Genomic DNA, 115343 nt, shown 5'->3' with positions numbered 1-115343 from the left:
AGGGCTTGTCCCAAAACGCCTTCGCGGGGATATACCCGGCTTTTTATGAACTTCTGACGCCCATAGGCATAGCAGGCTTTCAACTCGGCGTAAATGTTTTTTTCACCGGTTCGTCGGTTTTCATCCTCTTCCATGACATAGAGTGCCCCTTGGGCGGCTCCCACATACTCTGCCAAGCGGGAAATAAGAGCATAACTAAGCGTTTGAATATCTTGGTTTCCATATTCACGCAATATATCTACGAACACAGACAAGCCCTGCGAAGCCCATGCGCGGTGTTCTTCTTCTTCCTGCACTTCTGTAAAGCGCAACTGAACACTCTCTACTGCTTCTGCCAACACGGGCATGTCTATTTTCTGCTTGTAAGGCACCTGTGTAGCCGTATGACTACGCCCCAAAGCCTTGATAAGCGAAGAGGTGTTCAAGATATTGCGCTCCATGCGCTCAATAGCCCGGGCTATTTCGCTTAGTTCGTTGTCGTCGTCCATTGGTGTTGCTTGCCCGGATATATCGCCCCTTTCGATTGACTTGGCTTTGCGCAACAGGCTCTGCAAAGGATGCACCAAGCGACTGCGCACAAACAATGCAGCCAGCAAGAGCACCAAAAGATTGATGGCAACGAAGCCCACAATGCTCCAGTAAAAAGCCCCTTGCGCTTCGTTGAGCGACGCTTGCAATTGTTGATTCAACTTGGCGTTTAATGCCAGCAACACAAAAGTTTCTGCCCGCAAATAATTGATAGACCGCGTGATGGCAGGATTCAGGCGCTTGGTTTCACCGCCTTGAATTTCTATTGCCTGCTCAAGGTCTATGTCAAGGCTCAGCTCTTCGGGCGCCTCTTGTTTTTCAATCAAATACAGCGGCTGTGAAGCCAAGGTGTCGGCATATGCGCGATAAGCTTGCCACCTGTCTTTTATTTTGAGCAATAAAGGACGCGCCTCTTGCGGCACGGCGGTCTTCAGGTTTATGGTTTGGTTGCCTACCTCCAGTTCGCCGCCCCTGTCCAGTGCGTTCAGCAGGACTGCATAAGAGGTAAGTTCTTCTTGCAAACTGCGACGCCGGTTTTCGTTGCCTCCGGCTACTTGTTCTGCTTCTATGAAGAGTTGTTGCAAAGTGATGTTTGCCTGCTGCCCTACTTCCAAAAGCTGTTGAGCCTGCCGGTAGTTGTCGAAGCGCACATACAACCAGGCAGCCGTGAACACCACCGAAAGTAAAATGGTAAGCAACACCAAAGTAAAAACGGTATATAGTTGCTGTTTTTTACGTGTTTTTTCCATATTATGACCATGATTTGAGGCGCCTAAGCCACTTGGCTCATTGAAATGTAGTACATTTGCTCGATAGTCTCTTTTACGAATATACAGCAATTTGTTGAAATCGCATAAAAGAATGAAAGGCAAAGTATTATTAATAGGTGCAGGGCGCTCGGCTGCCGCGCTCATCCGTTTTTTAGCCGAAAAGGTACGCACCGCACACTGGCAGGTGACTGTCAGCGATGTTTCCAAAGATTTTTTGGATAAGCAGCTGGCACCCTATCCGGAACTGCAGGCGGAAGCCCTGGATTGGAACCCGCATAAAATGCCCGAGCGTTTTTTAATGTCTTTCGATGTCATCATCTCGTTATTGCCGCCTCACATGCACTTCTATGTGGCAGAGCTGTGCGTAAAGCACCGTAAGCACTTGATTACCGCCTCTTATATCTCGCCTGAGATGGCCGCCTTGCATCAGGCTGCTCTTGATGCCGGCGTGTTGTTGCTCAACGAAATGGGGCTTGACCCCGGCATTGACCACATGTCTGCCATGCAGATGATGGATGCTATCCGGAAAGAGGGCGGCCGCATCACGGCTTTCCGTTCTTACACCGGTGGGCTTATCGCGCCTGCCTATGACAACAACCCCTGGCATTATAAATTTACATGGAATCCGCGCAATGTAGTACTCGCCGGGCAAGGCACGCCGGCCATGTATCGCGAGCAGGGCGATTACAAATATGTGCCTTATCATCAGTTGTTCAAAAGAGTGCAACCCATTCATATAGACGGATACGGGGAGTTTGAGGCGTATCCGAACCGCGATTCGTTGCACTACATGCCTCTGTATGGTTTGCAGGATGTGGCTACCATGCTGCGCGGTACCATCCGGCGCCGTGGTTTCTGCAGTGCTTGGAACTGCCTGGTGCAATTGGGACTAACCAACGATGCCCTGCTGATAGAAACCAAAAATCTGACTTGGCGTGCCTTGGTCAATGCTTTCCTGCCCTATGACCCGCAGTTGAGTGTAGAAGAGAAAGTGCTGCGTTATTTGCAAATCCCTGCCGGCAGCCACGAAATGCATTGCCTGCAGTGGTTGGGACTCTTCGAAGAAGAGCCGGTGCCGGCGCCTTCGGCACAAATGACACCGGCGGCCTTGCTACAGTTGCTTCTCGAACAAAAATGGGCATTGCAAGCCGGCGACCGCGATATGATTGTGATGCAACACGACATAGAGTTTGAACTCAATGGCAAGCGGCAACGCGAGGTCAGCGAGCTGGTAGTGGAAGGTGAAGCCAATGGCATCACAGCCATGGCCAAAACCGTGGGCTTGCCCTTGGGCATAGCTGCCGAGCTGCTTATAGAGGGCAATCTTTCTCTACGTGGCGTGCAGGCACCGGTGCATGCCGAAATTTACGAGCCGGCTTTAAAGCGCCTGCAATCATATGGTATTCATTTTAAACAGAAAAAAGAAACGACAGCTCTATGAAAAGAACAGAGATAGCAGAACTGGGCGAATTTGGATTGATTGAGCGTCTGAAAAAATACGAAACGCGCCAACATGCTTCCACACTAAAAGGCATTGGCGATGACGCGGCAGTTTGGAAAATCGACGAGGAACGCTACGGGCTGCTTTCTACCGACCTGCTGGCAGAGGGCATTCATTTTGATTTGGGCTATACCCCACTCAAGCACTTGGGCTATAAAGCCATTGCCGTGAATGTATCGGATATCGTTGCCATGAACGGCTACCCCAAGCGGGCCGTGGTGAGCATAGCCCTGAGCAATCGTTTTTCGGTAGAAGCCATTGAAGAGTTGTACGAAGGCATGAAGATAGCCTGTGAGCGCTATCGTGTGGATTTGGTAGGCGGCGATACTACCTCTTCCCGCAGTGGATTAATCATCAATGTAGCCATTGAGGGCGAAGTAAGTGCCCAACGCATTGCCTACCGGCATACGGCACGTGTTCATGACGTGCTTTGTGTAACCGGCGACTTGGGCGCTGCCTACATAGGCTTGCAAATCATGGAGCGCGAGAAGCAGGTGTTTTTAGCCAATCCGGAGCAGCAACCCGACCTCACCCCCTACGACTACGTAGTAGAGCGCTTGCTGCGCCCCGAGGCACGCCTTGATATGGTCGAAGAGTTTCGAAAACGGGAGGTAATCCCCACTGCCATGATCGATATTTCAGACGGCTTGGCGTCGGAAATCCTGCACCTGTGCACACAGTCCAATGCCGGTGCACTGGTGTATGAAGAGCGCATCCCCATTGACCGCATGACCTATGAGGTAGCCGTGAATGAGTTCAAAATAGCCCCTACCATCTGTGCCATGAATGGTGGTGAAGACTATGAGCTGTTGTTCGCCCTTTCGCCGTCTGATTTTGAAAAAGTGAAAGACCACCCCGATATCGTACCTATTGGATACCTAACCCATCCGAGCGAAGGTACGTACTTACAAACAAGAGGTGGTAACCTGGTTAAAATAGAAGCGCAAGGATGGAATCATTTCAAAAAATCATAGGCAGCCGTTTATTGGTTGTTCTCTTCTTTTCCCTCAGCACACCACAGGTTTTGGCACAGGAGCAGCAGCCTGCCAAGGTGGTCAAAGAGAAGTCCATGGTTACGGGAAAAGAAGTGGAGTGGAAAATGACCGGCGATGACCGCGTAGTGGTGGGCGACTCAAGCACGCACTATATTCAAGTTTACATTCAAAACCCCGGCAGTGTGCTTTATGGCAACCGCTGTGCCGAAGAGCAAGCCGCCGCCATGGGGCTGGAGTACATACTGATTGGCAAAGACATAGGCTATGGCATGAGCCGCTGGGAGCAATTCTGGCAAAATGCAGGCGCCCACTTGCGTGCTTTTTTTAAAAATGGATTTTTTTGGCAGAAACGTCTGCGACGACGCATCCATGAGTGCCAACTTAAAACCGGAGACCGGATAGGCTGACATGTGCGGAATCATAGGATTGGCCGGCAAGCACATGCCGGCAAAAGCAGTATTTACCCAAGCCCTCGATGCCCTGGCACACCGGGGACCCGATGCCGAAGGCTTTTTTCAGGAGCATGACATCTGTTTGGGGCACCGCCGCCTGAGCATTTTAGACCTGCGCCCCGAAGCCAACCAGCCTATGTTTAGCCGGTGCGGGCGCTATGTGTGCGTCTTCAATGGCGAAATATACAACTATCAAGACCTGGGGCGGCAGTTTGGGCTTCACCTGCGCACACACTGCGATACGGAAGTGCTTATTGAGCTGTATGCCCGCTTAGGCGATGACTTCGTGCAGCATCTCAACGGCATGTTTGCCATTGCCATTTATGACCGGCACCAACAACGTTTGACGCTCTGGCGTGACCGCCTGGGCATCAAGCCTCTTTTCTATTATTTCGACGGCCATACTTTGGCTTTTGCTTCCGAGCTGAAGGGCATCGAACAAATGCAATTGCCCTTGGCGCTGCGTCAAGAAGCAATAGCGGCTTTTTTGCATCTCGGCTACATACCTGCCCCCCTGAGCATCTACCGGCAAGTGTACAAGCTGCCCCCCGGCTGTAAGCTGCAATGGCACGGTCAGCAGCTGCAAATCGAGCATTATTGGCAAGCGCGGCAGTTTGCGCAAATACAAACACATTGGACAGAAACAGAGGCTAAACACACACTCAAGCAACTGCTTAGCAGTTCGGTACGCTACCGTCTTATCAGCGATGTTCCGGTGGGCGTGCTGCTTAGTGGTGGTGTCGACTCCGGCTTGGTGGCTGCGGTGGCCGCCCAAGAAAGCAAGCACCGCCTGCAAACTTTTTCCATTGGCTTCGAAGAAGCACAATTCAACGAAGCGCCTTTTGCAGAGCAAGTGGCACAAGCGCTGGGCAGCGAACACCACACCGATTACGTATCGGCACGGCGCGCCATCGACTATATTCCCCGCATCATTGATATTTATGACGAGCCCTATGCCGATGAGTCGGCATTGCCCACCTTATTGGTGAGCCTTTTGGCCAAGCGTTCCGTAACCGTAGCTTTAGGTGGCGATGGTGGCGATGAGCTGTTTTGGGGCTACGGTGTGTATCAGTGGGCTGAACGGACCGCAAAGAAGTGGTTTCGCCGGGCACGCCCCTTGCTTCCGCTGCTTGGTTTCATACCGGAACGCCGCTTACGCAAGCTGGCTGCCATGAGCCGGTGGAAAAGCGAAGATTTAAAACCATGGCACTTGTTCTCGCAAGAACAAGGTTTTTTCAGCCTGCAAGAAATCGACAGCCTGCTGTGCGCCTCGCCCGGAAACTACGGCCTACCATCAATGGCCATGCCACCCGGTCTGTCTGCCACCTGCCGGCAGGCGCTTTTCGACCTGCATTATTACCTCCCTGACGACCTGCTCACCAAAGTGGACAGGGCAAGCATGCAGGTAGCCCTGGAGGTGCGTGTGCCTTTGCTTGACTATCGCATTGCAGAATTCGCCCTTTCGCTGCCCGACCACTTGAAGTACAGGCAAGGACAAAGAAAGTATTTACTGCGCCGCCTTTTAAATGACTACCTGCCTTCCGCTTTGTTCGAACGCCCTAAAAAGGGCTTTGCCATCCCCTTGGCTGCCTGGATGCAAGGCGAATTGAAAGATTTATTTTGGGATGGCCTGTCCGAAAATATTGTGCGCAAGCATGGCGTAGTGCAAGCTGCTTATGTAACGAAGCTGAAACGAGGCTTCGAAAAAGGGAACCACTCACTTTACAGACGCTTGTGGGCACTGTGGGTACTGCATCTGTTCTTAGAGCAAAAAAGCGGCACAGGAATATAACTTCAAAAAGCGCTTAGTCTTGAAACTTCAACTTATTTAATACAAGCTTATTGCCGTCAAGATCAAGCCATGCGGCATATTCGAATCCGTCGTTGTCTTTATACACTACCACCTTGGGCAATATGCCGGCCGGATACTCTATGCCGTCAATCACCATCTTGTATTCTTGTGTATTCAAATCTTGATAGATAAAAGCCCAGTGCTTTTTACTGGGGGTAAAATACACGGTAGGATAACCGGTCAACACATCGATAATCAGCGAGTATTCACCCATATATTCCACCCGGCCATCCACATAAGCGTTTAGCTGGTAAGTATCGAAAGCCGTTTCACTGAAGCTCCAGAAATAGAAATCTTCGGTATTGGGAATAAATTTGATGTCAAGAATAGAGTAAAATTCGCCCACATAGTATTTCTCGTTGATAACCAAAGAGTCTTTGCCGGTATCAGGGTTGGGCTTTACAATTGCCACGCTGTTGCGGCTGTCGCTCACTTTGAAGTACTGCACATTGCTCGAAAAGCCTTTACGCCCACGGAAATAAAGCGTCTGGTCTGCCCCCACCACGTAGTTGAAGCGGTCGGGTTTAATACCAAGGTCATACTGTTTTACAAAGTCTTCATAGGGACCAAACAACTGCCCATTGACCAAATAGTAAATTTTTTGGTCTTTGATAACATTCACGGCATAGTTGTGGGTGGTATAAGCCACGCGGTTGTACTGCTCATAGTCGTAATCACCAACCAGCTTACGTTCGAAAAGTCCCAAATCACCTTTGTTGGTAATAATCGAGTAGCGCTCCACCAACTCTTCGGTTTCTTGCATGGAAGCCTCGTCAATACCGCTGGCTACAATAGGTTCGGTGTTGAACTTTTTAGCCATCAATATCCATTGGTTGATATCGAGAAAAACGAATTGATAAATCTGTTCGAAAGGTCCAAGCAAATTGCCATTGCTAAATTGCACGTAATACTCATAGCGGTTGCCGTCGTTCTCGAAAAAAACCACTGCCCAGCTGTCGCCATAATTACTGAGATAATAGTCAATCAAGTTGGGAAATGGTCCTTGTGAACGCCCGTTGACTTGTATGTTGTATTCAGACAAGCGCTCGTTATACATGATATAACTCTGCAGGTAGTCGGTAATTCGTGCATCAAAGGTGCGCTGGCTCGACGGATGTTTATACACCTTGTAGCCATCGAAAATCACCACATTGCTGTCTTTTTGTGTATCGGTAAAACACCAATGCTTATCGGTGAGTGTAGGCGGCGCGATGGAACGCCGCTCGAAAGGACCATAAATGCCCCGGTTGATGATGTATTTTCTGTTCTTCTGCAATTGGTTGTCTATTACGGCCACATATCCCATCTTTGAGAGGTATAAATGCAAGTTGCTCTCATTGGTTGCCAACACCTCCCCTTCGCTGAGCGTATAGACCGTTTCTTTTTCTATTTCTTGTGCTTGGGCGGCCAATCCTGCAAGCAAAAGCAAACATAAACACAGCTGCTTCATGGCAGTCATTTCTTTTTTAGAGTATCATAAATGGAAGCAAAAAGCCTTGCAGGCAAGTGTAATTGCTACAAGGCTTGTACGATAAGGCACACCGGAAAGTTATGAAGTAAATCTTTTTTTGAACTCTTCGAACTTCTTGCCGGCAGCCTCTTTTACCTTTTCAAAGGTGTCGGCAGCTTCTTCGGCAAAGTCCTCGATTTTATCGTTGAATGTTGGCTCCGGCTCACCGGTAACGGCATTGTCAATTTTGACGTGGACGGCATTGCCCACTCTCGCTTTCACAAAAGCCAGGCTCAACTGAAAAGCCTGATGCGCTTTTTCTTCATCTATTTGCAGCTCTGCTGCCATTTTCTTTACGAAGCTTTCTACTGTTTCCATAGGTACGCGTGTTTAGGGTAAAGTAAATTTTTGAGTTTGTGTATGCATGAAAATACCAAAAAGTAAAAGAATTACCTAATCCTTCTTAGCTGAAGCAGCAGGTTTTTCCAATAACCTTCCGTCATGCTGCTTTCAATAACGCCCCGGCTGGTAGAGGCATGAATAAACCATATCTTATCGGGCGACTCCACACGACTTACAATGCCTACATGCGTTACTTTCCGGCTGGATTTAGAAGGCTTGAAAAAAGCCAAATCACCGGGGCGGGCTTCGCGTACACTCACTTGCCTGCCCACCTTCATCTGTTCGGAAGCCGTTCGGGGCAAATCCACACCTACCTTTTTATACACGGTACACACCAAACCGGAGCAGTCGAATCCCCGGTTGCCTGTGCCGCCATACTGATAAGGGCGCCCCAAATATTTTTGGGCTTCGCGTACCACCTCTTCATTTCCTTGTGTAGATTTGCCGGAGCTCTTTTTCTGTGCGGCACAGCTTGCCAAGAGGCAAGCAAGCAAGACCGGCAGCAAGTACCTAATGCGTGATTGAGTCATAATTCCAACTTCATTGACGAATAGCATTCCTTTTACTTGTACAAACTAATAAAAAATTCTTATTTTAATACATCTACAACAGGAGGTCACCTTATGAGTCGTCGCATTGAATACCAATACCAAGACAGTCACTTCTCTGCCTCAGAGCCCAATAAAATCGATGAAAAGTGTCTGCACACGGAAGAAATGTTACTGAATATAGGACCGCAGCACCCTTCCACGCATGGTGTACTGCGCTTGGAGGTCCTCACCGATGGCGAAATAGTCAAAGAAGTCGTTCCGCATATTGGCTACCTGCATCGTTGCTTTGAAAAGCATGCCGAATCGCTGCCCTACAACCAAATCATTCCCTTTGTTGACCGCATGGACTACGTGGCTGCCATGAATTCGGAACATGCATTTGTGATGGGTGTCGAGCGCATGCTTGGTATTCATGAGCAGATACCTAAGCGGGTGGAATACATCCGGGTGTTGGTTGCCGAGCTGAACCGGCTGGCTTCGCATTTTATTGCCATAGGTACCTACGGGCTGGATATCGGCGCCTTTACGCCTTTTCTATGGCTGATGCGCGACCGGGAACACATCCTGCGCTTGCTGGAGTGGGTAAGCGGCGCGCGCATGCTTTACAACTACCTGTGGGTAGGCGGCCTGTTTTATGACCTTCCCGTAGGCTTTGAAGCCCAATGCAGGGAGTTCGTTCATTATTTAAAACCAAGGCTTGACGAGGTAAAACAGTTGCTGATTGAAAATAAGATTTTCATTGAACGCACGGCCCACGTGGGGGTGTTGCCACTGCCGGTAGCCATCAACTATGGCGTGAGTGGTCCTATGCTGCGTGCCTCGGGGCTTGCCTATGATTTGCGGCGCGTAGAGGGCTATTCCGTTTATCCTGAATTGGAATTCGATATTCCCATAGGGCAAGGGCTCATGGGCACCACGGGCGACTGCTGGGACCGCACCTATGTGCGCTTGCTCGAATGCTATGAGTCCATCAAAATCATAGAGCAGTGTGTGGAGCGCCTTGAGAAAGAGCACAAACGAAGCCCCGCCTTTGATCCGCAAGCGATGGTGCCTAAAAAAATACGCCCCAAAGCCATGGATTTCTATGTGCGAGCCGAGAACCCCAAGGGCGAACTGGGCTTTTTCTTTCGTAGCGACGGGCGCAGCGATATTCCTTTCCGCTGCAAGGCACGCTCGGCCTGTTTTGTGAACTTATCGGTGTTGCCTGAGTTGTGCCGGGGGGTTATGCTGGCAGACCTGATGGCCATTGTCGGCTCCCTGGATTTGGTCATGGGTGAAGTAGATCGCTGATGCAAAAGCGCATGCTATACATATTGCTGCTCTGTGCATGCTTGATACGCCCAAGCTTGCCGGTTTTCGGTCAGCAAAAAACAGCTACGTTTCATGTAAAAGACAGCCTGGAAATACAAACGCTTCGTGGTCCTTGGGCTTTCTTTTGGCAGCGCCATCTTGGCTTTCCGGATCTTGCAAAACAAAAACCGGATACGCTTTTTTACTTACCTGCCGATTGGGGGGATTATGGGTACAGCGTCTTTGGGTACGGCACCTACTATCTTCAAGTGGTTTTGCCTGCCTGCCAAGACGAATGGATGCTGGAAATGCCCAACATCAGCAGTGCTTATCTGCTCCTTGTCAATGGCGACACCTTGGCAAAAGGCGGCATGCCGGCCACAAGCCGGGAAAAGGAAGTGCCTGACTATCGCCGGCGGTGGGTCAGTCTGCCCAAATCGCTGGGCGACACCTTGCATATAGTCATCCAGGCAAGCAATTTTCATTACAACCGCTCGGGGGTGTATTTGCCCATCATGATAGGCACCCGGGCAGCCATGAAGCAAAAGTTCAATCGCGGGCGCCAATGGGAAATATTCGTCATGGGGGCGCTTTTCTTTATGTTTTTTTATCACCTGGTGCTCTATTTCTTTATGCCCACCTACCACAAAAGGGCTGTGGTTTACCTTGCCTTGGCTTGCTTGCTTTTTTTGATTCGAATCCCCATTGTCAACTCCGGCACTCAAGTGGTTTTTGATTTGCTTCCTGCTGCTTCATTTCATGTGCTGCTCCGGCTGGAAGTTCTAAGTGTGTTGTTAGGCACACCTCTTACCGTCTTGTTTGTGCATAGCCTTTTCCCCATGCAGGGAAGGCGTAAGGTAGAGCGCCTGGTATTATTGCTTTCCGGGCTCATGATGCTGATCACTTTGTTGATGCCTGCTTACATTTACGGCTACCTGCTGCCGGTCTTGTATCTGATGCTTGTTTTTGTCTATCCCTATGTGATTGTACTTACCTACAAAGCCTGGCGTAAAAAACGCAGTGGCGCTTCTTGGCTCATGCTGGGCTACATTTTGGTGGCGCTTTTGGTGGGGCTGGAAGTGCTCTTTTTCCTTAGTGTAGTGCCGCTGCCCTATGGCAATACAGCCTCAATGGGCATGTTTCTTTTCTTGCTGACGCAGTCTATAGCCCTTGCACAAATTTTTTCTGACGCGTTTCATAGAGCCGAGCGCCTTTCCACCACTTTGGAAGCGCGTGTGCAAGAGCGTACCATTGAGCTGCAAATGCAAAAAGAATACATGACACAGCTCAACCAAAGCATGATGGACAGCCTGAACTATGCCAAGCGAATACAAACGGCGGTGCTTCCACCGGAAAAAGAGCTGAAACGGGTATGCCGGGATGGCTTCGTGCTTTATCTGCCCAAGGCAATAGTCAGCGGGGATTTTTATTGGGTATATGAAGAAAACAGTACCGTATGGGTTGCAGTGGGTGATTGCACCGGTCACGGTGTGCCGGGTGCCTTCATGGCTTTGCTGGCTAAAAATGCCCTGGATAGCGTGGTCATACAACAAAAAACACAAAGCCCCAAGGAAGTACTGGAACGCTTGGATGCCTATTTGCGCGCCCAACTCGGGCAAGACGATACAGAGCGGAAACAAGGACAAAGCTATGACGGCATGGTGCTGGCGTTATGCAAGATTGACAAAAGCCAAGATGTGCTCACTTTTGCGGGTGCCGAGCGCCCCCTGTGGCTCATTCGTAACCGGCAGTTGCAGCAGTGGGAAACCAGCCGCGACCTCATTGCCGGTTATGCCCAGCAGAACAAATCGTTTGATGAGGTAACCATTGCCCTGCATCCCGGTGACAAGTTATATATGTTCAGCGATGGCTTCATGGATCAGTTTAATGGAATGAGCCGGAAAAAATTCTCCAAAAGACGCTTCGAGAGCTTGCTTGTGGATATATCGTCTTATCAGATGCAAGAGCAAAAAGATATTTTGTTTGCCACCTTTGAGCGCTGGCGTGGCAAAAGTCCACAAATCGACGATGTCATTGTGGTGGGCATAGAGTATTGAAGCTTGTGTTTAGCTGATGCGCGCCCAATTCAGCTTTTCAGCTGCTTGTTTTTCCACGTGCTTGCGCAACAGCGCATATTCCGGTGCCTGCAAAGCCGGGTCGGTTGAAAGCAATTCTTCCACTGCCTTTTTGGCTTTCTCAATGACGGGGTAGTCTTTAGCCAAATTGGTGAACATCAAACTCACACCGCTTTGGCGAGTGCCCGTAATGTCGCCGGGACCACGTATTTCCAAATCCACATTGGCAATTTCAAAACCATCGTTGCTTTCAACCATGGTTTTTATACGGCGGCGGGCTTCACTGCTTAGCTTGTTACTTGTCATCAGTATGCAATAAGACTGCTCGGCGCCCCGCCCTACTCTGCCCCGCAGCTGGTGCAACTGAGCCAAGCCAAAGCGCTCGGCATTTTCAATCACCATGACACTGGCATTGGGCACATTCACGCCCACCTCTATCACCGTGGTGGCCACCATGATTTGTGTTTCGCCCCGCGCAAAACGCTGCATTTCATAGTCTTTATCTTGCGGACGCATGCGTCCATGCACGATGCTCACATGATACTCGGGGAATGCCCGCCGGATGCTTTCATAGCCATCCATCAGGTCTTTCAGGTCCAAGGTTTCCGATTCTTCAATTAAAGGATAGACAAAATAAGCCTGTCTGCCTTTTTTCAGCTCTTCGCGCACAAAACCGAATACATTCAGGCGGTGCTTGTCGTAGCGGTGAATGGTGCGTACCGGCTTGCGCCCCGGTGGCAGTTCATCAATTATTGATACATCCAAATCGCTGTAAAAAGTCATGGCCAGCGTGCGGGGAATGGGCGTTGCCGTCATCACCAGCACGTGCGGATATACACCTTCGTTCTTTTGCCACAACTTGGAGCGCTGCTCCACACCGAAACGGTGCTGCTCGTCGATGATGCTAAGTCCCAAGTTTTTGAATTGTACGCTGTCTTCGATAAGTGCGTGTGTGCCCACCAGTAAATCAATTTCGCCGGCTTGTAGCGCGGCAAGCAAGGCACGCCGTTCGCTTTGAGGAGTAGAGCCTGTGAGCTTAGCTACTTTGACCGGCAGTTTTTCGGCAAACTCACAAAAGCTTTTATAATGCTGGTCTGCCAATATTTCGGTTGGTGCCATCAAGCAGGCTTGTGCCCCACTGTCTATGGCAATGAGCGCCGCAATAAAAGCCACCACAGTTTTACCACTGCCTACATCGCCTTGCACCAGGCGGTTCATTTGCCTGCCCGACTTCATGTCGGCATAAATTTCGCGCAGCACACGGCGTTGTGCGTTTGTCAGGCGGAAAGGCAGGACTTCCTCGATAAAGCGCCGCGAGAGCTCTACTTTATTCAATACTTGCCCTGCAAAATGCTGTTTCCGGTAAATCTTGGCTTGCACCAAATACAGCTGAAAGAAAAATATTTCTTCAAACTTCATGCGGGTTTGTGCTTGCTCCAGAAGCTGTTTGTTTTTTGGGAAATGCAGCTGTGCCAATGCCTCTGCTTTGGGCAACAGGCCATAGCGTTGCCGGATGGACAGCGGCAAGGGGTCTTGCACGTGGGGCAATGCCATAGGCAGCAAATGGGCAATCAGGCGGCTGATGCCACGGCTGTCCAATCCTTTGCGTTTCAGCTTGTCGGTGCTGTGATACACAGGGCGCAAGCCCAGCCGCTCTTCGCCCAAAAAAGGTTCTATTTCGGGGTGTGGCATAGAGTACGCCTTCTGAAACTCCTGCACGCGCCCATACACCACATACTCTACGCCCGGCTTCAACTGCTTTCTTATCCAATCTATTTTTTTGAACCAAACCAACTCCACGGTGCCGGTGCCGTCATGAAAATAGGCAATCAAACGTCGTTTGCTGCCGCTGCCTGCTTCTTCTATAGCACGCAGGAATCCGCGCAACTGCACATAACGGTCTTCTTCAACATTCAACGCCTTCACCGTGCTGAAAGAAGTGCGGTCTTCATAGCGAAAGGGCAGGAACTCCAGCAAGTCACGGAAAGTAAAAATTCCCAATTCGGTGTTGAGCATCTGCGCCCGTTGTGGTCCCACACCTTTCAAATAAGCAATGGGCGTATCCCAAAAAGAAGCTGCGTTTTTTTCCATGCGTTTTTTGGCTTGCAAGCAAACAAATATACTCAAAAACAGGGACAGGCTTGCCCGCTGCCTGCCCTGCGTTGCTACTGCGGGGCATTCTGTGTACCTTTGTTGGTTCAATCAGTGCGCCATTGACAGATGTTACTTCCGCGATATACTCAAACATGCATAGAGGTAGGGGTTGATGAAGTGGGGCGCGGCTGCCTGGCCGGTCCGGTGGTAGCCGCCGCCGTGGTGCTGCCCGATACTTTCGACCTGCCCTTGCTCAACGATTCCAAACAGCTGAAAGAAAAAGAGCGCATCGAACTGGCCAAAGCCATTCGCCGGCAGGCACTGGCTTATGCCGTTGCCGAAGCATCGGTAGAAGAAATAGACCGCTATAACATACTGCAAGCTACCTTTCTGGCCATGCATCGTGCCTTGGACGAAGTGTTTGCGCACCTTTCGCCCCCGCCCAACTTGATACTGGTCGATGGCAACCGTTTCAAGCCTTATCCTTTTGTAGCACACCGGTGCGTGGTAAAAGGCGACGGACGGTATGCTTCCATTGCCGCCGCTTCGATATTGGCAAAAGTATATCGTGATAATTTGATGAAAAGTCTTGCAGCTGAATTCCCGCAATATGGCTGGGCGCAGAATGTGGGTTATCCTACACCTGCCCACAAGCAAGCCATTGCCCGGTACGGCCTGACCATATGGCACCGCAGGAGCTTTAAAATACGTCCTGCCTCTGCCACCGGGCGCTAAGATATTCCAAGAAAAGAGACAAGCCGTGTCTTTTTGTTTGATTATTTCTATTTTTGAAAAACTATCTTTCTTAAAACAACGCATCTATGCAAGCACAAGAAGTAAAACACATACCGCTGGAGCATGTGCACCAAGCCATGGGCGCCAAAATGGTAGAGTTTGGCGGTTTTTTAATGCCCGTACGCTACGGCTCCGAAAAGCAAGAGCATTTGAATGTGCGTGAAAACGTGGGCGTTTTCGACGTATCGCATATGGGCGAATTTTTGGTAAGTGGCGAACAGGCACTGGATTTCATTCAGTGGGTAAGCGCCAACGACGCCTCCAAGCTAAGCATAGGCAAGGCGCAATATTCTTACCTGCCCAACGAACAAGGGGGCATCGTAGATGACCTGCTTGTGTACCGGCTCGATGACCAAGAGTACATGTTGGTGGTCAATGCGTCGAACATAGAAAAAGACTGGAACTGGCTGGAGCAGCAACGTAGCCGCTTCCCGAAAACCAACATGCGCAATGTGTCGGAAGAAGTGGCGCTGTTTGCCGTGCAGGGACCGCGTGCTGCCGACGCCCTGCAAAGCCTTACCGACGTGAGTCTGAACAATATCCCTTACTATCATTTTGAAATCGGCGCTTTTGCCGGTGTGGGTGAAGTCATCATTTCGGCAACCGGTTATACAGGTGCGGGCGGCTTCGAGTTGTATGTACCTGCCCAACACGCCGAAGAAGTGTGGAATGCTATCTTCGAAGCAGGCAAAGCCTTCAATATTCAGCCGGCCGGCTTGGGGGCACGCGACACGCTGCGCCTGGAAATGGGCTATTGCCTCTATGGTAATGACATAGACGACCACACCTCGCCCCTCGAAGCCGGTTTGGGCTGGGTAACCAAGTTCAGCAAACGTTTCATTGCCGATGAGCTTTTGCAAAAGCAAAAAGAAGAAGGCATTAAGCGGCGTCTTACCGGCTTCAAAATGTTAGACAAGGGGGTGCCCCGGCAAGGCTTCGAAATTCAAAACGAAGCAGGTGAAACCGTAGGCACGGTAACCTCCGGCACACTCTCACCTTCGCTCAATATAGGCATTGGTTTGGCGTATCTTCCTACCGAACTGACAACAGAAGGCACACGCTTGTTCTTGAATATGCGCGGGCGCCAACTGGCAATAGAAGTGGTGAAACCGCCTTTTATAAAAAAATAAAAAGAGCAACACTGCAGCATGAAAATAGAAGTATGCATGTCGCCGGACTTGCTGCCCCGCTATGATGTGGGGGGCAAGAGTGTGGTAGTTATCGATGTACTGCGTGCCACTTCGTGCATGGTCACTGCTTTTGCCCACGGCGTAAAAGCCATCATACCGGTAAAGGAAGTAGAGCGCTGTCGTCAATGGCAGCAAAAAGGTTATTTGGCAGCTGCCGAACGAAACGGGCAAAAAGTAGAAGGCTTCGATTTGGACAACTCGCCTTTCAGTTATATGCAAGAGCGGCTCAAAGGGCAAACGCTGGTGGTTACCACCACCAATGGCACCACGGCTATCGAAGCGGTCAAAGGCAAAGCCGCACACATACTGACAGGGGCTTTTTTGAACAAACAGGCGGTCATCGATACTCTCCGGAAAATCAACCGGGACGTGCTGCTTTTGTGCGCCGGCTGGAAAGGGCGTGTCAACATGGAAGATACGCTCTTTGCCGGTGCTGTGGTGGCAGGCATGCCTCATGCCACCATAGAAGACGATGCCGCCCTCATGGCTGCCGACCTGTATCGCTTGCACCGCCACAATAAAATGGAAATCATGCGCCACTGCTCGCATGTGCAGCGGCTCAAGCGGTTGGGCATAGAAAAAGATATTGAGTTCTGTCTGCAAGAAGACCTTTATCCGGTAGTACCTGTCTTGCAAGAAGACCGTTTGGTTGCATTCACTGCCCACCCGGCTTTTATTTCATCATCATAGCCATCACAAACCTTAGTTCAATATGAATCTGAAACGTATAGGCATTCATGCAGGAGTAGCCCTTCTCTTTTTACTCATAGCCATCGCCTACATGCCGGAAGTGCTGCAAGGTAAAATATTGCTTCAGCACGATATACTGCAAGGTGAAGCGGCTTCGCACCAAAACGAGGTGTTTCACCGGCAAACAGGCGAGCAGCCCCTTTGGGCAGACAATATGTTTAGCGGCATGCCCGGCTATTTTGTGTATATGCAAACGCCGGCAAGCATTCCCACCACCTTGGGGCGGGTGCTCTTCTTCGACATGGGACTCAACCCCGCCAACTTTTTATTTTGGGCTATGCTGTGCATGTATTTGGCGGCTTGCCTGCTGGGCGCTTCACCGGCAGTGGCGGTGGTGTGTGCGCTCGCCTATGCGTTTGGCAGTTACAATATCATCAGTATAGAAGCGGGGCACATCTCCAAAGTCATTGCCATAGCCACTTTACCCGCCGTGGTAGGCAGCGTTATTTATGCTTACCGGCAACAAAGCCGTGCTTACCGCCTCTTGGCATTGTCGCTGTTACTGTTTTTTACTGCCATCCACCTTTACAGCAACCACATACAAATCAGCTACTACGGGGCTTTGATACTACTGCTGTATTTCTTTTTTGAATTGTATTTGCAGTTGCGTGCCAAAGCATGGAAGCCCTTCGTTTTCACTTCGCTGTTGCTTGTAGCAACGGCCGGCTTGGCACTGAGCACTTACAGTACCCGCCTGCTTACTACTTATGAATATAGCCGCTATTCCATTCGCGGAAAACCGGAGCTGTCAACCACCCCTTTGGCAGTGCTCGAGCCTGAAAAGAAAGACTCGCTGCAGGCAGCTGCCTCGCAAAGCGACGGCTTGGATATGGACTACGCCTTCCAATGGAGCTATGGCAAAGCCGAAAGCCTCACCTTGCTTATCCCCCACTTCATGGGCGGGGGCAGCATGTCCGGTTTAGACCAACAGTCCGGCACCTACAAGGCACTGGTACAGCTGGGGGTTCCCCCTGCCACGGCGGCCGGCTTTGTTCGTCAATTGCCTTTGTACTGGGGCGAGCAGCCCTTCACCGCCGGACCGGCTTACTTGGGGGCGGCTTTTGCTTTGATATTCCTGTTTGCGTTTTTGAGCAGCCGTCATCCCTTGCGCTGGTGGGCTATGGCATCGGTGCTGTTGTTGCTCATGATTGCTTGGGGGAAAAACTGGCTATGGTTCAACGAGTTGATGTTCCGCTATTTTCCGCTTTTCAACAAGTTCCGGGCAGTCACCATGACACTCACCCTGCTGCCTCTGCCCATGGGACTCATGATAGCCCTCTGGTGGAAAGAGTGGCGCGAACAACAGAATCAAGCCGGATGGCAAGACCACAACCGGCGCATGCTCATCTATGCCGCCGGTTCGCTTGGCGGACTGACACTGCTTTTGGCAATAGCCGGTGGGCTGCTTTTTAACTTCTCTGCCCCCCAAGACACCCAACTGATGGGCTATCTTACCCAAGCCTTCGGCAACGAACGGCAGGCATGGGCTATTATGGAAGCGCTGCGCCAAGACCGCCAAGCCATGATGCAAGCCGATGCATGGCGTAGTTTCTTCTTTATAGCTGTAGCAGCCGGCCTCTTGTGGTGGCTTATACGTCAGCCGCGCCAACAAGCCGTTTGGTGGGGCTTGGCTCTGCTTTGCCTCATTGACCTGTGGGCAGTGGATAAGAAGTATTTGAACAAAGAAGACTTCCGTTCGAAATATGAAAAAGAACGTTTCTGGCAGCCTACCGAAGCCGATAAGCAAATACTGCAAGACTCAAGCTATTTCCGGGTATTGAACCTGACGGTGAGCCCATTCAACGATGCCACTACTTCTTATTGGCACAACTCGGTGGGCGGCTATCATGGGGCCAAATTGCGCATCTATCAGGATTTGATAGAAGGCTACCTGAGCCGGCAACAATGGCACATCTACGATATGCTCAACACCAAGTATGTTATCGTAAAAACCCCCGAAGGGCAAACCCAAGTGCAACGCAACGACGGGGCCCTGGGCGCTGCCTGGTGGGTAGAGCGCTGGCGGTGGGCAAGCAATGCCGACGAAGAGTTCCGTGCACTTAAAGAGCTGCAACCTGCCGTTGAAGCAGTGCTGCGCAAAGAATATCAAACAGCCTTGGAAGGGCTGCAGCCTGCCCCCGTGGACTCAAGCGAATACATACGCATCGTGCACCAAGAGCCGCATCGCTATGTGTATGAAACGCAATCGAAGCGCGAGCGACTGGCTGTATTTTCGGAAATCTACTATCCCGAAGGCTGGAAAGCAACCATCGATGGCAAAGAAGCCCCAATACTGCGGGCAAACTATGTGTTGCGTGCCTTGCGTATCCCCGCCGGCAAGCACGAAGTGCGTTTCGAGTTCCGGCCCGCTTCTTATGAAAAAGGGCAAAAGATAGACTTGGTGGCTTCGATAGTATGGTTGCTTGCTATTGCCGGCAGCATTTTCTTCGCTGTGCGCCTGCTGCGCACCACCTCCCACAAAGAATAAATGGAAAGACTATGTCGAAAAATAAAAAGCTTGAATTTCAGAAGAGTGTACATATCAAAAACAAACGCGCTTATTTCGAATACCACATTTTAGAAACCTATGAAGCCGGCATTGTATTGACCGGCTCGGAAATCAAATCCATTCGTTTGGGCAAGGTGCAGCTGCAGCAAGCTTATTGTTACTTCGACAAGGGCGAGCTGTGGATAAAAGATATGCACATTGCTCCTTATGAACAAGGGGGGCATTACAACCACGAGCCGATGCGCCCCCGCAAGCTCTTGTTGCATAAGCGCGAACTGCGCAAGCTGCAAGAGAAACTCGAAGAGAAAGGACTTACCATCATTCCTACCCGTCTGTATATCAACAACCGGGGATGGGCAAAGGTGGAAATTGCCTTGGCAAAAGGTAAAAAACTCTACGACAAAAGGGAAACCATCAAAAAACGTGACCAAGAGCGCGAAATGGCTCGAAAAGACTGGTAAAGAAAACAAAAAGCCGGAGCATATGTTCCGGCTTCGCTTAAGCGTGCAAACTATTTGTTATAAAGTTCTCTAAGAAATGACTAAAATTTTTTTAACAAACACAGAAATTCAAGGGATGATTTCTGACGAGCGTATGCATTTTCCTAAATATGTGCCCTCTATTCTTAACTTATTAAACCAATGGACACAAGCTACCAGGCCCAAAAACGTAGGGCAACTGAGCGAGCTTATTAAGCAGTTTCCCGGAAAAACACCGGAAGAGTGGAAAGAATGGTACTCCCAACGCTACCCCAAATGCTATTCAAGAAGCGACACAAAAAATAATGGACTTACTACCTTCCTTAAAAGCAGCCATTTCCAGAATTGATGAGCCCATGGTACGGCGTTGGGTAGAAGACCTCGTGATAAACAAAACTTTTGCCGGGCTGAGCACCCAGCAAGTTATCTTAATAAGATTAAGCGAGCACTATTGCCCCTCATACAAATTGGCTTCCCCGGAAGAAGAAGCAAAAGGCATCGACGGTTTCATAGGGACGATACCGGTGAGCATCAAACCTCAAAGCTACCAATCCAAAGCCTTGAACGAAGCTATTGACGTAACTATAGTTTTCTACAAAAAGAAAAAGAACGGCATTGAGCTTCAATTCGACGAAAGTGCATTTTTAAAGCTGTAGCGAGACACTAAAAGAGAGACATCTGTTCGGAAACAGAAAGCTGTATGTTATCTGACACTGTCTGCTGTTTCTTGCCTGCTTGATACTCCTTGTAAATAAGCTGAAAGGCATTCTCTTTTTCTTCAATACTTTGAGCAAGGTAAAAACGTATTTCTTGTTCTTGCATGGTCATTACTGGTACTCCCAAATGAGTATTCACGTATTTTAGCGCCTTTCTTTCTGCCCGACGATTATCTACAAAAATCTGATGACGACGAATACGTTCTTCTACTAATGCATTTATTTGCTTCAAAGATAATGTTCTTATCTGCTGACAAAACCAATGAGCAAAAGCGGGGTCTATGTCGTATCCAATACTGTTTCTTCCGCTAGCCATAGCCGCCAATAAAGTTGTGCCGGTACCTGCAAATGGGTCAAGCACCGTGTCACCATACAAGGAATACATATTGATAAGACGGTAAGGAAGCTCTAAGGGAAATGCAGCGCTGCGCTCTCTTGTTCCTATCGAAAGTGTTTGCTTGACTCCTTTAAAATCCCATAGGTCCGAAAACCATATATTTCTCTCTTCCCAAAAAAAAGCACTCTCCTTCCGCTTTGCTTTTGCCTCTGCTGTATTGAAGCGGCGTTTTCCACCCTTTCTAAAAATAAGAATCCATTCGTGCTCGAGTGTTACATAGGCACCTGCTGGAAGCATACCTGCCCCCATAAACTTATTTGGTGCGTTGGTTTGCTTACGCCAAAGAACAGCTGGCAGACAATGCATACCTAAACGCCGAAAAGCTGTAATAATACGTGCATGATTAGGGTAAAGCGCAAAATGTCCTCCAATGGTGCGTGTAGCATCACCTATATTGATACAGGCGAACCCACCGGGTATCAGTACTCTGCTGACCTCACGCCATACTTCGTCCAGCGCTTGATGCATCAGCTCAAAGGCCTCGTTCGCCTTTCCCTGCTTTAAACAATCACTTACTGCCGGATTTTGCGCAGACAATATATCATCCCACATCTCAATCATTGGATAAGGCGGTGAAGTTACTACCAATGCCACAGACTCATCGGCTATTGATTGCATGTTCTGCGCTGCTCCGGTAATGAACTGATGATTGGTAATTAAGGACATTGTTACGCCGGATTTTTCTCAAGATACAAAATTGCTTTGAAAGCAGCATGCAAGCTACCTTCAAAGCAATTGATATTTGCTCTAAGTATTACAATTTTTTATTTTTTCGTAAACAGCTGAGTGAATCCTTGCTTTTAAGCAAGCGCCTTGCCCCATATCACCACAAGAAACGCAGCTCGAAAGGCAGGCGTGCCTGCACCCCTTGCCAGCGTTTTACTTTTTCTATGGGCTTCAGCAAAAGGCGATATTCTTTCATGGCTTCCAACATGGCATTTTTAACGTCACTGCCACTCCCCAGTAGTTTTTCTATCCAAGGCTTTTGTCTCGGATAAAAGCGCACCCGGTAGTCGTCGCCTATGCCTGCCATCTGAGCGGCAATGCGTACGGCATCATCATAACTTCCCAGTACATCGACCAAACCGCGCGCTTTGGCTTGCACACCACTCCATATTCTGCCCGACGCCACTTTGAGCAGCTCTTCGCGGGGCATGCCGCGTCCTTCTGCCGCTTTGGTCGTAAATATCTCATAACCTCGCTCTATCTGCGCCTGAATAATTGCCTTTTCATCTTCGCGCATCGGACGTGTGGGATTCCCCAAGTCAGCATAAGGACCGGTGGTTACCTGCTCGGTAGTGATGCCCAGCTTGTCGTTGAGCAGTTGGTTGGCTTCGAAAAGCACCCCAAAAATGCCAATAGAGCCGGTCAAGGTAGTGGGGCGTGCCACGATGGTATCGCAATTCATCGCCATGTAATACCCACCGGAAGCAGCCAAGTCAGACATCGAAGCCACAATCGGCTTCACGCCCTTGGTCAGTGTCACTTCGCGCCACATCTTATCGGAAGCAAAGAAGCTCCCTCCCGGCGAGTTGATACGCAAAACGATGGCTTTCACGCGCTCATCTTCGCGGGCTTTTTTAATTTCTTTGGCAATCTCCTCGCCGCTAATGACGCCGTCGCCGCCTTTGCCGTCAACAATTTCGCCTTCGGCTACTATGACCGCAATACGATTTTTGCTTGCTTTGTCTGCACTTCGCTTGGCTTTCATATATTTCTGTAAAGGAATGTAGTTGATTTTATCCTCTGCTCCAATCGTCTTCTTTAAGCTCGCCTCCATCTCATCGGCATAAGCCACATGTGTAACCAACCCAAAACGGCGGGCGTCTTCGGCAGTGCGCACCAGCATGGAATCGGCAATGGCACGCAACTCTTCCACACTTTTATTGCGGTTTTGAGCTATATGACGCAAGTACACTTCGTAAATACTGTTCAAATACTCGGTCAGCTGCAGGCGGTTCTCTTCACTCATATTGTCGCGCAAGAAAGGCTCCACGGCGCTTTTAAATTGCCCCACCCGGAATACCAAAGGCTTCACCCCTATTTTCTCCATCATTTTTTTCAGAAAAACCACCTCTGCGCGCAAGCCGTTGAATTCGACCAACCCAACAGGATTCAAAAAGATGCTGTCGGCAGCCGAAGCCACCAGATAAGCGCCTTCGGAATACATATCGCCATAGGCATAAACCTTCTTGCCCGACTTTTTGAAGTCAAGAATAGCGTCTTGCAGCTCTTCGAGCGTAGCCATGCCCGCCATAGCCAGCCCCCCTTTCAGGCAGATGGCTTGAATATTGTCATCGTCTTTGGCTTGACGAATAGCCCGCAGGGCATCCAGCAAACCTATGCTACCCACCTCTGCGAAGGGCACGGGCATGTTCAGTTCTTCAAAAGGATTTTCCTCCGTACGCTCTTGAAAGCGTGCGCCCAAGGGCACGACCAATACCGATTTTTCCTTTACGGTTACCTCTTCGGCTTCAAATGCTGCTCCGGCCAAGCCGCCCAGCAAAACGATACCTAAAAACGCAAAGAGCACCAAAGCAAACAACGACGCCAAGGTGTATTTTAAAAAAGATTTCATAATGCTTATAATTTTGGGATACACAATAATAACGATTTACCGGCATAAGTTATTTTGAAAATGAAAACCATACATCATGCTTTCTTGGGATTGGGCAGCAACGAAGGCGACTCCCGGCTTTTCTTGCAACAAGCACGGGCATTGATTGCTTCGGAGATAGGGCGCATTTGCCGGGCTTCTGCCATCTATCGCACGGCCGCTTGGGGCGTGGAAAACCAACACGACTACCTCAATCAAGTCATAGAAGTGCAAACTAGCTCTTTCACCCTTGGCACTTTTGCAAAAAACCATGGACATAGAAAGGCGTCTGGGAAGGAAGCGCCTCGTGCGATGGGGCAGCCGCACCATCGACATAGACCTGCTTTACTACGACCGCTTGTGCCTCCACACGGCAGAACTGCACCTGCCCCACCCGCGCATTCCCGAACGGCGTTTTGTGCTGGTGCCAATGACGGAAATAGCCCCCGATTGGCTGCATCCCCAACTGCACAAAACGCAAACCGAGCTGTTGGCGGCCTGCCCCGACACCGGCAAAGTAGAAAAAACGGCGCTGTCTTTTCTGCCTTAAATCACTATCTTTGCGCCAAAAAAATGTTCATTGAGCCTCATCTGAACCAAGCCCCTGCCCCCGTCGGCTGGATAGAAGTGATTTGTGGCGCCATGTTTTCGGGCAAGACCGAAGAGCTGATTCGCCGCATCCGGCGCGCCAAGATAGCCAAGCAAAAGGTGGGCATTTTCAAGCCTGCCATCGATACCCGCTACCATCACGAAGAAGTAGTTTCGCATAATGCCAACTCCATTCCTTCGGTGCCGGTGCCACGGGCAGAAGACATCCTTCCGCTGGCTTCGGAATACGAAGTAGTAGGCATAGATGAAGCGCAGTTTTTCGATGAAAAGCTGCCTCGAGTAGCAACAGAGCTGGCCAATCAGGGCAAACGTGTCATCATTGCCGGCTTGGATATGGACTATCAAGGCAAGCCTTTCGGCTGCATGCCTGAACTCATGGCCATTGCCGAGTTCGTTACCAAAGTACATGCCATTTGCGTGCGCTGTGGCGCCCTGGCCTCTTATTCCTTTCGCAAGGTGGCAGCCCACGATACCATCCTGCTGGGCGAAACCGACAGCTATGAACCGCGCTGCCGGCGCTGTTTCCTTTCGGAAGCCTCCCGGGAAGCATAGATCAAGCGCTTTTTTTCTAAAAATCACTATATTTGCCCCCGTCGCATTAGGCGCTTCATGTCGTACAAAACCGCAATAAACAATGGCTTACAACACTATTCTCGAAATCTTAGGCAAAGAGGCAGAAGAGCTGCTCTCTCATGAATGTAAGACCATCTCGAAAGAGATGCTTCACCGCCCGGGACCGGACTACATCGACCGCGTGTTTGTGCAGTCGAACCGCAACCCGCAAGTGCTTCGCAGCCTGGCTACCCTCTTTGGACATGGCCGCCTGGCCAACACCGGTTACCTGTCTATTTTGCCTGTAGACCAAGGAATTGAACACAGCGCCGGTGCATCTTTTGCGCCTAACCCTATTTACTTCGACCCCGAAAATATCATCAAACTGGCTATAGAAGGTGGTTGCAATGCCGTAGCCACTACTTTCGGCAATCTGGCATTGATGTCACGCAAATATGCCCACAAAATCCCCTTCATCGTAAAAATCAACCATAACGAGCTGCTTACCTATCCCAACAAATACGACCAAGTGCTTTTTGGTTCTGTGGAAGAAGCCTGGAATTTGGGCGCTGTGGCCGTAGGTGCCACCATCTACTTCGGCTCGGAAGAATCGACCCGTCAGATTCAAGAGATAGCCGAAGCTTTTGAGCGCGCTCATGAGCTGGGCATGGCTACCATCTTGTGGTGCTACCTGCGCAACAGCAACTTCAAAAAAGACGGCGTGGACTACCACACCGCTGCCGACCTGACCGGACAAGCCAACCATTTGGGCGTAACCATTCAAGCCGATATCGTAAAGCAAAAATTACCCACCACCAACGGCGGCTTCACTGCCTTGAAATTTGGCAAAACACACGATAAAGTATATTCTGAACTCACTTCCAACCACCCCATTGACCTGTGCCGCTACCAGGTAGCCAACTGCTACATGGGCCGCATCGGGCTTATCAACTCAGGTGGCGAGTCAAAGGGCATGTCCGACAAAGCCGAAGCCATCCGCACGGCCATCATCAACAAACGCGCCGGCGGCATGGGGCTGATCATGGGACGCAAAGCCTTCCAACGCCCCATGAACGAAGGTGTAGAGCTCTTGCACGCCGTGCAGGATGTATACCTTGCAAAAGAAATAGATTTAGCCTAATTTTAAGGAAGGGCTCAATGCCCTTCCCCTCTTTCACCAAATACCTGCGCTTATGTCTTGGTTTATCAGAAAAGAAAAAAATATTCAAACCCCCACAGAACAAAAGAAAGAAGTGCCCGACGGCTTGTGGCATAAATGTGGGGAATGCAAGCAGGTAATGTTAGCTGCCGACCTCAGAGAAAATGCTTATACCTGCCTTCATTGTGGCTTCCATGAGCGTATAGGCTCCAAAGAATACTTCGAGCTGCTTTTTGATGGGGGCGTGTTCACCGAACTGAACCCCAATCTTGAATCGGCCGACCCGCTGCAGTTTGTCGATAGCAAGCCTTACCCGCAGCGCATCAAAGAAGCGCAAGCCAAAACCGGCTTGAAAGATGCGGTGCGCACTGCTTATGGCAAGATGAACGACATCGACATTGTCATTGCCTGCATGGATTTTTCATTTATTGGCGGCTCCATGGGCTCGGTCGTAGGCGAAAAAATAGCGCGCGCCATCGATTTTGCCCGTGAAAAACGTTATCCACTGCTTATCATTTCTCGCTCGGGCGGTGCCCGCATGATGGAAGCAGGCTTCTCTCTGATGCAAATGGCAAAGACTTCTGCCAAGTTGGCTTTACTCGACGAAGCCGGCGTGCCTTATATCTCTTTGCTCACCGACCCCACCACCGGCGGTGTGACTGCCTCCTTTGCCATGTTGGGCGATTTCAACATAGCCGAACCCCAAGCCTTGATTGGTTTTGCCGGTCCGCGCGTGATTCGCGAAACCATTGGAAAAGATCTGCCCAAAGGCTTCCAAAGCTCCGAGTTTGTCTTGGAACATGGTTTTCTGGATTTTATCGTGGACAGAAAAGAGCTCAAAGACCAACTCACCGCTTTGTTGAAAATGATCTGGCTAAGCTAAGTCACCAATTCTTTTTTAAGAATACATAAAAGCCGTATGCCACAATGGAAGGCATACGGCTTCGTTTTTATTTGCTTTGCATGCCTATTTTCTTCTCCCGAAAAGACGCAGTAAAAGTAAAAACAGGTTAATAAAATCAAGGTACAGAATCAAAAAGTATGACGACTGCTTTACTGTCCACGGGCTCATATGAAACTACTAACCAAGCAAACAAAACGCGCACAAAGCCTCGAAAAGTCTTTCACCAAATCTCACGCGCAAGCACAAGCAATTATGCACTTCCGCTTACTCAAAAAAGAAACTAAACTAATAATAATTCCGGTAACGGTAATAATAGGCCTCCGGGCTATCGTCGCACTCACGACAATAGCGGTGGAAACGATTATTGGTAAACAGGCGATAAAGCAATGCCCCTGCCACAAAGCCGCCGATATGAGCCCAGAAAGCAATGCCGCCTCCCATAGAGTTGGCAAAGACGGAAAGCGTGCCGCTGGCCAACTGACCTAAAAACCAGAACAACAGATATACAAAAGCCGGTATCTCGAAGAAATAAGGAATAAAAAAGAAGGGCACCAAAAAAACAATGCGGCTATGCGGGAACAGAAACATGTAAGCGCCCATAACCCCCGAAATGGCTCCCGAAGCCCCCAGTGCCGGCACCGGCGAGTGCATATTCACCAAATAGTGCGTATAGCTTGCAGCCACACCACAAAGCAAATAAAACAGCAAATAACGTCCATGCCCCATGCGGTCTTCCACATTGTCACCAAAAATCCACAAAGTCCACATATTGCCAACAAAGTGCGCCCATCCACCATGTAAAAACATATTGGTAAGGAAAGGATAATAATCCTCCCAACCTAACAAATCCTTGTAGTAGGTGAATTTCTCCGGCACCAAACCAAAAACCCGGAAAAAAAGCTCTATTTCTTGTGGCGATAATTTGAGCTCATAAAGAAAAACCAAGGTATTCAGAATGATGATTGAAATATTCACAAACGGAATACGCCGGGAAGGGATAGTATCCTGCAATGGAAACATAAGCAGCTGTTTTTTGAGAGCAAGCTAACAAAAGCACCTTACATATTCAAGGAAACAAAGCACGATTAATCCTCCAGATAACCAAATTTTCCGGCATTGAAGTCTTCAATCGCTTGTTTTATTTCCTCAAAAGAATTCATCAAAAAAGGACCATAGTGGGCAATAGGCTCGTGAATAGGCGCGCCGCTCATCAACACCGCTTTGGCAACGGGGGTTTTAGCCCGCACCTCGAAATGTTCTCCTTCATTATCCATCAAAGCAAGTGTATGCGCAGGCACTTTGTGTTCATTTACCAGCACTTCGCCTTCTACAACCAACAAAAGAGTGTTATAATCGGCAGGTAATGATATGTCCAAAGCAGCATCTTCAGTCAACAGCTCTATGTTCCACAACTCTATGGGCGTGAAGGTGTGCGCTGCCCCTTTGGCACCTTTGTAGTTACCGGCAATTACATACACGGCACTGCCTTGCGCATCCAATACATACTTGCCCTGCTTTTCGCGTGTGATGCTCTGATAACGTGGCGGACTCATCTTGTATTTCGCCGGCAAATTGACCCACAGCTGTGCCACATGGAAAATTCCTCCTTGCTCTGCAAACGAACGCTCGTGATACTCTTTGTGCAATACCCCACTGCCGGCAGTCATCCACTGCACCTCACCCGGACCAATCACACCGGCATGTCCGGCGCTGTCGTGGTGTGCCACAGCTCCCTGAAATACAAGCGTTACGGTTTCGAAGCCCCGGTGTGGGTGCACCCCCACGCCACGCGGACGGGATGCAGGCGGGAAATAGTGCGGCGGGTTGTAATCCAACAAAAAGAAAGGACTCACACGCTGCTTGAGATTATATCCTCCCGGGAAAAAGTTACATACACGAAAACCATCGCCTACCATATGGGGTGCGGGAGGTACCAAAATTCTCTCTATTTGCTTTGTTTTATTTTTTACGTCCATAAGCTTTTTTTAATGAAAAAAACAGTCAGTGTTTTAACATTAAAAATAAAACTATAGTTTTCATTTATTAGAACCATAACTCAAAAAGGCGGGCGCGTGGTGTAACTTTCACGAAGCGTATATTTGCAGAAAAAGATGTCCGAAAATTCAATCCCCCCCTGTCCTGCTTGTCATTCAATTTATGCTTACTTCCTTAACGACAGCCTGTGTGCCTGTCCTGAATGTGGGCATGAGTGGAACCCCTCCGCAGAACAAGCAGCAGAAAAAGAGGCAACCCGGGTATTGGATGCCAATGGTAATGAATTGCACGACGGCGATACTGTCATTGTCGTAAAAGACTTGCCGGTCAAAGGCGCTCCCAAAGCCATCAAAGCGGGTACCAAAGTCAAAAATATACGTCTCACAGAGGGCGAGCACAACATTCATTGTAAGATAGACGGCTTTGGTGCCATGGGACTTAAGTCGGAATTCGTGAGGAAGGCATAGCTCTTTCACTTGGCAAAATCAAAAAATCAAGTAACTTTGCCATGCCAGATAGCAGGTAGCGCCCATGAGCGCTTGAAAAGGGAATCCGGTGCAAGTCCGGAGCTGTCCCCGCAACTGTAAGCCTCTTTAAAAGGCATGTACCCTCTCTGCCACTGCCCTTGTATGTATAGGGTGGGAAGGCGGTACATGTGAGGCAAGCCAGGAGACCTGCCTGCTGTCTTCGCATTTTCAGAGCTTTCGGGGTAAAAGCACTGAAATGACAGAGGCTTATCCGGCGCTTTGTTCATTTCGTGAATCCCCCGGGCTTTGAATGTCAAACATTCAAAGTAGCGGGAATATGTTGCGTTTGTTGTGTTGCCTTTTCATAAGTGAGTTATGTTGCTTGCCCCTGCAGCTTGTGGCGCAAGCCGACAGCTTGCAAGCTTACCGTCTGCAGGAGGTAGTGATTGCTGCGCTGCCCTATAACCGTTATGGGGTTGGGCTGCAAAGCACCACAACAGACAGCCTGCTTGCCGGCTTTTTACCTGCACAAAGTCTGGGCGATATTCTACTGCAAAACACCGATGCTTATATAAAAGCTTACGGCAGTGGGATGCTTCAAAGCATCAGTTTGCGTGGCACAGCTGCCGGGCATACGGCTGTGTTATGGAATGGAGTCAATATCAACTCCCCCACCTTGGGCGAGGCAGACTTTTCCACCCTGCCCCTTGCCGGCGGCTACCAAGTACAGCTCATACAGGGCGGAAGCAGCCCCTTGGCAGGCAGTGATGCCATCGGGGGTGCTATTCTTTTAGAATCCGGCAAGCAAAACAGCACTTTGCCCTTGAGCATACAGACAGCCTACCGCAGCACACAACAATGGAGTGCACGGCTGCAAACCGGCTGGAAGGCCGGCACAAAACTTAGCGGGTTTAGTCAATTGTATGGCAGCTATGCCAAAAATATTTTTGAAAACCGCCTGATTAAACCCTACCAAACAATAGATTATGCCCCCTTCCACTTCTTCGGCACCCGCCAAGAGTTTTTTTACGAAATAAAGAAAGGGCAAGAAATAAACTTTTACAGCTGGTATCACGAGCATGACCGTATCTTGCTCAGCAACAGGGCACGACAAATAGACAAAAACCTTCGTACCTTGTTGCAATACCGGGACCACAAACAACTGGCTCAACTTTCTTTTGTGCGCAATTTTTTGGAATACAACGAAAGCAGCCAAACCAACACGCATCAATGGCAGGCGCAGTATCAATATGAAATAGCTTGGAACCAAAGCCTAAGCAGCCGTGCAGGTGCGACCGCCACGCTCATACAAACCGATGTGGACAGCTACGAAGGGCAGCCCGAACGGCGGCAGTTAGAGACCTTTGTTTTTACCCAATGGGAGGCCTCTACCCGCCTGCATATAGCCCTTAACCTGAGAAAAGTGTGGGTCAATGCCTATGCCCCCCCTTTGTCACCCTCGCTGGGCTTCGATTACTTGCTGTTTTCTACAGCTGCGCTCGATATAAAAACAGGCGGAAGTGCATCATTCAATTATAAACTGCCGTCGCTCAATGCCCTCTATTGGCAGCCGGGCGGTAATCCTGATATAAGACCGGAATCGGGCTTTTACAACAATATTTACTTTCAGCTCCGGCACCGGCACCACCAACAGCTCTGGCAATTGAACATAGAAGGCTTCCGCAATCATATTAATGACTGGATTTTATGGCAGCCCACACCGGAAGGGTACTGGGCGCCGGACAACCTGAAGGAAGTCTTGTCTTGGGGACTACAAACATCACTATCTCATCAACTAAGTACGCCCCGTGCCACTTTCTCACAACAGCTACATTACACCTTTACACGTGCCACCAATCAGAAAGCGGTAGATGCAGCCGACCGGACAAGCATAGGCAAGCAGCTGCCCTATGTGCCGGCACACAGGCTTGGCGGCTTGCTTAAATGGCAGCACTACCGCCAATGGCTGGTCATCGTCAACGGGCAATGGACCGGCACGCGCTACACCACTACCGACAACAAACGCAGCCTGCCCCCCTTCTGGACTATGGATGTGCACGCCGGCAAACAGTGGCAAATCCGCGACGGGCAGCTCAATTTACAAATCGGCATACTGAACATGCTTGACAAGGCCTATGAACAAATAGACAACCAACCACAACCCGGGCGGCAATATCAAGTTTCTTTGCAGTGGTCTTTTCTTTCAAACAAATAAATAAATCGTCAAACTCAAACAATCGAAGCTATGAAACAAATCAATCGTTGGTTATTGTGGCTATTGGTGGGCATAACCGCCCTGCAACTCACCGGCTGTAACAAAAAAGATGAAGCTGCCGGCGCTTATGTGAACGGTACCCTCGTGTTCAACGAAGGCAACTTCAGCGAAGGCAACGGAAGCGTAAGCTTCCTGAAAAAAGGCGAAAACACTGCCCAAGACAATGTATTCGAGACAGAAAACAACACACCCGTTGGCGGCATCATTCAATCGGCACGCAAATACGGCGAGCGCATTTACATTGTAACCAACAACCAAAACTTTGTGCGTGTAGTAAATGCAGCCACCCTCAAGCTGGAACTCACCCTTCAAGAAGGCTTGGACAACCCCATTGACGTGGCTGTCATCAATGGTAAAATTTATGTTACCAACTGGGGTCCCATAGACAAAGCCTTTGGCAGCAATCCCGAATCGTTTGTGGCTGTTTACGATGCCACCACCGGCGCACTCATCAAAAAAGTAGCCTTGAGCGTACGCCCGCAAGGCATTTGGGCATACAGCAAAAGCAAAGTGTTCATTGCCGGAGCAGGCAGCAACACCATAGAAATACTGAACACAAACACAGATGCACTCGATGGGCAAATAGTGGTAGAGAGCGGCCCCGAACGCTTCGAAGCAGACGCAAAGGGTAAGCTGTGGGTTGCTTGCAACAGCGGTTACTTAATACGCTTCAACCCCGCCACCAACACCGTGGAAAAAACCATTGCCGTGGATATGAGCTACTACCCGGTGCGCATTGCAAGCGATGGCGAATCGATTTTCTACTTCAGTGGCAACAAGATATATAAAGTGGACGCCACCAACCCGGTGGTGCCCACGGCTCCCTTTGCAGAAGTGAGCGAGTTCAGCGCATTCAATGGCATTGGTGCCGATAAAACAACCGGCCATGTCTATGTAGGCGAAGCCGTTTATACCCGCAATGGCGGCGTCAAAGTGTTTGATGCCAACGGACAAGAAGTTACAAGCTTCACGGCCGGTATTGCACCCAACACTTTCATCGTTCAATAGAGATTCAGCTACCACACATCCGGAGTACTACACTACTCTCTTAAAAGGGGCGTGCACTTTGTGCTCGTCCCTTTTGTTCTGTTTGTAAACCAACTGCCTGCCTGTGTTGTTTTCTTTTTAGCAGCTAATTTGGCTTTTTCAACGCCTTTCTGTTTATTTATTTGCTGTCTATACTTTTGTTTTGCTCTTTTGTTGAATGACCTGTTGAAAATCATGATGAAACGCGCGGCTGCCATTCCGGTAATTATAGCCCTGTCTATCTCGCTGGGCATCTTAATTGGGGCCACCTTTTTCCAAGCTCAAGGGGAAAATACCCTGCGTAAGCGATACCCCAAAATAGAAGAAGTGCTCTCCTACATCGAGCTGTATTATGTAGATGACGTAAACCTTGAAGAGCTGACCGACTACTCCATAGAGAAGCTACTCGAGAAGCTCGACCCCCACTCGGCCTATATCCCTGCCGAAGAAACCGCCCTTGTCAATGCCGACTTGGAAGGTTCATTTGAAGGCATAGGCATTGAGTACATGTTGTTAAATGACACTATAGAAGTGGTAACGCCTTTGGCCGGTGGACCCGCAGAACAAGTGGGGCTGCTTCCCGGTGATAAAATCATACGCATCGACGGCGAAAATGTAGCCGGCATTGGCATAGACCACCTGGGCGTTTTTAAAAGACTGAGAGGAAAAAAAGGAAGCCGGGTAACCGTAGAGGTCAAGCGGCAAGGCATTCACCGCCCACTTACTTTTACCATCACACGCGACCGCATCAATACCCAAAGCGTGTATGCCTTTATGTTTGATAAACACACAGGCTATATCAAGATATCGAACTTTGCCGCCAACACGCATCATGAATTTCAAGAAGCCCTGAAAAAACTTAAGCGGGAGGGCATGCGGGAGCTGATACTGGACCTGCGCGACAACCCGGGCGGCTATCTTGACCGTGCCACCGACATTGCCGACGAGTTCTTGCCCGATGACTATCTGATTGTGTACACCGACGGACGCGGCACCCGCTTCGATTCTAAAATAAAAGCCACCAACCGGGGGCAGTTCGAAAAGGGCAAAGTGGTCGTTCTTATTAACGAAGGCTCTGCTTCTGCGTCTGAAATCGTAGCCGGTGCGCTGCAAGACAACGACCGCGCATGGCTCGTAGGGCGTCGTTCCTTCGGCAAAGGGCTGGTGCAAATGCCCATTGACTTGCAAGACGGCAGCGAGCTGCGCCTCACCATCTCCCGCTACTACACACCCAGCGGGCGATGCATTCAAAAGCCTTATGATGGCAACAAAGACCATTATGAAGAAGAACTGTGGAAACGCTATGAGAGTGGCGAGTTGTTCCGTCCGGACAGCATTCAATTCGCCGATTCGCTCAAATTCAAGACCCGTAAAGGACGCACCGTATATGGCGGTGGCGGCATCATGCCGGACTTCTTTGTGCCTGCCGACACCGGCGCATTGGTAAAACTCGAAAGCGAGATATATGCCAGCGGTGCGCTGCAGGAAATGGCCATCCACTATGCCCGCCAAATCAACAAAAACGATTACACGCCGGCTTCATTCAACGAAAAATGGCAAATGCCCGCCCCTCTGTGGCAGTCATTCCTTGACAAACTTGCACAGAAAGAGGTAGATACAGCCCTTCTGCAAACCGACAGCACAGCCAAAGCCTCGGTTATCCACGACCTTAAGGCGCTTATCGCACGGCAACTATGGGGATATGAAGCTTTTTATTACATCTTGTATCAACAAGACCCCTTTATCCGGAAAGCCATGGAAGTGCTTCAGTTGCCCGAATAAAAGATTAACACAATCATAATCTTTAGTTAAAACTTACACACCTAAGACTTTCTTGGGTGTGTTCTTGTTTTTTCTATAGATTTGGACTTTATTGCGATAAAGTTTTGATATTTCGTTTTTTATCAAAAGAAAGAATAAAATTATGCCTTCCATACAGCACAACCTTTTAAAGCTATCCTTAAAAACTGCCGGTTTGGCTTTTAGCTTCAGCAAACCGAGCGTACAGGGAATGCGCAGCCTGCTGGAGCTCATGAGCCTGTACACATACATGCCTTGGGGGGTACATTTTCGCCCCTTGGACATCGACGGCATGTATGCCGAATGGATTACCCCTTCCGACGCCCGCCCCGAAAAGGTAGTGTTATATCTTCACGGCGGCGCCTATGCTTTGGGCTCACCCAATACGCACCGGGCTTTTGTAGGGCACTTAGCCAAAGAAATTGGCGCCAATGCCTTGGTGATTGATTATCGAAAAGCACCGGAAAACCCCTTCCCCGCCGCACTCGAAGACGCCATCAAGGCTTATGATTGGTTGCTGAAAGAGGACTATTTGCCCAAAAACATCATTTTCGCCGGCGACTCTGCCGGGGGGGGCTTGGCGCTGGCTGCCTTGGTGAATTTGCGTGACAAGCAAATGCCATTGCCTGCTGCGGCACTTCTGTTCTCTCCCTGGGTGGACCTCACCTTAAGCGGCGAGTCCATTCTGCAGAACAAAGAGAATGACAAAATACTGGAAGCTTGGGAATTGCACGAAATAGGCGATGATTATGCAGGCGCCTATCCTTTGGACCACCCCTTGGTATCGCCGCTGTTTGCCAATTTAGAAGGCTTACCTCCTCTGCTCATACAAGCAAGCGATGGCGAAGTGCTCTATAGCGACGCTACCCGTCTGCGCGACAAAGCCGAAGCCGCAGGTGTGCGGGTCGAGCTTCAAATATGGCATGATTTGATTCACTGGTGGCATCTGTTCGGTAAGTTTTTGCCCGAAGCTACCGAAGCCATAGAAGAAGCAGCGCGTTTTGCCCGTAAGACCTGGCGAATTGGCGAGTTTGAGCATCAATTGAAGCTGACCGAAAAGCAGGCAGAAGATGACAAAGCAGTAGCATAAGTGAACTTTCGCTTGCCGTTTTGCTTTTATATTTGAAGGCTTTTTGCATATCCATCCCCATAAAAAAAGCGTGTGGTAATTTCTTCCACACGCCTCTTTTATTTTACAGCAAATGACAATTAGCGAATGGCTAATTCATAAAACTCATTCACTTTTTCCCAGTTGATAACATTATAGAACGCCTCGATATACTCGGGACGGCGGTTCTGATACTTCAAATAGTAAGCATGTTCCCATACGTCAATACCTAAAACAGGCACACCTTGCACCGGCGCCACATCCATCAATGGGTTGTCTTGGTTGGGGGTTTGAGTAATCAAAAGCTCGCCGTCTTTTACGATGAGCCATGCCCAGCCCGAGCCGAATACGCCGGCAGCTGCCTGGCTAAATTCTGCTTTGAAGGCATCGAAGTTGCCCCATTTTTTCTTGATGGCTTCCACCACATTGCCTTTCAATTCACCACCTTTCGGGCTCATGATTTGCCAATAGAGGTTGTGGTTGTAGAAGCCGCCACCGTTGTTGCGAACAGCCACAGGGTGCTTGCTTACATTTTTGAAAATATCTTCAATGCTCATGCCCTCTAAGGCAGTACCTTTTACCGCATCGTTCAGCTTGGCGGTGTAACCGGCATGGTGCTTGGTGTAGTGCAGATTCATGGTTTGCGCATCGATGTAGGGCTCCAGAGCATCTTCTGCATAAGGAAGTTTTACTTGTTCAAATGCCATAGTTTATGCTGTTTTTTGTGAAACATGAAAGTTTTAAATAGTGAGTTGTTATAAATATAACAAGCTTTTTTTGATTTAGTTTCTAAGCTTCTTGAAAAAGTCCTTTATAAGAGCTGCTGCTTCTTCGGCCAATAATCCTGCTTCTACTTGTGTTTTAGGATGCAAGATATTGGGGGCATGGCGCCGGTATCCCCGCTTCTCATCGGAAGCAGCAAACACCAATCTGCCCAGCTGCGCCCAGGCCAGTGCGCCTGCACACATGGCACAGGGCTCCAAGGTCACGTACAAAGTGCAATCGGGCAGATACTTGCCGCCCAAAGCCTGCGCCGCTGCCGTAATGCACAGAATTTCGGCATGGGCGGTTACATCCAACAGGCGCTCAGTTTGATTATGCGCCTTGGCAATCAACTTTTTTTCGTGCACCAACACAGCGCCCACAGGGATTTCGCCTTGCTCATAGGCTTTTTGAGCTTCTTGCAAGGCTATACGCATGAAATAGGCATCATCAAGCATCATCGGCTTACCGGGGGAGTGGGTGGTACATCGGGCTCCGGCGCTTTTTCTACCGGCAACTGAATGTTTTTCAGCTTCACCGAGTGCATAATTTTGTCGGCAATAGGCTGCCAACGCACCTTTTCATGAATGGGGGCATTGAAATTAAACACCACAATGCGGTTATCCACCACCGTGTACATCATGTAGTAGTAGCGCTTTACGGGGGGCTTGCTTACTCCTATGGCTGATTTTTCGTCTTCTTCATCGGCCAGTATGGCGTCAAATTCCAAAATCACATAGGTGCGGCGCTTGATTTGCTCTACCGCTTCTTTATGAAAATGAATTTGAGTGTAAAGCGCTGCCAAGGTGGCCTTGTAAATATCTTTCAGTAAAGCGATATCTTCCTGAGGCCAATACTTTTCCGTAATGTTTACCCCCAAGTCGATGTTTCCGTAGGGGTCGGAAAGCATCACCGTGGGCTTGCGGAAGTAAGCATACTTCTGCGCCAAAAAGTCATCGGACATCGGCTGAAAATCCACAGGCACTAACATACTAATGCCCGGCGTCAGTTGGCGTCTTTTCAGTTTTATGCTGTTTTGTGCCTGACCCCAGAAGGTTATTAAGCTCAAAACCAATATGCCAACGACAGTACGTACTGTGTGTAGGGTCATAATCCGTCGATTTTATGCTTCACAAAGATACAAAACCTGCTTTTATCCTACGGATAGGCACAAAATTTGATGCATACTGCAAGAAACCATATCTTTGTGTTCCATTGATTTTCAGAAAGACTATACACTCATTCAATTTCTAAACCCCATATTCACATGAAAATAGCAGTTATCGGTACCGGTTATGTCGGCTTGGTAACAGGCACCTGTTTTGCCGAAACAGGCAACACGGTTACCTGCGTCGATATAGACGAAGAAAAAGTAAAAAAGCTGCAAAGCGGCATTGTTACTATCTACGAACCGGGCTTGGATGTGCTCTTCGAGCGCAATATTCAACAAGGACGCTTAAAGTTCACCACTCATTTGGCCGAGGGTATCAAAGGCGCAAAAGTTATCTTTTTGGCGCTGCCTACCCCGCCCGGCGAAGATGGTTCGGCAGATTTGAAGTATATCCTTCAAGTAGCAGAAGAACTGGGTCCCCTATTGGAAGACTATACCGTTGTTGTTGATAAGAGTACCGTGCCGGTGGGTACTGCCGAGCTGGTACGCGAACGCATTGCCCGCCATGCCAAGGTGGAGTTCGATGTGGTTTCGAACCCGGAATTTTTGCGCGAAGGTGTGGCTGTAGAAGACTTTATGAAGCCGGAACGTGTGGTAGTAGGTACCCGCTCGGAACGCGCACGCAAAATCATGGAGCAACTGTATGCCCCCATGGTGCGCCAAGGCAACCCTATTTTGTTTATGGATGAGCGCTCGGCAGAAATGACCAAATATGCTGCCAATGCTTTCTTGGCTACCAAAATTACCTTCATGAACGAAATAGCCAACTTGTGTGAGCGCGTAGGTGCCAATGTAGATGACGTGCGCCGTGGCATAGGTACCGACTCCCGCATAGGCAAGCGTTTCCTTTTTGCGGGCATTGGCTATGGCGGCAGCTGCTTCCCCAAAGACGTGCAGGCATTGGCAAAAACAGCAGAAGAAAACGATTATGACTTCCGCATTCTAAAAGCGGTCATGCAGGTGAACCAAGAGCAAAAAACCAAGCTTATCCCTGCCTTGAAAGAGTTTTTTGGCGGCAGCTTGCAAGGTAAGCGCATTGCCGTGTGGGGGCTGTCTTTTAAACCTTACACCGACGATATACGCGAAGCACCTGCTCTGGAAAACATCAAAATTTTGTTGCAGGAAGGCGCTACCGTCAAGGCATATGACCCGGAAGCCATGGAAAATGTAAAAAAGGTGCTGGGCAACCAAATCGAGTATGCCGAAAGCCCTTATGGCGCTTTGGTCAATGCCGATGCTCTTATGATCATGACCGAGTGGCCCGTGTTCCGCACGCCCGATTTTGAAGTGGTGAGTCAATTATTAAAAAACAAAGCCATTTTCGATGGGCGCAACCTTTACGAGCCTGCTCAAATGGCAGAGCTGGGCTTCCACTATGTGAGCATAGGCAGAGAGAAAGTCACACAAGCAGAAATGCAAGCATAAGCGTATGGTCGTCGCCGGCAATTCTTGCCCGGCGACGGTTCTTTTTTATCACCGGAAACTCTCAAAATACCATGAAAAAACGTGTATTAATTACCGGCGCTGCCGGCTTTTTGGGATCTCACCTCTGCGACCGCTTCCTGATGGAGGGCTTTCATGTCATAGGTATGGACAACCTGCTGACCGGTAATTTGGAAAACATAGAGCACCTTTTCCCCAACCCTCATTTTGAGTTTTACCACCACGACGTATCGAAGTTTGTGCACGTACCGGGTGAATTGCACTATATTCTTCACTTTGCCTCACCGGCAAGCCCAATAGATTATTTAAAGCTGCCCATCCAAACCCTCAAAGTGGGTGCCATGGGCACGCACAATCTGCTGGGATTGGCAAAAGCCAAAAAAGCCCGCATTTTGGTGGCTTCCACTTCTGAAGTATATGGCGACCCGGAAGTGCATCCGCAATCGGAAGAATACTGGGGGCACGTGAACCCCATAGGACCACGGGGCGTATATGACGAAGCCAAGCGCTACCAAGAAGCCATTACCATGGCTTATCACCGGGTGCATGGCTTGGAAACACGCATCGTGCGTATCTTCAATACCTATGGTCCGCGCATGCGCTTAGATGATGGACGTGTGTTGCCTGCTTTCATGAGTCAGGCATTGCGTGGTGAAGACCTCACCGTCTTTGGCGACGGTTCACAAACCCGCTCGTTCTGTTATGTAGATGATTTGATTGAGGGTATATTCCGTTTGTTGATGTCGGACTACCCCTATCCTGTGAACATAGGCAACCCCGAAGAAATCACCATCAAGGAGTTTGCCGAAGAAATTATTCGATTGACAGGCAGCCGGTCAAAAATCAGCTATCAGCCATTGCCACAAGATGACCCCAAGCAACGTCGCCCCGATATCACCAAAGCCCGTGAAATATTGGGATGGGAACCTAAAATAGGGCGCTCCGAAGGGCTGCGTCGCACGCTGGAATACTTCAAAGCCAAAGTGCTGCCCATTCATTCATAACATAAAAAGCAAACTTGTTGGAAAGCCCTCTTTCATCAAAAGGGGGCTTTTTTATTTACTCATCTTCATTTGTTTGCAAAATGAACACATCTTCTTGAGGGCGATGCATATAATATTTTTCCCGGGCAAACTTTTCGAGTAAAGTGGGGTCGCTCTCCAATGCCCGGCGCTCTTCTTTGATAATCTCTATTGCTTCTAAGTAATATTGACGCTGGCGTTCCAATTGCTCTATTTCACGCTTCCGCTTCCACTGCGTAATCAAGTCGTTGCTATCGAAAAAGAGCATCCACAGAACGAAGCTTCCCCCTACAAGCACATAGAAATTCCGGACTAAAGAAAGCAAACGCTGCCGCATAGTTTGGAGTTTTTAAACAGAAAGAAAGATAAGTATAGTGATGGAATAAAAAAAGTGCCACCCTTCCGGACGGCACTTTCAGGATGTCTATTATTTAGCCATTAAGCTTCTTCCAAGATGCGCTCCACCAAAACACGCACTTTATTTTGGGCAACCTCTACCACTCCGCCTTCCACCAGAAAGGCCACTTCTTTTGAGGCTACTCGATAGCGCACCTCACCTTTGCCCAAAGTAGAAATGATGGGCGCGTGGTTTTTCAGCACTTGAAAAGCCCCTTTGGTGCCGGGCACAAATACCGTGTCCACTTCACCTGAGAAAACGGCTTTATCAGGAGTAATGATTTCTAAGTGCAACATAGGGCTATATTTTTGAAAAACCGGGCGGCTCTGCCTTCAAGTGAGGCAAGCCGCCGGCTTCTGATGACTGATGATTTTTATTTTTTCTTGGCTTCTGCCAACATTCTTTCGCCGGCTTCGATGGCCTGCTCAATGGTACCTTTCAAGTTGAAGGCAGCCTCAGGCAGGTGGTCCAGCTCACCGTTCAGAATCATCTTGAAGCCTTTGATGGTATCCTTGATATCTACGAACTCACCCGGGATACCGGTAAACTGCTCGGCTACGTGGAAAGGCTGCGACAAGAAGCGCTGCACACGGCGTGCACGGTGTACCACCAATTTGTCTTCTTCCGACAGCTCGTCCATACCCAAGATGGCGATGATGTCCTGCAGTTCCTTGTAGCGCTGCAGAATTTCTTTCACGCGCTGTGCCGTTTCGTAGTGCTCTTCACCTACGATGTCCGGCGTCAAGATGCGCGAAGTAGAATCCAGCGGGTCCACAGCCGGATAGATACCCAACTCGGCAATTTTACGCGACAATACGGTAGTAGCATCCAAGTGGGTAAAGGTAGTAGCCGGTGCGGGGTCCGTCAAGTCGTCAGCCGGTACGTACACAGCCTGTACCGAAGTGATAGAGCCACGCTTGGTAGAGGTGATTCGTTCCTGCATGGCACCCATCTCAGTAGCCAAAGTGGGCTGGTAACCCACGGCTGAGGGCATACGTCCCAAGAGAGCCGACACTTCCGAGCCGGCCTGCGTGAAACGGAAAATATTGTCAATAAAGAAGAGGATGTCGTTTCCTTTGCCTTCGCCTTCACCATCACGGAAGTATTCGGCAATAGCCAGACCGGAAAGGGCAACACGTGCACGGGCTCCGGGAGGTTCGTTCATCTGACCGAATACCAAGGTAGCTTGTGACTTAGCCAACTCGGCTTTGTCCACCTTGCTGAGGTCCCAGCCGCCTTCTTCCATATCCTTCAAGAAAGCCTCGCCATAGCGGATAACGCCTGACTCGAGCATTTCGCGCAACAGGTCGTTACCTTCACGGGTACGCTCACCCACACCGGCAAATACAGACATACCGGAGTATGCCTTGGCGATGTTGTTGATGAGCTCCATAATCAATACGGTCTTGCCTACACCGGCACCACCGAAGAGACCTGTTTTACCCCCTTTTACGTAGGGCTCGAGCAGGTCAATCACCTTGATACCTGTATAGAGTACTTCGGTAGAAGTAGCCAAGTCTTCGTATTTGGGCGCCGAAGCGTGGATAGAGCGTCCTTTTTGGGTTTGAGGCTGGTCGATGCCGTCGATGGCTTCACCTACCACGTTGAACAAACGGCCGCGCACCTCTTGTCCCACAGGCATTTGAATGGGGCCACCCAAGTCTATGACTTCCATGCCACGTTGCAGACCGTCGGTACTGTCCATAGCGATAGTACGCACGCGGTCTTCACCCAAATGCTGCTGACACTCTAAAATTACTTTCTGCCCATTCGGCTTGGTTACTTCCAAAGCGTTTAAGATATCAGGCAGTTTAGAGCCCTCAGCCGAGAAGCTCACGTCCACAACAGGACCAATGATTTGAACTATTGTACCTTTATTTGCCATTGCTTGCTAAGATTATAGCTATCATTAAAATTTGAATTCCTTAGGCATTCGGATGGCAAATTTAGGTGAATAATTAGTTATTACAAAAAATATTGAGCAATAAGTAGTTAAAGAGTAAGCCAAGGTATTCACAGCAAGCATAAAAAATGGGACTTCTGTGCACAGAAGTCCCATCTGTTTGCCGCAGCCGGGTGCGCACAAAACTTATAAAAGCTTTATGCCTAAAGTAAATACTATACTGGATTGCTTGTAAGGTTTGTCAGGAGAGAAGGTGGCCTGTGAGTCAGTGGGGGTAAATTGTTGTTCAGTCAAGCCCAGTTGGTAGCGCAAATCCAGGCTTAAACGGCTAATGTCGGCACCTAAACCAAACTGCAAAGACCAAAGCGACTGCTTTTCTATGTCTATACTAAAAGTAGGGAAGTTGGGGTCTTCTATCTCCAACTCTCTGCTGAGTGGGGTGGTCAACACGGGACCTACCTGCAAGCGTGCCCCCAGAGGACCTAACCCTACCCGGTAGCCCACCAACAAACCAAAATCGATGGCTTGTATCTTTTGTGTAGCTCTGCCGTCCGATGTCTTGTCTTTAAAGGCTGCTGCATACTGTGCATACACCAACTCCGGCTGAATATGCAAACCGGTAGCCGGCACATTGATGCGTGCCCACAGCCCGCCGGTGATGCCTATTTTCATGCTTTCCTTCGAAAAGTCGTAGCCGTCTTCGGGCAGCTGCGAAAAAGAGGTGCCGTTGGCGCCTAATTTAAGTCCCAAATCAAAAAAGGGCACATCTTGTGCAAAGGCAGCAGTGCCGCACAAGAGCAGCGTCAAACTTAGGATGAGTAAGTGTTTTTTCATAGGAAACAGATGTTTGGTTATCAATGCTTTGAATTTAGAAAAATATTTCAATTTTTTCCACAAAAAAGCCACAAGACAGGCCTTGATTCCGGCCCGCAGCCTACAGGCAACGCAGAGAAGCCAAAAAGAAAAGCAACGTCACGCATTCGCTTATTTGCTGAATAGCCCCCAGGCAATCGCCCGTATAACCACCAACTTTGCTTTTAAAATAACGGTACATCCACAGTTGAGTAAGGTAAACCAAAGCGGCGGCGGGCAATGCCATATACCCCATGCCTGCAACTGCCAGCATGAAGGTAATGGCACAGGCGACATAAAAACCGGTTGTACTAAGTCCTTTGGCTACCGGTTTCACTTTACCGGTGGCATCCATCCGGGCATATACACCTGTTTTGATGGTGCACACGGCTGCCCAACGGCTCAGCACAAAGGCAGCCATCGCCCCGCCGGCAAACAGCAACATGCCTTGTTCCAGCAACTGCCACAGCAGCACCCAGCGCAACGAAAGTCCTCCCCATAAACCCACGGCACCGTAGGTACCCAGACGGCTGTCTTTCATAATTTCAAGGATTTGCTGCGCCTGCCATCCCCCGCCGAAGCCGTCACAGGCATCTGCCAGCCCATCTTCATGAAAAGCGCCCGTCAGCCACACGGAAAACAACAAGGCAAGCAGTGCCGCCACGCCGGCATGCGAAGTAAGTAAATAAAGCATCCAGCCGGTGCCAATGCTCAAAAGCGCCACCAGCGCCCCTACCAATGGGAAATAGCGCGTTGCTTCACTTAAAAGCAGTGGATCATGGCTTGCCATGCCCGCAGGCACGGGCAAACGGCTGTAAAACATCTGCGCGGTAAAATACAGCGCCAGCTCGCGCCGGAAGACTGAACGCTTTTTAGTAGAGCACACGGAAGCGAATGGTTTGCGGAATGGCTTTCAGCTCGTTGATAAGTGCCTGGTTATAGTCTTTGTCTATGTCGGTGATTACATAGCCAATTTGCTCGTTGGTTTTTAAATATTGTCCCAAAATGTTGGCTTCGTGCTTGGCTAAAATACCGTTGATTTGTGCCAAAATACCGGGCACATTGTGGTGAATATGTAACAAGCGATGGGCTTGTTGTTGGGCAGGCAGCTGTAGATTGGGCAGGTTCACACTGCCATAGGTGCTCCCTGTATTCACATAGTCGATGATTTTTCCCGGCACGAAGTTGCCTATATTTTCCTGTGCCTCTTGTGTGCTTCCGCCTATGTGGGGCGTCAAAATCACATTGGGCAGCCCTTGCAGCACCGACACAAACGGCTCTTCGTTCGACTTAGGCTCTTCGGGGAACACATCCACGGCTGCCCCCCGCAGCTTGCCGGTGCGTATGGCATCAGCCAGCGCATCGACATCGACCACAAAACCACGGCTCAGGTTCAACAAAATAGCGCCGTCTTTCATCTTGGCAATGGCTGCTGCGTCTATCATGTTCCGGTTTTCGGGGCGCCCGTCCACATGCAGGCTTACAATGTCGGCAACAGCCAGCAGCTCGTCCAAGCTGCTGCAAGCTTTGGCATTGCCCAAAGCCAACTTATCCACAATATCATAGAAATACACTTCCATCCCCAAGGCTTCGGCAAGCACCGACAACTGCGCCCCAATATTGCCATAGCCCACAATGCCCAGCTTTTTGCCCCGTATTTCGTGGCTGTTTTTAGCCGACTTCATCCAGCGACCGGCATGTGCGGCTTTGTTTTTATCAGGAATACCGCGCATCAGCATAATCATTTCGCCAATAGCCAGCTCTACCACACTGCGTGTATTGCTGTAGGGCGCATTGAAAACAGCGATGCCCCGCTTAGTGCAATAGTCCAAATCGATTTGGTTGGTGCCTATACAAAAAGCCCCCACGGCCATCAAGCGCTTGGCATGCGCCAGCACGCCGGCTGTCAGTTGCGTTTTGGAACGAATTCCCAAAATAGAGACCTCCCCTATCCGCTCTTTTAGCTCTTGTTCATCAAGTGCAGTGGCAAGGCGCTCCACCTGATAGCCTTCTTTCTGAAAGATATCCACTGCTATGGGATGCACCCCTTCGAGCAACAATACTTTAATGCGATTCTTCGGATATGAAAATTTCATAGGCAATTTATGTCTGTATAAAAATTCATCTAAGGCGGGCAAAACAGCATCGGCATGAGCCAACACTTTTTCGCGTTGCACATTCTCGGCAAAGGCATAAAAGGCATTGGCTAAACCGGCTGCTTTAATTTCGTAGTCTGTATAACCGTCGCCTATCACATATACTTCTTCGTCGGGCAGCTGCCACGACTGCAACAGCTTCACCTTCCCCCGGTCATGTGCCAAAGGTATGCTTTCGTCATAACCCGTAACATAGCCTTCCGAATCAAAAAGAAAACGGTTGGCAAAGACCTGCTCGGGACGGATGCCCAAGGTAGCCACCACCGGCTCTATGAATTCCCGGAAGCCACTGGATATAATGCGTATGTTCTGCCCATATTCTTGAAAAAAACGCTCATTTCGACGGAAAGAAGGACTTACTTCTTCTTTCAAGCGCTCTACCAAGCACTCAATATGGCGACGATGGGGGCGAATCAAAGCCAAACGTTCTTTCAAAGATACCGCAAAGGAAAGCTCGCCATTCATGCCCTGCTCGGTAATTTGCCGGATGGTGCGCAAGCGCTCTTCTTTTTCAGGATGGTCCAGCAAGGCTATTTCGGCAAGCAAATCCAAACCTTCCACCCGCGTAAAAGTACTATCGAAATCAATGATGACAAGCATAAAGCAAAGCATTTAGCGAATATTCGCTAATCAACAAAAACTATCCTTGAGATGCAAAAAATAATGTGTATCTTTTTCGCATTCTACAGGCAGCACTATGAACTACTTGGCGCATTGTGTGCTCTCGGGCAAAGACCCCGAAGTTTTATTTGGTAACTTCATTGCCGACAGCGTACGAGGCAGGGCGACTTCCGGCTATCCTCTCCGTATGCTGCGGGGCATTCAGCTACACCGTGCCATTGACACCTACACCGATGCGCATCCGCTGGTGCACCATAGCAAATCGTTGCTATGGGCTACACAAAAGCATTATGCAGCTGTTGTCGTGGACTTGGTCTATGACCATTTTTTGGCGGCGCACTTCGAACAACTCTTCAAGCGCTCTTTGTGGCATTATACCCAAGAAGTGTATGCAATCATAGATTCATTTGCCGCTTATATGCCGCCCCGTGTGCAGCACTTTTTTCCCTATATGAAAAAGCAAAACTGGCTGTATGAGTACCGCCGGCGCGAAGGGCTGCACCGTGCACTCGAAGGCACCGGGCGGCGCAGCCGGTATGCCAACCGCCTGTCTGTAGCCATCCGCGACATAGAACCACACTACGAAGCATTGAAAAATGACTTTTTCGCTTTCTTTCCCGAAGTACAGCAATTCAGCAAACAATGGCTCGCACATCAATCTACATAGGCTTGTGTTGGTTGTGTTGGTGTTTCGGGCCGGTTTCTTGCTCGCCGAACAAAAAGTCAAACACCGAAAAGCAATCGCCGGCCACTTCGCCGGAAATACCGCAATGGCAACCACCGGCTGCCGTATGGACCCATGAGCCAAGCTCACTACGGGGCATCAATCGCGTGCTGCAAAAGATGATAATAGGCGACAGTGTGCGTATTGTGTGCTGGGGGAACAGCATTACCTACGGTTTTGCGCCTACCTATCCGGAGCAGCAGTATTTGCCTTATCCGCAAGAGTTGCAGCGTGCTTGGCAAAAACGCTACCACAATCCTTTTATTGAAGTCATCAACCTGGGGCACCCCGGCTGGCGCAGCGAACAGGCACTGGCACATATAGAAGAAGTGCTTCAGCTGCACCCGGACCTTTGCTTCATTCACTTTGGAATCAACGACGCTGTGAGCAACTACCCTTTTTCTTGGTATGCCCACAACCTTGAACAAATGGCGGGGCGGCTGCAGCAAGCCGGCATCGAGCCGGTTTTTCTTACCCCCACGCCTATCTTGCAGTATGCCCCCGAAAGAGTGGCAGCCTATGCGCAACAATTGCCCGCCTGGTGTGCCGGGCGCGGCCTGCTCTGCATCGATGTGCATCATGCTTTTCAAGAGCATTTGAAGCGCGAAAAGCTGACTTTGCATCAAGTGCTGCTCGACGGCATTCACCCCGATGCGCCCTACTACCGGTGGATTGCCGACGCCGTTTTTGACTGGTGGCTCAATTTGCCTTTGTTGACAGACAAATAAAATTCGTACCTTGAGCTATCTTATGGCTTGACATCAGTTCACTAAATAAATGCCTGGTATGTTCTTATTTGAGCTTCACCTGCCCCTTCACGAGGCAGTGCCTGTATTTGCTCTTATGATGCTCATCATGCTGCTTGCCCCCATGATATTCCGGCGCTTAGGGCTGCCCGGCATGGTGGGGCTCATTCTTACGGGCGCCCTGGTAGGTCCCAATGGGCTGCACCTGCTCGAGCGCGAAGGAAGCATTGCCTTGTTTGGTGAAGTAGGGCTTATGTATATCATGTTTTTAGCTGGTCTGGAAATCGATATATTCGAGTTTAAACGCAACCGGAACAAGAGCCTCTTCTTTGGAAGCATTACTTTTTTGATACCTCAACTGGCCGGTTTTTATGCAGGAAAATACCTGCTGGGCTATTCTACGGCTTCTTCTTTACTGCTGGGCAGCATTTTGGGGGGGCACACGCTTTTGGCTTACCCCATTGTCAGCCGCTTTGGTATCAACAAGTCGCGCATTGTTACCATCATCATTGGTGGCACAGTCATCGCCGAACTGCTGTCGTTGCTTATGCTGGCAGCCGTAGAAGGGCAAGGCAGCGACACTTCTTATTGGTTCTGGCTTCGTTTGGGCGGCTTGTTTGCAGCCTGCACCGCCCTTATCCTGTGGGGCATGCCGCGTTTGAGCCGTTATTTTTTTAATCACGGCAGCCAAGACGGTGTGGCACAGTATATTTTCATACTCACCATGGCTTTTTCGGGCGGCGTGTTGGCAGAGCTTGCCGGCATGGAACCCATCATAGGTGTTTTTCTTGCCGGCTTGGCACTGAATCCGCAAATCCCTCACCGTTCGGTGTTGATGACCCGCATTGAGTTTGTGGGCAATGCTTTGTTTATTCCTTTTTTCTTGGTGTCGGTAGGCATGCTGGTAAAGTTTAGCGGGCTGTTTGGCAACTGGCACAATGTTTTGGTTTTGCTGCTTATACTGACCATCGCCATAGCTTCGAAATGGCTGGCCGCCTGGCTCACTCAAAAATTGTTGCGGTTTTCGCCCAATGAACGCCAACTGATGTTTGGGCTAAGCACGGCACGTGCGGCGGCAGCCCTGGCGGTGGCTTTGGTAGGTTTTGAAAATCAACTACTGAATGAGTCGGTACTCAATGCCACCATCATCATGATTATGGTTACGGGCTTTGTGAGTTCTCTGTTCACTGAAAAGACCGCCAAAAAGCTGGTTGAAGAGCTGGGCGCTTTACCGGCAGATATGAAAAGGCACAATAATCACAGCCATGTGCGGCTGTTGGTGCCGGTGGCCAACCCTCAAACTGCCGATAAGCTGATACAACTGGCGCTTTATTTACAACCCGGGCAATCGAGCGCCCCTGTTTACTGCCTTTCTATTTTACAAAGCCAGCGGCAAGAAGTGTCAACCGCTGCCATTGCCGACCGGCAGGAAGACATTTTGGGGAAGCTGTCTGAATATCTTTCTCTTCAAGAAGGAAGCATAGAGGTAGTAACCCGCATCCATGAAGACATTGCAGGCGGTATTATCCGCGCCTCGCAAGAGTTGATGGTGAGCGATGTCATTATTGGCTGGCACGGAAAGCGCACTGCCCGTGAACGTATTTTTGGCACCATAGAAGACGAATTAATAGCGCATTTGGAGCAGACCCTTTGGGTATGCAAATTGCAACGTGCACTCAATACCTTTGAACAACTCATCTTGATAATTCCCCCCAATGCCGAATGGGAAGAAGGCTTTTTGCATTGGCTTTCTTTGTTGCACAACTTAGCCAAGCAGCTGGATTTGAGCATTCGCATGCACTGCACACACTCCACCCGTTTTGCGGTAGATAAGTTTCGACAAGGCAACAAACAGGCTGCCACCGTGCCCTTGCATGTAGAAGTAGAACCTCATGAAAACTTGCAGGATATTGCTTATTTTACTTCGGCGGCAGGTGAAAATAACCTTTTTGTGTTTGTATGTGCCCGCCGCAACAGCATTTCCGACTACCCACAGCTCAAAGACATCGACCGTTTGGTCTTGGAACATTACAAACAGCAAGACTGCTTACTGGTATATCCTAAACAAACTCCTACCCCGGGCAGCTTGGTGGAAATGCGCACAACCGTGGAAGAAGAAGTCACCAACTTACGCAGTGTTGACGAAGCACAGGTGCGCTCAAATTGACTTTTCTTTTCTATATTTTTGTTCTTTCAACAGAACACAAAACCTGTGATTATGAACAAGGCTAAACAAAAAACAGAAGAACAAGACAAAAAGCGGAAAATCATAGAAGAGGTAAAAAAGATTTTTCGTGCTTATCTCGAGAACAAGCAACTACGAAAAACCCCCGAACGCTTTGCCATACTCGAAGAAATTTATTCCCGCGAAGGGCATTTCGACGTAGAGTCCTTGTATATCAGCATGAAGAACAAACAATACCGGGTAAGCCGTGCCACGGTGTACAACACCCTCGATTTGCTTGAAGAGTGCGACTTGGTCATAAAGCATCAGTTCGGGCAACAAACCGCGCAATATGAGCGTGCCTACGGCTATAAACAGCACGACCATCTCATTTGCACCGACTGCCACCGTGTACTGGAGTTTTGTGACCCACGCATCCAACAAATTCAAGACATGGTAGGAAAAATCATGCAGTTTGACATCCTGCACCACTCCCTGATATTGTATGGACGTTGCAATAAAGAAAATTGCGAGTACAAACAAAGCCTGCCTTCGCAGGATGAAGCTTCGGAAGACACCAACAACTAAGCACCCAAAAAGCGCTCTTCCATGGGCAAGCAAGAAAACCAACCGGTGAGGCTTTTGCGCGTGCGCCGGGCAGGCAGCACTTCGTGCCACACTTCTGCACTTTGCATAAGCACTGCCCGTCCTGCCAAAGGTAGCACCTCCGTGTGGCTTCCGTCAGCTTCGTACACCCTCAAAGCCCCTCCGTCCTGTTCTTGCCAATTTTTGTTCAGGTAAAGAATGAGCGTTATTTGACGATAGGAGGTTTTTTCGAACTGGTCTAAATGCTTTTTGTAAAAAGCACCCGGCGGATACACCGCTACATGTCCCTCATAGTAGTTGATAGGCAAGAAAAAAGCACGGCGAAATGCCTCCATCATGGCATCTACTTGTTGCCAAAAGTATTGAATGACGGCTTCCGTGTCACCACGGTCAAGCCAATGAATGAAGTCGCTGCGTATTTCACGTATGACTTGTTGTTCTGCCTGCCGCCCTATGGCTGCCCGGTGAAACAAGTCCGATGCCGCACCCTGCCAAGGCACTGCCTGCTCCATGGCCTCAATGAAGCGCTCATCGAAAGCGTCATCAATTACCACCCACCGTCGCTGTGCTAAGGTGTCCAAAACTTCATCATCTTCCCAAAAAGGCTTTATCATGACTACAAGCAGTTTTGAAAGCGTGCAAATGTAATGCTTTTTTCTTTTCTTATAGTTCATTCCATTTTAAACCTGAAAACGTATGAAAAAAATAGGTGTTTTTACTTCCGGTGGCGACGCCCCCGGCATGAATGCAGCCATACGGGCAGTGGTCCGCACTGCCATTTATAAAGAAATAGAAGTAGTGGGCATCCTGCGTGGATACAATGGTATGATTGGCGGCCACTTCGTACCTATGCAATCGCACAGCGTAAGCAATATCATACAAAGAGGGGGCACTATATTGAAGTCGGCACGCAGCAAAGAGTTTATGACCTACGAGGGGCGCAAGAAAGCCTTTGAGCAGCTGCAAAAAGCCGGCATCGAAGGGCTTATTGCCATCGGTGGCGACGGCACTTTTACCGGTGCCAAAGTCTTTTATGAAGAGTTTGGCATTCCTACCGTGGGCATTCCCGGCACCATAGACAACGACCTTTATGGTACCGACTACACCATCGGGTACGATACGGCCATCAACACGGCGCTGGATGCCATCGACAAAATACGGGATACTGCCGACTCACACGACCGTTTGTTTTTTATAGAGGTCATGGGGCGCGACTCCGGCTATATTGCCATTGCCTGCGGCATAGCCGGCGGCGCCGAGCTGGTCATGGTACCCGAAACGCTTACCACCATCGATGAAGTGGTGCAAACCATCAATCAAGGCTGGCGGCGCTCCAAAACCTCTTCAATTGTGATAGTAGCCGAAGGCGACGAGGAAGGCAATGCCCACGAAATTGCGGCAAAAGTAGCCGGTCAGCTGGAAGGCAAGTACGACATACGTGTGTCCACCTTGGGGCATATCCAAAGGGGGGGCTCACCTACTGCCCGCGACCGCATTTTGGCAAGCCGCTTGGGCGTGGCTGCCGTAGAAGCTTTGCTCAGCGGAAAGCAAAATATCATGGTGGGCATCGTCAACGATGAAATCACCCATGTTCCGTTTGAAGACGCCATTCATAAAGAAAAACCCATCAGACAAGAGTTGATTGATTTGGTGCGCATCCTGAGCATATAGGCAGTCTCGTGGTTTTTTCTTATTTTTGAACGGTAAAGTACTACTTTTATCAAATATCAAAACGGCATTTTCTTCTTCGTCTATCTTTCTTAAAAAAATACAAATCATCATGGCAACGCAAACCAAACGCAGCACGCAAGAATACCTTGAACTGGAAGAGCGCTACGGGGCTCACAACTACCACCCTCTGCCGGTAGTGTTAAGCAAAGGCGAAGGTGTTTATGTGTGGGATGTAGAGGGCAAGCGTTATTTCGACTTTCTGGCAGCCTACAGTGCCGTCAATCAGGGGCACTGCCATCCTAAAATCATACAAACGCTTGTAGAGCAAGCGCAAAAGCTTACGCTCACCTCTCGTGCTTTTTACAATGATGCCCTTGGCGAATATGAGCAGTTCGTAACACAATACTTCGGCTTCGATAAAGTACTGCCCATGAACACAGGTGCCGAGGCAGTGGAAACCGCCATCAAGCTCTGCCGAAAATGGGCTTATGAGAAAAAGGGCATTGCCGATGGCAAAGCCAAAATTATTGTTTGTGAACACAACTTTCACGGGCGCACTACCACCATCATCTCTTTTTCTTCTGACCCCGATGCCAAGAACCATTTCGGGCCTTACACCCCCGGCTTCGTAAGCATTCCTTATAATGACCTGGATGCACTCGAAAAGGCACTTCAAGACCCCGACGTAGCCGGCTTCCTGGTGGAACCCATACAAGGCGAGGCAGGTGTGTTTGTCCCTGACGATGACTATATAGCCAAAGCAGCGGCGCTTTGCCGTCAACACAATGTGTTGTTCATTGCCGATGAAATACAAACCGGCATTGCCCGTACCGGCAGCTTATTGGCTGTATGCGGCAATTGTAGCTGTCAAGGGCATTGCGAACGCCAAGCCGGCAGCTACACGCGTCCCGACATCCTTATTTTAGGCAAGGCTTTATCCGGCGGTGCTTATCCGGTTTCCGCCGTATTGGCAGATAACCATATTATGGAAGTGATTCGTCCGGGCCAACATGGCTCTACCTTTGGCGGCAACCCTTTGGCTTGCCGTGTGGCCATCAGTGCCTTAGAGGTGGTGCGCGATGAACAGCTGGCACAAAACGCGCGTAAGCAAGGCGAACGCTTCCGTGAACGTATGCGCGATTTGCAAAAGCGTTTCCCCGATAAAATCAAAGAAGTGCGTGGGCGTGGGTTGATGAATGCCATCGAAGTGCACGAGAAAGAAGGGCGCACTGCCTGGGACCTCTGCTTGATATTGAAAGACTTGGGCTTGCTTGCCAAGCCTACCCACGGCGATAAAATTCGCTTCACCCCGCCGCTGGTAATCAGTGATGAAGAGCTCGAAGAAGCTTGCAACATCATAACACAAGCCTTCGAGCGCTTCTAATGCCTCTCTTTGTTTTGAGTTTTCACTTCTTTTTTTGTACCTTAAGTAGGCAGACGATTTCTCTGCCTACTTTATTATTTTGCTCTTTTTGCAACTAAAATTAAGACTATGCACATTGAAGGCATTCACTTTGTAGTGAACAATCAGGGGAAACGGGTGGCGGTGCAAATAGACCTGAATAAACACCGTGACCTGTGGGATGAGTTTTATTTTCAATGGATTTTGATGAAGTGGTGGCAAGAGCTCGACCGCCATTGGAAAGCCACCTTGCGCGAAGCCATCCGGCTGGATGAAGACGAGCCTTCAGTGCAAGACCTGATGACCATCGCCGGCTTGCGCTCTTTGCGCCTTACCTACCCCGACATGGACGACTTGCGTCCCGTAGCTGTACTTGAAGAACTTGAAGACTTGATTATTGCCCACACAGCAATAACCGACCTTTCACCACTAAGCAACCTGCCTCATCTTTACCACCTGGATTTGATGCACACCCGCGTGGAATCCATTGAGCCTTTGCGTAACCTGCGGGGCTTGCATGAGCTTTACCTCCACCATACACGAGTCAAAGATCTTAGCCCTTTGACACAAATGCCACAACTGCAAATATTGGCTATCGGTGAAACGGAAATAGAAGACATCGGTGCACTGGCACACACACGCCGCCTGCAGAAGCTGTTTGCCGCCCGCTGTCAGGTGAAGGACCTGACACCCCTGCAATATTGCGAAAAGCTGGAAGTACTCAATTTAAAATACACTCCGGTCAGTGATATTTTACCTTTGAAGAAGCTGCGCAATATCGAAGAGCTCTACATTCAAGGCACACAAGTGGCCGACCTGGAACCCCTGCGGGGCAAACCCTATCTGCAAGAGCTTGGCATCAGCCATACCCCTGTAAAGACCCTGGAACCCATCTGGAACCTGCGCAGCCTGCGGACTCTCTATTGCTATCATACCCAAGTGCCCCAAGAAGAAATAGAGCGCTTCAAAGAAGAGCACCCCCGCTGCAAAGTGGTGGAAATAGCCATGGAAACAGCCGAGCTGCAAATTGAAAATGAAGACTACAGCGATAAAAAATCATAACTTTGCATACATAATCCGATGCATCTATGAAAAAACATTTCTATGCTTTGTTGAGCTGTGTGCTGCTGTACATGTCGCATGCGGCTGTGGCACAAAAAAAAGCAGATAGCCCTATTGCCGGACAATGGCAGTTGGTGGCGCTCGAAATCCCTACTTATGAAGAGTTGATTCGCAACGCCCCGCCTGAACAAAAACAGCAGTACCGCAATGAAATAGCTACACTTATTCGCTACTCTTCTTTTGAGTTTCGCCCGGACGGTACCTATGCTATCTACTTTGCAGGCAGCCGTGAAGAAGGCACTTGGCGCCTCGACCCTTCGCTCTCCAAACTGTGGATTCGACGCAAAGAAGCCGACGGCTCTTTTGCCGAAGAAACTTTTATTGCCATTGAACGTCTGGAAAAGAACGAAATGGTTTTGCTCAACGATTACGAATCGGGCGAGATTATACGCATGAAGCTCAAACATCTGAAAAAATGAGTACACAGAAAATCTTAATAACCGGCTCCAACGGGCTGTTGGGGCAAAAGCTGTTGGCTCTTTTAGGACAAGATGAGCAGTTGCAAATCATTGCTACTTCGCGTGGCACCCCCCGTGCTACTTTGCCTGCCAATGCGGTGTACATCAGCATGGATGTAAGCCGGAAAGAAGAAGTGGAAAAAGTAGTGCGCCTGCACCGCCCCGATGCCATCATTCATACCGCAGCAAAGACACAGGTAGATGAGTGCGAACAAGACCCGGCAGACTGCTTTCTGCAAAATGTGGAAGCCGTGCGTCATATAGCAGAAGCCGCTGCTCAATACAATGCTTTTTTGCTTCATCTCTCCACCGACTTCATTTTTGACGGCCAGGCCGGACCTTACAAAGAAGAAGACACACCCCACCCCATCAGCATTTACGGGGAAAGTAAACTCCGTGCCGAGCAATTGATTCAATCAATGGACAATCTCCGGTGGGCAATAGCCCGCACGGTGCTGGTATATGGCTATTCGCCAACGCTCAGCCGGAGCAATATAGTATTGTGGGCAATCGACGCGCTCGAGCAACAAAAGCCCATCAAGGTGGTTGATGATCAGTGGCGCACCCCCACCCTGGCAGAGGACTTGGCAGACGGCTGCGTGCGCATAGTCAAACAACAGGCAACGGGCATATGGCATCTATCGGGCGAAGAGCTGATGACACCTTACGAGATGGTGATGCGCATCGCACGTTACTATGGCTATTCTACCGAAAGAGTAGAGCGCGCCGATGCCTCTTCGTTCACACAACCAGCCAAACGTCCGCCCAAAACCGGCTTCATTATAGACAAAGCCAAGAAGCACCTGGGCTATCAGCCGCATAGCTTCGAAGAAGGTTTGGCACTCATTCGAAAGCAGATGCAGACAGAAACAGTGAGTAAAAACACTTAAAAAACCGGGCTGTCATGCGCGCTATGCTCCGCTTCTTTCGCCGCCATTTTCTGATGAGCCGTCGTGAGCTGTATGGCATGCTTGTGTTAACGGTTCTTTTGGGATTGTGGCTGGGCAGCGCCCGCTTGGCTGCCCATTATTTTAGCTCAAGGGCACTGCCTCTTCCGCCCCCTCAGCTCGACAGCCTGGCAAACAAACTACCCGATGACAGTGCGCCTATAAGCAAGGCGCACAAAAAACAAAGGTACACGGCCAAAGAGTTGTTCTTTTTCGACCCCAACACGGCTACCCTTACCGACTGGCAGCGCTTAGGTGCCCCCCAATGGCTGGCCAAGCGCATCCGGGCATATTGTGCCAAAGGGGGACGCTTTCGCAAGCCTGAAGACCTGCAAAAGATATACGGCTTTCCGCAAGAGCTTTACCAAGCCTTGGCGCCCTATGTACGGATAGATACCACAACTCATGTCTCCCAATATGCTTTTCCCAAACAAACGCAAACATCCGGAACCATTCAATCTAAACGGAAAGCGTATTCAAAACCGCTGCTTATTGAGCTCAACACAGCCGACACGGCCTCTTTGAAACAACTGCGGGGCATAGGCAGTGCCTACGCCCGGCGCATTGTGCGCTATCGCGACTTGCTGGGCGGCTTTTACACCGTAGAGCAACTAAAAGAAGTGTATGGTTTGCCGGAGGAGACTTACCAAAACATTTTGCCTCACCTTACCATCGACACCACTCACCTGCGCCTGATTCCCATTAACCAAGCCGATGCAGAAACACTTGCCCGCCACCCCTACCTCAACCGAAGACAGGCACAAGCGATTGTAGCCTACCGCACCCAACACGGTGCTTTTCAACACGCCGGTGACTTGAAGAAAATCAAAGCATTCAGCCCGGAAGAAATAGAACGTTTGATACCTTATCTTGCCTTTTAAGCAAACAATTTGCCCGCACAGGTGCTTTTTAAAGTAACAAGACAATAAGCAGTCATGGGAAAGTACAGTATTAAAGAAGTGGAACACCTTTCGGGCATCAAAGCGCACACGCTGCGTATGTGGGAACAGCGTTACGGCATAGTGCAGCCCAAGCGCACCGGCACCAACATACGTTATTATGATGATGCAGACCTGCGCCGCCTGATGAACATAGCCCTGCTTACCAAACACGGCATGCGCATATCGAAAGTGGCCAAAATGAGCGATGAGGAATTACAAAAAGCCGTTCTACAATTGGAAGCACAGAACAGTGGGCAAGAAGAGACCATTGATGCACTGGCACTGGCCATGTTGGAACTCGACGAATATCGCTTCGAGAAGGTGCTCTCCACCGCTATTGTAAAGTATGGCTTCGACAAAACCTTTCTTGAAATTGTGCATCCTTTCATGAAGCGCGTAGGGCTTTTATGGCAGACGTCGGCTATCTGCCCTGCCCACGAACATTTTATTTCCTGCCTTATCCGGCAAAAACTGATAGTGGCCATAGATGCACAAGCGATCAATCCCCGCTCTGACAAAGCCCGCTTTTTGTTGTTCCTTCCCGAAGGCGAATGGCATGAACTTACTTTGCTTTTTTCTCATTACCTCATCAAAAAACAGGGCTTTCCGGTGCTTTATTTGGGGCAGTCGGTGCCTATGAACGACGCCGTGGAAGCTTACCGCCAATGGCAGCCCGAATACCTTCTGACAGTCATCACGACACATCCCCCCATCAAAGAAATGCAGGCTTTTCTTTATGAACTTTCCGAAACTTTTTCGAAATCAAAAATGCTTATCACGGGACATAATGTCGTAGGACAAGGTTGGGACATGCCCGACAACCTTCATTTGCTCAATAAAATAGAAGACTTGGTTTATTTTCTGGAATCCATTGCATGATACGCCAACTATTGCTTTGCTTCTTTTGTATGAGCTTGCTTGCCGGTTGTGCAGACAGTAGCCGGAAAGTAGAACAAGAGAGCATGCGCTTTAAGACCACCGACGCCAGCCGTTTGTATTTTCACAATGTGCGTTCTATTCGCTACCACATAGAAGAAATTGGGAAAGACCGCATGCAACTATGCCGGCATAAGGATTTTTTAGATGCACCTTTGCCGCTTTATCCCGTAATTGCCAACAACTACATGTATGATGAAGCCTACATTGTGCATGAAATGGCCGACTCGCTGCGTCAAAGTGGCGCCTTTTTGCTTGTGGGCAATCCTGCAGGCGATACGCTTTCGTTGGATTTGCGCACTCATGAAGCCCACTACCGTTTTGCACAGGCGCTTTACAACGCCATTGTAGAAGACTTGCCGCTGCAAATATGTGTGCAGAGCCGCTGCCATAGCTTTCTGAACGATAAAGACATGCGCAAAACGGTACGTCTGGTCTATAGAGATTACTTTCGCCTGGTGCAGCTTTTCAAATAAAAAAGCAAAGAGAAGCAGAACTTCCTGCCTCTCTCTCTTACATTCACCGGCTGTGTATTGTTTTTTTATTCATCATCAGTGACGACGGTGTTGTCGTCGCCATCATCTATCACAAGGTTTTCATCCTCGCCGGCTTTGATATCGATGGGCAGCTCCCGGCCTTGCAGCAGTTCTGCACGAATTTGTTGTTCCAGCTCGTCGGCGAGTTCGGGGTTGTCGCGCAGCAATTCAATCACTTTTTCGCGCCCTTGTGCCAGCTTGGTGTCGCCATAAGAATACCAAGAGCCGGACTTTTTCACGATGCCAAGCTGCTCTGCCAAGTCGATAATTTCGCCCAGCTTCGACACTCCTTCGCCATACATAATATCGAACTCAACGGTTTTAAAGGGGGGCGCCACTTTGTTTTTCACTACTTTTACACGCGTGCGGTTGCCTACTATCTCTTTGTCCTTTTTGATAGAGCCTATACGGCGAATGTCAATCCGCACACTGGCATAGAATTTCAAGGCATTGCCACCGGTTGTGGTTTCAGGGTTGCCAAACATCACGCCTATTTTCTCGCGCAGCTGGTTGATGAAGATACAGCAGCAGCTGGTTTTGCTGATGACACCGGTAAGTTTACGCAAGGCTTGGGACATCAAGCGGGCTTGCAAACCCATTTTGCTGTCGCCCATTTCGCCCTCCAACTCGGCTTTGGGCACCAAAGCCGCCACCGAGTCCACCACAATAATATCAACGGCACCTGAACGAATCAGATGCTCCGTGATTTCGAGTGCCTGCTCGCCGCTGTCGGGCTGTGAGATAAGCAAGCGCTCGGTATCGATACCCAGCTTTTGGGCATAGATGGGGTCAAAGGCATGCTCGGCATCTATGAATGCTGCAATGCCGCCTTGTTTTTGGGCTTCGGCAATGGCTTGCAGGGCTAAGGTGGTTTTACCCGAAGACTCCGGTCCGTAGATTTCAATAACGCGACCACGGGGGAAACCGCCCACGCCTAAGGCAATATCGACCATAAGCGAGCCGGTAGAGATAACCGGTATATCCATTTTTTGGTTATCGCTCAGGCGCATCACTACCCCTTTGCCATAGGCTTTTTCCAGTTGCGCTATAGCGTTTTGCAAGCTGGCTAATTTGGGGTCGTTGGTTTGTTCGTCTTTTTTCTTTGCCATGGTTGTATGTATTTATCCTTGGTTTTCAGTTAATAAAACAAATATAAGGGCTTACTCCTTCTTTTTTATGCGGACTACGCAAAACGGCGCTGCCACTCTTCGGCAATTTGTCCTTCATTGAGCCATACGCCCCGGTCTGCCATCTTTGCGAGCTCTTTGTGGTGTGTTACGATAATAAAGGCGGTGCGAAAGTCATCGCGCAACTTCAAAAAGAGTTCATGCAGATGAACGGCATTGGCTTCGTCGAGGTTGCCGCTGGGCTCATCTGCCAACACAAGACGGGGCCGGTTGACCAACGCCCGTGCTACTGCCACGCGTTGCGCTTCGCCCCCCGAAAGCCGCCCGGGTTCGTGGTGTGCTCTATGTGCCACGCCTAAGTATTCAAGCAGATGGGCTGCCCGTTCATAGGCTTCCGTTTTGTCCATACCTTGAATCAGGGCAGGCATGGCTGCATTTTCCAGCGCCGTAAATTCGGGCAGCAGGTTATGAAACTGAAACACAAAGCCCAGGTCCTGATTTCTGATTTTATTGAGCTGCTTGGCAGAAGCCCGGTGCAGGGGCTTACCGTCGAGCAGCAACTGCCCGCGGTCCGGGGCGTCGAGGGTACCCAAAATATGCAACAAGGTGCTTTTGCCTGCGCCGGAAGCGCCCATTACCGAAAGTACTTCGGCTTCTTGCAACTCCAGATGCACGCCTTTGAGCACCTGCACATTGCCGTAAGATTTGTGTATGTCGATGGCTTGTAGCAACATAAACTGATATTTGTTTCAAGTTACACCAAAATGAGCAAAAGAAAAAGGACTGCCTTGCGGCAGCCCCGAGATATGGAAAGCAAAACACTTCAAAGAACTTACTTTGCATAGTTGATAGCCCGGGTTTCGCGAATCACGGTTACTTTTATTTGCCCGGGGTACTGCATTTCTTGCTCTATCTTTTGTGCTATTTCGAAAGACAGCATGCTTGCCTGCTCGTCCGATATGTTTTCGGCATCGACCATGACGCGCAGCTCGCGGCCGGCCTGCAAGGCGTAGCACTTGTACACACCATCGAAAGAAAGCGCCAAGGCTTCCAGGTCTTTGAGGCGCTGCAAGTAAGACTCCATCACTTCGCGACGCGCCCCGGGGCGTGAGCCGGAAATGGCATCGCAGGCCTGCACGATGGGGGCTATCATGGTAGTCATTTCTATTTCGTCGTGGTGTGCCCCAATGGCATTGCACACGTCGGGATGCTCTTTGTATTTCTTGGCAAGTTCCATACCCAAGATAGCATGTGGCAAGTCGCTTTCTTCGGGATACACTTTGCCTATGTCGTGCAGCAAGCCGGCACGTTTTGCCATCTTGGCGTTCAAGCCCAGTTCGGCAGCCATGATGCCACAGAGTTGAGCCACCTCTTTTGAGTGCTGCAACAGGTTTTGCCCATACGACGAACGGAAGCGCATGCGCCCTACCAACTTGATGAGCTCGGGGTGCAAGCCATGGATGCCTAATTCGATGGCCGTGCGTTCCCCTATTTCTATGATTTCTTCTTCTATGTGTTTTTCTACTTTGGCCACCACTTCTTCAATGCGGGCGGGGTGTATGCGTCCGTCTTGTACCAAACGGTGCAAAGACAGGCGGGCTATTTCGCGCCGTACGGGGTCGAAGCCCGAAATAATGACTGCTTCGGGGGTGTCGTCCACGATGATTTCCACGCCGGTGGCTGCTTCCAGCGCGCGGATGTTACGTCCTTCGCGTCCAATGATTTTGCCCTTGAGCTCATCGGACTCCAAAGGAAATACCGACACGCAGTTTTCAATGGTATGGTCGGTAGCCGTGCGCTGAATGGCTTCCAGTATGATTTTCTTGGCTTTCTTGTTGGCGGTAATTTTGGCTTCTTCCAAGATGTCTTTGATGTAGGAAGAAGCTTTGGTTTGTGCTTCGGCTTTCAATGATTCCAGAAGCTGCGCTTTTGCCTCCTCGGCAGTCATGCCGGCAATTTTTTCCAAGCTTTTAATTTGCTGTTGCAGCAAGCGCTCGGCTTCCTCGCGTTTTTTGGCGATCACCTCGGTTTGCTGGCTCAAAGAGCTTTCGAGTGCTTTGAGCTCGGCTTCTTTGGCTTTGATTTGCTCAATTACTTTATTCAGGTTTTGCTCTTTTTGTTTGAGCTTTGCCTCATTGTTGAGCAATATGTTTTTCTTTTTGGCTACCTCCTCGTCAAATTCTGCTTTCAACTGCAAGAACTTCTCTTTGGCAGCCAATTCTTTTTCCTTGCGTATGTTTTCGGCTTTGGTTTCTGCCTCACGCAGGATTTGCTCGGCACGTGCTTGTGCTTCTTCTTCTAACTTTTGAGAGGCTTTTTTGAAAATAGCCCTCCCGATAAGGACTCCACCGCCCAATGACAGCGGTATCAACATCCAATATAGCCATTCCATAACATTACTACTTTTGAAGGTTCTACCATATAATGCCCTTCAATAGCGCAATGCGTGGGAATGGGAGGGATTGACTGTCAGCGGATGGCTTTTTGGGAACGCTGCAGGGTGAGGTCAACGATTTCTTCTAAGGAATTAATTTTTGATAGAATCAGGTCTTCACAGGCTTCTAAAGCTTCTTTCAAGTTTTCTTTTTCCATAGAGCAGTCCACGGCATAAATAGCCAGCAGGTCCTGCGAGTCGGTCACCCCGTAAACGTCCTTATAGTGCTTTAGTTGTTGGTTTATTTTTTTGCCCACCGCCCGTAAGCGTGCTTCATCCTCGCGGTCCACCTCCATAGGATAAGACCGCTCGGCAATACGCAGGGTGATGGGTAATTTTTGACTCATAGTCAATATTTTATTTTAAGACAACAACTTGATACATTTATCTATTTCCGCGATATATTCGTCAATCTTCGCTTTTAGCTCCTCCGCATCCTTTGCATCAGGCGCTATTGAAGCAACAATTTTACTAATTTTATATTGATTTTGAAAGTTAATTAGTTCCGTATTTAATCGTTTGACTAAGTCTTTCAACTTATTATTTTCTTCTTTGAGCTGCTTATTTTCTTCCAATAATATTTCATGTGCTGCTACCAATTGCAGCACTTTTTCTTCGAACAGTTCGATTCGCTGTAATATTTTATCGTAGTTTTCCATTCATTTCTTATGCACTATTCGCGAATAACGGCTCCCAGCTCTTTTTTGTAAGCGTCCATCAGCTTCTGCATGGTTTTGTCTATAACCTTATCTGTCAATGTTTTGGTTTCATCTTGCAGAATAAAGCTGATGGCATAGGATTTTTTACCTTCGCCAATATTATTGCCTTCATATACGCTAAACAGGTTGATGTGTTTCAGAAGTTTGTTTTCGGTACGCCAGGCGAGAGCTTCTACTTCTTGCCAAGTGACTTGTTTATCGAGGACGAGCGAGAGGTCGCGGCGCACAAACGGGAACTTGGGCAGCTCCCGGGCAGTGTAATCATCATGGTAGTGGGCGGTGAGCCAATCCCAATCCACATCGGCAAACCACACTTCTTGTTTGATGTCAAGCATGCGGGTTATCTTGGGTTGTACCAAGCCGGCGGTCGCCACGGCATGCCCCTCTACCAAATAGCGGATGCCATAGCCCCACTGATCGGCGGGTGCCGCCGCTTTGGTAAATTTATTTACACGCATACGCTTCAACAGGCGCTCAACGATGGTGGCCAAGTCGTGATATTGAGTAGCTTGCGTGGCCTGTGACCAGTGTTCCGGGTGGCGATTACCGGTTATCCATATACCCAGCCGCTCTTTCTCGCCATAGGCTCCATCGGTAGTTTGGAAATATACTCTACCAAACTCAAATATCTTTTGATATTTGCGCTGCCGGTTCAGGTTGTGCGCTATGACTTCCAGCCCGGAAAACAGCAGGGAACTGCGCAGCACACTAATTTCTTCGCCGGTATAATTGAGCATGCGAACAGGCTGCCCCCACGCCGATTCGCTGAGCCGCTCGGCATAAGCAGGCTTGGTGAGTGAGTTGGTAATGACTTCGTACAGCCCTTGCGATGCCAGGAAGTCCGTTATGGTATCTTGCAGGTGCTTTTTGTCTTGGGCAGGCGCCGGAAATGGCGAAATAAACGACGTATGCAAATGCTCTGACAGAGGCACGCGGTCGAAGCCATAGATACGAAGCACTTCTTCGGCAATGTCGGCAGTGCCGGTTACATCCACACGGTAGGGCGGTACACTCAGCGCCATGCCTTCTTCTGTTTCTTCTTCTATGAGAATATCGAGGCCGGTTAGTATGCGCCGCACTTCTTCTTTGGGAATCTCTATGCCCAAGAGGGTAAACAAACGCTCGTATTTCACAAAGAAGCGGCGGTTCTCAATGGGCTGCGGATACACATCTACTATTTGAGCTGCTGCCTTGCCGCCGGCAAGTTGTGTTATCAAATAAGCGGCACGTTGTAAAGCTACGAGCACCATGTTCGGGTCGGTGCCACGCTCGAAACGGAAAGAGGCGTCGGTTTTCAGGGCATGTCGTGCCGAAGTTTTTCGTATGTAGGTTGGGTTGAAATAGGCACTTTCCAAAAATACGCGCCGGGTAGTGTCTTGAATACCGGAATGCAAGCCCCCCATCACACCGGCCATTGCCAGCGGTTTCACTGCATCGCAAATCATGAGGTCGTGGGCAGAAAGTTTGCGTTCTTCTTCGTCTAAGGTAACAAAGGGGGTACCTTCGTCCAAGGTCTTTACTATGATTTTGTTGCCTTCGATACGGTCGGCATCGAAAGCATGCATGGGTTGCCCCAGCTCATGCATCACATAGTTGGTGACATCCACCACATTGTTGATGGGCTTGAGCCCGATGGCTTTGAGGCGCTCTTGCAACCAAGCCGGCGAGGGGGCTACTGCAACGCCTTCTATCAACAAGCCTGCATAGCGGGGGCAAGCTTCCGGGTTTTCTATTTCCACGGAAATGGGCGAAGGGGTTTCGGGGAACGTCTGCTGAACAGGCGGCATTTGTATGGGACGGTCCAAGAGGGCTTTCAGGTCGCGGGCTACGCCCAGATGCGAAGCCGCATCGGCACGGTTGGGGGTTAGGCCTATTTCAAGCACAGTGTCGCGATAAGGCTTAAAAAATTCGGCGGCAGGTGTTCCGTTGGGCAAGTCGGTATCGAGCACCATAATGCCTTCATGACTGCTGCCCAAACCTATTTCGTCTTCGGCACAAATCATGCCTTCCGACACTTCGCCACGTATTTTGGCTTTTTTGATTTTGAATGGTTCGCCTTCCTTGGGGTAAAGCGTAGCGCCTACCAAAGCTACTACTACTTTTTGCCCTTTGGCCACGTTGGGCGCACCACATACAATGGGCAAGGGCTGCTCCCCTCCCACATCTACCAAGGTTTTTTTCAATTTATCGGCATTGGGATGGGGCTCACACTGCAGCACTTCGCCTATAACCAGCCCTTCAAGGCTGCCGGGAATGGCTTCATACGAATGCAGTTGTTCCACTTCCAAGCCGGCATGCGTGAGTTTTTGAGCAATCAGTTCCGGGCTTTGATCATCTATTTCGATAAAGTCTTTAAGCCATTGATAGCTAATTTTCATCGTATTAATTCAATTTAACCGTTTTACAATATAGGTATAATCCGGTCAAATTTACGTATTTTTTCCGGCTCTTTTATGTGAAGCAGCTTGTACAATTCACAGGCTTTTTGCAGCTTTAAGCTTCAATGTGTTGTGATGATTTAATTTTTCCGGGAAATGAACAGCATTTTTTCAGTAGCCTTGTTTTTGCCGGTGGCTTATTTACTGGGCTCCATACCTTCATCGGTGTGGATAGGCAAGCGTTTTTTTGGGGTAGATGTGCGCAAACATGGTAGCGGTAATGCCGGTGCCACGAACACATTCCGTGTGTTGGGCAAAAAAGCCGGCAGCATTGTGCTTTCGCTTGATATATTGAAAGGCTGGGTGGCTACTCAATTGCCGGTGTGGCTGCATACGGAAGCAGACATAGACCGCCTGTTTTTATGGCAGATGGCATTCGGCTTGTGTGCTATCTTGGGGCATGTGTACTCTGTTTTTCTGAATTTCAAGGGGGGAAAAGGTGTAGCTACTTCTTTGGGAATGGCTATTTCACTGCACTGGGGCGCTTCGGCGATAGCCGTGGTGGTATTTTTGGTAGTGCTGCTCTTGAGTCACTTTGTGTCTTTGGGCTCTATGTTGGCCACTTTGGCTTTTGCCTTGGTGGTTTCTTTTGACCTGCTGGGAAGCACCAGCCTTTATTTCAAATATTTTGCCTGGCTGATGGTAGCACTGGTTACTTATACGCACCGCAGCAACATCCGGCGTTTGCTTCAAGGCAATGAAAACAAGGTATATCTTTTCAAATCGAAGAAGTCAGCGCGTGAGTCGTAGATAGCTTTGCCGGGTTTTGTAGATGGCCATATGACGGCTGTCTTCTTCTGTCCAGGGGTAAGGGCGGATGGTCAACTCCGGAGCGGTTTTCAATTCCAACAGGAAGCTGTCATCACCGGTCAGGGCTTGCAGTAGTTCTGCCAAGAAACGGCAACAAGCCAGCGGCTGACGTACCACTTGCTCTTCGGTGAAGCGCACGACTACCCATCCTTTATCTGTAAAAAAACGGTTGCGCCGGTCATCTGCCCCTATATAGTGCGTAGGTTCACCATGAGGCAAGCTATAGGGCTCATCTATTTCTACGTCAATCCACAGGTCGTGGGGTTCGTAATACAGCACGAAGTCGGGAAAATAGTGGTCATCTTTAATCCTAAGTGCCAAGTTATCGAATATGCATCCCGGGAAATAGCGCTTTAAATACTTGAAAAAATAGGCTTCGCTGCTTCCGCGCTGTGGCTGATGGCTCAGGCGCTCCGGCGCATTCGCACCATAATAAGATGAAGGCAAAAATACTAAGGGGTAGCGTTCGTTATCTGCTTGCCATTGTGGCGAAAAATGCTTGTTTGCCGGCTTGATGTCGCTGCCACGAAAGAAGTGCACTGCCAACCATAAAAGAAAAAACAAAATTAGGATACTAAGCAACATAAATACGGCGGTGATTCGTAAAGTTGGGTTTTTGATGCGGGTAATTTAAAGAAAAAGTGTTTTATAAGCTGTATGAGCAAGTGAGGGCTTTCAAAAAGAGATACATCTTACACAAGAACAAGTTACAAAAACTTTAAGAGAACCTGCTCAAAAAAAGGATGGTTTCCAAGAAGTTTTAAAAATCAGCTTTGAAGCGATCATGCGGGCTGAAGGTGAACTCCATAACAAAAAAAGAAGATGATATGAGCAATGGACACCGCTATCGCAAGACCTTTGGACAAGGAAAACTACCGGAACTAAGAGTGCCGCGCAGTCGCCGGGGGAATTTCTATCCTATACTTTTGGCATTGTTGCGTAACCGGGAAGAGGAAGCCCGCAAACTTGCATTTAACTTGTATGGTGCCGGTCTGACGACAGCACAGGTTGGGGAGATATTTGGGGACATTTATGGAAAGCAATATAGTCCAAGTCACAAATCAGCCGGTTGTTTGAGTATGCCCGGTCAGAAGTGCAAGCGCGGTTAACCCGGCCATTGGAATCCTATTACCCCATCATTCTAATTGACGCAACTTTTATATACACCCGAAAAGCGGATCACGTAAACAAAGAGGCCTATTATACGATATTAGGTGTTCGAAAAGAGCGCTCACGGCAGGTATTGGGCACTGTCAATTCCCCTACTGAAAGTGCTAAGGCATGGGAGGATGTTTTTGACGAACTAAAAAGTCGTGTTCTTCAACAGAGGATGCCATATGGAAAAAAATTTCCTTCATCCCAACAATTATGCTCAATTCATTTGCAGAGAAATGTTCAAAAACGCGTCAAACCCAAAGATAAAGTCCAAGTAGCAGAAGGTTTAAAGATGTGTTCCGGACCGGCAACCGGCATGATAGCAGTATGAAGAGATGGCAACGTTGGATGAAATTTTGCCAAAAATGGGGGCATTATGCCAATGCTACCATTTTTTATTAGCAGTGCCCCGGAATACTTTCCCAAAGCTAAATTATGGGAAGAGTGAAAAAATGAGTAAAGTTGAAATTAGATTAAGAGACCATTACACACACAAAGATATACTACCGCACGGCTTTCAATCTACTAAAAAAGTATTTGCACGGTATTTTACTTTGCTTCATAAAAATGACTTTGGGACAATATGTTGCCACATTGCCCCAAAGCTTAAATAACAAGCTTCACGCTATGTTTAGAATGCAAAGCCGAGCATCAAGCCAAAACGCAAGCCAAAGCCGCTTCCCAAACCGGTGTTGAAATCATCTTCACTGCCGCTTTCTACCTTTACGTTGCCAACGTTGTACGAGGGTCCACCATAAAGTTCAAGTGTTACGGATTTGCCAAAATGCCACTGGCTACCAATAAGCAAGCCGGCACCTACAGAGCTCAATGTAGCCTTGGAAGTGTTGGAGTTGCCGTTGTCGTCACTTATCGTAGCTTCGAGGTTGTAGCTCTGATAACGTGGCGAAAGAGCCAAAAAGAAGCCTTGTACGGCATTGCCGGAAGGATAGAAACGGAACTCGGGCGTAATGCCAAAACCATTGAACTTGGTATCGCCTTGGTTCACCCCAAAAAGATACATCAAACCAAGCTGGGCACTCGTTTTGTCGCTCAAACCACGCTCATAGTTGAGATGAGCCGCACTCAGAAAAGGACTGAGTAAGTTCGTCTTGATTACATTTCTTTTTTCCGTTTGGGCAAACCCACCAAGGCTAAGCGCCACCAAAAACAAACTTAAGAACAGGTTTTTCATAATTTTTAAAAATTTAAATGTAAAACATGCTTATGCTTTTAGGCAAAGGGCGTGCCAAAAGCATTGGGCTGCTGAAATAATTGCAGCAGCCCAACATGTTTAATTAAAAATCAAATGTTTACAACAAAAGTTACTTACTCACAGCTTGGAAAGCTTTTTCAATTGCCTGTGCCAAATCGGCAATGAGGTCTTCCACATCTTCCACGCCCACACTTAAACGGATGAGCGTATCGCGCAAACCGGCTTTTTCACGCTCTTCTTTGGGAATGCTGGCATGAGTCATGGTAGCCGGGTGGCAACAGAGCGATTCTACCCCACCTAAAGACTCCGCCAAGGTAAAGACTTGCAGGTTGCTCATAAAAGCCTTCGCCAGGTCCATGTCATCTTCTTTGAAAGTAAAAGACACCATGCCGCCAAAGTCTTTCATCTGCTTTCTTGCCACATGGTGATTGGGATGCGTTTCAAAGCCCGGATAATAAACTTTACCAACAGCGGGATGCTGTTCCAACCACTCGGCAATCACGCGCCCGTTTTCACAATGTTGACGCATACGCAGATGCAGTGTTTTTATGCCGCGTAAAACCAGGAAACAGTCCATGGGTCCCGGCACAGCCCCCACGGCATTTTGTAAGAAAGCAAGTTGCTCGGCAAGTGCCTCGTGCGAAGTAACCAACGCGCCCATCACCACATCGGAATGCCCGCCAAGGTACTTGGTTACTGAGTGCATCACAATATCGGCACCTAAATCCAAAGGATTCTGCAAATAGGGTGAAGCAAAGGTGTTGTCCACCGTCAACAGCAGCCCGTGTTTTTTGGCAATGCGTGCCACGCCGGCAATATCTATGATTTTCATGAGTGGGTTGGTGGGTGTTTCTACCCAAATCATGCGGGTGTTTTCAGTGATATATTGCTCTACGTCCGCTACGTTTTCCATGTTGATAAAATGGAACTTCAAACCGTAGGTTTCATGCACACGCCGGAAAAGACGGTAGGTGCCGCCATACAGGTCGTTGGTAACAATGACTTCATCGCCGGGTTTAAGGGTGCGCATCAGTGTGTCGGTGGCTGCCAGACCGGAGCTGAAAACAAAGCCATATTTGCCGTTTTCAAGTGCCGCCAGGTTTTTTTGTAAGGCATCACGGGTGGGGTTATGGGTGCGCGAGTACTCATAGCCCTTGTGTACGCCGGGGGCCTCTTGTGCGTAGGTCGAGGTCTGAAAGATGGGGGTCATCACTGCCCCGGTCGAGGGGTCAGGGTGTACGCCTGCATGTATGGCTTTAGTTCCGAATTTCATAGCTTATGTTTTTTAAAGTAAGAGAGAATACCTATGGTTCAAAGTTAAGAATAATATCGAAAGAACGGCTTTTTACTGCTTTATTTGGCAGGGTTGCCCCAGGTAGTCGTTAAATGCTTGAAGTGAAGGCAAGAGATGGTCTGCCGAGCTACAAGCCTTTGGTGTTTCCAACAGTTGGGCATCATGTCTTTGCAGCGCTTCTATAGAAGGGGCTTCAGGAAATAAAATATAATACCTTCGGTTTTCTGCTATACGCCCGTGAAGGCTTTCGTCAAATAGCAGTTCGTGAATTTTTTCACCGGGGCGCAGGCCTGCTACCTGTTGTGGCACACCGGGTTTTAACCAGCTGCCCAAGTCTGCAATACGCACTGCCTGCATTTTGGGAATGACGATTTCACCTTCAATGGTTCGCTCACGTACGTAGTCGATGGCCTGCAGTAGTTGTGCTTCTGATAAAAAGAAACGGCTTGCTTCCGGATGGGTGATGGTCAACGCATGGCCGGATTTGTTGAACTGCTCAAACACAGACCCCCGGGCATGAACCAAATTGCCGGGGCGCAAGATGCCTACTGCAGGCATGGCTGAACGCCGGGCATGGGCTATCAGCAGCTGCTCGGCACAGCGCTTGGTGGCTGCATACACACCGGCAGCCAAAAAGGCTTTGTCTGTGGAAATAAAGGTAATTCGCTGCACGGCATTTTGCACGGCAGCTTCCAGCAAGTTCTGTGTGCCTATAATATTGGTCTGTATGTATTCGCCCGGATAATGCTCTGCCAAGGGTACATGCTTGAGAGCAGCCGCATGTACAATTTCATGACAAGGGTATTGGGCAAGCAATTGCCGTATGCGGCCCGCATCGCGTATATCGCCCAATTCAAAGTAAAGATGAGGGTAGCGCTTGCGTGGGTATCGTTGTTGCAGGTCTAATATCTTTTGCTCATCACGGCTAAGGGCTAACAGAGGCGTTTCCGGATTCTGCTGCATCCGGTATGCCAAGAAAGCACGCCCTATAGAGCCCGTTGCGCCCGTGAGAAATAAGTACTGATGGTGCATGGCAGTTGGTTAAAACAACATAATTCAACACAGAGATGTTCTTATCTTAGAATAAGATTTGAAGTTTTCATCAAGTAACAAGTAATAAGCCAACCCAAAAAGATATAATTAACTTTAAGTTAATATTTTAGTATTGCAAAACTCTCAAAGCTCTACAAAATATGCTTACAGAGCACAAAATTATACTATAAAAAACCGGCATCTTGCCACCTGCAATCAACAAACACACATCCATAATCCTTGCCACTATAAAGGTAAAATGAAGACCCTTTCTCTTCAATTTTAAAAAAGACGGTATCATCGATACAACTAAAAAGGATTACATTGGGTATATGTAAGTATGGAATAACTTTATAGACACCCGGTACCAATAACTTTGGAGGAATTTCGCAGGTCACACTAAAGTCACCATTATTATTTCGACTAAAGGTTGAGACTGGCACTTCTGTAGTAAACACTCTACGACCTCTTTGTTCTGCCACTGCAATCCCCACACGAACACCGTCTGCCCTTTTGTCGTCTTGAAAGTTAAATTTTAGTCTTATTTTTATGGATTCATCTATTCTAAAACTGCTTTTTACATGGTTAAATGCATCGATTAATTGAACTTCATTTATTTGATTTTTTTCATTTTGTTGCTTCTTATATTCGCTAACAAGGTTAACCGTACTAGTAGTGTAATAGCCTACCGCTTTCTCCACATTACCATCAAAAAGCACTTTGCCTTGATCCAGCAAAATGCCTCTTTGACATAAAGTTTGCACACTTGCCATATTATGACTCACAAACAGAACTGTTCGTCCCTGCCCGCTGCTCACCTCCTTCATTTTACCTACTGCCCGTTTTTGGAATTCAGCATCCCCCACAGCCAGCACTTCATCCACAATAAGAATATCGGGCTCCAAGAATGCCGCTACGGCAAATCCCAAACGCACTCGCATGCCCGATGAATAACGCTTCACGGGCGTATCGGCATACTTGGCAATACCGGCAAAGTCGATAATATCATCCAACTTCTGCCGCACCTCTCTGCGGCTCATCCCTAAAATGGCGCCGTTTAAATAAATGTTTTCAATACCGGTAAGCTCCGGGTGCATGCCTGTTCCCACTTCGAGCAGTGAGGCAATGCGCCCCCTGATTTTCACCTGCCCTTTGGTAGGTGGGGTTATCTTGGATAGTATTTTCAGCAGTGTACTCTTACCTGCTCCGTTTTTTCCAATAATACCCACTACCTCCCCTTCTTCGATTTCTATGTTGATATCCTGTAGCGCCCAAGTATAAGGTTCCGTAGCTTTATCTGCCAAGCGGTTGGTTTGGTCTATTGTTAAAGTAGGGTCTTCTTTTCCCCATAGTCTTGCCCAGCGGCGTTTCAAATCATCGCGCAGCGTTGTCGCCCCAATCACTCCCAAGCGATATTGCTTCCAGACGTTCTCTACTTTTATTACACTCTTTGTCATTTCAGCTGTACTGTTAAACAGTATCCACAAATACTTTTTCCACCCTGTTAAACCCAATCATTCCCACAATAAGCACCAATAAACAAGCCAAAGCACTATAAACAAACCAATATATATCAAAAAATCCTTCTCCTAAAAAAGCCAAACGAAAAGCCTCCATCAAGGAAGTAAGCGGATTAAAAAGCAACCACTTTTGCCACTTAGCCGGCACCATCGATAACGGATAAATCACGGGAGTGGCATACATCAACAGCTGCACACCAAAACTAACCACATGCCTTAAATCATGATATTTGGTAGTCATGGCAGAAACAATAATTCCCATCCCCAAACCCAGCATAATCATCAGCAGCACCAGTAAAGGAAATAAAGATACTGCCCAAGAAAGATGAATAGGCGCACCTTGAACAAAAGCATATAATGCAAATAACCAAAACAGCCCCAGCTGAATGGCAAAACCGATGCCTGCACTAATGACTTGTGAAACGGGCATGACCAGACGAGGAAAATACACCTTGGAAAAAATGTGCTGATTGGCCACAAAAGTATCGGCAGTAGAAGTAAGACACTTCGCGAAGTAACTCCAAAAGGTGGTACCGCATAAGTAAAACAAGAAAGGCGGGATGCCGTCGGTAGGCAGCCGGGCTATATTGCCAAATACAATGGTGTATATAAGCGTGCTTAGCAGGGGAGTAATAATATGCCACAAAGGGCCCAGTATGGTTTGTTTATACTGTGCCACAAAATCACGGCGTACCAATAAAACAACAAGGTCTCTATAACGCCATAATTCACCGAGATTTAACTGCCACCAGGGCTTATGCGGCTCAATAACTTCCGTCCACTCCTCCTGCGATTGTACTTTTAAGTTCTTCACCGTACTTTTTTCCATAGACTTGGCACACAGTTCATTCTTCAAAAATAGTAAAATTTAGTGCCGGACAATAAATCGATATACAAAAAGGCGTGCTCCGTCGCTTATCTTCAGGAAGTACAAGCCCGAAGGCAAGGAAGAAGTGTTTATATCATAGCGTGCCGGTATGGCAAAAGAATCAAAACGGTAGCCGGCCACCACTTGCCCCTGGTTGTCATACACCTGCAGTTGTATGGCTGTCTGACGGTTATGCACCCAACGAACTGACAGCACCTCATTTGCCGGATTAGGCGCAGGCGCATACACATAGAACCCTTCGCGCGTTGAAATGCACCTTTCGTTATTTGCCGGCTGTGCATCTTGATAGCTAAGCAAGCTTACCGAAGCACACACGTAGCCGGCTTCCCGCAGATACTCTGTTGTCAAACTCAGAGGAATATCGACCTCCCGGCTTTCGCCTGCCATCAATAAAACAGCAATCACTGTATCGGCTACCACATTTTCCTCAACTGCAAGTTTCACATTAAAAGATGAAACCGCAATATTCCCTCTGTTCGAAACTAACAACTTGGCCGTTTCTGTATCAGAAGACAACCACAGACTATCCAAGCTCAAATCACGGTCAAGCTTTCCTACTTCAATTTCTTGTGCAAAACTGCTACTGCAACCATCTACACTCATAGCCGTAAGTTCTACCCGGTACATTCCGGGCGATGCATACACATGTGAAGGTGACACTTCCGTAGATTGCGCACCATCGCCAAAGTCCCATATAAAACTCACGCCGCCACTACTCTGATTAGAAAACTGAATATTCAGCGGGTCGGCTTCGGAAGGAGTAGCTACAAATAGAACTGCCGGCAAGCCTTTTACCTCTACCGCTTGACTGTATATGTTATCGCAGCCGTTGGGTGAAACAACGCGAAGGCTTACCTCGTGTTGCCCGGAAGAAGAAAATATAAGCTGCGGGTTCTCTTCACTGCTTACCCACTGTCCATCAATAAACCACTCATAAGCAGAAATAGCACCTGAACTTTGGGAGCTAAACAGCACTTCTGCACCCCGGCAAATCAAAGCGGGCGGTTCAAAGTATGCCACCGGGCTCTCGATAATAGAAACCGTTTTTGAAACAGAAGCAATGCATCCCCCTGCATCTTGAATGGTAAGCTGGACAAGATAATCGCCGGGTGCAGCGTAACTCTTCCGGGGGTTGGGCACTACGGAATAAGTACCATCACCAAAATCCCAATAATAACCACCCACCGGATCCGGTGGGTTGAAGCTCCAAGTGCTCAAGTCTTCAAAGGTTAGCGGGCTGTTGACACAAGCACTGCCCGTATATTGAAAATCGGCAATAAGAGCATCAGAAATAGAAACGGTCTTCACGGCAGTCGTTATGCAGCCATTGTTGCTTTGCACACTTAGTGTTACGGTGTAGTCTCCCGGAGCGCTATAGGTGTGTGTAGGGTTTTCGGCATTCACTGTGGGGCTGCCATCTCCAAAATCCCAAGTCCATTGCGTCACGTTAGAAAAATCACCGATGCTCGTATTGGTAAAAGTAGTAACATCACCTATGCACTGTCCTGAAAAACTGAAATCTGCAACAATGCTGTTGTTATCCACATTGATATTGTCTTCGTAAATACTCCGGTTGCCGTTTCCCTGGGTAGCAACCATTATCACGCGCCGGCTTCCCAATCCATGATAACTAACTGTGGGATTGGGGTCCGTTGAGTAAGCGTCGCTTGCATCGCATGCATCAAACGACAAACGATACACAACACGGGTATTGTAGTTCGCCGCCCATAAATGCAAAATCCCCCCATAGAAGCAGCCCGTTATACCTTCCACATATTTTATCGATGTATTTTGAGTTTGGACCGTAGGCACAGAAGTGATATCGCCAGAAAAAGCTGCATGTTTTACTTCCCCATTAGTGCTATTAAACTGCGATAAAAAGACAGTATGCACTTTTTCACCCACACGCAAGCTGTAGCTTCCTCCCGGGCGACTGAGCCCGATTGTCGCACTTCTATCATATACTATGGGGGTATTCTCCACCCCCATAGAAAAGTCCAAAAGATATATTTTGTTACCCAATAACCCCAACACCCAAGCATACACCTTGCCACAATCTTCAAATACACTCACATGCCAGGTATAGTCTCCTGAAGCAAAACTTATTTCTTGCACAATACTGCTCGCATCTATAGCATTCGACATGGAGTTACCGAATTTTACCACCCGCAGCTTGTTATCTGTAGCATTGGCTACCAGCATATAATAGTCATTCCCCTGCTTGACTAACCTTAATCCGCGGCTCAACGCAGGTAGCCCCAGATCCCCCAAGTTGGTTACGGTAGGTGTGTTTGCCAGACTACTGCCAAAAGACAGCCTCAAAAAAGATTTACTTCCTCCTGCATACCCTATATTGGCAACAATGGCATACCACTGCCCATTTTCTTGAATAAAATCGAGTGGCTCGCACTTGTCTGCAAAGCTAAGACTGATTCTTTCCGGCTTTGCCTGGGGCGCGTTTAAAGGCGAACTGCCCAAACGCACGCGTATCAATTCATTGGTTTCCCGGCTGGTGGCAAAAAAATAGTAGTTACCATCATTATCGCGCAAAACTTGCGGATTGGTAACAATACTCCCTTCTAAAAAAAATGCTGAACTTATTGTTGGCGCCTGCTCCAAAGCATCTGCGCAGAAATACCATTCCCAGGCATTTGCTGCCGGCTCCGGATTGGTTAGCGTTACGGGCGCATCCGGACAGACTGCAGCCCCTACACCAAAGCCGGTAGAAGTATCCACCGTGCACTGTGCGTGTGCCCAATCTCCTAAGCAAAGCAGAAAACATAAAAAGCCAAAAAAAGCGACAGCCCTCATAAATGTTTTTTTACGTATATATACGTCTGCGCGTCAAAATGTCATTTGAGCCATGCAACAAAGGCTAAGATACATAAAAATTCCGGGCAAAAGCGAGCAATGCGTCCGTATTGTGTTTTTGGGAGCCGGGCAAAAAGCTACCAGTCTCCGGCGCTTGTTTCACTCTATGCCACCTTATACTGTTTATCTGCTAGAAATACAGGATTTGCCCCCCAGTTTACTCATTGCAGAGCTAAAAGAACTGGTCGGTGCAAAAACAATCGAAATTATTGGCCTAAGCATGGGGGCAAGGGCAGCCATATGGGCAGCCCTTCACCTGTCTCCCCGCTCACTTGTTTTAATAGCGCCTGAAGGTGCGCCGCCTCACCCCTGGCTTCGCCGGATGCTACATCCTCACATGAATTATTTATGGCATATGTGGTACATGTTACTTCCGGTCATTCGAAAAGTAAGAAGAACAATCGTGCGTCTTTTAGGAACCGACATCCCCTGCACGAAAGAAGAAATGGAACAACTACGCAAACACTGGGCAATATCTGCCCACTTTGCTCTTCCCGCCGATATATTCGCAAAGCTCTACCCCGTGCCCGTAAGCATCTATTTGCCAAGAAAAGACCGTATCATATCACCAAAGAGCGTGCAGCGGTTTTGGCAATCTTACAAACCCAAAGAGCTCTTTTTCATTGAAGGGAAACACTTATCCGGCATAAAAAAACAATGTTACAACATCGTTTATAAAGAATAATCAATAAAAAATTACACCTTTTAAACCATCGCCTCATTTTTGCATCTAAACAAGCGAAGTCAAACCAAAAAAGAGAAAAAACTATGAAACGAGTATTTTGGAAGTACACCGCAGTAGTAGCCCTTGCTTCGCTTGTAAGCTTGAGTGCTTGTAACAAGAAAGACAATGAGCCTACTATCCCGGAAGATGCTTACGTAGAAGACGGCAACGATGTGCAGGCTGAGTTCGACGACCTGGAAAGCATCTCTATCGATGCTACCCTGCAAGCAGAAGCAGCTGCCAAACCTTCTGACGAAGGAGCGACCGCCCGTGCCAACGGCGTTGTGCGTGGTTGTAATTGTGTTATTACAATAGATAAACCTAATAAGAAAATCACCATTGATTTTGGTGAAGAAGGCGTGAAGTGTCAAGACGGACGCACACGTAAAGGAAAAATCATTATCACCTATACCGGTCCTTATATGGAGCCCGGCAGCGTAATTACCACCACTCCTGAAAACTATTTTGTAAGCAACCGTCGTGGCACCGGTTTTGTGCAAGTGGTCGGCACCAAAACTGTTACCAATATCACTGAACAAGGTGGCAATCCTACTCACCGTTTGGAAGCCAATGGTAAATTAATCTTCCCCGGCGGACTCGAAGCTTCTTGGCAGTCAACACGTGTGCGCGAATGGGTGAGCGGTTATGAAGACATTCAAAAATTGGACAATTCCTTTGACGACGTCTTTAAAATTACCGGTGAATGGTCCGGTACTGACCGTCGCCAACAAACTTACAATGCCGAAATCTTAGAACCCTTGACTATCAAAACCGAGTGTTTCCTTAGCCAAAACTATATGCCTGTTTCCGGTGTAGTGAAAATGGAAGGACCTCGTGCCATTCATGTAGTCAACTACGGCGAAGGCGAGTGTGATAATACCATCACGGTCACCATCACCAAGAAGTAAACCCAACATGCTAAATACCAAAAAGCAGCTACTTTAAAGTAGCTGCTTTTTTAATTTTTATTGCTGCAAACTGCACATGCATTCATGCGCAAGCTATTTTATTGACACGCCTTTCATGCCGTCCGCCTTCAAAGCCGGTTGTCAAAAAGGTTTTGACCATAGCTTTGGCTTCTTCCAACGACACAAAACGGGCAGGCAAGCAAATCACATTCGCATCATTGTGCTGACGCGCCAAGCGGGCTATTTCCTCGTTCCAACAGAGAGCAGCCCGTACCTTCGCGTGTTTGTTGGCTGTTATGCACACACCATTGCCGGAACCACAAATAAGAATTCCCCGGTGTGCTTTTCCCTCTTCTACTGCTTGTGCTACAGGATGGGCATAATCCGGATAATCCACTGACTCGCTGCTGTGCGTTCCTACATCTTCAACCCGGTAGCCTGCTTCCGCAAGCATTTTTTTGATGGCTTCCTTATATTCAAAACCGGCATGGTCTGAACCAATAAAGACTGTTTCTTTTTCCATGATTCAATATGATTGCGTTGATTTTCCTTTTACAAAGTTAAGGAAATCATTCAACAAGCAGGCGAAAATGATGCATATCGCCATGCACAGAAAGCTGTAAAATATATAAACCACGGGACAGCTCATGCAGGTAGAAAGACGTTGCCCGTGGCATTTCGCCTTGCCTTAATAGTTTTCCGTCATAAGTATAAAGTTGCCACTTCAGGGCTCCTGCTTGTGTTCCGTCTGCACGAACCTCTACATGCACCGTTCCCCTGCTTGGGTTCGGATACAATCGAATTACCGGCAACTGGCCGGCATCCACCGCTGTGGGGCTTTCTGCCACCCCCACAATAGTAACCCGTTGCCAAGCAGCAGGCAACAAATGGTCAAAGTCATAAGAAGCATTTTCCACGAAAAAGACGGTTTCGGAAGGAAAAGCATTCACCAAGTAAACCATTCCTGCCCCGCTTTGGTACAGGCTGCTGTCTGCCCGGTAAAAATGGAAGTAGTTGCCGCCGGCCGGAGCCACAGATGCAAGATGCACGGCATCGGATTCGTGTACCTCTATTCTATCCGGCACTTGTGCCGGCAAACAGGTACGCAAAGCAAGAAAACGCTCACGCGCCGCTATATACAAAGCTCTCAAGCTGTCGAGCGAAGGCGCAACCAATACCGCCCAAGCAACCCAAGCAGAGTCTTGCGCTGCAAGCTGCAAGTGCACCGTGCTCATCGCTGCCACATCGGCACCGCTACCGCCCGCCTGCAGGCGCTCATTCTCCATGGATGCCCACAGCTCGGCATCGGAAAAACCATCGTTCAGGGCAAGGCTGCCATTGGCACCATCTACATCGAAGGCGTAGTAGGTCGTATCCACATTGCGAAAAGCATATAACAAGCCGATACCTGCATAATGCCCTTTATTGTCATAGGCATACAACATGGGCAACTGCTCATCCAGTTTGCATTCATTGAAAGTAGCATCGGGCAGATCAAAGTCATAGAAAACGCCTACCCGGGCAGTGTCTGCAAACGACTGATGATTATGCACACGATATTCTTGGAAAACGGCACCGGGCAGAAGCGAATCGATGTATAAGCGCTGGGTAACAGAGTAGTTCGGCGTATTGTCCGGTTGAAGAAATGCATGCATCGCCACAGGGCTAAGCCATGAAGCCGTCGCCTGAAAATCGCTGTTCATACTGCCGGCATAGTCCGGCACAGTCCTCCACAGGCTGTCCTGTGTGGTAGCCATCACAAAGCCGGCAGCCCGCACATAAATGGTGTCATTCACCCGCATTCCCTGACTGTAGGGGTAGTCGTAAACTGCCAAATGCCCCGTTTCGCTATACCAATAATCCAATACCGTCCCGGCCATTGTGGGATAGAGTGGCGCAAATCGCAACTCTACGTATTCACGGAAAATGCCTTGGTCGGCCGTATATTCAACTTCTATATAAGCCGTATGGGCAGCCGGCATATCGGCAGCCCGTTCTATAACCAAAGCAGCTGCCGGCGCCTCCTTAGTTTCCATAGTAGCCATATCGCCTATATCTGCGGTTGCCGTAATTACATTCACATAAGGCGACAGGCTATTGATGCGCACTTGCACGTTCGTAGCCGGTGTCAACAAATTGGTGTGCTTCATATGGATGGCATACCGGTTGTTTTCCAAGGCATATATGAGCGGGTCGGACGGGCGCACGGCAAACGCATTGGTTTCTGTCAGTGCGCGGTAGATGTTCAAACGTCCCTTGCCCAGCTTACCTTCAAAGCCCGTATTCAAAGCATCGATGTTATCGGTAGTTGCCATCAAGCGCGCCATCACTTGGTAAGCATTCAATCCGGGGAAGTGGGTGCGCACCAAAGCAGCGGCGGCACTCACTTGGGGTGCTGCAAAAGAAGTGCCCGATATGCCGGCGGCCGGATAGTAGTCACTATCGTTACGACTGTAGGTAGAGTAAATAGCTTGTGCAGGCGCTGCTATGTCCATATGGTAACCGAAAGTGCTGCCACTGCCCCAACTTCCCCATTTTTGGTCGTTGGCATTCGTGCCGGACACGGCAATCACCTCCGGATAAACGGCAGGTGACCATTTTTCATCTTTGCCGCTGTTGCCGCCGGCAGCGACCAGTACAATATCGTAATAATCGACCATCAAGCGCAGCAGGTCGCGCTCAAACTCCGACTCCGGTTCTGTGGCTGTAATAGGACGCCCAAAAGACATATTGATGACCGAGGCACCTTGCGCCGCTGCATATAGCAGGGCGCCGTCGAAGTTGAAATAAGTGAAATCGTCCGAAATGGCTTTGATAGGCAGATAACGGCAGTGAAAACCTGTGCCGGCAATGCCCTTGGCATTATCGGGGGTGGCACTGCTTACACCTGCTACCACCGTACCGTGATAAATACCTGTAAGGTCAGTATCATTGTTTCCCACGTCATAATAAGCCGGATGCAGGTTGGCTTGCAAGTCTTCATGGGTGAGCCGGAAGCCGTAATCCACAATGGCAATTACCACCGACGGGTTGCCTTGCTCCACATCCCAAGCATCCAAGGCACCGATTTTATCGAGATAGTATTGGTAGTTAGGCGCACTGGCAGAGTCTAAGCCCGGATCATTGGGCGTATAAAGCGGTTGGTATTGATACAGCGGTTCTGCGTAAATTACTTCCGGCAAGCGCCGCAATGAATCAATGGCTTGCAGCAAGGCATCCTTACTGCCTGCTTGAATAGTAAACAGCTGCTCCAAAAGAGCCGGTGGACGCTTGGCATAGGCATAGCGCCGGTGGCTTTGTTGCGGATAGCGTGGGGTAATTTGCAGGTGCTGCCCCTGATGTTTACGGGAAGAATGCGTATTTTCTTGCCACTTCTTTATTGCCGTGGGTTTTATCTTTACTACTCCGTAAAAGGTTTCCTGCTTATCTGACTGCCCCACAGCAGTCAATGGCAGCAATGCGATGAAAAAAAATACTACGATGCGCCTCATTAGCTTTTGCCATTTACTTTTTATACTTCTTAATACCTTAAATTAAGAAAATGAAACCTTTTCGCTTAGCCGGCCATCAAATAGTTGTAGTAACAGGCAACTCTTTTTTGCTGATTGCGTGGATATTTGCCAATATTTATGGCATAGCCTACACCAACGACTCGGTCCATTTTGCAGCAGCAGGGCGTTCGTTCTGGCAAAGCGGGCAGTGGCTCACTGCCGACGGACAGGCACTCACGCACTGGCAGCCGTTATATCCCACACTGTTAGGCATTTTTTTAAATATTCCTTCCGGAGTTTTTATACTTCACCTCGTATGCCTTTTAGCGTTTATGCGTGGGCTATGGCTTCTCAAGTGCTCATTGCATTTGCCGGAGTGGGCATATGCCGCTATTCTGTGTCATCCGTTGGTGTTGACCGCTTTCTCGTTTGTGTGGACCGAAGCATTGGCGCTTCCTTTGCTTCTGTGGTTCCTTTGGTATTATATCCGCTTCCGTAATGCTCCTTTCAAACAACGCCTTCCCGCCTTCTTCTTAATAGTTGCCATAAGCTGGTGTCGCTTTGCCTTTTTGCCTGCCATTTATACTTTATTGCTCCGGGATGGACTCGCCGCCTCTGCTAAAAAAGAACGGTACTTTGCCGGGCAGCTGTTCATCGCCAGCTTGCTGGCCGTAGCTTTGTGGACAGGCTATGCCTATATGCATCAAAGCGATATGTTGCATAATTATGGCATGTGGGAAGGCAACTGGCGTCAAACCTTTATTTTTTACCTCTATGCATGGGGTAATTATTTTTTGCCTGCCACCGCTCAAATGCTGCTGCCCGTCGTAGCTTTTGGCAGTATGATATTGTTGAGCCGGTCTTTTCTTCGTGCCTCTCCCCCACAAGCACGCTATTTTCTTACTGCCGCCGGGGTAGAGCTGCTTTTTCTGCTACTGGTAAACATACAGTCTTATGACGACCAAGTGCGCTACCTCCTGCCCGTTTGGGTATTTTGCCTGTTGGGCATGGGGGCCCTTCCACTCATGCACACGCAAACGGCAAAGACAGTGTTCATTGTGTGGTGGCTTAGCCTACTTGTCCGTGATGGGCATCATGCAATGCGCTGGCATGAAACCAGACGCCCCCCGGTAGCTACTGTGCAGCTGCCGACTCATATTCATGAAACGGCGCTTGTGCCAAAGGCAAACGCACATAAAAAGTGGTGCTTTTACCCGGCTCCGAGACAAACAGGATGCGTCCCCCTAAACGGCTGACAACCTTTTTCACTATGTAAAGTCCCAAGCCGGCCCCTTCGGAACGCTCGTGTCCCCGGTAAAACATTTTGAAAATATGGGGTTGAATTTTCAGCGGAATACCGACACCATTGTCTTCTATGGAAAGTATCAGGTTGCTATCCTGCACTTCGGCAACAATGCGTACCATAGGATGTGGTTTGGCGTAGTCAGCATACTTTAGCGCATTGCTCAACAAATTATTGATTATCAAACTCAAACTAAATTTATCTATCATAACCTCTGTATCGAACCTTACCTCATAGCGTATATCCACACGTTGGTCTTGATTCAAATAATCGTAGTGCTCTATGCTCTGCCGGATGAGTGTCTCCACATCTATCGGCTCGGCTTCGTTGTTATGCGCTTGGGTTTCAGAAACTGCCACTACCAATTGAATGGTTTCATCCAGCCGCTCAATGCTTCGCTTCAAGTGTCCCACGCATTGCCGCACATTGTCTGCTGAGGGGTTGAACTCCATCAATTGTACGATTCCCAAAATTGAGCGCAAAGGTGCCCGCAGCTCATGCGAGGCATGATATACGAAGTTATCCAGTTCGTCGCTCAAACGCTGCAGCTCATTCATGTTGTGTTTCATATCGGAAATATCCTGCACCACCACTTCTGCCATGTTATTACCGGCTTTCTTGGCGGCAATCAGCCCCCATAAGTTTTTATGCTGCTGCACACGCAGAAGTGCCTCTTGCGGTGCCACCCTTCCCTTGCTTTGCAGTTCTTCTACAAAAGATTCATAAACCGTGCGCTGTGCGAAGAAACCGGCAAAATGACAAGCATTGTCTTTCAGATTCAAAATTTCCTGCGCCTTGGGACTGCTCTGTACTATCTTATTGTTTGATAAATCCACCAGCAAAACCCCTATCAAGTCGTTATCAAATAAGGCTTTGTACAATCCCTCTTGGCGCTCCAAATCCAGCTGCTTTTGGTGTAGCTCTTTCAATTGCCGGCGTATGGTACTCAGGATATAAGCAACCCGCCGGTACAACCAACGCACCTCCTTCGACGAACGGGGCGGCGCATCGGCTATGCGATAAGTACGGTTCTGTACGGCGGTATACAATGAGCGCTCCAATTGAACAATTGGTTGAATCAGGCGGCTTCTCAAAAAAGCCGACAAAGGAAGGCCACACAGCAACAAACAGCTGATAAACAAAATAGCACTGTTCCAAAACTGCTCCTCTTTAAAAGTGCGCAGCTCTTCGGTACTCACTCCGGCGCGAAGGTACCCCAGCAGTTCCCCGTGAATTCCTCGAATCTCTGTCCGTATGTGCAAATACTCTTCCGTCCAGGATAAACTATCACCGGACAGATTGCCCGGAAAATCACAGCCGGCAGGTGCACTTATCCACAAGATACCGTCCGGTGCCTCCAGCCACACACACTTCACGGCTTTCAATGCGGCTATCTTCTCAATAAATTCCTTGGCTGCCTCCGGTTGTCCTAACTCTATAGGGGCAATACAATACTCGGCTGTCATGCGTAATTGGCTGAGGTAGTAATACACAAAGTGGCGCTTGTGCTGCTGGTAGCTGCCATGAAACATAAAATAAAAGCCCAGCAAGAGAGAAGCCCCTACTGCAATAAGAGTATAAAGTGTAATGCGCTTGTCTAAGGTCCAATACCTGCTCTTCCGTATTCTTATCATGATCACTTCACTACTTTTGCCAGCTTCAGCAGCCTGAAGTTTGCTACGAAGCCTTTTTGTGTGAGGATTCTTGTGTTTATCTCAAATTTCACTTTCCCCTCCGATTCGAAAAAATTCACCATGCTTATTTTTTGAGCATAGCCCGGAGTATCACTTACGATTAAAGCGCTGCTTTGTTGTATGTAAGGCAATATGTCTTGCAATCGTGCATCGGAAAGCCGCCCCAACCAAATAACATCAAAGGGGACGTGCAGCATGTCGTGCTCATCCCGGATGGGAACCACCTCAATCCCCCTTGCCTTTGCCATGCGTTCAGCATATGACTTTTGCAGCACATGCAACACCTCTGTGTCTTGGTAAACCCCAATCAAGAATACATTGTCACGAGGGCGGTGCAAGGCGGGCCATTCAATGAAATCGAACATCTTGACCAACAAAGCCGCTTTCAGCTGCAGCTCGTCTATTTTTTCGGTTTGCGCATAGCCCGGCACAAGTGCCCCGCAATACCCCAACAGGTAACAAATAATTTTGAACCGTAAGCCATTCATGAAATGTTTGTGCAATAACAGTAGAGCTTCATAAAGGCAAAATACAAAACTTATCACTTATTTCCTTGAAATTCCTAATTTTGCAAGATAACTCATTGCATGAAAGCTATGAAACAGATAGTAAAAGATATTGACTTGATTCAGTCAGCAGAGGGCGAAGCTTGCGAAACAGTCAAAACCACCCAAGAGCAAAATACCGGCAAGAGCCGTAAACTGTATATTGAAAGCTATGGCTGCCAGATGAACTTCTCCGATAGTGAAATTGTAGCAGCCATTCTGCAAGAGCATGGATTTGACACGACCAGCGAAGCACAAAAAGCCGATGTTGTCTTTCTGAACACTTGCGCAATACGCGACAATGCCGAACAACGCATTTGGAAGCGCCTGCGCGAGCTGGAATCCTTAAAAAACAAAAAGCCGGGCTTGCTCGTAGGGCTGCTGGGCTGCATGGCCGAACGGCTGAAAACCAAATTGCTTGAAGAAGAAAAAATCGTTGATATCGTAGCCGGACCGGACGCCTACCGCGACTTGCCCCATCTGGTGGCAGAAGCCGAAGACGGGAACAAGGCAGTCAACGTATTCCTCTCCCGCGAAGAGACCTATGCCGACATCAACCCCGTGCGCTTGAATTCCAACGGTGTAACCGCCTTCATATCTATCATGCGAGGCTGCGACAACATGTGCACCTTCTGCGTAGTGCCCTATACACGTGGGCGCGAACGCAGCCGTAACCCTCACTCCATCGTGCAGGAAGCGCGCACCTTATATGAACGTGGCTACAAAGAAGTAACTTTGCTTGGCCAAAACGTGGACTCTTACTTTTGGACCTCCCACCCGCAAATAACATCGCTGAACGAATACCGTAAGGCGCTCAAACGTGGCGAGGACCTGAGCCAGTACGAGCAAGTCAACTTTGCGCACTTGCTCGAGATGGTCGCTCAAATAGCGCCGGACCTGCGCGTACGCTTCTCTACCTCGCACCCCAAAGACATTACCGACGAGGTGCTCTATACCATGCAACGCTACGATAACATTTGCAAATACATACACCTGCCCGTGCAAAGCGGCAACAACCGTATTCTGGAACTGATGCGCCGCACCTACACTCGTGAGTGGTATCTGGAACGCGTGGCAGCCATTCGCCGCATCCTGGGCAATGAGTGCGGTTTGTCCTCCGACATGATTGCCGGTTTCTGCAGCGAAACAGAAGAAGAGCACCGCGATACGCTCTCGCTCATGGAAGCGGTCAAGTTCGACTTCTCTTACATGTTCTACTACTCTGAACGCCCCGGCACACCGGCTGCCAAGCGCCTGCAAGACGATGTGCCTTTGGAAGTAAAGAAAAGAAGACTGCAAGAAATCATTGAGTTACAAAATAAACACTCTTTGGAGCGAAACTTGATGGACGTGGGCAAGGTACATCGCGTATTGGTAGAAGGCTATTCCAAGCGCTCCAAAGAACATCTGTTCGGGCGCAACACTGCCAATAAAGTGGTTGTGTTTCCCAAAGAAAACTATGAAATTGGCGACTATGTGGATGTGCTGGTAGAAGAGTGCACCAGCGCCACGCTCATTGGCAAAGCCGTGGGCAAATGGACCCCTTAACCCCAAAAAGCTATGAAAGGATTTGTCATAGAACCACTCTCTACAAGCTTTGCCAAGCAAGTACAGGAAAAAATTGACAACAAAACCAAGCCATTGGGAGCTTTAGGCAAGCTTGAGGAGATGGCCGTGCAAATTGCTACCATACAACAAAGCCTTACGCCTACCCTTCGCAATCCTCACATACTGGTCTTTGCCGGCGACCATGGCATTGCGGCCGAAGGCGTAAGTGCCTATCCACAAGAAGTAACTGCCCAGATGGTAATGAACTTCGTGCGGGGCGGTGCTGCCGTGAACGTATTTTGCCGGCAAAACCATCTGTCTTTACAAGTGATTGATGCCGGTGTAGCCGCCGACTTCCCGCAAGACCTCCCTATTGTGCATGCCAAAATAGCCAAAGGCACCCGCAACTTCCTTTATGAAGCGGCCATGACCGGGCAAGAATTGGAACAAGCCATTCAAAAAGGCAGCGAGCTGGTCAAAGAGCTCCACAAAGCAGGTTGTAATGTAGTGGGCTTTGGTGAAATGGGCATTGCCAATACCTCCTCGGCTTCTGCCATCATGAGTGTAATTACCAAACAGCCCGTGGAAGTATGCGTAGGCAGGGGCACCGGGCTCAATGATGAGCAATATCAACATAAAATTGAAGTATTGCGCAAAGCCTTGCTGCATCATCAACTAAACAGTAACGATCCCTTTGAAGTACTGCGCACTTATGGCGGTTATGAAATTGCCATGATGTGCGGGGCTATGTTGCAAGCGGCAGCCCTGCATATGCTTATCTTGGTAGATGGCTTCATCAGCTCCGTGGCGTTCCTGGTGGCCTATAAGAGCAACCCCTACATACGCCACTATGCTATTTTTTGCCACACCTCTGCCGAACAAGGGCATCAAAAGTTGCTTGAATACATGCAGGCACAAGCTATTTTGCAATTGGGCATGCGCCTGGGCGAAGGTAGCGCTTGCGCGGTGGCCTATCCGGTGGTGGAATCGGCGGTGCGCTTCCTCAACGAAATGGCAAGCTTCGATGAAGCCGGTGTTTCCAACCGTCAAGACATAGAGTCTGATACCTGTTTGTAACTTTTTGAAAGGGGGCGTGGTTTGTAAAAACGGAAATAAACAAGAGACAAATGAAAAAAGCCGTATTACTGGTAAACCTGGGCACACCGGATGCCCCCTACACCCCGCAAGTCCGTCGTTATTTACGAGAATTCCTTTTAGACGGTCGCGTGATTGACATTCCCGCCCTTTCGCGCTGGCTGCTGGTAAACTTAATCATAGCCCCCTTCCGGGCACCGCGTTCTGCCCGGGCTTACCGTGAGCTGTGGACCCCGGAAGGCTCGCCGCTCAAGGTATATGGCGAACGTCTTCAATCCCTGCTTCAAGACGCCCTGGGCAAAGAGTATGATGTGTATTTGGCTATGCGTTATCAGCACCCCTCCATGCGCGATACCTTGGAAGAAATGCGACGCCACGCTTACGACCAAATCATTTTGCTGCCTCTTTTCCCTCAATATGCATCGGCAACTACCGGCTCTGTCATTCAGAAGTTTTACGATGAAACACGCCACTGGCAAAGCTTCCCGTCGATCAGCATCGTTTCTCACTTCTACAACCACCCTGCTTTTGTGCAAGCGCTGGCTATGCGTGCACGCCCCTATGTAGAAGCCGACCAATACGATTATTTTGTTTTTTCATACCATGGCGTGCCCGTGCGTCAGATACAAAAAGCAGATATGCACGGTTGTTGCCTGTCATCGAGCGACAAGACTGCCGCAGGCTGCTGCAGCCGCTTGCATGAAAACAACCACCTCTGCTACCGGGCTCAATGCTTCGCAACCACCCGCCTGCTTGCCGACGCCCTGCAATTACCGGCCGAGCGTTGCATTACAGCCTTTCAGTCGCGCTTAGGCAAAGCCGAGTGGATTCAACCCTACACCGAAGACGTCGTCCGTCAATTGGCAAGCCAAGGGGCGAAAAAAGTGCTTGCGTTTTCGCCGGCATTCATTGCCGACTGTCTGGAAACCACCATTGAAGTAGGGGAAGAATACAAAGAATTATTCGAAGAGTTGGGCGGTGAAAAGTGGGTGCTGGTAGAAAGCCTGAACGATTCCCCCGCCTGGGTCGATGCTCTGCGTCAAATCATCGAAGAAGCCACATTGCGTTTGTCTTCTGCCGAACAGAAAATAACCACCGATAACTAAAAAGCATACAAACACATGGCACTTATTGAAATACTGAAAAACATGGTAGGCAAAGAAATGCCCGAACAAGCGCCCCCCGTGACCAAATGGCTGAATTTTGTTTTGCGCAAAGTAGAACCGGGACACGTAGTTGCCACCATGGAAGTGCGCCCCGATATGGTAAACCCACTGGGGCTGCTGCATGGTGGTGTGCAAGCAGCGCTGCTCGACGAAATCATAGGCATGATGGTATCTGCCTTGGAAAAAGACAAACCTTCGGTGTCGGTCAATCTCAACGTTGACTTTTTGGGCAAGGCACGCATGGGCGAAACAGTTGAAGTAGAAGCGCAAGTAATACGCCAAGGGCGCCAATTGATACACGCCGTGGGCGAAATACGCAATGCCGAAGGAAAGTTGATAGCCAAAGCAAGCAGCAACTTGCTGAATATAGAGATGAAATAACCGGCTTGATTCACAAACAACAAAGCCCGTGCGCCGCTTATGCAGCTACACGGGCTTTTGCTTTTATTCTAATCCCGCACAAAGAAAAGCAAAATTTCAATAATACTTACCGGGCAAAAGGTAATTTTGCACATAATCGGCAATGCCCTCTTCCAAAGAAGTAAAAGGCTTGTCATAGCCTGCGGCACGCAGCTTGTCCATCTTCGCTTCGGTAAAATACTGGTACTTATCGCGTATGTCTTCGGGCGTATCGATAAACGAGATACTTACCGGTTTGTTTAATGCGCGAAACACCGCTTTTGCCAAGTCCAAGAAGGTGCGTGCCTGCCCTGTGCCCAAATTGTAAATGCCCGGGTGCTTGCGCTGCTCCATCAGGAAAAGGCATACGTCCACCACGTCCTTCACATAAATAAAATCGCGCATTTGCTTGCCGTCTTCAAAGTCCGGCCGATGCGAGCGGAACAGCTTCATGCTGCCGGTTTCGCGAATTTGGCGAAAAGCATGAAAGACCACCGAAGCCATACGCCCCTTATGGTATTCGTTGGGACCATATACATTGAAAAACTTCAAGCCGGCCCAAAAGAAAGGCTTCTGCTGCTGCTCCAGCACCCACAGGTCAAAACGCTGCTTCGACCAACCATAAGGGTTCAGCGGTTGCAACTTAGGAATCAACCGCTCATCATCGGAATAGCCATACTCGCCCATGCCATAGGTGGCTGCCGAAGAAGCATAGACCAAAGGTATTTGATAGCGCGTGCAAGCCTGCCACACCTGCTTGGAATAGTTTACGTTCAATTCTTCAAAAACCGCTTCATTGAACTCGGTCGTATCGGTGCGAGCCCCCAAATGAAAGACAAATTCCACCGTCTTTTCATGCCGGTGCAGCCAGTCTATCAGCTGTTCACGCGGCACATATTCCACAATAGCCTTGCCTTGATAATTGGGGCGCTTGTCTTCGCGCGAAAAGTCATCAACGGCTACTATGTATTTGTAGCCGGCTTCATTGAGTCGCTGAATCAAACAACTGCCAATGAAACCGGCAGCTCCGGTTACTACTATCATGATTGCTTATGATTTAGCCGGTATCCCCAAAGTATCAATGGCGTACTGCAGGCGCTTGACAACCTCTTCCTTACCCAGGATGTCCAGAATTTCCACTAAGTCGGGACCTGCCATCTGACCGGTAATAGCCAGACGCAATGCCGGCATCACCTTGCCTATTTTAACCCCTTGCGCGGTGGCCGTTTCCTCCAGCAGCTGCTTCATGGCAGCCCCGTCAGAAGCACCGGCAGCCTGCAGTTTTTCGGCAAAGTCTTTCAGTATGGCAGCCGCTTGTTCGTTCCAACGTTTCGCCACTGCTTTTTCATCGAAAGAGGCAGGCGCCACGAAAAAGAAAGCTGCTTCTTCCCATATGTCCTTGGGGAAGGTAATCCGCTCTTTCATCAGTTCGCAAATGCGTACGGCTTTTTCTTTGTCAATATCGGCAACCTTGATGCCCGTATTGGCTTGCTCCAAGCCTTCGAAAAAGAAGGGAAGCAGCTCTTCACCTGATTTTTTTCGCAAATATTGTTGGTTAAACCACTTGGCTTTTTCAAAGTCGAAGCGTGCACCTGACTTGGTGATGCGCTCCAAGCTAAACTCTTGAATCAGCTCTTCCAAGGTAAACAGCTCCCGGTTGTCGCTGGGGTGCCATCCAAGCAATGCCAAAAAGTTGATAATGGCTTCGGGCAAGAAACCCCGCTCACGATAACCTATCGATACATTGCCTTCTTGGTCGGTCCATGTAAGTGGGAAAATGGGGAAGCCCAACTGGTCAGCTACCCGTTTGCTAAGCTTACCGTTGCCGTCGGGGCGTAAAATCAGGGGCAGATGTGCAAACTCCGGGGGCTGCCATCCAAAAAACTCATACAACAGCACGTGAATAGGCGCCGAAGGCAACCACTCTTCCCCACGAATCACATGGGTGATTTTCATCAGGTGGTCATCCACGATATTTGCCAAGTGGTACGTGGGCATGCCATCCGACTTGAGCAACACCTTGTCATCCAAGGCAGAAGCATGCACTACCACCCAGCCGCGAATATGGTCTTTGAAGCGGATTTCTTTTTTATGAGGCACTTTCATGCGAATGACATAAGGCTCGCCCGACTCGATACGTGCCTTCACCTCTTCGGGGGGCAACGTAAGCGAGTTCTTCATGCTCATGCGCGAAATGGCATTGTAAGAGGGATTTTTTGATTTGGCGGCTATCAAACGCTGGCGCATGGCTTCCAGCTCTTCTTCCGTATCGAAAGCATAATAGGCATTGCCTTCTTCTACCAGGCGCTCAGCATATTGACGATACATTTCTTTACGCTCCGACTGGCGGTAAGGACCATAAGGACCACCCACTTTGGGGCTTTCGTCGGGGGTCAGCCCCAGCCATTCCAGGGCTTCGTAAATATATTCCTCTGCGCCGGGCACAAAGCGTTTCTGGTCCGTATCTTCTATGCGAATGATAAACTTGCCTTCATGCTTCTTGGCAAAAAGGTAATTGTAAAGGGCAGTTCTCACACCGCCAATATGCAAGCCACCGGTGGGGCTTGGGGCAAAACGAACACGCACTTCTTGTTGACTCATAGTTTTCAGACATTTGGCGCAAATGTACAAAACTAATCAGGAACAAAGAAGCGAGCCCGCAGCCAATTCGCGAGCCCGCTTCATCGAAACTGACAATATGACAGCATGTCAGCCTATGCAGCCCAGCGTGCCAGATGCTTCATGAGCAGGCGGCGGGCAATGGGCACCACCGTTTCTTGCAAAGGGCACTGCACCTTGGCCACAATCAAGAAAGTAGCAGGCTGCGGCAGGTCTTTGTACTTTTTGATGAGCTGTACCTTCACACTTTCATAAGTTTCTGTTTTTCTCTTTTCCACCTCTTCCAAAAGATTCAAACGCACCGTGCGGTACTCTTCGTTCGGCTCGAAAAGCGTGCTTTGGTAAAGATAGACCTGCACCGCCTCGGTGCCGTCGAAATGCAAGAGCAAATAGCCCTCTTCATTGCGCAGGGGCTCAATGCCCACCGGCGACAAGACCATATGCTCTTCCACGTATTTATAAATATCTTCGCCTTCTTTCATCACCCGCTTAAGCTCAGGCAGTGCAAATAAGATGATTTCTTCAATCACCTGCATGAGCTCATCATCCTTCACTATCTTTTCATATTCCAAAGTCAGGCGTTCAAAATCTGCCTTGCTGATGATTTGGGGGAATTGCTCATAGAGCAAGGTCTTGTTTTTTTTGACATTGAGAAGATTTTGGTAGTGAAACACCAAATCGGAAAGCGCCGGATACAGCTTTACTTCTCCAAACTCGCGGCGCACTTCTTGCAAATACGCCAATAGCAGGTACTTCTTGTACTCGAAGTCCATCAGACCACTTGTCAGCCAATCCACACTCAACTTTTTCATAGATAAAAACTCTTTTTTGTAAAATATTCCAAACATTAAACAACAAAACGACAAATATTTTACCAAAAAAATCGAGTAACACAAAACAATTCACAACAGAGAAAAGTAAGAAACACCTGACATTTTTACAGTTTCCAACTGACAAGTAGGGAATTGGCACAAGAAGTGCTATACACAGGGGCGAAGTGTTCAACTTCTAAAAAGTGTAAGTGCTATGAGCGCAGCAGTTGAAACCAAAAACACCAACAACATGACTCAAGTAAACATTAAGCCTTTGGCTGACCGTGTGGTAGTGGAACCTCTACCCGCAGAAGAAAAAACTAAAGCCGGTATTATCATTCCTGACACTGCAAAAGAGAAACCTCAAGAAGGTGTGGTAGTGGCTGTAGGTCCCGGCAAAAAAGATGAACCCATGACCGTAAAAGTAGGTGACCGCGTGTTGTACGGTAAATATGCCGGTACCGAAATCCACATCGACGGCAAAGACTACCTCATCATGCGTGAGTCTGACATCTACGCTATCATCTAAGCATAGATGTAATTTTATTGCTGAAAAAGACGACACGCAACCCGGCTTTCTGAATTCATAATTACAGTAACAGTAAATGTTTAACCTTTAAAAACGGAAAAGAACTATGGCTAAGAATATTCTTTTTGATGTAGATGCTCGCGAAAAGCTGAAAAAAGGCGTTGATGCATTGGCAAACGCCGTAAAAGTAACCTTGGGTCCCAAAGGACGCAACGTTATCCTGGATAAAAAATTCGGTGCTCCTGCCATCACCAAAGACGGTGTGTCGGTAGCTAAAGAAATCGAGTTGAAAGACCCCATCGAAAACATGGGTGCACAACTGGTAAAAGAAGTAGCTTCAAAAACTGCCGACAACGCCGGTGACGGTACCACCACTGCTACCGTATTGACCCAAGCCATCTTCAACGCCGGCTTGAAATACGTGGCAGCAGGTGCCAACCCCATGGACCTGAAACGTGGTATCGACAAAGCTGTAGAAGCTGTTGTTGAGCACCTCAAAAAACAATCTAAAACCGTTGACAACTCAAACGAAATCGCTCAAGTAGCTACCATCTCTGCCAACAACGATAGCGAAATCGGTAAGATGATTGCCGACGCTATGGAAAAAGTGGGCAAAGATGGTGTAATCACCGTAGAAGAAGCCAAGGGCACCGAAACCGAGGTGAAGGTAGTAGAAGGTATGCAGTTTGACCGTGGCTACCTGTCGCCTTACTTCGTGACCAACCCCGACAAGATGGAAGCTGAGCTTGAGCGTCCTTACATCTTGATTACCGACAAGAAGATTTCTTCGCTCAAAGACATGCTTCCTGTACTCGAGCAAGTAGCTCAAAGCGGCCGTCCGCTGTTGATCATCGCTGAGGATGTGGAAGGTGAAGCTTTGGCTACTTTGGTAGTGAACAAGCTGCGTGGCACCTTGCGTGTAGCTGCTGTGAAAGCGCCCGGCTTCGGTGACCGTCGTAAAGCTATGCTCGAAGACATCGCTATCTTGACCGGCGGTACCGTGATTTCGGAAGAACGCGGCTACAAACTCGAAAATGCTACCATCGAGTACTTAGGTCAAGCTGAAAAAGTAACCATCGACAAAGACAATACAACCATCGTAAACGGTGCCGGCAAGTCTGAGGACATCAAAGCCCGCATCAACCAAATCAAAGCTCAAATCGAAACCACCACTTCTGACTACGACCGCGAAAAACTGCAAGAGCGTCTGGCTAAGTTGTCCGGTGGTGTAGCTATCCTCTACGTAGGTGCTGCTACCGAAGTAGAGATGAAAGAGAAGAAAGACCGTGTGGATGACGCTCTGCATGCTACCCGCGCTGCCGTAGAAGAAGGTATCGTGCCCGGTGGTGGTGTAGCTTTGGTGCGTGCTATTGAAGCCCTCGAAGGTCTAAAAGTAGAAAACGAAGATCAGCAATTGGGTGTGAACATCATCCGCACTGCGCTGGAAGCTCCGCTGCGCACCATTGCTTCTAACGCCGGTGCCGAAAGCTCTGTGGTAGTACAGCGCGTAATGGAAGGCAAAGGCGACTTCGGCTACAACGCACGCGAAGACAAGTTCGAAAACATGATTGCTGCGGGTATCATCGACCCCACCAAAGTAACCCGCCTGGCACTCGAAAACGCTGCTTCTATCGCTTCGTTGTTGCTGACCACCGAAGCTGTGGTAGCCGAGCTGCCTGAACCTAAGAAAGATGCGCCTGCTATGCCCGGCGCCGGCATGGACATGATGTAATCTGAAACAGAAGCCTCTTTCATAAAGTAGAACGGGTGGCATTTGCCGCCCGTTTTTTTATTTTAGGGGAGTGATATGCTCAAACTGCAAATCGATGTTTTTTGTTCTATCGAAAACGCTCTATTACCTGGCCATGCCTGCCGTATGGCTGCTTCTATTGGCGGCTGCTGTGCTATGGGTGCGGCGCCCCATCGTGAAGAAGCGTCTGAGCATTTTGTTGCTATGCTTGCTACTGCTTTTTACGAACCCTTTTGTTATCAACCAACTGATGCGCCGGTGGGAATTGCCGCCACGTCCCTTGCATGAGCTGCCCTCTTACGATGTAGGCATTGTGCTGTCCGGCATTGTACAAACCCACCAACAGCCTGCAGACCGGGTATATATGCAAAGAGGCGCTGACCGCCTGTTGCATGCTCTTCTGTTGTACCGCAAAGGCATCATAAAGAAAATACTGATTAGCGGGGGTAATTACGACAGCACGGTAACGCCCGAGGCAGAGCAGTTAAAACAAGTTTTATTGCTGGCAGGCGTCCCAGCAAAAGACATCATTGTGGAACCCTACGCTCTCAATACGGTTGAAAATGCCCGTTATACGGCAGTTCTTTTGCGCGACCACTTCCCGCAAGGGCGCTATCTGCTTATCACTTCTGCTTTTCACATGCGCCGGGCACTGGGCTGTTTCCGTCAGGCAGGCATCGAGGCTGACCCCTTCCCCGTGGACTTCTATTCCACCCCAAAACAAACACACTGGCTGCTGTGGATAGCCCCCAATGAGCAAAGCATAGCCCTATGGGGCGTTTTTATTCACGAATTGATAGGGTATATAGTGTACGATATTTTAAATTATCTTTGAAAGGCTTGTAACATAACTTACTACCAAAGATGAATTGGCGTAAAATTACCATACTGATATTTCTGTTTTTTGCTTTGTTTCTCAGCTATTACTTCTTGTGGGTTTATCCTCAACGTTATCAGTATTCTACCGAAAAAAGCATCCCGCATCAAGAGGAAATGCTTTTTTATTTCCCTACGACGGCACTCCTGCTCAATTACTTGGAGCAAAGCCCCTATGCGCGTTATATCATCAACCGGCAGACACCCGAAAGTGCATGGCGCTTGCTGCGCCTTTTGCTGCAAAGCGACCCCAAACGCACCGCCTGGCTTAGCGCTGATTTTCAAAACCCTCAACAGACAAAGGGCGTGCTGTGCATTCCCCTGCGTGACAAAGAGCGCAGCAGTATTTTGTCCAACATAGAATCCTTGTTTGCCCGCGACTTCATCAGTGAAGATTATCAACTGGAAGGACGCCGCATCTTGCGGCTCGAAGAGCGCCAAAGCAAGCGGTATATTAGTTTTTGCTTGGAAAAGAATTACCTGCTTGTCAGCTTCACCGCCGACTACCTGGAATATACCCTCCGCCATAACTACTGGGGACAACCGGAACGTTTACAGCGCATTTTTCATCCCGAAAACCACACTAAAGCAATTAGCGTCTTTTTCCGCTTTCATCTTATCGATCGCTTTCAAAGAGGCATCGAACATTTGTTTCACGATGCGCCCGCTGCCAACACACTCATTTATGCACAGCTGACACCCGCAAACAGTGGTTGGTGGCTTAGCGGTAACTTTTTGACGCCCGGCTATGCCGTACATGATCTCAACCGTTGGCGACATGTATCACCCGGCGGCTTTCGTCAGGTGCATTTGATTCCCGACTTCCTTACAAGTATTTACAAAGTAAGTATTGTGCCGGGCTATGGCAACCCGGCTGCCATACCGGATGCCCCACCGCTTCCATGGGTAGGTGGTGAAATGTGTTTTTACACCGACAGCTTGCAAAAGAGCCGGTCTATAGCTTTCTTGAGTGTGCAGAGCCAGGGGGCGCTTGAAGAGCACTGTCGTCGCCTCAAGCACGAAGCATTTTTACATGATGTGGTTTTTGCCATTCGCGACAGCATGCGTGCTGCCTTACAAGCCCATCTGCCCCGTCAATTTCCGGATTTGAGCATTTATTGGGGGGCTTTGCTGGATGAAGGGCGTTCCTTGCTTGTATCGCCCAGTGCCGACCTGCTCGAGGAAGCCATTCATTACTACCGGCAGGAGCGCACCTGGGGTAAGAATGTATCTACCATGCAATATCTGCGCTCCATTCCCACCGAGCAGGATATTTGCTTTATTCAGCTTCCTGACGAGTACAGCGAAGCGCTGATGCAGCAACTGCCCTTACCGGCTCTGCGCGGATTGGAGCTGAACATGACCCCCGCCGAAAGCAAAATATTTATTCAGCTGGGGCAGGAAGAAGCTGTCATGTCTTTAGACTCCAACGCTTCTGCCGAAACTTCCACCGGAAAAGTCGAGCAGCTGTGGGCAGTGGAAATAGGCGATGGTATTTTAACCGGCGTGCAAAGAGTAAAAAACCACACAAGCCCCCATCCGGATATTTTGCTGCTGAACGACCTTCAAGAAATAGCTTTGCTGTCGAGAGAGGGTAAACTGCGCTGGAAAAGAAACCTGCCCGGGAACCCGGTTACTCCTGCCATAGAGGTGGACTATTACAACAACAACAAATATCAATACCTCATTGGATGCGAGCAGCACCTCGCTTTGTTTGACCGCCTGGGGCGGCCTGTCAAAAACTATCCCCTTCCTTTGCCCCTGCAATCTCAACTGCGCCACCTGAGTGTGGCAGACTACGACGGCTCACATAACTATCGCTGGGTAATCAACAATACCCGCGACGAAATTTTGTTGCTTAACAAAGAAGGGAAACTGTTGGCAGGCTGGAACCCCAAGCGCATCGAAGGACATATGGTACAACCCACGCACCATTTCCGCCATGAAAGTAAGGACTATTTTATAGTCTTGCTACGGGAAAACGGATGCCTGTTGTTAAACCGTCGGGGTGAGCCTTATGCGGGCTTTCCTGTAGCTTTGTCTGAACGTCCTACGGATTATTATGTAGATGCCCGGCGCGGACTCATCTACATCATTGGCGAAAAAGGGTTGCTTCATGTTTTGAATACCAAAGGCAAAATCGTAAGTAAACTGCAGCTACCCCGCAAGGAAGGCAGTTTCTTTAGAATCGTGCATCACCCATCGGGCTTTTGGATTGTAAAACAACACTTAAATGAGTTAAGCCTTTATTCGCCCAAAGGCGATTTACTATGGGAGCAGCACTTCTCTGCCACTGACGACATGAAAATACAAGCATTCCGGCACCGCAACCGCGACTACTTCCTGGTGATAGAGCCCGGTGTAGCTCTTGCCTACCTGCTCAACCATAAAGGCGAGTTTGTGGTCAATAGTATAGAGAAGGTGCAAAACGCTTGTGCACTTTCAGCCGGTGAGTACGTTGAGGTGTCGGCTATTTATGGAAACACCGCCAAGCTGTTGCGTGTTTCTTTAAAGTAGAGCGAAAAGAAGTGCTAACTTTTATTGATGCTGCCACACTAATAAGCAAACTATTGAGTTCAAAAGAATGAAAAAACGCCTGCTGACAGCCGTACTTGCTTTCTTGTTTGGTAACTTCGGAATACACCGGTTTTATTTAAACCAACCGGGCTTGGGGATTCTTTACCTGCTGACTTGCGGACTGCTTGGCATAGGCTCTATCATCGATACCATTGCTTTCCTGCTCATGGATGATGATGTATTTGATGCCCGGTATAATACCCACGCCTTTCTTTCAAACCGGATGAAAGGTGGTTTAAAGCAGAGGAGGCTTCCACGCAAACAACAAAGTTTATTGGTTGCCAAGCAACTGAAAGAGCTGGAAAGCATGTATGAAAAAGGGAGCATCAACTTCGAAGAGTTTGAGTATTTAAAGCAAAAGCTATTATCGGAGATATAAAAAAACACCTTTTGTTTTTCTAAACAGCAAAAAAGGCACAAGCAATGCTTGCGCCTTTTTTCTTATACCTTTAAAAAGGAGGAGGTATGTAGTTATACAGAGATTGCTTCTTCTTTCGCTTCCGTTGTAGCTTGCACCTTACGCTTGCGCAAGCCGGCCTTCAGACGGTCGGCAATCATATACATCACCGGCACAATCACCAGGGTCAAGAAAGTGGCGAAAGTAAGCCCAAAAATGACCGTCCAAGCCATAGGTCCCCAGAAAAGCGCGTTGTCGCCACCGTAGTAAATATTGGGCTCGAAGCGGGCAAACAAACCAAAGAAATCGATGTTCAACCCAATAGCCAATGGAATCAAGCCCAGAACGGTAGTGATGGCTGTCAGCAATACCGGGCGCAGACGGGTTTGCCCTGCTTTGGCTACTACTTCCACCAAATCCTTGCGTGAAAGGAATTCTTCATCTGCCAATCCCAGTTCTGCTTTGCGGCGCTTGCGGGTCAAATTGGTGTAGTCGATCAACACAATGGCATTATTCACCACCACACCGGCCAAAGAAATGATACCAATGCCGGTCATAATTACGACAAAGTCCATTTGGAAAGCCACCAAGCCCAAGAACACCCCAATGGTACTAAACAGCACCGAGGTCATGATGATGAAAGGCGCCGAAATAGAGTTGAACTGCGTAACAATAATCAAGAAGATGGCAAACACCGCAATAAGCAACGCCTTCATCAAGAACTGCATGGATTTTTGTTGTTCTTCTTGCTCACCGGTGAACTTCACAGAGTAGCCCTCAGGCAACTCCAGGTCTTTCAACTCGTTTTTGATTTGCTGCACTATCTCGTTGGCGTTGTATCCCTCTTTCACGTTGGAATAGATACTAATGACACGGTCGAGGTCTTTGCGCTTCACCGAGCCATAAGTCGAAGAATAACGCACCTTGGCCACTGCCGAAATGGGCACTTGCTGTATTTGCCCGCGATTGTTGCGGAAAGTAATGTTTTTGTTGAGCAGCGCATCGAGGTCATGGCGGTACTCTTCCTTCAGGCGCACATAAATGGGATATTCGTCTTCGCCTTCTTTAAACTTCGACACCTCTTTGCCAAACAGTGCCGTACGTATCTCATTGGCAATAGAATAAGTCGATACTCCGAAACGGCGTGCTTTCTCGCGGTCTATTTCCACTACCAATTCCGGTTTGCCGGTTTCAAGGTCTGTTTTCAGCTCTTCAATGCCCGGAATGCCCGCCGCCTCAATGCGGTTAATCACTTGTTGAGAGATGGCAATGAGTTTATCGTAGTCCTCGCCTGCCACCTCTATGTTGATGGGCTTACCAACAGGTGGTCCGCTGCGGTTTTTCTCTACCGTAATAACCACGCCCGGGTATTTGTTCAATGCGCGGCGCACGTCCTCCATCAGCTTGGCAGTAGATACGCCCTTGCGCAACTCATAGTCCACGAAGCTAATGGTGATTTTGCCTTTATGTGGTGTATTTCCCCCTTGACTACTGAAGCCATCTTCGCCGGTACCTGCTCCTACCTGTGCAATAAACGACTCAATCATGAAATCGTAGGGCTTGAGCAACTCCATCAAGTCTTTTTCTATCTGCTCTACCTGACGATTGGTTGCTTCGATGTCGGTACCAATCGGCTTTTCTATAAATACGTTGATGTACTCCGGCTCATTCACAGGGAAGAAGTTCACTTTGGGCGCGCTGATACCCAGCAGCATAATAGAGAAAATCAACAGTAAGAAGGTGGCTCCGAGGAAGTAATAGGGGTTCCGTCCACGAAGGGCAAAGCGTATAAAACGCGAGTAACCCGCTTCGATGCCGGGCAACAGGGTGTCCTGGAACCAGTGTGTCGCCGGAATAAGCGCATATTGATAAATCAGGGTAAGCAAACCGGCAGTTACGAAGATGTTGGGAAGGGTGAAAGTGCTTAGCGCACCGGCAAACTTCAATCCAAAGAATGCAAGCCCAATCAGCGTAAGAGCTATGCCCACTTTAATGGTTTTCGGGCTGCGCGACGCTTTGCCGTCGGCGTCGTCTTTGCGCATGAACAGCACGGCAAAAGCGGGGTTGATAACCAAAGCAACAAAAAGAGATGAAGACAAGGTGATAATCAAAGTGATGGGCAGGTACTTCATGAACTCCCCGATGATGCCACTCCAAAATGCCAAAGGCACGAAAGCCACTACGGTAGTAGCCGTGGAAGCAATGATAGGCACAGCCACTTCACCAACACCTTCTTTTACTGCTTGCAAAATGGGCTTGCCTTCTTCCAACTGCCGGTAGATGTTTTCAATAATCACGATGCCGTTGTCCACGAGCATACCCAATGCCAAGATGAGCGAGAAGAGCACCATCAGGTTCAGAGTCACGCCGGCCGCATCCAGTATCATGAACGACATGAACATGGACAAAGGAATGGCAATGCCCACAAACAAGGCATTACGCAAGCCCAAGAAGAAGAGCAGCACAAGCACCACCAAAATCACCCCGGAAATGATGCTGTTTTCAAGGTTTGCCAGCTGCGAGCGCGTACGCTTCGATTGGTCGTTGGTAATGGTTACCTGCAAGTCTTCGGGGAATTTTTTCTGCTTGGCAACTTCAATGATCTGCTTGATTTGGTCGGCGGCATCAATCAGGTTTTCGCCGCTTCGCTTCACCACGTTAATAGTTACCACCGGCAGACCTGACGAGCGGGCATAGCTTTCACGTTCTTTATAGCTGTTTTCCACATACACGTCGGCAATATCTTTCAGGTAAACCACTTCGCCCCGCTCCTGCTTCACCACAATATTTTCTATTTGCTCGCGGTTTTTGAATTCGCCATCGATGCGGATGGTTCTACGGAAGTCGCCTTCTTTGATATTACCACCCGAAAGGGTGATGTTTTCTTGTTTAATGGCGTTTTCAATGTCCATGAAAGACACCTGACGGGCTTCCATTTTGAAGGGGTCCACTTCTATTTTCACTTCGCGCTCAAGTACACCCCGTATGGGAGCTTCCGATATTTCGGGCAGCTTTTCAATTTCGTCTTGCAAGTACTCGGCATACTCTTTCAGGGTTTCCACATCATAGTTGCCCGATATGTTGATGAACATGATGGGGATTTCCGAAAGGTTAATGTCAAACACATTCGGGTCGGAGGGCAAGTCGTTGGGCAACTCGGCTCTGTCCACTGCGTCTTTTACATCCTGCAATGCCTTTTCCACTTCCACATCGGGGTTGAACTCCACGATAATGGTTGAGTAGTCCTGAATGGAAGTGGACTTTATGTCCTTCACCCCGGAAATAGATTTGATTTCTTTTTCAATGGGGCGTGTAACCAGGTTTTCCATATCGATGGGCGAGTTGCCGGGGTAAGGCGTACCTACATAAATAGTAGGTATCACAATCTCCGGGAAAGTCTCTTTGGGCATTTGTACATACGACATTGCCCCAAAAAGCACAATCAAGACGGTGAGAATCACCACGCTGGTCACATTGCCCACCGCAAGGTTGGTTAAGCCGAACTCTTTTTTGATATCCGGCTTTTGCTCGTTTATATTTTGTTTGTTGGCGCTCATGGTCGTTAAGATTTGGCGATTTTCACTTTTTTACCTTCCGACACAAAACGGAATCCTTCATTCACCAGCACTTCGTTGCCTTCCAAGCCTTTCAATACCTGTGCTTTGCCATCGTACACACTGCCTATTTCAATATTGCGGCGCTGCACGGTCTGTGTGGTGGTATCTACAATGTACACGAACTTTCCGTTGGCATCTTCCTGCACAAGGCTCACGGGCACAACCACGGCGTCGGGCACTTCGCTGTCTTTGAGCTTGACTATAGCCACCATTTCAGGCTTGATTTTTCCATTAGGATTGCGCAAGGCTACTTCTACCCGGAAAGTGCGGTTGGTGGGGTCTATCACTTGTCCTATGTAAGTGATGCGTGCTTTTTGTGTTTCTTGCAAAGTGGGTAGCTCTACCACCACTTCGTCGCCGGTCTTTACTTGGTTCAAATAAGCTTCGGACAAGTCTGCCACCACTTTAATTTCATTGAGGCTTACCAAGCGTGCAATGGGGGTTGCTTGCGCGGCCACCTCGCCTTCTTTGGCAAAAACCTCATCTACGATGCCGCTAAAAGGTGCACGGATAACCGCCAAATCAGCTTGCGCCTGCAAAGCTGCCAATTGGCGTTCCAGCGCCTCTTTATTGGTTTTTGCTTGCAGGTACTGCACTTCGGTGCCTATTTTTTGCTCCCACAAGCGCTTTTGTTTTTCAAAAAGCGTGGTGGCCAGTTCTAATTGAGACTTTACTTGCTCTATGTTCTTCAAAATAACATCCACATCTTGGCGGGCAATCACCTGTCCGCGCTTCACCACCTGCCCTTCTTTTACATATATCTTCACGATTTTGCCCACGGTTTGCGGTGTAATCAGCACATTTTTTTCAGCCTCTACGCTGCCGCGTGCTTCTATGTAGTGGGCAAAGGTGGTGCGCACCACCGGCAAAGTGGTTATCAAGGTGCGGTCTTCGAGCTCCTCTTTAAAAGCCGGGTCCAGCGCAGCAATTTCTTTTTCCAAGGCTTTTACTTCTGCCTCCAGCTTTGCCAGCTCTTTCTTTTTCTGAATAAGTTGCTCCCGTTTGGCAGCCAAGTCGTCTTTTTTGGCACCACAGGCCACTGCAAAAGCAAGGATGCTTATGGCTATCAAAATTCGTTTCATATCGATATGCGTTTTTAAAGGATGAGTCTTGTGTTTTATTCTTGAACCAATGTACCTAAGGCTTTGTCTAAGTCTATTTTGGCACTCCATGCCTCATACAAGGCATTGTAGTAGTTTGTTTCTGCTTCCTTGAAGGCTGTTTCTGCATCGATCACTTCCAAGTTGGAACCCACGCCTTCCTGATACTTGATGGCTGCAATGCGAGCCACTTCTTTGGCAAGTTCAAGGTTGCGCTTTTGTGCCTCCAATGAGCTGATGGCATTTTGGAAGTTGATTTGTGCCTGCATGACCTCCATTTGAATGGCTTGGGTCAGCTGGCGTTTGTCTTCTTCCAACTTGGCAATTTCTATTTTGTTTTGCTGCGTTTTGTATTTTTTCTGCAAGCCGTCGAAGATAGGCACATCCAAGCGCAGCCCAACGAGCGAATACTCAAACCAACGGTTTTCGAAGTCGGTATATCCATCCAGATTCTGTCCGGCGAAGTTGGCACCTATGGTAGCAAAGGCGCTAAGCGTAGGCAGGTAGCCGGAAAGCACGTTTTTCTTGTTCAGCTCTTGCAATTGAATGGCCTGCTCGGTGAGCTTGTACTCCGGCCGGTTCTCTACCGCTGCTTCCGCTTGCAGCATTTCTTGGGTCACTACGCTCAACTGAAAATCGGCAAGCGTTTGTGATAATTTCAGGTCTTGCTCTAAGGGCATGCCCATTTGGAATTTCAAAAGCACATAGCTCAAATTCACCAGGCGGCTCACCTTTTCATATTCGGCACGCAGGTTGTTGCGTGCTACTTCCACCCGGAATACATCTATCTCCTCTGCAAAACCTGCTTCGTTCAGTGCTTTGGTTTGGATAAGCAGCGAGTCGAGGCGCTGCAAGTTGGCTTGCAACAAGCCCAAGCGCTCTTCATTGATCAGCACATTTAAATAAGCTTTGGAAACTTGTTGTGCCACTTCTACTTTCTTGACTGCCAATTGACGCACGGAAAACTCCTTGTAAGCACGCGATGCCTGCAAGCCCACGAAGTAAGAGCCGTTGAAAATCAATTGGGTGGCCGTAATGGAAGCATTGCTGTTGTACTTCGGCTGGAAAGTAACGGGCACAAAAGTGCCGGGCTCCCCTCCAAAAAACTCAGCAGGAACAAAAGAGCGCTGCACGTTGATGTTGTCGATAAACTGGGCCTGCCCATTGATTTGAGGTAAGCCCACCCCCACGGTTTCACGCACCTGCGCGGTTGCTTTCTGCACGTCGTACTGCGCTTTGCGCATAGCGGCATTTTGCTCCCAGGCGTACTCTATGCACTCCTGCAAGCTCATGGTGGCAGCCTGCTCCGGGTTGCGCTCTTCTTGTGCATAACTTACCCAAGATGCACAAGAAAGCAGTGCCACAAAGAGGTATTTTTTCATTTGTTTAACCATAGTTTTCCTTCTTCTTCATATTGTTTGACAAGTTGTAAGCCTTTTTCGGACAACACGCCGTAGATAAAATGTTTGAGCAGTTCTTCCTGCACCTCTACGAAGTGAAATTTTTCGGGCGGAAACACCTGCGGGTTGAAGACAATAAATACTTGCTCTACCCGCATGGCTGCCAATATATCGGGGCGTAAGTCAGAGCGATAAATCCCCTCTGCCATGCCGCGCTTCAGGTTTCTTTCCACCTGTTCGCGAATCACCTCATTTTTATACTGATGAAAGGATTGCCACGCCTCCGGAAAGTAGCGCTCCAGTTCATACAAAAAAGTAGGCTTTAAGGTGGCAATGACCGTACGAAAATGTTGGAATATCAAAACAATCTCTTCTATGGCATTCTGAGCCTTTTTGCGTGCCTCTTCTACCACACAATGGTCTTCCTCCATCTTGCAGCTGATGGCTTCTTTCACCAATGCCCGTTTGTCTTTAAACAGCTGGTAAAGTGTTCGTTTCGACATAGCCAAGGACCTGGCCAAATCGTCCATTGTCACGCTGCGTAAGCCATACATGCGAAATAGCTCATCGGCCTTTTGTATCACTCTTTCCTTTGCTTCTTCCATGTAATAAGCCATTGGTTTCAAACGGTACGCACAAAACTATGAAAACTTTCAAAACCGCAAAAGTTTTCATAGTATCAAAAATACCCACCTTTGTATAAGATTTCACAACAGAATGCACTTTTTAATCGATAAAGTGTGTTTATCTTCGCAAGTCACTGAAAAGCAAAACCATAGAATCTATGGAAACACAAAACACTTTTCCAAATGATATATTAAGCATTCCGGTTATTCCGGCGCCTGCCGTAGAGGATAAGCAGGGGCGTCACCGGTTATATAAGAAGTTGCGAAGCTTTGCGATATATGTACTTTTATTGGTTCATTTTTACATTTTCATACTCAAATGGCTGCCGGTGCCCTATACGCTCACCATGCTTCAGCGCAAGATAAGCTGCCGGGGATGCTCCATCGATTATCAATGGGTGTCTTATGAAGACATGTCGCCATATGTTAAAATAGCCGCCGTAGCCTCTGAAGACCAGCGCTTTCCTTCTCATTGGGGCATTGACCGGGAAGCTGTACGCCAAGCTTATCGCGAAAACCAATGGCGAAAAAAGAGGGGCTTGCCTTTGCGTGGCGGCAGCAGCATCAGCCAACAGGTGGCTAAAAACGTATTTTTATGGCAAGGTGGGGGGTATTTTCGCAAAGCGTTGGAAGTGTACTTTACCTATGCCATTGAATTAATATGGGGCAAGCAGCGTATATTGGAAGTGTATTTAAACGTAGCGGAAACGGGTCCCCGGTGCTTCGGGGTAGAAGCAGCCGCACGACGTTATTTTCACAAGCCGGCACGAAAGCTTAACTTATATGAATCGGCGCTGCTCATTGCCGGTCTGCCCAATCCCATACGCTGGAACCCGGGGCGCCCTTCCGCCTGGCTCTACCGCCGGCAGCAACATATCATACGCCAGGTGCATTTGCTTGGCGGCTATGCCTATCTTCGAGATTTAAGGCGTTTTTGAAGCAAAAGCATGCTGCCAATAATGCCAGCAAACAATGCCCAGCGTTACCGACACATTCAGCGAATGTTTGGTGCCAAATTGCGGAATTTCAAGCGCCATATCCAGCAAGGGCAGCACTTCTTCCGACAAGCCATACACTTCATTGCCGAACACAAAAGCGTATTTTTCTTCTGCGGCAGGGCGAAAGTCCTGCAAATAAGTGGGGCTGTCGGTTTGTTCTACCCCCACCATGCGATAGCCCTGTTCTTTAAGTAGCTTGATCGCCTCGGCTGTCTGCTCAAAGTAGTGCCACTCTACCGACTCGGTAGCCCCCAGGGCTGCCTTATGGATTTCTTTATGGGGTGGTTGCGGCGTAATGCCACAAAGATATAGCGCCTCTACGGCAAAAGCATCGCCGGTGCGGAAAGCAGCCCCTACATTGTGGGCACTGCGCAAGTTGTCGAGCACCAACACCACCGGGTGCTTCGGCTGATTTTTAAAAGTATCTACATCTACTCTTCCGAGTTCTTCGAGCTGCAGCTTGCGTATCATTCTCTTCGGGATTGAAAGTGTAAAAAGACGTAACTTTGTTGGTAGTGTATCAAATGAGCGAAGGAATCAGCAAAAGCGTTATGGCAAAAAGCAAGACCAAAGAAACGCCCTTGATGCGGCAATATTATGCAATCAAAAAGAAATATCCGAATACTATCCTGCTGTTTCGTGTGGGTGATTTTTATGAAACTTTTGGCGAAGATGCCATTCAAGCCAGCCGTATATTGGGCATCACGCTTACCAAACGTTCCAATGGGGCTGCTTCGGAAGTAGAACTGGCCGGTTTCCCGCACCACGCACTCGACAACTACCTGCCCAAGCTTATCAAAGCAGGCAAGCGGGTGGCTGTCTGTGACCAACTCGAAGACCCCAAGCAGGCAAAGGGCATTGTCAAACGGGGGGTTACAGAATTGGTTACTCCCGGGCTCTCGCTCAACGACCAAGTGCTGGAAACCAAGAAAAACAACTACCTCTGCGCCATTTGTAAAGAAGGCGAACAGTTTGGCGTGGCTTTCCTCGATATTTCCACAGGTGAGTTTATGAGCGGGCAAGGCAGCCTTGCCTATGTGGAAAAGTTATTACAGAGCTTTGCCCCTGCCGAAATCCTTTTTCCTCAACCTATCAAAAAAGAATTTCCGCTGCTCTTTGGCAGTGAGTGGAATGTGGAATACCTCGATGACTGGGTGTTCACTCTTGACTTTGCCGAAGATGCCCTTTGTCGTCATTTTGAAGTAGCGACCCTCAAAGGTTTTGGGGTTGAACACTTGCCGCTGGGGGTTACGGCTGCCGGTGCCATTCTTCACTACCTAAGCATCACAGAACACCACCACATTGCCCACATACGCCATCTGGCACGCATCGAAGCAGAGCAATACGTATGGCTTGACCGCTTTACCATTCGAAACCTTGAGCTTTTACGCCCGCAGCACGAAAACGGCGTAGCGCTGATTGACGTACTCGATGAAACAGTAACCCCCATGGGGGGGCGCCTGCTGCGCAAGTGGGTAGTGCTTCCTTTGAAATCGCCCGACGCCATCCGGGCACGCCTGCTGACGGTCAAAGCCCTGCATGCCGATCGCAGTCTGTTGGAATCTTTACGTGCCCATATGAAACCCATCGGTGACTTGGAACGCCTGGTATCAAAACTGGCTACCGGACGCATCAACCCCCGCGAACTGCGCGCCATGGCAAAGGCACTGTGTCAAATACAGCCTATCAAAGATGAGCTGGCAGAAATTCTGTCCGAAGACCACGAGCAGTCTTTTCATCAGCTGCACAGCCTCTGGCAACAAATGGACGACTGCCGCGAGCTTGCCGGTCTTATATTGAAAAGCCTGATAGAAAACCCGCCCATCAGCAGCACACAGGGCGGCATCATTGCCGAAGGCGTCCATGCTGAACTTGACGAGCTGCGCAACCTGATGAACAACGGCAAGGAGTATCTCGATAAAATCCTGGAACGCGAAATCATTCGCACGCAAATTCCTTCGCTCAAAATAGGCTTCAATAAAGTATTTGGTTATTACTTGGAAGTAACCAATGCCCACAAAAGCAAAGTGCCCAACGACTGGATTCGCAAGCAAACACTCGCCAACGCAGAACGCTACATTACCGAAGAACTCAAAATATATGAAGACAAAATACTGCGTGCCGAAGAACAAAGCATCGAACTGGAAGCACAGCTCTACCGGCAACTCGTAGAGCAAGCCTTGCCCTACATCGGACGCATACAACAAACCGCCCAGGCGCTTGCTCACCTCGACGTGCTTGCCAACTTTGCTTACATTGCTCAATTGTACGGATACCACTGCCCCGAAATAAACGACGGGCACACCATCGACATCCGGGAAGGGCGGCACCCGGTCATCGAACGCTCGTTGCCCATAGACGAGCACTATGTGCCCAACGACCTTTACCTTGACCGCGATACTCAACAAATTCTTATCATCACCGGACCCAATATGGCAGGTAAGTCTGCCCTCTTGCGCCAAACAGCTTTGATTGTACTGATGGCGCAAATGGGGAGCTTCGTGCCGGCAAGCCAAGCCCGCATTGGCGTAGTAGATAAGGTATTTACCCGTGTGGGCGCTTCGGACAACCTGGCGAAGGGCGAATCCACCTTTATGGTGGAAATGACCGAAACGGCTTCCATCATGAATAACCTGAGTGACCGCTCGCTTATACTGATGGATGAAATCGGACGGGGAACCAGCACTTATGACGGCATCTCTATAGCATGGAGCATCGTTGAGTACTTGCATAACCACCCGCTTTATCGTCCCAAAACCCTTTTTGCCACACACTACCACGAGTTGAATCAATTGGCAGAGCATTTGCCGCGCGTCAAAAACTTCAATGTAGCCGTCAAAGAACTCAAAGACAAGGTCATATTCTTGCGAAAGCTGCAGGAAGGCGGCAGCGAGCACAGCTTTGGTATTCATGTTGCCAAGATGGCGGGCATGCCTTCGGGCATCGTACGGCGGGCAGAAGAGGTACTTAGCCTGCTTGAAGAAGAAAAGATGCATGACCGGAAGAAGTCCAAACGGCTGACAGCCGCAAGCCCTGCCATGCAACTGCAGATATTCCAAGCCCATGACCCGCAATGGGAAAAAATAAAACAGTTCCTGGGCGGTCTTGACCTGAACACACTTACCCCCCTCGAAGCCCTCATGAAACTCAACGAGCTAAAACAAATGATGGAGTCCGAATGAAAGTAAATGCTACTACCTGGCTTATTGCCCGGCGCTATTTCCGTTCGCGCAAGCGCCAAAAGTTCATCAACCGCATGACTACCCTCGCCTGGCTGGGCGTAGGCGTCAGCACAATGGCCATGCTGCTGGTGCTGTCTGTATTCAACGGACTGGAAGACTTGCTACGCCAACAGTTTAGCAAATTCAATCCTGATTTAAAAGTGTTGCCCGCCCAAGGAAAAACCTTTTTACTAAACGACAGCCTCAGGCAAAAAATCAAGCAAACAGACGGCATCGATACTTTCAGCGAAGTGATTGAAGATGAAGCCGTGGTGCGCTACCATGAAAAACAAATGGTAGCACGTATCAAAGGCGTAAGCCACAATTACGGTGAAGTAAGCGAATATCCCAAGCACATGGTAGCAGGGCGCTTTGTGCTGCAAGAAGACGATTACTACTTTGCCATCATAGGCTACGGTGTTTATCGCACCTTGAGTTATGCATGGGGCGACATCAACCCCTTGGAAATATGGTATCCGAACCGAAAGGGAAAAATCACCCTAAGCGAACGGGACCTCCAAAAGGGACTGATTCAAGTAGGCGGCATTTTTGAAGTAGAGTTTGAGCAAGATGCCCGCTACATATTGGTACCACTTCCGTTTGCGCAAGCCCTCATGCAATACGAGCAAGAGCGCTCGGCACTCGAAATCAAAGCCAAGCAGGGAAAAGTCGCTGCTCTGAAAACTCAACTAAAAAAGCGATTGGGCGATGCTTTTTTGGTACTTGACCGGGAAGAGCAACAAGCCGATATCCTGCGTGCCATCCGTACGGAGAAGCTCTTTGCCGGCTTGGCATTGGGCGTTATTTTATTGATTGCTGCCCTTAATATATTTTACACACTATCCATGGTGGTCATAGAAAAATCAAAAGACATAAGCATTTTATGCAGCATGGGCGCCCCGGAGCGTTTCATCCGGCATGTTTTCTTGTTGCAAGGCGCCATGATTGGGCTTAGCGGTGCTTTAAGCGGCATTCTGCTCGGCAGTTTTATTGTATGGCTTCAGGAGCGCTACGGTTTGATTAAAATGGGCGTTGTCAGCAGCATCGTCGAAGCGTATCCTGTGCGCTTGGCTTGGCAAGATGTGTGCACCGTAGGTCTTTGCATGATATTACTCACCATTGTTTTGTCGTATATCCCTGCACAAAAGGCCGCCCGCTCATTTCGTATAGAGCGGCTTTAAAATTTCAACAAAATGATTAACTTGCTTATAGAGCTGCAATGAAATCGCCACATGCCATGAAGCAACAACCTACACAGAGCTATATACAGAGAAGCATTTTGCCGTCCGTCAAATTCAACTCAATTCAAGCGAAAGCCACTCTGTTGCTCATTGCCTTGGTAGTCCTCACCCTGGCAAGTTACTTACTGGTTTTTTACCTGACCAACTATCTTGCCCGCCATCATGCTTGGAGCGAAGTAGCCCGGCGCAATGAGTTGAGCGTACAACAGATGGCCTCTTGGGCAGAAAAGGTTGCTGCCGGCGAAATGCAACTCACAAAAAAAATAGAACAGGAAGCCATTGCTTTTCAAAACCGGCTCGACATCCTCAAAGAAGGCGGCGAGGTGTATATCACACAAAAACGCCTGCAACTGCCGCCCGTGCGTGGCGAAGCACAAAACAAGCTGATGGAGGTAGAAGTATTATGGAACAACTATAAGAAACAGCTCGATATTCTTATTACGCAAGAGCCCACCGTGCCTGCTATAGACAGCAGCTATAACGAGTTTGGCATTGTGGAATACACGGTACGAAAAGTGCCCAATCGCGACAGGCAGGCAGCCATCGTGTACATACGCGACAACAGCTTTAATCTGCTAAAGCAAACCTCCGAACTGGGCGACATTTTAGCGGCCGCTTACTATGATGCCAAGAGCCGTGCCACACAAAACCTAATCATTGCCTTCCTCATTTACGTAGGCCTCTTCGTTGTTACCTACATTCAATTCAAGCAGTCACTCATTACCCCCATACGCCGTATTGCAGCCGCCGCCGAGCGATTGGCAGCAGGCGATGTCAATATTCACCTGCACATAAGACAAGAAGACGAGGTAGGCAAATTGGCCCAAAGCATCAATGCCCTAAGCAACAGCCTGCGCAATGCAGCGCACTTTGCAGACGAAATAGGGCATTACCGTTTCGATGTAGCATTCGAAGCACGCAGCGATAAAGACCTGCTGGGAAAAGCATTGCTTGAAATGCGCGATAACCTCAAACGTATCGACGAAGAAGCCAAGTTAAGAGAATGGCACAACCGTGGCATCGCTATTTTTAATGAACTATCGCGCACCGAGTTCAAAGAAATCGACGAGTTTGGCTATCGTGTGATTTATGAACTCATACGCTACTTAGACATTGTGCATGGGGCTTTCTATGTGGTAGAAGAAGAAAAAACCGGAAGGCGCTATATTCGCATGGCAGCCTGCTATGCTTATGACCGCCGCCGTTTCGATGAAGTTCAGTTCGAACTGGAAGAGGGCGTAATCGGACAAGTCGTATATGAAAAAGACAAAATCATTTTGCGCAACCTGCCGGAAGGCTACTTGCAAATAAGTTCCGGTTTAGGCGAAAGTAAACCTAAAATGTTGCTGGCAGTACCATTAAAAACAGAACAAGCCGTGTTTGGTGTGCTGGAGCTGGCTTCATTTCGCGAATTTCAACCTCATGAAATCGCCTTCGTCGAAGAGGTAGCTGAAACCGTAGCCATGTCCATCGCTTCTGTGCAAATCGCCGAACAAACCCGCAAACTGCTACAAGAAGCACAAGAAACTGCCCAACAAATGCGGGCACAAGAAGAAGAGATGCGCCAAAACCTCGAAGAGCTGGCTGCTACTCAAGAAGCGCTCGCCAAACGGGAGCAAGAACAAAGAGAGGTGATAGAAAGATTGCGAAATGAATATGAGTCACGCCTTGAAAGTGTCTATAAAAGGGAAAAGCAGCTAAAAAACCAATTGCAAGAAGCGCAGCAAGAAATGCAAACTTTACGTGTAAAGATGGCCGAACTGGAAAGACAGCGCGACGAATTGCGGCGGGTAATTCATCAGTTACGCCAAGACGACAAACTGGCACGCCAGGCAATCAAAGTCAAAGACGAAGAAATTGCCGAACTAAAAGCCCAAATAGAAGAGCTGAAGAAAAAGAAAGGGTAGAGCAAAACCTTTGAGCACCCCTCTTGTCATTTCGAGCACCCCTCTTGTCATTTCGAGCGCATGCGAGAAATCTCTTTTTGCTTCTTGTGGCTTGGGTTGGTGAGATCTCTCACTCGCTGCGCTCGTTCGAGATGACAAGAAGCGTGGGGTGAGAGATAGCAGGCTGTGCATGGTGCCTGCTTCAAAGGCGCGCTACGATGCCTCCACCACTTTTATTTCTTCTTCCGTTAAGCCGTAAAGTTCATATACCATTTCGTCTATTTCCCGCTCCCATTGGGTGGTGTCGGCGTTTTTGTCTTGTTTTTTGGCGGCAAGGATTTTGTCCACCAATTGCTCGATTTGTGCTACAATGTGTCTGATTGTTGGAGTGAGTGGAGGCAATGTAATTTTTCAAAAGTACTGTACATAAGCATACTATCCAAACTGCACCGAGTTGTTACAGGTTTGTTTACATAATATTTAAGGCTGAATTTAATACAACCAAGATATAATTTAGATTTCTCCTGTCATAAGAAAGCAGTGTGCCATTACCAAACTCATTCATTTGGCAAAAGTAAAATGATGGATGTCCTTCAAGTGCTTCTCGAATAAATCTTCTCCTTCTCAAACTCTTGGTAGTAGGCAATGGTATCTTGTGTTTCAAACCATTTGTTGGTGGTTTTTTTCCGGGCATTAAAGCCCAATTCGGGATACTTTTTTCCTGATTGATCCAGTTGCCTTATATCAAAATGGTCCAGAAAATATTTTTTCAAAGCAGGATAATCATCAATGTTTAAATGCAAGGCAGGAAAGGTGCCTATCACCCACAGCCCTGCCCAGTCGTAGTAGTAGCGTTTGATGTCTCGGCCGCGCAGGATGGGTTTGATGATGGCTTCGGTGCGTTTTCTTTCTTCTTCGTCCCGGCAGTTGGCAAGTATTTCGTTGCGTTTTTCGGTGCTGATGATAAAGGCTTCGTTGAGACCGGTCAATATCCCACGATAAATTTTCACATCCCATTCTTTGAGGGGCTTGCCTTTGGCTTCTATCTTGGCTTTGATGCGCTGTTCGGCTTCTGAGGCAATGGTCCAGCTTTCATTCATCTGCGGGCAGAGGTGCACATAGCGGTCGCCAAAAGCCTCGATGTTTCGCACGTTCTTCTCTTTGCTGAGGTCCAGGGCTTTGAAAGGTGCCCGGAAAGGGCTCTTGCGCAGAATCAAGATGTTGGAATCCACGGTGGCTTCTTCGAAAATGCCGCTGCCCAGGTCAATCAGCAGCTCGGGCTGGGTGTGCTGCAGGAAAAAGTTGCGCAACGATTTGCCATAGCCGGCACGCATCCACTTGTTCGAAGTGATATAAGCCAAATAGCCGCCGGGTTTGAGTATCTCCACGCCTTTTTCATAAAAAAGGGTGTAGATGTCGCCGGTTTTGTCGTAGGTTTGGTAGCCCAACCGTTTCAACTGTTCGGACACCTCTTTCATTTTTTGCAGTTGAATATAGGGCGGGTTGCCCATGACCACGTCGAAGCCCACGAAGTCGCCCTCGTCGTTGAGCACTTCGGGGAATTCAAAACGCCATTCAAAGGCATTTTCAAAAATCTTGTTTTCCTTGATTTCCTCAATCTCTGCTTCCAGCTTTTGTATTTCCTTGGTCAGCCGCTGCACTTTTTTGTTCCATGCGGCTTTTTCTTTCTTGCTCATTTCAAAAATTTGCTGCTGGTTGGTCAGCTGCTGCAACTCGCCCTGCAGCCGGCGCAGCTTTTTCATTTTGGGGTCGTTCAAAGAAATCTCACTCCTGAAATCGGCTTTAATGTCAGCAATGAGGCGCTCCATCTGGCGCTTCTCCTCTTTGTTTGAGGCGTTGCGGTAGCTGCTCACCGCCTGCCTGTAGCTCTCGATGCTCCACTTGCTTTTTTTCAGGGCTTGCCTCAGGTCGGCATCTATGGCAAAGCGGCTCACGAGCGAATTGCCGCATTTGATGTTGATGTCTATGTTGGGCAGGGTTTCCAGCTCTATTTCGTTTTTGTAGTAAGCGTTTTTGAGCAGCTCAATCCACAGACGCAAGCGGCAAATCTTCACCGAGTTGGGGTTGATGTCCACGCCAAAGAGGCAGTTTTCAATGATGGTCTGTTTTTCGTGGAAAAGAGCTTCCTGCACGCGCCGGCTTTCGGGGTTGTGGGGGTTGTATTCAAACAGCTCGCCCTCTTCGCCGGTAATTACCAGTTCGTCGTTCACCACTTCCACCTGATACTCTTTCAGACGCCTGCCGTTGCGGTCCTGCAATATTTTCAGGTCGTTTTTGATGGCAATGATTTCGTTGAGTGCCGACACCAAAAAGTGCCCGGAGCCTACTGCCGGGTCGCATATCTTGAGGCTGTTTACTATCTCGTTGGCTTCGCGGCGGTCTTCAATCTTATCGTAAAGCTCGTCGAGGCTTTTGCAGTTCCATCCCTTCATTTCGTTGAATTTCTGCACCACCGCCCGGCGGATGGTCTCGCGGCACATATACATGGTGATGAAACCGGGCGTAAAGAAAGAGCCGTCTTTGTAACCGTTGATTTTCTCGAAAATCAAGCCCAGCACCGAAGCGTTGATGAGTGTTTTGTTTTCTTCCTGAATCTCTTCGGAGCCCTCACTGCTGAAATCGTAGGCATCAAGGAAAGCAAAAAGATACTGCAAGGTGGGCATGTCGCCTTTCCGCCTTTTGCCATGCCGGTCTTTGAGTACCGTTTGTTCAAACACGGGCATGCTCTTGTCGTCTCTCAGATTGCTGATAAAGATGGTTTGCTGTTCTATTTCGGTAGGCTCGAAAAGCGAGGAATTGAGGTAGGGCACCCGCCCGAAAACCTTGGCTATGTCGTCGTTTCGTTGGTTGTGTGGGCGTGCCAGCACCTGAAAAAACAAGGTATTCAGGTCGTCGTAGCTTTTGATTTTGCCGGCGTCGAGGAAGGCATACGCCCTATCGCCTTTGTGGAAGGCAATCAGCTGTGCTTCCAGCAATTTGAGGAAGAGTATGCGGTTAATCCAAGTGATGATGAGCTCCATGGCTACATTGAAAAGGCGCTCTTCGTAGGTGCTGCCATATTGGGCGGGCTTGTCGAGGCGGCTGATTTTGTCCAGGGCGTCGAGCTGCACAATGGTCTCTTCAAGCAAGGAGCCGGCATGGCGCTCTCCGGCTTGGTTTCGTTGTATCAGCCTCTTGCTGCCCTCCTTCACTTCGGTTAGCCCAATGATGTGCAACAGCTCGGCATAAAAGCGCTTGTCCAGGCTGTTGCTATCGTTGGCAAAAGGCAGTTTCAAAAGGTGTTCGGGCGACAACAGCTTGAAAAGAACGATGAGGCGGGCATCATCTGCCTTGTCGTCATTGCGCAGCGGCTGCAGGTAGTCCTGCAAATTGAAGCAGGCAAATTCAATTTCGCCGGCAACGCTTTCAATGAAAGGCTCGGCTATTTGTTT

At 48.8% G+C, this 115343-nt stretch carries 100 protein-coding genes, 1 pseudogene and 1 riboswitch (2 of these 102 only partly in view); of the genes and pseudogenes, 55 read left to right on the top strand and 46 right to left on the bottom strand.

Features of this window, described 5'->3' with window-relative positions:
* Positions 1–1277: the 5' portion of a PAS domain S-box protein gene (locus tag QVE43_RS09305; protein WP_288006392.1), read on the bottom strand. Its footprint begins 1876 nt before the window's first position; 1277 of the gene's 3153 nt are visible here — the first part of the coding sequence; it begins with the start codon at positions 1275–1277; its stop codon lies beyond the left edge, outside the window.
* Between the two features lie 112 nt (positions 1278–1389).
* Here QVE43_RS09305 and QVE43_RS09300 point away from each other — a divergent pair, with 112 nt between their 5' ends.
* Genes QVE43_RS09300 through asnB form a run of 4 tightly spaced genes read left to right on the top strand, consistent with a single transcriptional unit; the run spans position 1390 to position 6038 of the window.
* Positions 1390–2739, top strand: coding sequence for a saccharopine dehydrogenase C-terminal domain-containing protein (locus QVE43_RS09300; RefSeq protein WP_038031358.1), 1350 nt, complete (start codon positions 1390–1392; stop codon positions 2737–2739).
* On the top strand, positions 2736–3773 hold the full coding sequence (thiL, locus tag QVE43_RS09295) for a thiamine-phosphate kinase (protein WP_288006389.1): 1038 nt from the start codon (positions 2736–2738) through the stop codon (positions 3771–3773). The genes QVE43_RS09300 and thiL overlap by 4 nt, the downstream gene beginning before the upstream one ends.
* Complete coding sequence (locus QVE43_RS09290; RefSeq protein ID WP_038031354.1) at positions 3749–4201, top strand: hypothetical protein; 453 nt, start codon at positions 3749–3751, stop codon at positions 4199–4201. The genes thiL and QVE43_RS09290 overlap by 25 nt, the downstream gene beginning before the upstream one ends.
* Position 4202: 1 nt before the next feature.
* Positions 4203–6038, top strand: coding sequence for an asparagine synthase (glutamine-hydrolyzing) (gene asnB, locus QVE43_RS09285; protein WP_288006385.1), 1836 nt, complete (start codon positions 4203–4205; stop codon positions 6036–6038).
* A gap of 13 nt (positions 6039–6051) precedes the next feature.
* Here the strand turns inward: asnB and QVE43_RS09280 are convergent, their stop codons facing one another.
* The 3 genes from QVE43_RS09280 to QVE43_RS09270 all read right to left on the bottom strand — a co-directional run bounded on the left by QVE43_RS09280 (position 6052) and on the right by QVE43_RS09270 (position 8480).
* A complete protein-coding gene (locus tag QVE43_RS09280) occupies positions 6052–7548 on the bottom strand; it encodes a hypothetical protein (protein WP_288006382.1) in 1497 nt (498 codons plus the stop codon).
* A gap of 99 nt (positions 7549–7647) precedes the next feature.
* Complete coding sequence (locus tag QVE43_RS09275) at positions 7648–7926, bottom strand: hypothetical protein (RefSeq protein ID WP_038031348.1); 279 nt, start codon at positions 7924–7926, stop codon at positions 7648–7650.
* A 71-nt stretch (positions 7927–7997) separates the two neighbouring features.
* Positions 7998–8480 carry a C40 family peptidase gene (locus tag QVE43_RS09270; RefSeq protein ID WP_288006378.1) on the bottom strand — a complete coding sequence of 161 codons (483 nt, stop codon included), beginning with the start codon at positions 8478–8480 and terminating at the stop codon, positions 7998–8000.
* Between the two features lie 93 nt (positions 8481–8573).
* On the opposite strand from QVE43_RS09270, the gene QVE43_RS09265 reads away from it, so the two are divergent.
* Both QVE43_RS09265 and QVE43_RS09260 read left to right on the top strand, forming a co-directional pair.
* Positions 8574–9791, top strand: coding sequence for an NADH-quinone oxidoreductase subunit D (locus QVE43_RS09265; protein ID WP_038031344.1), 1218 nt, complete (start codon positions 8574–8576; stop codon positions 9789–9791).
* Positions 9792–9802: 11 nt separating this feature from the next.
* Positions 9803–11848 carry a PP2C family protein-serine/threonine phosphatase gene (locus QVE43_RS09260; RefSeq protein WP_288006374.1) on the top strand — a complete coding sequence of 682 codons (2046 nt, stop codon included), beginning with the start codon at positions 9803–9805 and terminating at the stop codon, positions 11846–11848.
* 9 nt (positions 11849–11857) lie between these two features.
* Here the strand turns inward: QVE43_RS09260 and recG are convergent, their stop codons facing one another.
* The gene (gene recG, locus QVE43_RS09255; protein ID WP_288006371.1) at positions 11858–13957 is read right to left on the bottom strand and encodes an ATP-dependent DNA helicase RecG; all 2100 of its coding nucleotides are present in this window, start codon (positions 13955–13957) and stop codon (positions 11858–11860) included.
* Between the two features lie 129 nt (positions 13958–14086).
* On the opposite strand from recG, the gene QVE43_RS09250 reads away from it, so the two are divergent.
* From QVE43_RS09250 to QVE43_RS09225, 7 genes are all read left to right on the top strand, one after another.
* Positions 14087–14695 (top strand): ribonuclease HII, encoded by a 609-nt coding sequence (locus QVE43_RS09250; RefSeq protein WP_288006368.1) that lies wholly within the window; start codon positions 14087–14089, stop codon positions 14693–14695.
* Positions 14696–14781: 86 nt separating this feature from the next.
* The gene (gcvT, locus tag QVE43_RS09245; RefSeq protein ID WP_288006365.1) at positions 14782–15885 is read left to right on the top strand and encodes a glycine cleavage system aminomethyltransferase GcvT; all 1104 of its coding nucleotides are present in this window, start codon (positions 14782–14784) and stop codon (positions 15883–15885) included.
* Positions 15886–15903: 18 nt separating this feature from the next.
* The gene (locus tag QVE43_RS09240; RefSeq protein WP_051633260.1) at positions 15904–16635 is read left to right on the top strand and encodes a 2-phosphosulfolactate phosphatase; all 732 of its coding nucleotides are present in this window, start codon (positions 15904–15906) and stop codon (positions 16633–16635) included.
* Positions 16636–16657: 22 nt separating this feature from the next.
* Positions 16658–19183 carry a YfhO family protein gene (locus QVE43_RS09235; protein ID WP_288006362.1) on the top strand — a complete coding sequence of 842 codons (2526 nt, stop codon included), beginning with the start codon at positions 16658–16660 and terminating at the stop codon, positions 19181–19183.
* Between the two features lie 11 nt (positions 19184–19194).
* Positions 19195–19665, top strand: a complete 471-nt coding sequence (gene smpB / locus QVE43_RS09230; RefSeq protein WP_288006359.1) for an SsrA-binding protein SmpB — start codon at positions 19195–19197, stop codon at positions 19663–19665.
* Positions 19666–19741: 76 nt separating this feature from the next.
* Positions 19742–20032, top strand: coding sequence for an MjaI family restriction endonuclease (locus tag QVE43_RS12600; protein WP_374758344.1), 291 nt, complete (start codon positions 19742–19744; stop codon positions 20030–20032).
* Positions 19965–20339 (top strand): MjaI family restriction endonuclease, encoded by a 375-nt coding sequence (locus tag QVE43_RS09225; RefSeq protein WP_374758349.1) that lies wholly within the window; start codon positions 19965–19967, stop codon positions 20337–20339. Before QVE43_RS12600 ends, QVE43_RS09225 begins: the two co-directional genes overlap by 68 nt.
* Before the next feature lie 7 nt (positions 20340–20346).
* Here the strand turns inward: QVE43_RS09225 and QVE43_RS09220 are convergent, their stop codons facing one another.
* Positions 20347–21462 carry a site-specific DNA-methyltransferase gene (locus QVE43_RS09220; RefSeq protein ID WP_288006356.1) on the bottom strand — a complete coding sequence of 372 codons (1116 nt, stop codon included), beginning with the start codon at positions 21460–21462 and terminating at the stop codon, positions 20347–20349.
* A 157-nt stretch (positions 21463–21619) separates the two neighbouring features.
* On the bottom strand, positions 21620–23374 hold the full coding sequence (sppA, locus tag QVE43_RS09215; RefSeq protein WP_288006353.1) for a signal peptide peptidase SppA: 1755 nt from the start codon (positions 23372–23374) through the stop codon (positions 21620–21622).
* 60 nt (positions 23375–23434) lie between these two features.
* Here sppA and QVE43_RS12550 point away from each other — a divergent pair.
* The 5 genes and pseudogenes from QVE43_RS12550 to accD form a co-directional block, all read left to right on the top strand.
* Positions 23435–23575, top strand: a pseudogene (locus QVE43_RS12550) (hypothetical protein); the annotation flags it as partial.
* A gap of 88 nt (positions 23576–23663) precedes the next feature.
* Complete coding sequence (folK, locus tag QVE43_RS12545; protein ID WP_308445315.1) at positions 23664–23942, top strand: 2-amino-4-hydroxy-6-hydroxymethyldihydropteridine diphosphokinase; 279 nt, start codon at positions 23664–23666, stop codon at positions 23940–23942.
* A 23-nt stretch (positions 23943–23965) separates the two neighbouring features.
* Entirely contained in the window at positions 23966–24553 is a 588-nt protein-coding gene (locus QVE43_RS09205; protein WP_288006350.1) for a thymidine kinase, read from the top strand.
* Between the two features lie 82 nt (positions 24554–24635).
* Entirely contained in the window at positions 24636–25694 is a 1059-nt protein-coding gene (locus QVE43_RS09200; protein WP_288006348.1) for a class I fructose-bisphosphate aldolase, read from the top strand.
* A 52-nt stretch (positions 25695–25746) separates the two neighbouring features.
* Positions 25747–26595, top strand: coding sequence for an acetyl-CoA carboxylase, carboxyltransferase subunit beta (accD, locus tag QVE43_RS09195; protein ID WP_038031315.1), 849 nt, complete (start codon positions 25747–25749; stop codon positions 26593–26595).
* Positions 26596–26901: 306 nt separating this feature from the next.
* Here accD and QVE43_RS09190 read toward each other — a convergent pair whose 3' ends face one another.
* Together QVE43_RS09190 and QVE43_RS09185 are read right to left on the bottom strand one after the other, a co-directional pair.
* Entirely contained in the window at positions 26902–27636 is a 735-nt protein-coding gene (locus QVE43_RS09190) for a rhomboid family intramembrane serine protease (RefSeq protein ID WP_288006345.1), read from the bottom strand.
* Positions 27637–27701: 65 nt separating this feature from the next.
* Complete coding sequence (locus tag QVE43_RS09185; RefSeq protein WP_288006343.1) at positions 27702–28592, bottom strand: pirin family protein; 891 nt, start codon at positions 28590–28592, stop codon at positions 27702–27704.
* A 135-nt stretch (positions 28593–28727) separates the two neighbouring features.
* Here QVE43_RS09185 and QVE43_RS09180 point away from each other — a divergent pair, with 135 nt between their 5' ends.
* The 5 genes from QVE43_RS09180 to QVE43_RS09160 all read left to right on the top strand — a co-directional run bounded on the left by QVE43_RS09180 (position 28728) and on the right by QVE43_RS09160 (position 35269).
* Positions 28728–29078: a zinc ribbon domain-containing protein YjdM gene (locus QVE43_RS09180; protein ID WP_288006340.1), complete on the top strand. Its 351-nt coding sequence runs from the start codon at positions 28728–28730 to the stop codon at positions 29076–29078.
* Between the two features lie 36 nt (positions 29079–29114).
* A riboswitch (cobalamin riboswitch) is annotated at positions 29115–29308 on the top strand.
* 107 nt (positions 29309–29415) lie between these two features.
* A complete protein-coding gene (locus QVE43_RS09175; RefSeq protein ID WP_288006337.1) occupies positions 29416–31293 on the top strand; it encodes a TonB-dependent siderophore receptor in 1878 nt (625 codons plus the stop codon).
* Between the two features lie 30 nt (positions 31294–31323).
* Complete coding sequence (locus QVE43_RS09170; RefSeq protein ID WP_288006335.1) at positions 31324–32361, top strand: DUF5074 domain-containing protein; 1038 nt, start codon at positions 31324–31326, stop codon at positions 32359–32361.
* Between the two features lie 213 nt (positions 32362–32574).
* Positions 32575–34161: a S41 family peptidase gene (locus QVE43_RS09165; RefSeq protein WP_288006332.1), complete on the top strand. Its 1587-nt coding sequence runs from the start codon at positions 32575–32577 to the stop codon at positions 34159–34161.
* A 142-nt stretch (positions 34162–34303) separates the two neighbouring features.
* Positions 34304–35269 carry an alpha/beta hydrolase gene (locus QVE43_RS09160; protein ID WP_288006330.1) on the top strand — a complete coding sequence of 322 codons (966 nt, stop codon included), beginning with the start codon at positions 34304–34306 and terminating at the stop codon, positions 35267–35269.
* A 119-nt stretch (positions 35270–35388) separates the two neighbouring features.
* Here the strand turns inward: QVE43_RS09160 and QVE43_RS09155 are convergent, their stop codons facing one another.
* The 3 genes from QVE43_RS09155 to QVE43_RS09145 form a co-directional block, all read right to left on the bottom strand.
* Positions 35389–35994: a superoxide dismutase gene (locus tag QVE43_RS09155; protein WP_288006328.1), complete on the bottom strand. Its 606-nt coding sequence runs from the start codon at positions 35992–35994 to the stop codon at positions 35389–35391.
* 75 nt (positions 35995–36069) lie between these two features.
* Positions 36070–36507, bottom strand: a complete 438-nt coding sequence (locus QVE43_RS09150) for a nucleoside deaminase (protein WP_288006523.1) — start codon at positions 36505–36507, stop codon at positions 36070–36072.
* Positions 36507–37160 carry a hypothetical protein gene (locus tag QVE43_RS09145; protein ID WP_288006326.1) on the bottom strand — a complete coding sequence of 218 codons (654 nt, stop codon included), beginning with the start codon at positions 37158–37160 and terminating at the stop codon, positions 36507–36509. The genes QVE43_RS09150 and QVE43_RS09145 overlap by 1 nt, the downstream gene beginning before the upstream one ends.
* A 156-nt stretch (positions 37161–37316) precedes the next feature.
* On the opposite strand from QVE43_RS09145, the gene QVE43_RS09140 reads away from it, so the two are divergent.
* Positions 37317–38645 carry a UDP-glucose/GDP-mannose dehydrogenase family protein gene (locus QVE43_RS09140; protein ID WP_288006323.1) on the top strand — a complete coding sequence of 443 codons (1329 nt, stop codon included), beginning with the start codon at positions 37317–37319 and terminating at the stop codon, positions 38643–38645.
* 71 nt (positions 38646–38716) lie between these two features.
* Positions 38717–39667 (top strand): UDP-glucuronic acid decarboxylase family protein, encoded by a 951-nt coding sequence (locus QVE43_RS09135; protein ID WP_038031408.1) that lies wholly within the window; start codon positions 38717–38719, stop codon positions 39665–39667.
* 55 nt (positions 39668–39722) lie between these two features.
* Here the strand turns inward: QVE43_RS09135 and QVE43_RS09130 are convergent, their stop codons facing one another.
* The 6 genes from QVE43_RS09130 to serA form a co-directional block, all read right to left on the bottom strand.
* A complete protein-coding gene (locus QVE43_RS09130) occupies positions 39723–40022 on the bottom strand; it encodes a septum formation initiator family protein (protein WP_038031296.1) in 300 nt (99 codons plus the stop codon).
* A gap of 101 nt (positions 40023–40123) precedes the next feature.
* Positions 40124–40375 carry an ATP synthase F1 subunit epsilon gene (atpC, locus tag QVE43_RS09125; protein ID WP_038031406.1) on the bottom strand — a complete coding sequence of 84 codons (252 nt, stop codon included), beginning with the start codon at positions 40373–40375 and terminating at the stop codon, positions 40124–40126.
* A gap of 80 nt (positions 40376–40455) precedes the next feature.
* Positions 40456–41967, bottom strand: coding sequence for a F0F1 ATP synthase subunit beta (gene atpD / locus QVE43_RS09120; RefSeq protein ID WP_288006319.1), 1512 nt, complete (start codon positions 41965–41967; stop codon positions 40456–40458).
* Positions 41968–42171: 204 nt separating this feature from the next.
* A complete protein-coding gene (locus QVE43_RS09115) occupies positions 42172–42819 on the bottom strand; it encodes a porin family protein (RefSeq protein ID WP_288006316.1) in 648 nt (215 codons plus the stop codon).
* 100 nt (positions 42820–42919) lie between these two features.
* Entirely contained in the window at positions 42920–43723 is an 804-nt protein-coding gene (locus tag QVE43_RS09110) for an adenosylcobinamide-GDP ribazoletransferase (RefSeq protein WP_288006313.1), read from the bottom strand.
* Positions 43710–45593, bottom strand: coding sequence for a phosphoglycerate dehydrogenase (serA, locus tag QVE43_RS09105; protein ID WP_288006311.1), 1884 nt, complete (start codon positions 45591–45593; stop codon positions 43710–43712). Before serA ends, QVE43_RS09110 begins: the two co-directional genes overlap by 14 nt.
* Positions 45594–45690: 97 nt before the next feature.
* Here serA and QVE43_RS09100 point away from each other — a divergent pair, with 97 nt between their 5' ends.
* From QVE43_RS09100 to QVE43_RS09085, 4 genes are read left to right on the top strand one after another with little or no spacing between them, the layout of a single operon-like run.
* Entirely contained in the window at positions 45691–46281 is a 591-nt protein-coding gene (locus QVE43_RS09100; protein WP_288006308.1) for an ACP phosphodiesterase, read from the top strand.
* Complete coding sequence (locus QVE43_RS09095) at positions 46257–47066, top strand: SGNH/GDSL hydrolase family protein (protein ID WP_288006306.1); 810 nt, start codon at positions 46257–46259, stop codon at positions 47064–47066. The genes QVE43_RS09100 and QVE43_RS09095 overlap by 25 nt, the downstream gene beginning before the upstream one ends.
* 58 nt (positions 47067–47124) lie before the next feature.
* Positions 47125–49251: a cation:proton antiporter gene (locus tag QVE43_RS09090; protein WP_288006303.1), complete on the top strand. Its 2127-nt coding sequence runs from the start codon at positions 47125–47127 to the stop codon at positions 49249–49251.
* Positions 49252–49302: 51 nt separating this feature from the next.
* On the top strand, positions 49303–49836 hold the full coding sequence (locus QVE43_RS09085; protein WP_288006301.1) for a Fur family transcriptional regulator: 534 nt from the start codon (positions 49303–49305) through the stop codon (positions 49834–49836).
* Here QVE43_RS09085 and QVE43_RS09080 read toward each other — a convergent pair.
* Positions 49833–50468, bottom strand: coding sequence for a 2OG-Fe(II) oxygenase (locus tag QVE43_RS09080; RefSeq protein ID WP_288006299.1), 636 nt, complete (start codon positions 50466–50468; stop codon positions 49833–49835). The genes QVE43_RS09085 and QVE43_RS09080 overlap by 4 nt on opposite strands.
* 82 nt (positions 50469–50550) lie before the next feature.
* On the opposite strand from QVE43_RS09080, the gene pfkA reads away from it, so the two are divergent.
* The 8 genes from pfkA (at position 50551) to QVE43_RS09040 (ending at position 57807) form a co-directional block, all read left to right on the top strand.
* Entirely contained in the window at positions 50551–51525 is a 975-nt protein-coding gene (gene pfkA, locus QVE43_RS09075; RefSeq protein WP_288006296.1) for a 6-phosphofructokinase, read from the top strand.
* A 109-nt stretch (positions 51526–51634) separates the two neighbouring features.
* On the top strand, positions 51635–52909 hold the full coding sequence (rocD, locus tag QVE43_RS09070; RefSeq protein ID WP_288006294.1) for an ornithine--oxo-acid transaminase: 1275 nt from the start codon (positions 51635–51637) through the stop codon (positions 52907–52909).
* 108 nt (positions 52910–53017) lie between these two features.
* The gene (locus QVE43_RS09065) at positions 53018–53989 is read left to right on the top strand and encodes a leucine-rich repeat domain-containing protein (RefSeq protein ID WP_288006292.1); all 972 of its coding nucleotides are present in this window, start codon (positions 53018–53020) and stop codon (positions 53987–53989) included.
* Positions 53990–54015: 26 nt separating this feature from the next.
* The gene (locus QVE43_RS09060) at positions 54016–54468 is read left to right on the top strand and encodes a hypothetical protein (RefSeq protein WP_288006290.1); all 453 of its coding nucleotides are present in this window, start codon (positions 54016–54018) and stop codon (positions 54466–54468) included.
* The gene (gene rfbD / locus QVE43_RS09055; RefSeq protein ID WP_038031273.1) at positions 54465–55397 is read left to right on the top strand and encodes a dTDP-4-dehydrorhamnose reductase; all 933 of its coding nucleotides are present in this window, start codon (positions 54465–54467) and stop codon (positions 55395–55397) included. The genes QVE43_RS09060 and rfbD overlap by 4 nt, the downstream gene beginning before the upstream one ends.
* Positions 55398–55411: 14 nt before the next feature.
* Entirely contained in the window at positions 55412–56335 is a 924-nt protein-coding gene (locus QVE43_RS09050; protein ID WP_288006287.1) for a helix-hairpin-helix domain-containing protein, read from the top strand.
* Between the two features lie 54 nt (positions 56336–56389).
* The gene (locus QVE43_RS09045) at positions 56390–57274 is read left to right on the top strand and encodes a MerR family transcriptional regulator (protein WP_288006285.1); all 885 of its coding nucleotides are present in this window, start codon (positions 56390–56392) and stop codon (positions 57272–57274) included.
* Entirely contained in the window at positions 57271–57807 is a 537-nt protein-coding gene (locus QVE43_RS09040; protein WP_288006283.1) for a hypothetical protein, read from the top strand. Before QVE43_RS09045 ends, QVE43_RS09040 begins: the two co-directional genes overlap by 4 nt.
* 65 nt (positions 57808–57872) lie before the next feature.
* Here the strand turns inward: QVE43_RS09040 and recA are convergent, their stop codons facing one another.
* The 6 genes from recA to pheT form a co-directional block, all read right to left on the bottom strand.
* Positions 57873–58976: a recombinase RecA gene (gene recA / locus QVE43_RS09035; protein WP_288006280.1), complete on the bottom strand. Its 1104-nt coding sequence runs from the start codon at positions 58974–58976 to the stop codon at positions 57873–57875.
* Positions 58977–59050: 74 nt separating this feature from the next.
* Positions 59051–59728: an ABC transporter ATP-binding protein gene (locus QVE43_RS09030; RefSeq protein ID WP_308445314.1), complete on the bottom strand. Its 678-nt coding sequence runs from the start codon at positions 59726–59728 to the stop codon at positions 59051–59053.
* Positions 59729–59826: 98 nt separating this feature from the next.
* Entirely contained in the window at positions 59827–61386 is a 1560-nt protein-coding gene (rny, locus tag QVE43_RS09025; RefSeq protein ID WP_038031266.1) for a ribonuclease Y, read from the bottom strand.
* Between the two features lie 77 nt (positions 61387–61463).
* Positions 61464–61775 (bottom strand): cell division protein ZapA, encoded by a 312-nt coding sequence (locus QVE43_RS09020; RefSeq protein ID WP_288006276.1) that lies wholly within the window; start codon positions 61773–61775, stop codon positions 61464–61466.
* A gap of 15 nt (positions 61776–61790) precedes the next feature.
* Positions 61791–62087, bottom strand: a complete 297-nt coding sequence (locus QVE43_RS09015; RefSeq protein WP_038031262.1) for a hypothetical protein — start codon at positions 62085–62087, stop codon at positions 61791–61793.
* Positions 62088–62101: 14 nt separating this feature from the next.
* Positions 62102–64525, bottom strand: coding sequence for a phenylalanine--tRNA ligase subunit beta (gene pheT, locus QVE43_RS09010; protein WP_288006271.1), 2424 nt, complete (start codon positions 64523–64525; stop codon positions 62102–62104).
* Positions 64526–64681: 156 nt separating this feature from the next.
* Here pheT and plsY point away from each other — a divergent pair, with 156 nt between their 5' ends.
* On the top strand, positions 64682–65335 hold the full coding sequence (plsY, locus tag QVE43_RS09005) for a glycerol-3-phosphate 1-O-acyltransferase PlsY (RefSeq protein ID WP_288006269.1): 654 nt from the start codon (positions 64682–64684) through the stop codon (positions 65333–65335).
* Here the strand turns inward: plsY and QVE43_RS09000 are convergent.
* Complete coding sequence (locus QVE43_RS09000; RefSeq protein ID WP_288006267.1) at positions 65318–65980, bottom strand: hypothetical protein; 663 nt, start codon at positions 65978–65980, stop codon at positions 65318–65320. The two genes, plsY and QVE43_RS09000, sit on opposite strands and share 18 nt — an antisense overlap.
* A gap of 212 nt (positions 65981–66192) precedes the next feature.
* Here QVE43_RS09000 and QVE43_RS08995 point away from each other — a divergent pair, with 212 nt between their 5' ends.
* Positions 66193–66504, top strand: coding sequence for a transposase (locus QVE43_RS08995; protein WP_288006519.1), 312 nt, complete (start codon positions 66193–66195; stop codon positions 66502–66504).
* Complete coding sequence (locus tag QVE43_RS12595; RefSeq protein WP_374758348.1) at positions 66489–66881, top strand: transposase; 393 nt, start codon at positions 66489–66491, stop codon at positions 66879–66881. Before QVE43_RS08995 ends, QVE43_RS12595 begins: the two co-directional genes overlap by 16 nt.
* Positions 66882–67181: 300 nt before the next feature.
* Here the strand turns inward: QVE43_RS12595 and QVE43_RS08990 are convergent, their stop codons facing one another.
* From QVE43_RS08990 to QVE43_RS08965, 6 genes are all read right to left on the bottom strand, one after another.
* On the bottom strand, positions 67182–67742 hold the full coding sequence (locus tag QVE43_RS08990) for a DUF3575 domain-containing protein (protein ID WP_038031242.1): 561 nt from the start codon (positions 67740–67742) through the stop codon (positions 67182–67184).
* Positions 67743–67872: 130 nt separating this feature from the next.
* Entirely contained in the window at positions 67873–69036 is a 1164-nt protein-coding gene (locus QVE43_RS08985; RefSeq protein WP_288006263.1) for a cystathionine gamma-synthase, read from the bottom strand.
* Between the two features lie 72 nt (positions 69037–69108).
* On the bottom strand, positions 69109–70089 hold the full coding sequence (locus QVE43_RS08980; RefSeq protein ID WP_288006261.1) for a polysaccharide biosynthesis protein: 981 nt from the start codon (positions 70087–70089) through the stop codon (positions 69109–69111).
* Between the two features lie 185 nt (positions 70090–70274).
* A complete protein-coding gene (locus QVE43_RS08975) occupies positions 70275–71546 on the bottom strand; it encodes an ABC transporter ATP-binding protein (protein ID WP_288006258.1) in 1272 nt (423 codons plus the stop codon).
* A 13-nt stretch (positions 71547–71559) separates the two neighbouring features.
* The gene (locus tag QVE43_RS08970; protein ID WP_288006255.1) at positions 71560–72465 is read right to left on the bottom strand and encodes an ABC transporter permease; all 906 of its coding nucleotides are present in this window, start codon (positions 72463–72465) and stop codon (positions 71560–71562) included.
* Positions 72466–72477: 12 nt separating this feature from the next.
* The gene (locus QVE43_RS08965; protein WP_288006253.1) at positions 72478–75309 is read right to left on the bottom strand and encodes a PKD domain-containing protein; all 2832 of its coding nucleotides are present in this window, start codon (positions 75307–75309) and stop codon (positions 72478–72480) included.
* A gap of 52 nt (positions 75310–75361) precedes the next feature.
* Between QVE43_RS08965 and QVE43_RS08960 the strand changes: the two genes are divergently transcribed.
* Complete coding sequence (locus QVE43_RS08960) at positions 75362–76054, top strand: hypothetical protein (protein WP_288006250.1); 693 nt, start codon at positions 75362–75364, stop codon at positions 76052–76054.
* 83 nt (positions 76055–76137) lie between these two features.
* Positions 76138–77001, top strand: a complete 864-nt coding sequence (locus QVE43_RS08955) for a hypothetical protein (protein ID WP_288006247.1) — start codon at positions 76138–76140, stop codon at positions 76999–77001.
* A gap of 82 nt (positions 77002–77083) precedes the next feature.
* On the opposite strand, the gene rpiB is transcribed toward QVE43_RS08955, so the two are convergent.
* From rpiB to QVE43_RS08935, 4 genes are all read right to left on the bottom strand, one after another.
* Positions 77084–77524: a ribose 5-phosphate isomerase B gene (rpiB, locus tag QVE43_RS08950; protein ID WP_288006244.1), complete on the bottom strand. Its 441-nt coding sequence runs from the start codon at positions 77522–77524 to the stop codon at positions 77084–77086.
* A 46-nt stretch (positions 77525–77570) separates the two neighbouring features.
* On the bottom strand, positions 77571–80492 hold the full coding sequence (locus tag QVE43_RS08945; RefSeq protein ID WP_288006241.1) for a S8 family peptidase: 2922 nt from the start codon (positions 80490–80492) through the stop codon (positions 77571–77573).
* Between the two features lie 1134 nt (positions 80493–81626).
* Positions 81627–83429 (bottom strand): HAMP domain-containing sensor histidine kinase, encoded by a 1803-nt coding sequence (locus QVE43_RS08940; protein ID WP_288006238.1) that lies wholly within the window; start codon positions 83427–83429, stop codon positions 81627–81629.
* A gap of 2 nt (positions 83430–83431) precedes the next feature.
* Complete coding sequence (locus tag QVE43_RS08935; protein ID WP_038031208.1) at positions 83432–83977, bottom strand: YfiR family protein; 546 nt, start codon at positions 83975–83977, stop codon at positions 83432–83434.
* 108 nt (positions 83978–84085) lie between these two features.
* Between QVE43_RS08935 and miaB the strand changes: the two genes are divergently transcribed.
* From miaB to QVE43_RS08915, 4 genes are read left to right on the top strand one after another with little or no spacing between them, the layout of a single operon-like run.
* Positions 84086–85582 carry a tRNA (N6-isopentenyl adenosine(37)-C2)-methylthiotransferase MiaB gene (gene miaB, locus QVE43_RS08930; RefSeq protein ID WP_288006233.1) on the top strand — a complete coding sequence of 499 codons (1497 nt, stop codon included), beginning with the start codon at positions 84086–84088 and terminating at the stop codon, positions 85580–85582.
* A gap of 12 nt (positions 85583–85594) precedes the next feature.
* Positions 85595–86659: a nicotinate-nucleotide--dimethylbenzimidazole phosphoribosyltransferase gene (gene cobT / locus QVE43_RS08925; RefSeq protein WP_288006230.1), complete on the top strand. Its 1065-nt coding sequence runs from the start codon at positions 85595–85597 to the stop codon at positions 86657–86659.
* Between the two features lie 50 nt (positions 86660–86709).
* Complete coding sequence (hemH, locus tag QVE43_RS08920; protein ID WP_288006227.1) at positions 86710–87783, top strand: ferrochelatase; 1074 nt, start codon at positions 86710–86712, stop codon at positions 87781–87783.
* Between the two features lie 15 nt (positions 87784–87798).
* The gene (locus QVE43_RS08915) at positions 87799–88224 is read left to right on the top strand and encodes a PaaI family thioesterase (RefSeq protein ID WP_288006224.1); all 426 of its coding nucleotides are present in this window, start codon (positions 87799–87801) and stop codon (positions 88222–88224) included.
* Between the two features lie 96 nt (positions 88225–88320).
* Here the strand turns inward: QVE43_RS08915 and rfaD are convergent, their stop codons facing one another.
* From rfaD to QVE43_RS08900, 3 genes are all read right to left on the bottom strand, one after another.
* Positions 88321–89286, bottom strand: a complete 966-nt coding sequence (rfaD, locus tag QVE43_RS08910) for an ADP-glyceromanno-heptose 6-epimerase (RefSeq protein WP_038031199.1) — start codon at positions 89284–89286, stop codon at positions 88321–88323.
* A 6-nt stretch (positions 89287–89292) separates the two neighbouring features.
* Positions 89293–90843, bottom strand: a complete 1551-nt coding sequence (gltX, locus tag QVE43_RS08905; protein ID WP_038031197.1) for a glutamate--tRNA ligase — start codon at positions 90841–90843, stop codon at positions 89293–89295.
* Positions 90844–90956: 113 nt separating this feature from the next.
* The gene (locus QVE43_RS08900; protein WP_038031383.1) at positions 90957–91673 is read right to left on the bottom strand and encodes a hypothetical protein; all 717 of its coding nucleotides are present in this window, start codon (positions 91671–91673) and stop codon (positions 90957–90959) included.
* Positions 91674–91923: 250 nt separating this feature from the next.
* On the opposite strand from QVE43_RS08900, the gene groES reads away from it, so the two are divergent.
* The 5 genes from groES to QVE43_RS08875 all read left to right on the top strand — a co-directional run bounded on the left by groES (position 91924) and on the right by QVE43_RS08875 (position 97784).
* Positions 91924–92202 (top strand): co-chaperone GroES, encoded by a 279-nt coding sequence (gene groES / locus QVE43_RS08895; RefSeq protein ID WP_038031381.1) that lies wholly within the window; start codon positions 91924–91926, stop codon positions 92200–92202.
* 106 nt (positions 92203–92308) lie between these two features.
* Positions 92309–93934 carry a chaperonin GroEL gene (groL, locus tag QVE43_RS08890; protein ID WP_288006218.1) on the top strand — a complete coding sequence of 542 codons (1626 nt, stop codon included), beginning with the start codon at positions 92309–92311 and terminating at the stop codon, positions 93932–93934.
* A 94-nt stretch (positions 93935–94028) separates the two neighbouring features.
* The gene (locus tag QVE43_RS08885) at positions 94029–94787 is read left to right on the top strand and encodes a YdcF family protein (protein WP_288006216.1); all 759 of its coding nucleotides are present in this window, start codon (positions 94029–94031) and stop codon (positions 94785–94787) included.
* Positions 94788–94816: 29 nt separating this feature from the next.
* A complete protein-coding gene (locus QVE43_RS08880; RefSeq protein WP_288006214.1) occupies positions 94817–97345 on the top strand; it encodes a hypothetical protein in 2529 nt (842 codons plus the stop codon).
* 67 nt (positions 97346–97412) lie between these two features.
* Complete coding sequence (locus QVE43_RS08875) at positions 97413–97784, top strand: TM2 domain-containing protein (RefSeq protein ID WP_038031187.1); 372 nt, start codon at positions 97413–97415, stop codon at positions 97782–97784.
* A 92-nt stretch (positions 97785–97876) separates the two neighbouring features.
* On the opposite strand, the gene QVE43_RS08870 is transcribed toward QVE43_RS08875, so the two are convergent.
* From QVE43_RS08870 to QVE43_RS08855, 4 genes are read right to left on the bottom strand one after another with little or no spacing between them, the layout of a single operon-like run.
* On the bottom strand, positions 97877–101359 hold the full coding sequence (locus tag QVE43_RS08870) for an efflux RND transporter permease subunit (protein ID WP_288006211.1): 3483 nt from the start codon (positions 101357–101359) through the stop codon (positions 97877–97879).
* Between the two features lie 5 nt (positions 101360–101364).
* Positions 101365–102501, bottom strand: coding sequence for an efflux RND transporter periplasmic adaptor subunit (locus tag QVE43_RS08865; protein WP_038031183.1), 1137 nt, complete (start codon positions 102499–102501; stop codon positions 101365–101367).
* A 35-nt stretch (positions 102502–102536) separates the two neighbouring features.
* Complete coding sequence (locus QVE43_RS08860; protein WP_288006208.1) at positions 102537–103901, bottom strand: TolC family protein; 1365 nt, start codon at positions 103899–103901, stop codon at positions 102537–102539.
* Positions 103898–104524 carry a TetR/AcrR family transcriptional regulator gene (locus tag QVE43_RS08855; RefSeq protein WP_288006206.1) on the bottom strand — a complete coding sequence of 209 codons (627 nt, stop codon included), beginning with the start codon at positions 104522–104524 and terminating at the stop codon, positions 103898–103900. Before QVE43_RS08855 ends, QVE43_RS08860 begins: the two co-directional genes overlap by 4 nt.
* 179 nt (positions 104525–104703) lie before the next feature.
* Here QVE43_RS08855 and mtgA point away from each other — a divergent pair, with 179 nt between their 5' ends.
* The gene (gene mtgA, locus QVE43_RS08850) at positions 104704–105483 is read left to right on the top strand and encodes a monofunctional biosynthetic peptidoglycan transglycosylase (protein ID WP_288006204.1); all 780 of its coding nucleotides are present in this window, start codon (positions 104704–104706) and stop codon (positions 105481–105483) included.
* Here mtgA and QVE43_RS08845 read toward each other — a convergent pair.
* Positions 105469–106014, bottom strand: a complete 546-nt coding sequence (locus QVE43_RS08845; RefSeq protein ID WP_308445313.1) for an RNA methyltransferase — start codon at positions 106012–106014, stop codon at positions 105469–105471. The genes mtgA and QVE43_RS08845 overlap by 15 nt on opposite strands.
* A gap of 80 nt (positions 106015–106094) precedes the next feature.
* Between QVE43_RS08845 and mutS the strand changes: the two genes are divergently transcribed.
* The 3 genes from mutS to QVE43_RS08830 are packed head-to-tail and all read left to right on the top strand — an operon-like array spanning position 106095 to position 111912.
* Positions 106095–108725 carry a DNA mismatch repair protein MutS gene (gene mutS, locus QVE43_RS08840; protein ID WP_288006201.1) on the top strand — a complete coding sequence of 877 codons (2631 nt, stop codon included), beginning with the start codon at positions 106095–106097 and terminating at the stop codon, positions 108723–108725.
* A complete protein-coding gene (locus tag QVE43_RS08835) occupies positions 108722–109945 on the top strand; it encodes an FtsX-like permease family protein (RefSeq protein WP_288006200.1) in 1224 nt (407 codons plus the stop codon). The genes mutS and QVE43_RS08835 overlap by 4 nt, the downstream gene beginning before the upstream one ends.
* A 56-nt stretch (positions 109946–110001) precedes the next feature.
* On the top strand, positions 110002–111912 hold the full coding sequence (locus QVE43_RS08830) for a GAF domain-containing protein (RefSeq protein WP_288006197.1): 1911 nt from the start codon (positions 110002–110004) through the stop codon (positions 111910–111912).
* 192 nt (positions 111913–112104) lie between these two features.
* On the opposite strand, the gene QVE43_RS08825 is transcribed toward QVE43_RS08830, so the two are convergent.
* Positions 112105–112239 carry a hypothetical protein gene (locus QVE43_RS08825; RefSeq protein WP_288006194.1) on the bottom strand — a complete coding sequence of 45 codons (135 nt, stop codon included), beginning with the start codon at positions 112237–112239 and terminating at the stop codon, positions 112105–112107.
* 245 nt (positions 112240–112484) lie between these two features.
* Positions 112485–115343, bottom strand: the 3' portion of a protein-coding gene (locus QVE43_RS08820) for an Eco57I restriction-modification methylase domain-containing protein (RefSeq protein WP_288006191.1). The gene runs 543 nt beyond the window's last position; 2859 of the gene's 3402 nt are visible here — the last part of the coding sequence; its start codon lies off the right edge, out of view — the gene reads right to left on this strand; its stop codon occupies positions 112485–112487.

The sequence above is a fragment of the Thermonema sp. genome, assembly GCF_026003375.1.
GTDB classification, from domain to species: Bacteria; Bacteroidota; Bacteroidia; order Cytophagales; family Thermonemataceae; genus Thermonema; species Thermonema rossianum.
This window is presented reverse-complemented; position numbering and strand designations above follow the sequence as displayed.

What these genes read in the sequence shown, in the direction of transcription:
- QVE43_RS09300 (WP_038031358.1), top strand. Translation starts at nt 1,390, where the DNA reads ATGAAAGGCAAAGTATTATTAATAGGTGCAGGGCGCTCGGCTGCCGCG.
- QVE43_RS09155 (WP_288006328.1), bottom strand. Translation starts at nt 35,994, where the DNA reads ATGGCATTTGAACAAGTAAAACTTCCTTATGCAGAAGATGCTCTGGAG.
- QVE43_RS09135 (WP_038031408.1), top strand. Translation starts at nt 38,717, where the DNA reads ATGAAAAAACGTGTATTAATTACCGGCGCTGCCGGCTTTTTGGGATCT.
- QVE43_RS08860 (WP_288006208.1), bottom strand. Translation starts at nt 103,901, where the DNA reads ATGAAAAAATACCTCTTTGTGGCACTGCTTTCTTGTGCATCTTGGGTA.
- QVE43_RS09090 (WP_288006303.1), top strand. Translation starts at nt 47,125, where the DNA reads ATGTTCTTATTTGAGCTTCACCTGCCCCTTCACGAGGCAGTGCCTGTA.
- QVE43_RS08985 (WP_288006263.1), bottom strand. Translation starts at nt 69,036, where the DNA reads ATGAAATTCGGAACTAAAGCCATACATGCAGGCGTACACCCTGACCCC.
- QVE43_RS08965 (WP_288006253.1), bottom strand. Translation starts at nt 75,309, where the DNA reads ATGAGGGCTGTCGCTTTTTTTGGCTTTTTATGTTTTCTGCTTTGCTTA.
- QVE43_RS09290 (WP_038031354.1), top strand. Translation starts at nt 3,749, where the DNA reads ATGGAATCATTTCAAAAAATCATAGGCAGCCGTTTATTGGTTGTTCTC.
- QVE43_RS08975 (WP_288006258.1), bottom strand. Translation starts at nt 71,546, where the DNA reads ATGACAAAGAGTGTAATAAAAGTAGAGAACGTCTGGAAGCAATATCGC.
- gcvT (WP_288006365.1), top strand. Translation starts at nt 14,782, where the DNA reads ATGCAAGCACAAGAAGTAAAACACATACCGCTGGAGCATGTGCACCAA.
- QVE43_RS09270 (WP_288006378.1), bottom strand. Translation starts at nt 8,480, where the DNA reads ATGACTCAATCACGCATTAGGTACTTGCTGCCGGTCTTGCTTGCTTGC.
- QVE43_RS09235 (WP_288006362.1), top strand. Translation starts at nt 16,658, where the DNA reads ATGAATCTGAAACGTATAGGCATTCATGCAGGAGTAGCCCTTCTCTTT.
- recG (WP_288006371.1), bottom strand. Translation starts at nt 13,957, where the DNA reads ATGGAAAAAAACGCAGCTTCTTTTTGGGATACGCCCATTGCTTATTTG.
- QVE43_RS08870 (WP_288006211.1), bottom strand. Translation starts at nt 101,359, where the DNA reads ATGAGCGCCAACAAACAAAATATAAACGAGCAAAAGCCGGATATCAAA.
- rfbD (WP_038031273.1), top strand. Translation starts at nt 54,465, where the DNA reads ATGAGTACACAGAAAATCTTAATAACCGGCTCCAACGGGCTGTTGGGG.
- QVE43_RS08875 (WP_038031187.1), top strand. Translation starts at nt 97,413, where the DNA reads ATGAAAAAACGCCTGCTGACAGCCGTACTTGCTTTCTTGTTTGGTAAC.
- QVE43_RS08845 (WP_308445313.1), bottom strand. Translation starts at nt 106,014, where the DNA reads ATGATACGCAAGCTGCAGCTCGAAGAACTCGGAAGAGTAGATGTAGAT.
- QVE43_RS08900 (WP_038031383.1), bottom strand. Translation starts at nt 91,673, where the DNA reads ATGAAAAAGTTGAGTGTGGATTGGCTGACAAGTGGTCTGATGGACTTC.
- QVE43_RS09200 (WP_288006348.1), top strand. Translation starts at nt 24,636, where the DNA reads ATGGCTTACAACACTATTCTCGAAATCTTAGGCAAAGAGGCAGAAGAG.
- plsY (WP_288006269.1), top strand. Translation starts at nt 64,682, where the DNA reads ATGAACAGCATTTTTTCAGTAGCCTTGTTTTTGCCGGTGGCTTATTTA.
- QVE43_RS08945 (WP_288006241.1), bottom strand. Translation starts at nt 80,492, where the DNA reads ATGAGGCGCATCGTAGTATTTTTTTTCATCGCATTGCTGCCATTGACT.
- recA (WP_288006280.1), bottom strand. Translation starts at nt 58,976, where the DNA reads ATGGCAAAGAAAAAAGACGAACAAACCAACGACCCCAAATTAGCCAGC.
- thiL (WP_288006389.1), top strand. Translation starts at nt 2,736, where the DNA reads ATGAAAAGAACAGAGATAGCAGAACTGGGCGAATTTGGATTGATTGAG.
- QVE43_RS09080 (WP_288006299.1), bottom strand. Translation starts at nt 50,468, where the DNA reads ATGATAAAGCCTTTTTGGGAAGATGATGAAGTTTTGGACACCTTAGCA.
- QVE43_RS09280 (WP_288006382.1), bottom strand. Translation starts at nt 7,548, where the DNA reads ATGAAGCAGCTGTGTTTATGTTTGCTTTTGCTTGCAGGATTGGCCGCC.
- QVE43_RS09100 (WP_288006308.1), top strand. Translation starts at nt 45,691, where the DNA reads ATGAACTACTTGGCGCATTGTGTGCTCTCGGGCAAAGACCCCGAAGTT.
- serA (WP_288006311.1), bottom strand. Translation starts at nt 45,593, where the DNA reads ATGCTTGTCATCATTGATTTCGATAGTACTTTTACGCGGGTGGAAGGT.
- QVE43_RS08915 (WP_288006224.1), top strand. Translation starts at nt 87,799, where the DNA reads ATGGCACTTATTGAAATACTGAAAAACATGGTAGGCAAAGAAATGCCC.
- QVE43_RS09040 (WP_288006283.1), top strand. Translation starts at nt 57,271, where the DNA reads ATGATACGCCAACTATTGCTTTGCTTCTTTTGTATGAGCTTGCTTGCC.
- groES (WP_038031381.1), top strand. Translation starts at nt 91,924, where the DNA reads ATGACTCAAGTAAACATTAAGCCTTTGGCTGACCGTGTGGTAGTGGAA.
- QVE43_RS09265 (WP_038031344.1), top strand. Translation starts at nt 8,574, where the DNA reads ATGAGTCGTCGCATTGAATACCAATACCAAGACAGTCACTTCTCTGCC.
- QVE43_RS08885 (WP_288006216.1), top strand. Translation starts at nt 94,029, where the DNA reads ATGTTTTTTGTTCTATCGAAAACGCTCTATTACCTGGCCATGCCTGCC.
- QVE43_RS09175 (WP_288006337.1), top strand. Translation starts at nt 29,416, where the DNA reads ATGTTGCGTTTGTTGTGTTGCCTTTTCATAAGTGAGTTATGTTGCTTG.
- QVE43_RS08940 (WP_288006238.1), bottom strand. Translation starts at nt 83,429, where the DNA reads ATGATAAGAATACGGAAGAGCAGGTATTGGACCTTAGACAAGCGCATT.
- QVE43_RS09145 (WP_288006326.1), bottom strand. Translation starts at nt 37,160, where the DNA reads ATGACCCTACACACAGTACGTACTGTCGTTGGCATATTGGTTTTGAGC.
- QVE43_RS09160 (WP_288006330.1), top strand. Translation starts at nt 34,304, where the DNA reads ATGCCTTCCATACAGCACAACCTTTTAAAGCTATCCTTAAAAACTGCC.
- QVE43_RS09115 (WP_288006316.1), bottom strand. Translation starts at nt 42,819, where the DNA reads ATGAAAAAACACTTACTCATCCTAAGTTTGACGCTGCTCTTGTGCGGC.
- QVE43_RS09085 (WP_288006301.1), top strand. Translation starts at nt 49,303, where the DNA reads ATGAACAAGGCTAAACAAAAAACAGAAGAACAAGACAAAAAGCGGAAA.
- QVE43_RS09150 (WP_288006523.1), bottom strand. Translation starts at nt 36,507, where the DNA reads ATGCTTGATGATGCCTATTTCATGCGTATAGCCTTGCAAGAAGCTCAA.
- QVE43_RS09240 (WP_051633260.1), top strand. Translation starts at nt 15,904, where the DNA reads ATGAAAATAGAAGTATGCATGTCGCCGGACTTGCTGCCCCGCTATGAT.
- groL (WP_288006218.1), top strand. Translation starts at nt 92,309, where the DNA reads ATGGCTAAGAATATTCTTTTTGATGTAGATGCTCGCGAAAAGCTGAAA.
- miaB (WP_288006233.1), top strand. Translation starts at nt 84,086, where the DNA reads ATGAAACAGATAGTAAAAGATATTGACTTGATTCAGTCAGCAGAGGGC.
- QVE43_RS09185 (WP_288006343.1), bottom strand. Translation starts at nt 28,592, where the DNA reads ATGGACGTAAAAAATAAAACAAAGCAAATAGAGAGAATTTTGGTACCT.
- folK (WP_308445315.1), top strand. Translation starts at nt 23,664, where the DNA reads ATGGACATAGAAAGGCGTCTGGGAAGGAAGCGCCTCGTGCGATGGGGC.
- accD (WP_038031315.1), top strand. Translation starts at nt 25,747, where the DNA reads ATGTCTTGGTTTATCAGAAAAGAAAAAAATATTCAAACCCCCACAGAA.
- QVE43_RS08980 (WP_288006261.1), bottom strand. Translation starts at nt 70,089, where the DNA reads ATGCACCATCAGTACTTATTTCTCACGGGCGCAACGGGCTCTATAGGG.
- QVE43_RS09095 (WP_288006306.1), top strand. Translation starts at nt 46,257, where the DNA reads ATGGCTCGCACATCAATCTACATAGGCTTGTGTTGGTTGTGTTGGTGT.
- mtgA (WP_288006204.1), top strand. Translation starts at nt 104,704, where the DNA reads ATGGAAACACAAAACACTTTTCCAAATGATATATTAAGCATTCCGGTT.
- QVE43_RS09050 (WP_288006287.1), top strand. Translation starts at nt 55,412, where the DNA reads ATGCGCGCTATGCTCCGCTTCTTTCGCCGCCATTTTCTGATGAGCCGT.
- QVE43_RS09250 (WP_288006368.1), top strand. Translation starts at nt 14,087, where the DNA reads ATGTTACTTCCGCGATATACTCAAACATGCATAGAGGTAGGGGTTGAT.
- QVE43_RS08990 (WP_038031242.1), bottom strand. Translation starts at nt 67,742, where the DNA reads ATGAAAAACCTGTTCTTAAGTTTGTTTTTGGTGGCGCTTAGCCTTGGT.
- QVE43_RS08865 (WP_038031183.1), bottom strand. Translation starts at nt 102,501, where the DNA reads ATGAAACGAATTTTGATAGCCATAAGCATCCTTGCTTTTGCAGTGGCC.
- QVE43_RS08880 (WP_288006214.1), top strand. Translation starts at nt 94,817, where the DNA reads ATGAATTGGCGTAAAATTACCATACTGATATTTCTGTTTTTTGCTTTG.
- QVE43_RS09165 (WP_288006332.1), top strand. Translation starts at nt 32,575, where the DNA reads ATGATGAAACGCGCGGCTGCCATTCCGGTAATTATAGCCCTGTCTATC.
- QVE43_RS08960 (WP_288006250.1), top strand. Translation starts at nt 75,362, where the DNA reads ATGCAACAAAGGCTAAGATACATAAAAATTCCGGGCAAAAGCGAGCAA.
- QVE43_RS08835 (WP_288006200.1), top strand. Translation starts at nt 108,722, where the DNA reads ATGAAAGTAAATGCTACTACCTGGCTTATTGCCCGGCGCTATTTCCGT.
- pfkA (WP_288006296.1), top strand. Translation starts at nt 50,551, where the DNA reads ATGAAAAAAATAGGTGTTTTTACTTCCGGTGGCGACGCCCCCGGCATG.
- smpB (WP_288006359.1), top strand. Translation starts at nt 19,195, where the DNA reads ATGTCGAAAAATAAAAAGCTTGAATTTCAGAAGAGTGTACATATCAAA.
- QVE43_RS12600 (WP_374758344.1), top strand. Translation starts at nt 19,742, where the DNA reads ATGACTAAAATTTTTTTAACAAACACAGAAATTCAAGGGATGATTTCT.
- QVE43_RS09020 (WP_288006276.1), bottom strand. Translation starts at nt 61,775, where the DNA reads ATGAGTCAAAAATTACCCATCACCCTGCGTATTGCCGAGCGGTCTTAT.
- QVE43_RS09065 (WP_288006292.1), top strand. Translation starts at nt 53,018, where the DNA reads ATGCACATTGAAGGCATTCACTTTGTAGTGAACAATCAGGGGAAACGG.
- hemH (WP_288006227.1), top strand. Translation starts at nt 86,710, where the DNA reads ATGAAAAAAGCCGTATTACTGGTAAACCTGGGCACACCGGATGCCCCC.
- QVE43_RS08935 (WP_038031208.1), bottom strand. Translation starts at nt 83,977, where the DNA reads ATGAATGGCTTACGGTTCAAAATTATTTGTTACCTGTTGGGGTATTGC.
- QVE43_RS09180 (WP_288006340.1), top strand. Translation starts at nt 28,728, where the DNA reads ATGTCCGAAAATTCAATCCCCCCCTGTCCTGCTTGTCATTCAATTTAT.
- QVE43_RS09045 (WP_288006285.1), top strand. Translation starts at nt 56,390, where the DNA reads ATGGGAAAGTACAGTATTAAAGAAGTGGAACACCTTTCGGGCATCAAA.
- rpiB (WP_288006244.1), bottom strand. Translation starts at nt 77,524, where the DNA reads ATGGAAAAAGAAACAGTCTTTATTGGTTCAGACCATGCCGGTTTTGAA.
- rocD (WP_288006294.1), top strand. Translation starts at nt 51,635, where the DNA reads ATGGCAACGCAAACCAAACGCAGCACGCAAGAATACCTTGAACTGGAA.
- QVE43_RS09170 (WP_288006335.1), top strand. Translation starts at nt 31,324, where the DNA reads ATGAAACAAATCAATCGTTGGTTATTGTGGCTATTGGTGGGCATAACC.
- QVE43_RS09000 (WP_288006267.1), bottom strand. Translation starts at nt 65,980, where the DNA reads ATGTTGCTTAGTATCCTAATTTTGTTTTTTCTTTTATGGTTGGCAGTG.
- gltX (WP_038031197.1), bottom strand. Translation starts at nt 90,843, where the DNA reads ATGAGTCAACAAGAAGTGCGTGTTCGTTTTGCCCCAAGCCCCACCGGT.
- QVE43_RS09015 (WP_038031262.1), bottom strand. Translation starts at nt 62,087, where the DNA reads ATGGAAAACTACGATAAAATATTACAGCGAATCGAACTGTTCGAAGAA.
- QVE43_RS09030 (WP_308445314.1), bottom strand. Translation starts at nt 59,728, where the DNA reads ATGTTGCTACAAGCCATCGACATACACAAATCTTACGGCAATGTGCAG.
- atpD (WP_288006319.1), bottom strand. Translation starts at nt 41,967, where the DNA reads ATGGCAAATAAAGGTACAATAGTTCAAATCATTGGTCCTGTTGTGGAC.
- QVE43_RS08955 (WP_288006247.1), top strand. Translation starts at nt 76,138, where the DNA reads ATGAAACGAGTATTTTGGAAGTACACCGCAGTAGTAGCCCTTGCTTCG.
- mutS (WP_288006201.1), top strand. Translation starts at nt 106,095, where the DNA reads ATGGCAAAAAGCAAGACCAAAGAAACGCCCTTGATGCGGCAATATTAT.
- QVE43_RS09060 (WP_288006290.1), top strand. Translation starts at nt 54,016, where the DNA reads ATGAAAAAACATTTCTATGCTTTGTTGAGCTGTGTGCTGCTGTACATG.
- QVE43_RS09275 (WP_038031348.1), bottom strand. Translation starts at nt 7,926, where the DNA reads ATGGAAACAGTAGAAAGCTTCGTAAAGAAAATGGCAGCAGAGCTGCAA.
- QVE43_RS09220 (WP_288006356.1), bottom strand. Translation starts at nt 21,462, where the DNA reads ATGTCCTTAATTACCAATCATCAGTTCATTACCGGAGCAGCGCAGAAC.
- asnB (WP_288006385.1), top strand. Translation starts at nt 4,203, where the DNA reads ATGTGCGGAATCATAGGATTGGCCGGCAAGCACATGCCGGCAAAAGCA.
- sppA (WP_288006353.1), bottom strand. Translation starts at nt 23,374, where the DNA reads ATGAAATCTTTTTTAAAATACACCTTGGCGTCGTTGTTTGCTTTGGTG.
- cobT (WP_288006230.1), top strand. Translation starts at nt 85,595, where the DNA reads ATGAAAGGATTTGTCATAGAACCACTCTCTACAAGCTTTGCCAAGCAA.
- pheT (WP_288006271.1), bottom strand. Translation starts at nt 64,525, where the DNA reads ATGAAAATTAGCTATCAATGGCTTAAAGACTTTATCGAAATAGATGAT.
- QVE43_RS08830 (WP_288006197.1), top strand. Translation starts at nt 110,002, where the DNA reads ATGAAGCAACAACCTACACAGAGCTATATACAGAGAAGCATTTTGCCG.
- QVE43_RS09205 (WP_288006350.1), top strand. Translation starts at nt 23,966, where the DNA reads ATGTTCATTGAGCCTCATCTGAACCAAGCCCCTGCCCCCGTCGGCTGG.
- QVE43_RS09140 (WP_288006323.1), top strand. Translation starts at nt 37,317, where the DNA reads ATGAAAATAGCAGTTATCGGTACCGGTTATGTCGGCTTGGTAACAGGC.
- QVE43_RS09130 (WP_038031296.1), bottom strand. Translation starts at nt 40,022, where the DNA reads ATGCGGCAGCGTTTGCTTTCTTTAGTCCGGAATTTCTATGTGCTTGTA.
- QVE43_RS09260 (WP_288006374.1), top strand. Translation starts at nt 9,803, where the DNA reads ATGCTATACATATTGCTGCTCTGTGCATGCTTGATACGCCCAAGCTTG.
- rfaD (WP_038031199.1), bottom strand. Translation starts at nt 89,286, where the DNA reads ATGATAGTAGTAACCGGAGCTGCCGGTTTCATTGGCAGTTGTTTGATT.
- QVE43_RS08855 (WP_288006206.1), bottom strand. Translation starts at nt 104,524, where the DNA reads ATGGAAGAAGCAAAGGAAAGAGTGATACAAAAGGCCGATGAGCTATTT.
- rny (WP_038031266.1), bottom strand. Translation starts at nt 61,386, where the DNA reads ATGGAATGGCTATATTGGATGTTGATACCGCTGTCATTGGGCGGTGGA.
- QVE43_RS09190 (WP_288006345.1), bottom strand. Translation starts at nt 27,636, where the DNA reads ATGTTTCCATTGCAGGATACTATCCCTTCCCGGCGTATTCCGTTTGTG.